We start from the raw sequence: 115,343 nt of genomic DNA, 5'->3' as shown, positions 1-115,343 counted from the left end.
AGGATTAACCAAAATTCAGTTAAACTCTAAAAATATAAAATACATTTATTTACAGGATAATTTATTTACTGACTTCGACACCAGAAAATTTCCAGCCCTCCACACGCTTAATCTTGACGGATGTAAAACACTGGTCAACCTTGATCTATCACAAAATAAAGCGTTGGTACAATTGTATCTACTCGATACATCAATAAAAGAGCTGGATATTACGAATAATAAAACCCTAAAAACATTCTATATCGAAGATTCCGTAAAATTAATTAAAGATGCTGATCAGGAAGCAACGAAACGTGCGCCTATAATCAGGACACAATAAAAACTAAAAACATGACACAAATAGGCTGGATAGATTTTAGTACACGAGACAGAGAACGGGTAAAACAAATTATTGAAAGAATTCGTCCCGAAGGACAATTAGATGAACTCGGAGTTGGATATTTAAGAGATAATATATCAGATCTTCTTTTTCCTGGTATTTCGACCATTCAAACAAGAGCCAAATACTTTTTTATTGTCCCTTATATTCTACTGGATTATATTCGTTATCCAAAAAATAAAAATGCAAAGAGTACATTACTAAGCTATTTACAGGATGAAGAACATAAGATTAAAAACTTGTTAAGAAATAAGTACATTGGCCAAAAGAACACACGCATTATCGGAGTTACACTATCTGAAAATAAACGAGTTAAGCGTAATCCTTCCGAGATTTATTGGACTGGGCTTAATACTTTTGGTTGCATTAATAGTCAAGATTTGAGTAATAGCCAATTGTCATTAAAAAATTATCTAAGTAATATTGAAAAACATCAAACTACAGCGAGGTCTATTGTGCAAGATGATGAGAACAGAGATGATACAATGAACTGGGAAGATAGTATATTTGGTATTCATGTACCAGCTCCAGCGATTAATTGGGATGATGCAGACAATATATCCATAAATCTTAGTACAACTGAAGCTGATTTTTTAAAAAGCCAATTTGTACATTTTAAAAATCCGCTCTTACAAAAATCTTTAATTCCATCTTTCGTAACGAATGATAATTTATTGAAATTACTATTTACTTGTGAAGATTTTCAAGCATTTGTCGTTAAAGCCTTAGAACTTGATATCGCCGAATCGCTAAAAACCAATCTAAAAACTGCATATAACTTTGCTTTAATCGTTGAGATTGCCCATTTACTATATGATGATATCTTGCAGAAAAAATTTCATCCAAATGAATATAAAAAAGCCTTTGAAGCAGAAGCTAGAGCACTGATTCTTCAGTTAGACAATAAAATCATTGATAGATCTTCTTTTGATCTTGAGAATATTTTTAAGTTATCTAATAGAAGAATTCAGTCTTCAGAATTATTTATTATAGAATTTTGGAAACTCATACAAGCTACTAGCAATCAACCAAATATAGAATTAACCCCTTTAGTTACCCTCTTAAAAAGTAGAGAGTACCAAAATAAAGGAAGAAAATCAAGATTACAGCAGACCAAACAATATAACAGTGATATACTTCCTAATAAACGCATTAGTCTAACGAAATTTCAATACAGGTTTTATAATGTAAGGACCTTGTTTCAAGATATTCAAAAAGCATTACAATAATATTATGTTAGATCCTCATAAAGACCGTATTAATTTTGGAGAAGGTATCAGACCCGAACCAGATTATAATTTTGATTTTGTCATAGCAACAACTTATTCATTAGATTTAGAAGCATTACTATTTTTGCCTGTATCTTTATTTACTGGAAAAGATCTTATTACTGATAAAAACATCACAAACGAGCTATTGGCAACGATAACACAAGTTCCGAAAAAGGCCATGATCTTTTGTCAAAGTGGTAAAATTAAAACTCCTGCATACTACAGTAATTTACTGGCCTATTGGGAAAAAAGTATTTTCGAAATTTCCACAGAGAGGTATAATGAATCATTTCATCCTAAAATATGGCTGATAAGATATCTACACAAAAAGAATAAAAATGAAAGGAAATACAAATTTATTTGCACAAGCAGAAATCTAACTTTTAGTCAGGATTGGGATACTGCTATACTATTAAATGCTGAAGTAGGAAAAAAGAAAGTTAACTCAAACAAGCCTCTATTTGATTTTATTGATTATCTAGAAAAAAAATCCGGCACCGAAATTCCCGAATATATCAAGAAAGATATTTTATATCTAAATTTCGAAAATGACTTAGAAGGTAAAACTTTAGAATTTTTCCCAATCATAAAAGGCAATAATCACCCACTAACGAACATAGACAACCCATTCGATAAATTACTTGTCATAAGTCCATTCTTAGACAAAACCACATTTAATTCCTATTTAAAAAAAGCGGAGCAAGTTGATTTTTTTTCCTCTTCCACTGCGTTCTCAGAACTTCCTCCAAGTATTTTGGCGAATAAAAATATCTATCAATTTAATCCAAATCTAGAAAAAAGTATCCGTGTTGATGAAATGTCAGAGGAGCAAAATACAAATGATGCATCATTAATGTCAGATGACGAAGCGCAGGAAAATTTTGATTTAGGACAAAATTTGCATGCAAAACTTTATGTTAGTCAGAATAAGGTTGAAGTAAATTGGTTTATTGGATCTGCAAATTGTACTTGTCCAGCACATGAGAGGAATATAGAATTTTTAACTAAAATAAGTGGGTCTAAAAAACAACTGACATCTGTCGATAACTTAAGATCAATTCTTATAAAAACAGAGAAATCAAATGAAGGTATTTTTATTCCTTATGACCACAGTACTTTAGAACTTGATGAGGTTGGAGATTATATTTCAGAACAACAGATCAGAAAAATTAATCATGAACTTTCCACATTAAAAATATCAGGTAATTTATCTATTAATAAAGATAATACATATAATATTTTTATTACCATAGGTACAGAATTACTTAGAGAATCATTAGCATCGAATATAAAATTTAGATTATTAAGCTCTAATAAAAATGATGTTTTGACTCTAGCAAAAAATCAGAAAAAATACGAATTTACAGGATTCAACTTAAGAGAATTAACTCCATTTTTAATTTTCGAAATCTATATTGATTCACGATTAATTCAATCTTTTGTCCGTTCATTTGATATTACTTTACCAGATGAGCGTTTAAAAAAAATATTAAGTTTCATTATTGGAAATAAAGACAGATTGATGAAGTACTTATCATATTTACTTTCAAAAGAAGAAATTTTAAATTTAGCGCAAATTGATCTAAACGATTCTGAAAGGAAATCCATTCCATCAGCTATTATTAACTCTAGAATTTCCAGTACGGTACCTTTATATGAAAAATTATTGTATGCATTAAGCAGAGATAGAGATTCTCTGCAACAAGTCATTTTATTGATGGACACTATGAGAGATGAACAGTTAGAAGATCAAACATTAATAGATGAAAATTTAATGGGTTTACTTGATACATTTAAAAAAGTCCTAGACGATGGAAATTAAACAAGCAATATCTAACACAATAGACAAGTTAAAAGATTTTCAATTAAAAACTGTCGAAAAAGCATTAGAGAGTTATAGACAGGGTAATCATCGTTTTCTAATTGCTGATGAAGTGGGACTTGGTAAAACTATCGTTGCAAAAGGTATTATCGCTAAGCTTTACTTAGAGGCATTTGATAAAAATAATGACTTTAAAGTCATATATATCTGCTCAAACAAAGCGCTAGCTAAACAAAACATTGCTAAGCTAGTCCCCTTTGCAGGAACTGCAGATTTCGACAGCGGTGAGGTCTTGGATTTCTCTGATGAGGATGACCGTTTAACATCGCTTGCTTTCGAGGATATAAAGAATGCAAATAAATTTCGTCTCAAAATAAAAGCCTTAACTCCCAGCACATCATTTGATACCAACAGCAAAGCAGGAAAAAAAGACGAGAGAATTTTAATTTACAGAATATTGTCTACTACAAGTTATTTCCGAAAACGTAAGACAGCACTTAAATGGTTTTTGAGAGCAACGGTGAGTAGTAAGAATTGGGAAAATGATATTTCAAATCAAAGGAGGAAAATAAGATCTGATATTAATCAAGAATTCCTAACCTGTTTACAATATGATGTTCAGCCGATTTTTTTACAAGAAATTCAAAAAGCTTATAAAAAAATCAATCATAATATTGAAAATCATACCTCACTGAATTTACTCGAAATTTTACAATGCATTATTCCGGAAAATAAAAGAAGTTCCAATACCAGTAGTTACATTCCAAATTCACAGATTGTTAACAAAATTATTGGAGAAATACGTCTTCGTTTAGCTAGTGCCTGTAAACAATACTTAAAAGCAGACCTGTTTATTTTGGATGAATTTCAACGATTTAAGCAAATTATAGATTCCAAATATGATGTAGAGAATCCAGGTATACAACTTGCAAAGGAAATTTTTGATATTCCTAATGTAAAACTTTTGTTATTATCCGCCACTCCATATAAAGCCTATGCAACAAAGTTTGAGCAATTGCATGGAGAAGATCATTATCAAGAATTTAAAAGTGTACTAACGTTCTTATTTCCTAATTACTCAAAGGAAGACTGGAAACATTTGGATCAGCTCAATCACAAATATTTTGAAGGATTGAAAAGTGTTGAAAAAATTACTAAACTTGATTCTGAATTACTTACAATTAAAAATCAAATTGAGGTTATTTACAAAAATGCAATATCACGAACAGAAAGAAATTTAGTTGAAAAGTTTGATAGAAATAAAGAAAATGACGTTAAAATACTTCCTGTTAACGAATCAGACCTGTATGATTTTATCTTAATTGATCAGATTGTCAAAGAGCTTAATGAAAAATATGGTGCTAAATTAAATGTTCCTACGGAGTATGTAAAGTCAGCCCCTTATCCTCTCTCTTTTTTATCCGAATATCAACATTTCAAGGTTTTACAGCAAAAATTCAATCAACATGGAGCTTTAAAAAAAAACGTTGTAAAAGCTAAGAATGCTTTTATTAGCAAAGATAAGATTATCGAATATAAACCATTAATCCCTGAAAAATCTCAATTGGAGCCTAATCCAAAACTAAGGCTTTTGTATCAGGACTTAAGAAATGAGGGATATAAATACCTCTGGCTACCTCCTACCTTACCCTATTATAATGTAAATACTTTACCTTACAGACCCTTATCTAAAACCAATAATAATGTATTTTCCAAAACCTTAATCTTTTCGGCATGGAAACTAGTACCGAGAATGATTTCTACATTAGTTTCTTATGAGGCTGAAAGACTTTCTGTTGGAGATTTTCTGATCAAAGAAGCACGCCATAAAGAAGAAAGTCAATTGAGATCAAAAACTGATTCAAAACGATACCCTTATCCTCTATTAGTATATAGAAATAATGAAAGCCACAGTAGCCTGATGAATTATTCATTGACGTACCCTTGCATTAGTTTGGCCAAATTGATCGATCCGATGAAATTTTTGCAAAAGGGTTTATCCGATCAAATGCTGATTAAAGAATTAAAAAAACAAATTATAAAAGAATTAAAAAAACTGGACATTCAAACAGTTGGAATTGAAAATGGAGATAAGAACGACTGGAAGTGGTATTCCCTATTATTTTTAGATAAAAGACTACACCATGATGAATCCTCTAATTGGTTTAGTAATCCGGAAAAAATAGGAGTAGAATTAGATCATCTGAATGACGATCAAAGCAATGAGAAAAATTATATTTTTTTGCAGTTTAAAGAAAACTTTGAAAAAGACACAATTGAAAACAAACTTGCTAAGTTGAGCAATGATGATTTAGATCAGTTGGCAGAGTACCTTGCAAATATGAGTTTAGGATCACCTGCGATCTGTTCATACCGAGCATTTTATCGACTTTTCCCTGAAGAAAAAAGATTAATAAATGCTTCTCATTTCGTAGCTAACAGCTTCCGTACGTTGTTTAATAAACCTGAAAGCATTTCGATAATAAAGCAGTTTTTCAGAACAACTGGTTATTATAATAATGTTCTTGATTACTGTATCAATGGGAATATTCAGGCAATGCTCGACGAATTTTTCTATCAACTACATGATTCAGGTGGGCTCTACAACAGTAGGGATATTGCTGTTTTCATTGCTGATATTTTATCTGTATCATCTTCATCATTAGACGTGAAAACTTTTGAATCCCTTTCCGATAGTAATAAAGACTTAAAAATGCGTGTTCATTATGCAATGCCTTTTGGTATGGAGGGAAAGACAGATAATAAAAGTGCAAATAGAACTATTAAAATTAGAGAAGCATTTAATTCTCCTTTCAGGCCTTTTGTACTGACATCAACCTCGATAGGTCAGGAAGGCCTAGATTTTCATTATTACTGTAATAAAATAATTCATTGGAATCTTCCGCATAACCCTATTGATTTAGAACAAAGAGAAGGTAGAATAAAGAGATATAAAGGATTTAACATCCGGAATAAAATGATTGCATCTCTGGACATACAAAAGCTACAGATTTTGAATAATGATAATATTTGGAAAATAATCTATACTACCGTTGAAGCTAAAAAACTTGGAAAATGTGATTTAATTCCGTATTGGTATTATCCTGACAAAGATAACGTTAATTCTATTGAAACCATCATTCCTTTATATCCTTACAGTAGAGATCTTGACAAACTAAATTATATTAAAAATGTATTGGTTAATTACAGGCTTACCTTTGGTCAGCCTCGCCAGGAAGAATTAGTGTACATGTTAGGCGAAAATAGCAGTAATGAACAGTATCGAGAAAACCTGATTAAATTTCTAATTAACCTCTGTCCAACAATTATTAATGATTACTAAATAAAAAATCCTAAATAGAGGATTTTTTATTTATTTCATCAAGTTTCTTATGAATTGAACTTAAACTATTAGTGCCCCTAGTAGTTTTATCATAATAATAAAAAATTTCTATATCAAGTTCACTGCATTTTTCTAAAATTCTATCCGTGGGTTTGAACTTACATACCAGTAAGCTTTTAGCAATCCGCCCGCCATAGATTTCGCGAACAGCCTTCATTTTGTTCAAATCAGCTTGATTGATAATTCCGGATTTACATTCAACAAAAATTAATTTGCGCCCAGTATTGATTAAAATATCAATTTCATTTTTACTTTCAGATGTATCGCCTTTGAAGGGGAAAACAACATTCATAACTATCTCTTTCTGAAGACTCCAATCTTTTACAGCAGCAGCGGTTACAAGTTCCCACCAGCCTGCCTTAAAAAACAAATCTTTAATATTATTACCTGTAACCTCCAAAAGTAACGATGAGCAGTCATTCACTTCCAATAAATTTCGATCCCATGTGACAAAAAGATTATCATTAACTTCTTCATCTCCTTTTATTGGTATTTCGTCAGAGTCATTAAATAGATTCTTAAAGTATTTTTGAATTTGATTAAATTGCTTAGAATTTGTATTACTAAAGTTAAATATGCTTTTTGCCATCATAAAGTCGGCAGTGCTATAATCCAAGATAGATGTAGAAGATGATATTGAATTATTACTCAATCTTATAAAATCAACTATTTTAATAGAATTATTTACATTTTTAAGTTTGAAAGATGGCACTTCATAATATGATAAGTCCTGGTTAAAATAATAAGCCGTGCTTTTTCGTTCCCGGATCATATCGTAGGCTGCTAGAGCCATAATCTTAGTTCCACCTGTGATATTAAAATCCACATTCTCATTATTAGATATTTTACTAAGCAAATCATTAAGTTCCCGTAAAAAAAGTGTGTAATTTGATTCACTACATTTGTATGATTCAGTTTTCTTTTCTTTAAAAAAACTTTTTAAAATTTTAACATTATTTTCTGTTTCACTAGTGTAAAAAAAATGTATTGTATCTGGATTACTTTCCACAATTCCCATATAAAGTGGCAATATTTGTCCACCTACTAAACATATATGATGTTTCATTACAAAAAGATTTCGGGTTGATTAATATTCGGGCTATAAACTAATTTCATTATTTCCGACCCAGGTAAGGGTTTTCGCAGTTCTTTGATGTAATGTTCAAAATCAACATAGATCACATTACAACCAAAGTCTTTTCCGAAAATTGCGGCTGCAGCAACCATTGATTTCTTACCTCCAGTAATATCGATAACAATCTGGGATTTAGGATTTTGAATGACAGTTTCTTTTAATGCACTATAAACAATATTAAAATCTTCATTTTCCAGATAGGTAATAGCATAACTATGCTCTAAAAATTTTTCAATAATATCCCCACTGTTATTTGACTCTTTATTATTTGTAGTAAATATAACATGACTATCAGGTTGAATCAAACGAGCAGATAAGATAATAGGTTCAGGAGAGAAACCTAACATTGAAAAAAGCACCCCTCCTCTTTGTAATGAACCTTCATGTTTTGTAACAAATTTTTCTATAATTGTCTCAAATAGTTCGTCATAGTAAAGCTTTTGTGCTTTGTCAAACTCGCCCGCCATGGCAAGACTATTCCATAGTGTTAAATCGTTTTCAAAATTATTCATTGATGTAGCTTACTTTAAGATTAGAATATTTAATAAAATATTTTTCAATTTCATATGGGTAATTAATTGTTCTGAGTGGTGTAATTTTATTATTTGAAAAGTGACACTCGTAACAAGTGTGATCTACAATGAGAAGATATTTAGTTAATCCATTATCAATTTTTTTTCCTAAAAAAAGTAAAGATTCAGATAGTTCTTTAAAGCTATCTTTATGAACTGGTTTAATCAAAAATTCGAGATCATTAGAATCAAAGGGGGTTCTATGACTTCTAAGTTGCTCATAAAACTTAAATGTTTCAAAGATTATTTTACGTTTCACATCAGTTTTAAAGAGATAAATATTATTATCCATTAAATACTTATGAAAATCCAAAAATTCTTCTTGCTGCTGTTCACTTAATACATATCCAACCTCAAAACCATCAATAAGGCCATATTTACCATCGATATTAGCTGTAAACAACATACCATTTTTCTCTGATAAGACCCCTTTAGAATGATTATACAAATCAGCCATAATATGGCAACCCAAACTTTTTAATAATCTACAAGATTCTAAATGATCGAGACGATTATTCATTCCGCGACAAAATACTCCTATCCAAACACCTCTTTCAATGGCATGTGTAACTGCGGATAAAAATTCAGGTAATCTATCCAAAGCAATTATAGAATATGACGAAATAAATACATATTCATCAGCATTTGTAATAATGTTTACAATTTCTTCATAAAGCGAATTATTTAATTTATTATATGTATATCTCAAATTCGATTCACTTTTAGGTAAATGTTTAGAGTTTATATCAAGTTCATTTTCCGATGTAAATATCTTGTTCTTCTTATTTATTGTAGAAAATGTATTGTAAGAAGTACCAACTTGATAAATGGCGTCAAACAATTGGTCAAGTTCTGCAGATGCCACACGATCAATGTAAACTCCAGACTCCACATTTAAGGTAAGTGAATATGTAGTAAAATTTGAACTCATAATCATTCCGTTAGTTCTGTCTGCAATGATAAATTTTGCATGAACATTACTAGCAGCTCTCACGTGTACACCAGCATCAACTAACTTTTTCACATTAGAGAGGTGATTATTTACATCTACAGTATTAAACAAATCATCATCATCTTGAGTACTTCTACGTAATTGTCTGTTTTTTATTTTACCCATATCCAATTGTGTAATAATAAATATGGCAATGTTTGACTGATTCACTTTATGAAGTATCTCATTAACAATTTCTTCATCGGTTATGATAAATGTACAAATTTTTAAAGTAGTTTGGGCGTTTTGGATAATTGTAAAAATCTCATCTCTCAAACCTCTCTCTTCTTCGTCAACTAAAAAGAGATGATTATATTTCTTGTTAATTCGCTTAAAATTGTATCTGGAATTGGCTATAAAAAAACCACTTCTCAACTCATCTTCAAGTGTTAAATTATAATCCATTATTTTTAAATTAAAATCATATTTTTCTCCATATCAAATTTTTCTAAAATGTCATTATGTCCGCCAAGAATTAATATTTGTCTAAGAGAAAGTGGACATTCAGAACATCTCTCAAGAAGCCTTTTTTCCGAAATATCATCAAAACTTGTAGCTTTTATAATAGAACTTATTTCTAATATTTTCTCAACGATTTCGTCAGCGGGTGAGTAATAGATATAAAGTAATTGAACATTAAAATTTTTAAACATTAAATCAAATAAATAATCACGGCCGCGAAGCAAATTGCTAATAATAGATTTTCTGTCTGTTGATTTTTGTAAAGTCTTCTTGCTAATCTGAAATTCAATAATACCTTTTGAAAATTCTATATCTTCTTCAGTATCTAAGACCGTTTTTAGTTTTTTGCTTAAAATATGTTTGATCCCTTCAAAATCAAATTGAAAAATATCACCTTCATGATTGGGGTATCTATCAATTTCTCTCCAGTTCGAACTCAATATATAATCAACTTTTTGTTCTGCATTATAACCTAAATTTCGTTCATGAACTTTGAATACAAGATTTTGAACTTTACTCTTAATATTGTCTTCAAAGTTGGTAATATATTGCCTAACATCATCATAATAAGACCTACCTACAATATAACTTTGGTTTGCAAATCCGTCTATCACTTCTTTTACTACACCATTTTCAGCAATACTCGCTGCAACCAATATTTGAAATGATAATTTTGTGTAAGATATATCTGTTATGTCCTTAAAACCTATCGGAATAGCGAATTCATCACGAGCATCCATGGATATATTCTTTAATTTTTCTATAATCCTTTCTTTATTAAATGGTGTATGTACTAAATCGGGCTTCATGTCGCATTCAATAAATGATTCACCAAATTTATTTGTTCTCAGTACTTTATCATTTTCAGAAATGAATTTAGATCTATATGCTCTATAGAATTGTTTGTTCAGTGGCTCATGTGTTATCCCATCAATATAAAAGTCATATGAAATTATATGTATACGTTCAGCTACTTTTTTGACAAAAACATTATATCCTAAATCAGACACTTGCAATCCTGACTCGTTTTCCTCTACTAAACTTTCTCCTTTTAAAATGTTTATTCTCATTTCAATAATAATTTTTGAAACTCCTAAAAAAGAACCAATTGTTCCAGTTGAAAGTTTGTTGTTTGTTCTAATAATGTCTATTATAAAAACATCTAAGTAATCAAGTGGATCAGGAGTTATATCAGCAATCGTTGCATGCACACAATAAATTGGGTACTGGAGTTCAAACAACCCTGTTAACTTTTTTCCTTGGTTTTCTAATTCCTGGTAAAGTTTTTCGTAATCGATCTTCAGTGGTATCATCTAAAATGCAAAATTTATTTTTTTTCTTTGAAAATCAATATTATGTACTTTTACATACGCAATATCATCATGGTTCAATTTGATATTCAACTTGTTTTGTTTATTATGTAATAAACCTTGCAATCCATTTTCCAATTGAATGATATAGCCAAAATCTAGGCTCCCTACCACCCTTCCTTTTTGATTTTTGCTTTTATTAATTTGTTCGACTTTACTTCTAAATACTATATCTTCAGTATTTGTTGAAAAGTAATTCAATGTTGATAAAGATATCTGTCTGTTTCTATTATTAAATCGGTGAATTTTCAAATCATATGTCTGCCCTACTTCAAGATTTACATTATTTTGTAAAAATCCAGATTCCATTTGATCTTCAAACAGTGCAGTATCAAAACCATCAATAGTGAAAAACATAAGTACTTTTTCATTTTTATAAATTTTATTTTTGAATTTAGCATTTGCAACATCACCTACTTTATACTTTAATTGCATTTTCTCAAAATCATCGGCAGTAGCAGGATTCAAGCCACTAGCACCATTATCCCTTTGTTGGAAGGATACATCACCATTTCTAATGAAGTTCCCTTTTGTTTTATCTTTAGCAACTCTTAGAAGATTTTTAAATAAATCAGTATAATTAAATAGAAAATCATAATGAGACCTAGAATCAGTCAAAGTTTTTGAGTTACCTACAAAAATTAATTTCTTTTTAGCTCTACTAAAAGCAACATTTAATCTACGAGCATCATCCAAAAACCCTACTTTAGTATATATTTTCTTTCCATTAATTATTTCAGGATTATTATGATCTGCTGCTCTTGTAAAACTAAAGATGATAATATCATATTCCTTACCTTGAAAAGAATCTAAAGTTGCAACATCTACGTTACTAAATAGTGGATTATCACTTTCTTTAATACTATTTTTAATTAGTGAAACCTGCGATTTATATGGTGCAACAACAGCAACCTTTGACATATCAGCTGAATTATTTACTAAACCTGGCAATATAAAATTTACAATATATAGTGCTTCTGTTAAATTTATAACAGATTGCTTATCTTTTTTCTCAAAAGGATCTTGAAAATTCGAAGTATCGAAGAAAACAATTTCTTTATTAAATGGAAAATCCATCTGCATTTTCTGTAAAGTCGTTTTCTCACCCATTAAAACTTCATTATTATAGAATGAACTTGAAACAAACTCTCCAATATGTGGGTGCATACGATGCTGATAATTCAATAAAACAACATTTTCAGAAGGAAATTCATTAGTTTTAACCCTATCAATCAAGAACTCAAAAAAAGAAGTTGTAGTTGCACGCTTAATTTCCTCAATATCATAAATTTTTTCAGAAGAATTTTTCTTCTGATTAAGAGTATGATTTGGAAAACTTTCTTTATCATTAACATCAAGATAACTTCCATCCAAATAAGGAGGTAACTGTTTCTGATCTCCAACAAGAATTGCTTTTCTACCTAGTTCAAGTGGAACTAAAGTTTCAGTAATATTTGCTTTTCCTGCTTCATCAATAATAACAGTCTCAAATTTAAAATCATTTTCTTGGAAGACAGGATCTCCTTTGACACCGATACAAGTGGCAAAAACTACATTAACATCTTTGTATACAATAGGCTTAACCAAAATATCTACCAATTGAGAATCTCTTTCACGCCAACTATTAAACACTTGTGTTGATTTAAATAGTTCATCATCTGTCAGTGATTTTATACCTTGAGTTAATTTAAAATGTCTATCATTAAAAGTATTTCGAAGTTTGGTGTAAACTACTGAAAAATCATTTATAAAAACATTTAAACGGGCTCTGATTTGATCTTCTGACAGAAATTCACTCCTTAGATTTAAAGCTTCTTTTAAGACCTTACTTTGATTAGTTAAAAACAACTTATATTCATCCATGTAGGCTTGAATAATATTATCAACGCTGTATTGGGAAAACTTAGGATCAATTTTTTCTATGCTACCAATTCTTAGCAAGTTTAAATTTTTATTTTCAGAAACTTTTTCCAAAACATTATCTACTGCTACATGATTCTGACCTGATACTAATACTTTTTCACCTTTTCTCACAAGCTGCTCAATTATTTCTGTGATAACTGTAGTTTTGCCAGTTCCAGGTGGGCCTTGAATCAAAAAAATATTTTTATTTCCAACAGCTTTTCTTACAGCAGTTATCTGCCCATTTTTAGGGTTTTGAATTTCAGTATTTTTTAGTTGAGGGTTACTAAAAACTACATTACTAAGAGTGGGAACTTGAATATTGCCTTTATTTAAGAGTACTTTTTCAAAGTGTTGAATTTTTATTTTATTAGTACGAAAGTCATTAATTATTTCACGCTGAAGATTAATTTGATTTTTAGATATAATTTGATCAATGCTGAATCCATTTTCTAGAATTCTCGTATCAATTTGATCATTGAATTTTAATATACAATAATCGTTGTGAAAGGATAATCTAGCTTTGAAGGATATACGTTCCCCTACCTTGATAACAACAGAAACACTATTCTCTGTATTGAAATAATCCGCAAATTCCTGAGAAATTTTTATAGCAAGTCCATTTTCATCATTATGAACTCGTTCAAAACGAGAAATTGAAATACTTTGTGGTTTTAAACTCTCTGCTTTTTTAATCTGATATTCAAGAAATTTATCATTAATATCTAAAGTTTTTGCCTCTTGCAGTAATAATATGCTATTGTTTAATTTTAGCTTATTAATAATGTCAAAACATCTATTTTTTTGAACAAGGCGTTCTGCAATATCGTATTGTTTATAATCAAGAGGTACAGATGCTAAAGGTGGCAAAATTGTAATTTTGCTTCCAAGTAAAAAAGAGTTTTTTGAAGCACCTTCTTTCTTACTTTGCAAAGACTTTGCGTAGCGTGAGCCAATAGAAAATTTATTGATTTTAAAAGCTGCATCATTCACTTTATTATCTACAAGTATTTCTCCATACATACTCACCTCTTCATTAAAGACCGTAAATTCAAACCTAGGATGCCGTTCATTGATTCTTATCCAATAATTTTGCTCTGACAATTTATTTAAGGCCGCTTGATACCTAAGATGCTCATCAATAACATCATTTGCGTAATAAGGAACAGCATGATTGATAAAGTCAGAATCATAGCTTTCCGTATTAGCCTCAAATTGTAAGTATAAGATTTTTTCAAAAATTATTTCTTTTGAGAATAAGTCCTTCAAAATCTTAAATCCTTTTTTTAACTCTCCTATTTCTTCATCGGTTGTAAAGTCAGCATACATCGAACTTTTAAACGAATTATATGACTTTAGTTCTTCTTCCACAAAATATAATTTTTGGTAATCAGATGTATCCGCTTTATTTAATATTTCTATATCTTCCGATGCAGGAACAACGTATAAAAGATTGTTGAAGTCTTCCTTGTTTGTTACGATAACCTTTAGGCTTTGTGTTCCGCTTTCAAGATATTCGATTTTCATTAATCCATAAAACTTATTGTGAATTTTTAATAAACAAAAATCATAAAGTTTTTCTATCACTTTAGCTCTGTATTCATTCCCGACAACAATTCTATCCCAACCTATTTGACTAGAAATATTTTCAGTAATAAACTTTAAACTTAACTCAACAATTTTATTCTTGTGATCTATAAAAATAACTACAGCCTGAATATCCTCATCCTCTTTAAGATTCTTAAAGCGGTTTATTGCTAACGGTATACTCCAATCCAAGTCGAATAAGGACAATCGACCGCTATAGTTATCAATAAAATAGGTGAAAATTTGTGAAGGTTCAATCTTTTTCTTAATCCGAACTTGAACTACATGCCCTTTCTCAATAGAATCTATTGTTAAATCTGTTTTCAATTCTTTATTAGTTTTACTGGTTTCTAATCAAATATATTTTTGATCAGATATTTTAAAGATAATAATTTTTCCCAATTATATGAGAAAAATACAAATAAAATCTTTATGATTTAAATTGTAAGATACTTTTTTCTATTTTTATAATGTTTCAAAAAAATGATATGGTACTATTAGCTAAAAATTAGAATTATGGCAAGAATTTCTCCTTCATTAGAACAAATAGACCAGTTGAAAGTAAAACCTACTTCAGGAGAAAGACATCTTTTACATTTTCTAAGTTCTGTCCTTGATGATACCTATGAAGTATTTTTTCAACCATATCTGAATGGTGACAATCCAGATATTATAATAGTTCGCGAAAATTCTGGTGTTATGATTGTTGAAGTTAAAGACTGGGACTTGAGCAGTTATCAACTTACTGAAAAAAATCACTGGCAACTAAAAAACGTAATCAACAACGTTACACTAAATAGGCAAATCATTAAATCACCACTTCAACAAGTATTTGAATATAAAGAAAATCTTTACAATTTACATATTGATACATTGCTGGAGAAACGTATTAAAAACCCAAAATTTTTATCTGTTGTAACATGTTGTGTTTATTTTCATAAAGCCTCAAAAATTGAAATAGATACTTTCTTCACTAATACAAATAATGACAATATAAAATTTCATAAATTTTTATCTTATTTTGATCTTTTGGGTTTTGACAGTTTGACAAAGACTAATTTTGATTCCATACTTTCTAACAGAAGGCTCAACAAAAAATCATATCTATTTGACAATGATCTTTACAAAAGTTTCAAAAGATATCTTAAACCACCAGAGCATACAATCGAGCAAGGAAAAGAAATAATTTATACTGAGGAACAAAAGAGAATTATTGAAAGTAAGAAAGCACATCAACAAAAAATTAAAGGTGTCGCCGGTAGTGGAAAAACTTTCGCCTTAGCTAAAAGAGCCGTAAACGCTCATTTAAGACATAAAGGTGAAATTTTAATACTTACTTTTAATATTTCATTACGTAACTATATTCATGATAAAATAAGTGATATTAGAGAAAATTTTGAATGGAGAAATTTTACAATATTACATTACCATCAGTTTTTGAAAGCTCATAATAATAATGTTAATTTTCTTCAGACTGGAGAGGAACATACAAGCAATCTGGAGAAAAAGATGTTTCAAACAATAATTATTGATGAGATTCAGGACTACCATAAAGACTGGATTAGAAACCTTAAAATATTTTTAGCACCAGAAGGCGAATTTGTTGTCTTTGGTGATGAAAAACAGAATATTTATCAAAGAGACTTAGATGAAAAGAAACCTTACACCAGCATTCCAGGACAATGGAATATTTTAAAAACTTCTTTTCGTGTGAGCACAGATATCGCCAACTTAGCAACTACATTTCAACGTTCATTCTTCTCAGAAAAATATGATTATGATGAAATAATTGTTCAAAAAAGCTTATTTGATCAGTCTATGATAAAATATCATTATTTTGAAACGGGTGATATTTCTGCGATTATGGAAGTTTATTCAACAGTTATTTCAGAAACAGACAGTCATGACAATGATATTTGTTTTCAATCAGCTAAAGTTGAAATTTTACGTATGATTGATAAGGAGATTAGACAAAAATTTAGAAAAAAAACTAATACAATGTTTGAAACTAGTGAAGTCTATGAAAAACTTAGAAATGACTTTACCCACGAGGGCAAGATTGATGAAGCTAAGCTAAAAAAAGAAATAGAAATTGTCCGACGTCACAAAAAATTTAATTTCTGGATGAACTCTGGAACAACAAAGCTGTCTACAATTCATAGTTTTAAAGGATGGGAAATTACTACGTTAATTTTAATTATTGAAAACGAAAATTTAGACCAACAAAAATTTACTACTGATGAACTTATATATACTGCAATTACACGTTGCAGGCAAAATTTAATTATAATTAATACTGGCAATAAACGATATGATCAATTTTTTAAAGAAGTTATTAGTTAATTACTTGATTAAGGGATTTTTTTCTATTTTTAAACAATGGAAAACAGAGATTTACTCATCATAAAATATCTATCAGAAGGCTATAAGGTCACAGAAATCAGCGAGCAACTAAGCGCCCACCACTCCATCACAATCAGTGAAAGTTTAATCGAAAAAAGATTAAGTGCTCTCCGGAAGCAGTACCAGGCAAAAACGCTTTTTCACTTAGGCGTTTTACTCACTAAGGAAAAAATTATTTAAAAAGAGTAGCCAATACAAAACCAATAATTAACGAAATAATCACTGCAATAATAATCTTGGAATAATCCCCTTTGCTTTGCTGAACTTCTGTAGTCAATTTGGAATTTTCTTTCTGCAGAGATTCCATTCCTGCTTTTAAAGATGCGGTCTTTTCATTAATAACAGATTGCAAATTCTTTTCGTAAAGTGCGGATATTTCTTTTTTATAATTATCCATCTCCAGCTGTCTTTGTTTTTGCTGTTCAGCGAAGTTTTTTTGTGTATCAAGAAGTTGCTTAGAAGAAAGTTCCTGTAGTTTCTGAAATTCTTCCGTCTTTTTAGCAAGTTGCTCAGACAATGTTTTCACTTGCTCAGTAAATTGCTTGCTGACATCTTTTTTAACCTCATCAATAAGCAACGCTCTCGAATTGGACTTTTCATGTAGAAGCTTCTCTACAATAGCGTGTAGACCTGCACCATAATCGTGAGGCAAATGAAAACGCTTATCTGCAAGTTTATCTAAAAGGGTCTCATCCACTGTATGTCCAATAGCCGTTACCGACACTGCCGGTAAATTGATAAAGAGTTTTGATAATGTAATATCATTAAAGGTTTCCATGCTTTGGCGATCCCCTCCTCCTCTGACTAACGCAATAATATCATACTCAGATTTAGAGACTTCCTTCAGTTTTTCTGCAATGGATGTCGAAGAAGTAATGCTGCAGGTATATTCAGAAATCTGAAAATATTTCTGCGAAACATCAAGTCCTTCCGCAAAGTCTCTTTGAACAATCGCATTATTCCCATAAATATTCGCAATTCTGATAGGCTCTTCTTTTAGGATTTTATTTCTGATGACCGTTTCCAGATCCGTTGATCCTTTTTCTAGTTTTTCCTGTATAAGTTCGTACCGTTGTAACTCTTCTTCCGAGATTGCTTTTTCCTCTTGTTGTATAATTTCATCTACCACAAACCTTAACTCAACAGAAGAGTTCTTTATACTTTTTTCAATATATCCACGTAAAGTATACACCTCATTATTGACAATCTTTGTTCTAAATAATGCTGAAACTCTAACTCCTATTGAAATATTATCCGATTCAGAAAATAAATTATCGTAATAATAATTACCGTAGGCCTTTCCTCCACCATATGCATATCTACCTTTTAGGTAAATAAGATTAATTGTTGCGTTAATTTTTAATGCGTTGCTAAATAATCCCAAAACAGAGGATGGTGAATATATTTGATATGTTGTTTCCTCAGACTGCATAATAATGAAAATACTGAAATTTATTTTACAAAGTTATTATATTAAGTAAAAAAAGCACAAAAAGAAAAGTTATGATTAATAAAAGAATATGTAACGACAGTTATCAATAATGAAATCCATAAACAGCAATAGTCAGATATTTTATTATATTTGAAAGTCTAGACAAAAATCAAAAAAAATACTATCCAAGAAAGAATTACAATGCAATTTAAATATAAAGCTTATAAAAATCTATTAGCGGAGTTAGGCAGAATGGATTATGTTGTGGAATTATCTGAAATTGCAATTAAAGATTTTCTAAAAAATTTAAATAATGCTGGAAGTCCCGAACAATTTTTGGAACAGAAATGTAAGGAGCATAATATTTGGGTTTCGTTGGACTCAAGTAACACTAGCTACAACCAATCTATTTTAGGTTACATATCCGGAGTATATCACTTATTTGAAGCATTTCTTTATGAGATGAAAGAGGAATATAAGTTACTTACAGATGGTGAATCGATCAACTTCAATACGGAGACTACAAAGCTAAATCAGATTATAAACTATTTTAAATCTAAAGGTAGATTTAATAATGTAGACTATATACCATCTTATTTAATAGATATTTTTGAGTATTATCACGGATTAAGAATTTATTTTTCACACAAAAAGACGGTTTCAATAAACGAAATTAAAAATAGATGGGAAAAAGCAAATGTACATTCTAATGAAGAACTTTATGCCAAATACCGTATTAACAATAGTCCGAAAGAACTTAATGAAGTAGATTTTGAAGATTACTTTTTATTCACTCAAATTTGCAAAGAATTAGCATTTAGGATAAGTTCACTCTGTTATCCTGATCCTGATAAACTTGCAATCTCTTTAAAAAGATTCAAAAAATATGAAAGTGAATCCGAAATAATTAAACGACTTGAAATATATCTTCTAAATGAATATGCATTCGTAAAGGAAGATGATTATGATAAGTCATTTTTAAAGTCTATCTTTACTCATCTTTAAAGGTATTAGGTCTGTTGGTTAAGGCGCTTAAAGCCATTTTTGGAAATATAATTTCAAAAATGATTTTAAGAGACGCAGGTTCGATTCCTGCAATACCTACATTTTTGATATGATCTACGATCAACACCTAAATTCCTCATTTGTAAGGATTCTTAGTTTTCTTATTAATTGATTCTCTAAACGGATAATTTTCTTTGAGCTTTTTGTCCATTACGGGATCGAAAGTCCACGTTTCATCAAGGAAATACCATCCTGTGTCTATCTTCTCTAAATTGTCTGGATTCCTGTAAACTACCACTCCTAAAGCTTTTTGAGATCTGCAGTCTTGCTTTATTGCATATGTATAATTTTTTAATGCAGTAATTGCATGTTAAAAATTTATAGAGTGTATAGGAATAAATACAAAAGCACAATCTGTTCTCTCTGAATACATTTTATAAGGGGTTATAAATTCAAATTTTTCACATTTCTCCATAGCAACAGAAATTCGTTTTTTGAATTCAATCAATTCAGATCTGTGTAATTTTGTGATAGCTTTAATAATGGGATAATAATGGGTATCAACCGATGAAGTTGAACTAATAACAGCTTGTTTAAAGTTTTCAATTAATCCTGATATATCAAAATCCTCTTCTTTTTTATATTTCTGTACATTATCAATATACTTTGCATTAAAATGATCTATATTAAGAGTTTCAAAAAAATGACCTAAGAGGTATTGTTCAGGTACACGATGAATAGCGAGTTTATGAAATTCCAAAAAATCTTCCCTAAAATTCAGGTATTCAAATATTTCGGTAGGAGTAATTAGATATTTACAAATATAAAAATAGTCTTCTATATGAAAAAGATGAATATTTCCTGCGTCTGAACTTTCATAAAATTTTTGATACCGTAGTGTTTCTGGAAAATCATCATTAGCAGAATAAATAATAATCTTTTTTATATCCTTGACTTCATTAGCGGCTTTAACATTCATTTTATGACCTCTCTCATTTTCAATGATTATAGAATCATGGACATCAAAATAATGCAATGTATTTTTTATCTGTTTCACTGCTTTATTTATGACTTTATTTTTAAACCAATTTTCATAATTAGAAGAAGTCTGGTTCATTTCTTTAATCTGAAAAATAAAGCAGTATTCATCTAACCAAACCACATTATCAGCAAGTTCCTGTTCAGAATTGTCATTACTTTTAAAGTCATTGTTACTGAATGTAAATTCTTTAAAAAAGACATTTTGATTAATTAAAGATAATTGACTTTCTGATTTTGTTTTTTCTGTTCCGCTCATTGTATCACATTGTAATTACTATGCTAATAAATTTTCTAAGGTTTGATAAGATATATAATCATTTTCCTTAACAACATAAAAAATTTTAGATGGATTATTGAATGTTCCTTCATATTGTCTCAATAATTCTCTGTTCTTTAAGAATTCATCAAATGGATTTTTAATCTGTATAAATACTGATATTTCGTAATCAAGTACATCAATATATTTATCTAGTTTTAATAAATCTTCTATCAAACTTTTAGGTTCTCTATTCAGTGCCTGTACTGTTTTTATTTCACAAGCTAAAACTTGTTGGTCAGTATTATTTTGTTGTTCATGTAAAATAAGATCTGGATAAACAATACCTAAATTTTGCCTATAGATAGATCTGTCTTTCCTAATCTCACCATTAATGATTAAGTTATCATATTCATAATGATCAGCAACAATTCTCCATTGATGATAAAGTTCATAGGCAAATACTCGTTCAATCATCTGCTCTTTTGCGCCATATGGCCAAAGTAAATATTTAGGACCTACCCTGATAAGTGCCAGCAAAAAATCGTTAAAATGTATATTTTCACACCATTCTCTATTATTTTCAATAGTGGCTATTTGGTCATTAGTTATTGTGAGCATAAAATTAAAGTATTTAATGGCGTAATACCATTGATGAAAATATTATTAGATTATTTTTGATAGTTACTAAAATACAAAAAAGGACTTGAGCTACCTCATCTTTTCCCTCGGCAACCCAATCTCATGTTCCTGTGGATAAGGTTTTCTAAAGGTCATACTAACGTCTTCCCTAAGATTCCTTTGTGTTTCCTGAGATTTTTCCTGATCCATTGAATATCTGGGATCGGGAATGAAGGGCATTTTTGCCATTTTATGAATGGTAATCGTAGGAAAATGAAAATCAACTTCCACAGTTCCCAACAGCAGATAACATCCTCCACCCTGAAAAGGATATTGTTTAAGAGAATCCGGAAAATGAGCGGTATCAAAATACTCCCCTTCTGCGTCAATCCAGGTCCCAAAAAACATTTCATCTCTTTTATTTCCTTCCCGTTTATTTTTGATAGGAACATGTTTTCTCGAAATCAAATAAGCCAGCATTTTCACCTGCTTCTTATGGTATTGTATCAGATTTTTAGCCATGACTGATCCACGGTATTTTGTCTGCAGAAGATTAAAAGGAGAAAAGGACACCGGAAAACCCAGAATTTCTATTTCATCAAAAGCATCTTCAAACTTATTTCTTTCAATCTTAGGAAGGTGATAACTTTTTTGCGGTTCCTCCAATAAGGTAGGCTGCCGGTAAACCTCTTTATTATTCCCTAATAAAAATCTTGCTTCAATAAGCAGCTCATGTTTTTGTTTTCCTGTAAACCGGAATGCACCGATAAAAATCAGGATCTGTAATGTTTCGATGCCTATAGGAATTCTCTTGATAAAGTTCTCTAAGGATCGATATTCCCCATTCTTTTTTCTTTCTTCGGGAATCAACTGAGCCAGTCTTCCTTCCAGTTTTTCGATATGCATCAGTCCCAGATAGACATCAGTCCCATATACTGTGGTCTGCCATTCACTGAGATTAACACAGGGGTTATTAATGGTAGCTCCCGACATCTTAGCTTCATGCACGTATACTTCAGTTCTGTAAAAGCCACCGCCGTTATTGATGGCGCACACCATGAACTCGATAGGATAATAGACTTTAAGGAATAGGCTCTGGTAGCTTTCAACAGCATAAGATGCGGAATGTGCTTTACAAAAGGAGTATCCGGCAAAAGATTCTATCTGGCGGTAGACTTCTTTAGACAGCTGTTCAGGATGCCCTTTTGCTCTGCAGGATTCAAAAAAATGATCTTTCACTTTCTGAAGTGCAGCCAGAGAACGTCCCTTACCGCTCATTGCCCTTCGAAGAACATCACCATCGGAGGCTGGCAGTCCTCCGAAGTGTAAGGCAATTTTAATCACATCTTCCTGGTATACCATAATGCCGTAGGTTTCACCCAGTTCCTTTTCGAAAACCTCATGAAAGTATTCAAACTGAGTAGGATTATTATGTCTAAAAATATACTCTTTCATCATTCCGCTTTGCGCTACACCCGGGCGAATAATCGATGAAGCAGCCACGAGCACTTTATAATTATCGCACTTCAGTCTTCTCAATAATCCCCGCATGGCAGGCGATTCGATATAAAAACATCCGATAGTTTTTCCGATACTCAGAAATTCATTACATTTTACTTCATCTTTAGAAAATGTTGTATTTTCTATATCTATAGTAATTCCTCTTTTTTCTTCAATCAGTTGTACGGTATCATTAATAGTTCCCAACCCCCGTTGAGAGAGGATATCAAATTTTTCCAGTCCGATATCTTCAGCAGTATGCATATCGAACTGCACAATTGGAAATCCTTTAGGAGGCATCTCCAGTGCAGAATAATTGGTAATAGGTTCTTCAGATATCAAGATTCCACATGAGTGCATACTTCTCTGATTGGGAAATTTCTCTAACAATTTCCCATATTTATGAACCAGCCTGAATACTGAATTATCATCATGCTGATTCATGGGTTTTGTCGCCAGGGCATCCAGTTCTTCTTTCGGAAGTCCGAATGCTTTTCCTACTTCCCGGAAAATAGAACGGTATTTAAACTCAACATTGGTTCCGCAAAAAGCGACATGATCTTTTCCATACTTTTTAAAAATATATTCCAGAATAATATCCCTTCTCTGCCAGCTCCAGTCAATATCAAAGTCAGGGGGAGTCTTGCGGTTAAGATTCAGAAATCGCTCAAAATACAAGTCAAGTTCCAACGGACAGATAGCGGTAATACCGATACAGTAACTAACAATAGAGTTGGCCCCACTCCCCCTTCCTACATGCATAAATCCCATTTTATTACTGTATTGAATAATATCCCAGGTTATTAAAAAGTACGCACAGAAATTCAACTGGTCAATGACTGCCAATTCCTTTTCCAGTCTTTGTTTAGCTTCTGTATGATTTATTGAGTACTTTTTTTCCAAACCTTCATAGGCTAATTTTCTCAGCAGCTTAATGTCATTTTCTTTTGAATCCGTATAATACTTCTTGTTTTTAGGAGTCGAAAAATCAAAATCAAAACTGCAGGAACCGATTACCATTTTAGTATTTTCGATAATCTGAGGATAATGAATATATTTCTGCAACAGTTCTTTTTTATCAACAAAAGTTTCTGTAGCCTTACATACATCTGATTCATTAAGCTTTGATAACAATGTATTGTTGTCAATGGCCCGCAATATCCTGTGCAGGTTATATTCCTGTTTTGTTTTAAATGTTACGGGATGAAGAATAACCATTTTAGGAATCAGCTTTTTCAGTTCAGGTTTTATCAGCAGATTAAGTTCCTCATATCGAATACCGATGAATTCATTATCAGATAATTTTTCCGGCAGATTATGCAGAGGATAAATGATGATATTGTCAGGCAGATCAGGATTGATCTTTGGAATCTGTACATGATCACAATTGTAATCCGTTAGAAGTTTATTGACTTCTCCGATCCCTTTCGGATTTTTGGCGAGGCAGATATAGTATAATTCGTCATCTACTCTGACTTCCATTCCTACAATAGGCTTGATCCCCTTTTCCTTACAGAGTTTGTAGAAATCATAGATGCCGGTAACGGTATTGATATCCGTTAATGCTAAACATCTTACATTATGCTCAGCAGCCTGCTGAACAAGATCCTGAATAGGAATGGTTCCATAGCGTAAGCTGTGAAAAGAATGACAATTGAGAAACATAACCTAAAATTTTTAACGTATTAAACCTGAAGCCCTGCATACACTGGTTGTACCAAACCTATTTTTAATCTTGTCCATTGCCTGATACAATGAGATCTGTTCCTCAGTATCTTCAAAAAGATTCATTTGGTGGCATCCATGAACCAGGTTGGTAAATTTTACACCCACCATTCTGATCCTGATTCTTCTGGTATAGAGTTTATTGAACAGTTCAAGTACATATTTCAGTAAGGTATGATCAGCTGAGGTATGCGGAATTCTACATTGCTTTGTTTCCGTATCAAAGTTGGAATAGCGGATTTTTACTACCACTGTGGAAGTAAGCCATTTCTCTTCTCTCAACTGGTAACATAGCTTTTCCACCATTCCTGAAAGAATGCTTCTCACAGCAAACACATCAATGGTATCCTGTGAAAAGGTATCTTCCGTAGAAATGGATTTTCTTTCAGAATACTGCATGACGGGCGTTTCATCAATCCCATTGGCTTTTTTCCAGAGCACTGTTCCGTTTTTGCCAATCAGTTGCTGCAATACGTCAGCCGGGGTCTGGGAAAGCGTTTCAATGGTACGGACTCCTAATCTTGACAGTAACTGGAATGTCTCATTGCCTACCATTGGAATCTTCTTAATAGATAAAGGATTCAGAAAAGGCTGAACATCTTTCTCTTTAACCTCCAGTTTTCCGACAGGTTTAGATTCGCCAGTTCCTATTTTAGCCACGGTCTTATTGGTAGAGAGCGCAAAACTGATGGGAAGCCCTGTGTTGTCTGTTACTGCCTGTGCCACTTCCTGAGTCCATTTATAGCAGCCAAAAAACTTATCCATTCCTGAGAGATCAAGATAGAACTCATCAATACTTGCTTTTTCCATTACCGGAACTTTATCTCTGATTACTTCGGTGACAAGCTGAGACATGTTAAGATACATATCCATATCACCTTTGATCACCATTGCTTCAGGGCATAAGCGTAAAGCCATCTTGATAGGCATAGCCGATCGTACGCCAAAGAATCGTGTTTCGTATGAGCAGGATGCAACAACCCCACGGTCACCACCTCCAATGATGATCGGTCTTCCCACCAATTCTGAATTCTTTTTCCGTTCGCAAGAGACGAAAAAAGTATCCAGATCCATATGTACTATCGAACGATTCACGTGACAAAATTAGATACTATTTGTCTCAAAATTTATATATTTGCTGGTATAAATTATACCAATGTCAATTTTTTCAGAAAACATCAGGTTTCTGAGAGATCAGAAAAAAATCTCTCAGGCAAAGATTTCAGCTGACCTTACCATTACCCGTGAACGGTATGCGAAGTACGAAGATGGTCGCTCTGAACCACCGATTGAAATCTTATTAAGGATTTCAAAATATCATAAGGTCAGTATTGATTTACTGGTCAGTATTGATATTCGTAAGTTTCCTTTAGATGATATTGTTAGACTTCCGGGTAATAAAATTATTTTACCTGTTGTAGTAGATTCAAATGGCGATAATTTTATTGAGATTGTTCCTCAAAAAGCTTCTATGGGTTATCTGAACGGATACAGCGACCCTGAGTATATGGAAAACCTTCAGAAGATGCAGCTTCCGTTTCTGAAAAACGGCAAGTTCAGAGCCTTTCTTGCAGATGGAGATTCTATGCCTCCTTTTGCAGATCAGTCCATTATTATTGGGGAATATGTTGAAAGACCTGAAGATCTCAAAGCCAAAAAAGAATATATTTTTGTTACGACTGAGGGAATCACCTATAAAACTTTTGTTAAGCGGAATTCAAGAACAATTACGGTGGCTGCGGATAATATGTTTTATGAGCCTTATGATATTCTTCTTAAAGATATTGTGGAAATATGGAGGTATGTCAGAGGAATTTTACCTCAGGACTACAAACCACATTATCTGCCTGATGAGGAGAGTCTGAAAAATCTGGTCAATGATGCCAAACGCAGTATCAGTAATCTAGAAAACAGACTGCTTAGTATAAAAACAAAATAAAACTTCCCCGAAGGGAAGTAAAAAACACAAATGATGAAAAAAAATCCCAATGAATCGGGATTTTGTAAAAGTAAAAATTTATTAAAAATTGACAATGAGCCAGCTCAGTTTATTTAATGCCGAAGAATTTTATGAGTTTCCAAAAGATCTTTTGGAATACAAGGAGCATTTTTTAAGTGCGGAAGAGGCGGATACACTTAAAGCATTACTATTAGAAAATACTCCATGGGAACAGCGTACTCAAAAGATGTATGACAAAATGGTTCTGACCCCGAGATTAACAGCATGGTACGGTGATGATAAGAAATCTTATCAACCAGCAGACAGTAACTCATCAAAGACTAATTCATGGACCCCGGAACTACTTTCTTTAAAAGAAAGAATTGAAAATGAGTTCGGATACAGATTTAATGGTGTATTGTTGAACCTTTACAGAGATAACAATGATTCGGTTGCATGGCATAGGGACAAAGAAAGCAGATATGGGAAACGACCGGTTATTGCTTCAATAAGTCTCGGACAAACCAGGAATTTCGATTTCAGAAAGAAAGACCATCATCAGAGTAAATACAGTCTGCCGCTTCCCCATGGTTCTTTGCTTATTATGAAAGGTGATTTACAGGAAAACTGGGAGCATCGAATTGCTAAATCAGTCACTCCTATGAAAGAGCGCATCAATCTTACTTTCAGATTAATTAACAATATCTGATTCAACCTTTTACAGCCAAAGGCTTCCACTTCATTCCAACCTATTTTCTTAACGAGTTTGGTCCGCTAACTTCGATGTTAAATTAAATATTTAGCATCATGGAAGACATTCAAAACACTCAACCGGATCCTTCTTTAATCAATATTCTATTGGTTTTCAATCCCAAAACCAATAAGATTGAAGCTGTGAAAACAGTAGATGAAAAAGGAGATCTGAAAACAGTACCCAACACCAAGAAGAATCAGAATCAATTTCTCAAGATTGATAAACAGGGTGATCTATTCTCTAACTTTTTCTCCAATTTTTTGAGTCAACTTAAAAATCCGACTCTGTTCAACTTTTTTAAATCGCCACTCAAAGAATCAGAGAAGATCGGAAAACAGATCCAGCATCACCTTACCCACCCCAGTACTGAGGGTGAAGAATTTCTGAAGACCTACAAAATATTAACCCCAAATACCAATACGATGAGTACAAACCCTTTATCAGAAAAAGAGTATCAGTATTCTGCTGATCAAATCGACTGGAATATGATGTCAAAATTCGGCTTAACTCAAGAAAAATTAGAAAAAGCAAATGCTTTAGATCCTATGTTAAAAGGATTTAAAACCAACGGTCTTGTTCCTGTTACCATCAATCTCGGAACAGCCCTTACCAGAATGGATGCCCGGCTTTCACTGAATACCAATGATGCCGGAGATGTGGTCATCAATATTCATGGAATCAGAAAGGAACCCAATTTCAATTTTAAGTTTCTGGGTCATGAGTTTACTGCAGAAGACAAAAAAAATTTAATGGAAAACGGGAATATGGGGCGTGTTGTGGAACTTATTAATCCAAAGACTGATGAAATTATTCCTTCCGTTATCAGCAGAGACCGTCTGACAAATGAACTGGTTGCTTATAAAGTTGAAAATATCAAAATTCCCGATGAGATTAAAGGTATCAAATTAAATGAAGAGCAAAAGCAAACTTTAATAGAAGGCAGGGCATTATATCTGGAAGGCATGATTTCTTCCAAAGGAGAGCCCTTTAATGCACATGTTCAGTTTAATGCTGATAAAAAATATGTGGAATTTTTATTCGATCATAAAGAGCGTCAACAACAATCTCATTCAGAAATTCCAAAAACATTCAGAGGCAAAGCCTTAAGTGATGAACAGTATGAGAAATTTAAAGGTGGGCAAACCATCTATCTGGATGGACTGCTGGATAAAAAAGGACAGCCCTATCAGGGTTATATCACCCTTAATCAAGAGACAGGAAAAGTAGATTTTTCGTTTCAGAATCCAACTAAAGCGAGAGAACAGGCAAAACCTATGGAGGGACACAAAACACAAACGGCAGTTAATTCAGAAGGTAAAACCAATGAAGCCACTAAGAATTTAAAAGAACCGTTACAGAAAGAGCAACAAACCCCTAAAGATAAAATTCAGCAGGCAAAACAGGATAAGCCACAGTCTCGTGCAAGAAAACGCAGCTTCTGATGTAACATAGTAACGACCGGTATGAAAGTAGTATTAGCAGAAAAACCCAGTGTCGCCAGAGAAATAGCGATAGTCTTGGGAGCGACTGAAAAGAACGACGGATATTTAACAGGTAATGGCTATGCCGTTACTTGGTCTTTTGGCCATTTACTGGCATTGGCGATGCCTGAAGATTACGGTATTTCAAGTTTTAGTAAGGAGGCATTGCCTATTTTACCCGAACCATTCAGATTAACCATCAGAAAAGTAAAAAAGGGCAAGCAGTTTTTAGTGGACCCGGGAGCATCCAAACAACTGAAAATCATTGAAAAGTTATTCGATGCAGGTGACCGTATTATTGTCGCTACAGATGCAGGAAGAGAAGGAGAGCTTATCTTTCGGTATATCTATGAATATCTGAATTGTAAAAAACCGTTTGAAAGACTATGGATCAGTTCCTTAACACAAAAAGCCATTAAAAATGGTTTTCAAAATTTAAAACCCGGAGATCAGTTTGATGGTTTATTTCATGCAGGTCAATGCAGAAGCAGGGCCGACTGGTTATTAGGGATTAATACCACTCAGGCATTGACTATAGCTGCAGGTAGCGGATTATATTCCTTAGGCAGGGTTCAGACTCCGACATTAGGTTTAATCTGCAAACGTTATCATGAACACAAAAATTTCATCAGTCAGAAATACTGGCAGATTGGGTTGCGGCATCAAAAAGATTATACAGAATTTAAAAGTCTCGGTAAACTAAAAATCACAGAAAGAAAACAAGCTGAAGATATTGTAAAAGCATTGGAAAGAAACCCGACAACAGCAACCATTACTTCCATTGATGTAAAAACGGTAAAAGAGCAACCCCCTCTCCTTTTTGATTTGACAGGTCTGCAAAAAGAAGCAAACAAGAGGTTAAATTTCAGTGCAGAGGAGACGCTGAATATTGCTCAGAGTCTCTATGAGAATAAATTTATTACCTATCCCCGAACGGGAAGTCAATACATCCCGGAAGATCTATGGCAGGAAATACCTGATCTCATCAGAATTCTTCAGGAAAAGGAGCCATATAAAAATGCAGCAGGCTCACTTCCTTGGGGAAACTTCAGCAAAAGAATTGTCAATGATGTGAAAGTTACCGATCATCATGGACTGCTCACTACTGAAAAAATTCCTTCAGCACTTACGGCAAAAGAGAATGCTATTTATGAACTGATCGCTTTTCGATTACTGGAGGTTGTTTCACAGCCTTGTATCAAAGAAATTACAGATCTTGGTTTACAGGTGCTTCATTTTGATTTTGCAGTCCAGGGATGTAAAATCCTGCAAAGAGGTTGGCGTAATATAGCCGGTATTTCTTCAGATGATTTTGAGACGGTTGAGGAGTTGCCTGAGGTCAGGGAAGGTGCAGAACTTAAAATTAAAGAAATTACGATCTTTGAAAAGAAAACCCAGTCTCCAAGCCTTTATACTGAAGGAAGCCTATTGTCTGCAATGGAAAATGCAGGGAAAAATATTGAAGAAACAGAACAACGGAAGATATTAAAAAATATAGGCATTGGCACACCTGCAACAAGAGCATCTATTATTGAGACGCTAATTCATCGGGGTTATATTAAAAGAGATAAAAAATCAATCATCCCAACTGACAAAGGTCTATATGTTCATGATCTCGTAAAAGATAAAAAAATAGCTGATATTTCTTTAACTGCAGAATGGGAACTGGAAATGCAGCGTATAGAAAATAATGAATCAAAGGCAGCTGAATTTCAAAAGCAAATCGAAAGCTATACAAAATCTGTTACTGATGAATTACTGCAGATCCGCATTGAACGGCCTGATGTTCCCAATATTATATGTCCAAAATGTAAAACGCAGTATTTGGTTATTCATGATCATATTGTAAAGTGCCGTGATATTCGTTGCAGTTGGTTGCAGTTTAGAAATATCTGCGGTATCCAAATCTCAGTATATGATATCGAAAGCCTTATTAACACAGGTCGAACTTCATTAATAAAGGGAATGAAAAGTAAGTCAGGAAAAACTTTTAACGCTTATATTACACTGAATGAAAAGGCTGAAAGCTCATTTGAATTTGAAAGAAGCTGATAGATTAATTTCCTTTTAAGCGAAGCAAACTATATTTACAATACAACTCATAGATGAGGTGAATCGGTAAAAAAAATTATTTACAGTAAATTTGCATCTGATTCTCATGTTTAATTTGAGTTTTCATGGTTATTAGTTTTTATCCCCGGTCTCCGGGGATTTTTACTTTATTGTTTTGGTATTAAATGCTGTAGCTCAGGGTGAGCTTTTATACGCTCAATTTCATTTTCAATGATCCTCATAACGTCCTGCTTAACATTTCTGTAATTCTCTTCAATAATTGATGTGAACCGGTCTTCTCCACTATCACTTACAAATGATAAAATCTCCGGTATCCGCTGATAGGATTTAGTTTCTTCAGCTACTTTTTCATTATCCACTACTATTTCTGCATGAAACATTTTCTGTTCAATTCTTTCATCAAAATTATCAGATACAGCCCCTACAAACATTCCCTGACTTAACGTTGAAATTTTGGAAGCCGGTATCAGACTATCCAGCTGTGTAGATATAGAAGTGGACGTATCATTTCTGTTGATGGTCATACTTTGTCTTTTCTGCAGGACTTTTCCAAAACGTTCGGAAAGATTTTTAGCCGTGTCTCCCACGACCTGACCACTGAATATATTCCCCACTGTATTCTGAATCACTTTACTTTCTTTATCCCCATAATCTCTTGTCAACTGGGAGAAATCCTGAAACCCTAAGCAGACAGCTACTTTATTACTTCTTGCGGTTGCAATCAGATTATCCAATCCCCGAAAATAAATCGTGGGTAGTTCATCAATAATCACTGAACTCTTTAGTTGCCCTTTTTTATTGATGAGTTTTACGATTCTGGAATTATAGAGCCCAAGTGCTGCTGAATAGATATTCTGCCGATCCGGGTTATTTCCTACACATAATATTTTCGGTTCTTTCGGATTGTTGATATCCAATGAAAAATCATCTCCGGTCATGACCCAATATAGCTGAGGAGATATCATTCGTGATAAAGGAATCTTAGCAGAGGCGATCTGCCCCTGAAGCTGGTCCTGTGCGCCACCTTGCCACGCGTCCATGAAAGGGGAAAGATAGTTCTCAAGATCAGTATAAGAAGTTAAAATCGTGAAAACATCAGAGTATTTTTTATTGAGCAGTTCAATGGCATGAGGAAAAGTACAGTATTTACCATTTTCATATATTTTCAGGAACCAGATAATAGCAGCTAAAAGAATAATGGGAGATTCCACGAAGAAGTCTCCTTGCTTTTGAATCCAGGTTCTGTTTAAATTAAGCATGATGGTATAGGCTGCTTCATAGGCATCTGAAATATCCGTCATAAAATCAGGATTTAAAGGATTGCAACGATGGCTTCTTCGGGGATCATCAAAATTAATAACATAAAACTTTGGTTTTACTTTGTATTTATCATGGTGTTTCAATACATGATTATAAGCAATTGTTGAAAGATCATCAAACTTAAAATCATAGATGTACATGGAGAAACCCTTCTCAATCTGCTGTTTGATATAATTATTGACAATAGCATATGACTTTCCTGATCCCGGAGTTCCCAGTACAATGGTTGCTCTGAATGGATTGACAATATTGATCCAGCCCTGATTCCATTTTCCTTTGTAATAGAATTTAGTGGGAAGGTTCACAGAGTATTCATTTTCCATCAATTGGGTTTCCTGCATAAAACTTTCATTCTCATTATTGAATACATCATCCATCAGATTATGTTTTAACAAACGGCTCATCCATACCCCTGATACCATTAGGAGGATATATCCTACTGACATTGAAAGCATATATAAAAGAATACCTGCCCCGCCCCATCTCAGCAAAATAGTATTGAAGAAAAACAATAATGTTCCGACTGTCATGAAACCAATAATCTGAGACCAGGTTATCTTCTCGTCTTTTACTCCTTTTGTTCCCAAACAGCTTAGAGAGAGTAATACAATGGTAAAAACTTTTGTATAGAGACTGTAAGAGAACAACCCTGCTGTTCTTTGGAAATTCAGCAGTATTCTGTTAATGATTTCCAATGTCCATCCTTTTTCATGAAAAAATGGATAACAATACCAGTAATAATGCATCAGTACCATTAAAATACTGACGGCACGCATAAAAGCCATAATTTTAGCTAAGCCCCGTAGATCATCTTCACCCTGCATATCATTTATTTTTAGAGTTAGGATGATGAATTTATTGGGTAACAGAAGTCTGTTGTCTACACTGGCAGTGTCAGGCATTATAAGGAAGCGTTTGGCACAGTGCTGAAACTTATTTTATCATGAATCATAGCATTTGTTGACCAAGGAATTTTTTACATTTGTCTTATAACAAAATATCAATGAAACCTGTACAATCAAAATACACAGAATTACTGGACAGTATCGGATCCGCTATTGAGGTTGCAAGACAAAATGCGGTTAAGGCAATCAATACTGAGCTGGTGAAAGCCAACTGGGAAATTGGCAGGCATATCGTGGAATATGAGCAGCATGGTGAGGAACGTGCAGAATACGGAAGTAACTTACTGGCAACACTTTCCAAAGATCTGAGGCAGCGTTATGGCAAAGGATTTGGCAGGCGTAATATTTTAGATATGCGCAGATTTTATCTGACCTATCAAAAATGGCAGGCAGTGCCTGCCAAATTAAGCTGGACTCATCTGGTTACTTTGCTCGGTATTTCTGATGATACGGCAAGGAAGTTCTATGAAAAACAGGCCGTGCTGGAAAATTGGGGCTATCGCGAACTGGAAAGGCAGATCAACTCTTCCCTTTTTGAAAGACTGGCATTGAGCAAAGATAAAAAGGGCGTACTGCAACTTGCGGAAAAAGGTCATATCGTGACCGATTCCACAGAGGCTATAAAAGATCCTTATGTACTGGACTTTCTCAAATTACCTCAAAGTCATCGTGTTACCGAAAAAGCATTGGAACAGAAGATTATTGACAATCTGCAGATGTTTCTTTTAGAACTGGGAAAGGGTTTTACATTTGTCGGAAGACAGTATAAGATATCACTTCGTAACAGGCATTTTTATATTGATCTTGTATTCTATCACCGTATCTTAAAGTGTTTTGTGCTGATTGATTTAAAAATAAAACAGGTTGAGCACAATGATATAGGACAAATGAATTTATATCTGAACTACTTTAAATCTGAAGAAAATGTTGTGGATGATAATGAGCCTATAGGCATTATCCTTTCTGCGGAAAAAGATGAAGTATTGGTGGAATATGCAACAGGTGGTATTTCTAATAAAATATTTGTTTCCAAATACCAGTTGTATTTACCTGATAAAAAGGAATTACAGCAAAAAGTACAGGCAATTATGCAAAAAGAAGGTTAAGTACAAGAAATCATCAGACTATCTTTTTCTTTTCTTTTTCCACTTTCGCATTTGCTGTGAAAAAACCTGTTCTTCATAGTCCTCTCCCTGCACCGTTGGCAACAATCCGGGAAATGAGTCCACTGATTCAGTGTCACGTAAATCATCATTGTCATCATTTAAAAATCCAAATAAGGGATGAAGTTGAAGGGGTAAGAATTGATTTGTTGGGGGTAATTCAATTTCTGCCTGCTTTTCATTAGAGGGTCTTTTTAAATGCTCCTGATCCTTCCATAAATCATTAAAAACAGCAGCGGAATATTCTTTTCCCAAATTTGAACCATTCCATACTGTTTTGGAGTTGTGATCGATAAATGTCATTCCATACATACGTCCGGCTTCATTTCTTCGGATTACAGTATTAATACCCATAGACCTTACTTTCTCAATAAAATCTTTTTCATGAATACTCACTTTGAGGGCATTGTCAACCCAACCCTTTATTTCAGTTTTATTCGATTGAAGAATAGATTTTTTACTTTTTAAAAAGTGAGATTCCACTGCAGGCAACTGTGCCGCTCTTCCAATCCTTGAAGCTTTCAATGGGTTTCCAATTTTATGTTTGTTTGTATCCAATGCAAAATACACCAACCCCCGCTGTAGTTTTCCATGCAATTCGCCTTCAATTTTTTCAACCGCTATATTGAAAAGTGAAAGCAGAGCATTGTACTCTCCAAGTGTTTTAAAGGAATACACATCAGCTATATTCCTGATGACAGAGGCGATCTGATGTCTAATATTCCCGGTCTGATAATCAACCGGTTTGAAAACCATGTTATTTTTCACCTTCTGCCCTTCTGCAGCTGGCAATAAATTATAGGTATTTTCGAGTTGTCTACACATATTCATCGACCGCCTTTTCTCAAATCGATCTGATATTTTCCTGCCATTTTCATCAACACATACAGACACAATATGAATATGGGTACGGTCGATATCAGTGTGTTTAAAAACCATGTAAGGTTGTTCACCGTACCCCATTCCATTCATATACTCTTCTGCCATCTTCACAAAATCCTTATCACTGACCTTATCATTCGGATCTGGATTAAGCGATATATGTAAAGTATGTTTCTCCGTCTTTTGATTGGCAGCAAGATAAGGATCGAAAGATCTCATTAGTTGGGGTATAGTATACGTCCCATCTGTGGATTCCATCATTTTATTCATCAACAAAATTTGTCCCTGTCCCTTTTCCACCTTATGATGATTATAGGCTAAGGCACCATATAAACTACTGCTTCTGCCAATTTTTGCAATCATTGAACCATCATTTTTCTATATTCCCGTTAGTAAATTCATTAGCCAATTCAATAATTTTTCGGCATAAAGCTGAAAGTTCAGCAGTATGTTTCTCCAATTGATACAGAAATGCCGCAGCTTTTTTTTCGGTAAAATGAGTATATAATAACTTAACTACCTGATTGTAATTCACGCCCACTGCTCTGAACTGGGAATAAAAGGAAGTCAGCCTCATGTAAAAATCAACAGTACCTTTATCAATTTTTACTGTTTTTATTTCTTTTGAAAATAATACAGAAGTTATAAATTTAGCTTTATTATCTATTCCAGAGGCTTCAAATAAAGACAGAAATTTGCTATTGTCTTCATCATCCAGCCGAAAAACATACCGGTGATTACAAGGGTTTATCTTTGGCTTTCGCCCACCTTTACTTCTCTTATTATTTTTTTGATCATTCATAGATATCCATTTAAAGTTTATAAACCTCGACTTCGGAGAGTGTTTCAAAGCTCCCGGCAGGGCAAGTTGTTTTGAGGCACAAAAAACAGTTATGAGGCACTCAAAACACAACTTGCCGTGTTCAGGTGAACACCATATTTATCGTATCACAAAAACTATTGTAACAAGCGATCAACATCTTTCAGATGTTGTAATAAACACCAACTCTTCTTAAAATTGTATACAACAAGGTAAACAGAAACAACCGGATATGTACAATAATCCCCCCTTCCAATTACTGCCAAATAACACCAGGAATCACCTGAAGATCAGTACTGGTTTTGAAAACTCTTTCCTTTACAGCAACACATAAAGTTGATGATGAAACGGGCAAATCATAAAAATGTAAAGTTTTACAACTATAAAAGCGCAAAAGCAGAAAAGCAGTTACAGATATTCAAAAAAAGGTATTCTCTCAACAAAACAGTTGCAGATAAACCCTGTAAAAATGATGTAAATGTATACATCTTTAGATTTTTAAGATAATACAGGAGTACCCCTACATATAAATCAACTTATACAGATTCTTACCATTCAACATTATAAAACAACAATAAATACATGCATCATGAAAGCAACAAAAAAAACTTTAAAAGTAAGTTTCTCCACTCAAAAAGGAGGTGTGGGAAAATCGACGATTACCATATTACTTGCCAGCGTATTACATTACCGATTGGGATACAATGTTTTAGTCATGGATTGTGATTTTCCACAATATAGCCTAAGCAATATGAGGGAACGTGATAAAAAAGCAATTATGCTGAACGAGTACCATAAGAAAGCTGCTATGAAACAATTCCAACTGATCAATAAGAAAGCATATCCGATTATACGCTGTAAGGCAGAAAATGCAATAGAAGAATCTACCCGATATATTAAACAAACTACCCTAGTTCCGGATATTATCTTTTATGATCTGCCTGGTACCGCCAATACCAAAGGGGTGCTGACGACCTTGAAATCAATGGATTTTATTTTTGCTCCCATGACTGCTGACCGTTTGGTTGTAGAAAGTACGTTAGGATTTACCAAAGCTTTTATGGCGCTTCCTTCCGGTGAGCATGATTTTCCGCAACAAGCGTTATGGCTATTCTGGAATCAGATTGATGGACGGGAAAAGACAGGGTTATACGAAATCTACGAAAAAGCAATTGCAACTCTTCAGATGAATATAATGGATACGCGAATTATGGATAGCAAACGATTTCGTAAGGAATCCGACCATATCGGAAACAGTATTTTCAGATCAACACTGTTACCAGCAGACTATCCGCTTTTAAAAGCAACAAGAATGGATTTGTTTGTTGAAGAATTTCAAAGAATCACAAATCTGTAAAACCCGAAAGATGGCTACAAACAATGACAACAACGATTTAGAAAAGGCTACCGTTGATGAAGAATATTTAATGCAGGTCATCAGTGGTGAACAAACCGCTCTTGATGAACAAGATCATGTAACCAAACAAGCTGTTCAAAAGTCCAAAGAAAAAGCAAAAACCAATTCTTTTAAAAAGCCGAACTATGAAGAGACCTTTTTAACGAATCGTTTTCCGTCAGGACGTAATGGTAAAGTGGTCTACATACGCCCGGAGTATCATGAAAGATTATTACGAATTGTACAGCTTTCCAGAGAAGAAAGGACAACTCTCTATTCCTACATTGACAATATTCTTGAACAACATTTTCTGGAATATGGAAACGAGATTACGGAGTATTTTACCAATCACTTTAAACCCATTTTATAACTATGGAAACTCTCATCATCATTTGTCTTCTAGCCATAATTCTGCTATTACTCCATGACAAAATTATCCGAAAACAATCCCATTTTCACAAAACTGAAGACCAAGCAAATAATAAAAACCAACCCAATATTATGGGTGAAGCAAAAACTTCACTCCATTCTATGATAATGACTTCCTCTGAAAGACAAGAAAATGAACTTGGTTTTGATCCCTCTAATTTAGACATAGAATATGATATCAGCGAAAATATCAGTCTATTAAATCCGCAGGAAGAGCCGGAATTTGGTTTTAATAGTGAACCTGATTTTATTGAAGAGGAAGAAGAATGGAAAAATTATAGAATAATCGGTGAGGATAACAGTTTAGCCCAAGGGGTTACCTTTGAAGAACTGAGCTGTGTGGAGATGTTTGTGAAACAAAATAGTTTTACCTTATCTCAAAAGGAAACAGCAGCAGCGATCGTTCAAAAAACTTATGGAACCGAATTATATACCTTACTTGAGAATTTTATGGAAAATGCTTCCTTTGAAATAACACAATTGTTAGATAGAAGTTTGGATCATAGAGAAGATGGCGGTACTTCCAAAGTACGGAATAATGATTTTCATATTGGAGGGTAGTGTCTATTGGAGAGTTTATTTAACTCCCCAATATCTAAAATTGATATAGAAAATGCTTCGATGATATATATAACATAAACTATAAGATTTTCTGCAAATCATCTTCATATTGAGTCAACAAAAACCTATTTATCTCTTCAAACTTTTTTAATTCTGTTATTCTTTTTTGCAGCCTTTGGATTTCATAATTTTTTAAAAATTCTTCATTATGCTCATCATCATAAAACTGGGGATTCTTATCTAGTATAGTACTAATTATAACTGCATCGGTATTATCAGGAAGATGAACTGCATTTTTAAGCCATTCTATAACTTTTTCATCTATAACATTTTTTGCAGCATTTTGTAATAAATATTCAATCCATATTTTAGCTGTTTTATCAATTTCTTTAATCATATTAAGGCATTCTTCTACTGAATAATAGTCAAAGTTCTCATTTGTGACTTCGACTGTCTCTGGATTTCTCATTAGGCTAAAGAAATAAGGCTTTTCTCTTTCCGGATCTAGCTCCGTTAACGTTTCAAGTATATTTTCAAATTTTATAAAAGGTCTTCTTTCATAAGGAAGAGAATTCCTATGTTTCCATAATTCTAAAATAGCCTCAAAACATTCTTTCTCTGCATCTTGTTTCTCTAAGCCAGCGGATTCTTCAGCAGCAATAATTTTTTCAGCTATATAGTGAGCCATCCATCGAGATAAAGTATCGACACTTGTTTCTAACTTAAGTTCTTTTACAAAAAGTTTACCTAAGTTTATAATTTTTCTCTGTAGTTCTAAGTCTTCCATCTGATGATAATAAAAATAATTGTTGTTTTGGTCTTGAATGTTGATAATCGTCATCGTGTTGACGATACTTGTAGGTAACATCTCTTTTAATCTCGACTTCAATAATAAAATCGCAATCGAGAGTTGTGCACACATCTCTTAAAAAACTTAATGATGCGCTTAAGCATTTACCTGATTGATCGGGATTTTCATCTAATCGATTTCGATGACTACTCCAAATCTTACAAGTCATTGAAGGTTGATCAGAAGATGGTGAATACCATTCCTTCGCAGTTTCATTTGAATTTAAATGTAACGTGTTAATAATTTCTTCTCCTATTTCATATGGAGGATAATCAATATTATCAGCATAAGGATCATACTCGTCAAATCTTTTAGAAGAGTACGAATCTTTGATCCAACCATTTAATTTAAATTTATTTGAGTAAATTTCAACATTTCCCTCTTTATAATGTGGAAGTTTGTAATCATAGGGGTCAATACATGTTTGCAAAGCATTCATTAATGCTGAAGAACTTTCCTTAGAAACCAATGCTGATCTTATATGAACACTTTCAGTTTTATCGCGTTTTTTTTCTTCCCAACCACCTTCAATATTAATCCAAATATCATCACTTAAAGAATCTGATATTAAAGTATCATAAAAATATTGTTCTGAAATTTTAAATCTCCAATTATCGTCGTCATCCTTAAACATCCACTTAGGGCGGGAAAGAGGTACAGGATCACGAAAATCTGATAACCACAGACCATCTTCGCAGGTTAAAAGATGTCTATCTAACCAATATTCAAATCCATCATTCCAATCCCCTTTAGCTATAAGAGGCATTTCCTTGAGTAATTTTGAAGCAACTACCATCATTGAATGATAAGATAAATAGAAGTTTGCATCGTCTGATCTTGGATAATCTTTTTTGCTATACCAGGTTTCTCTTTCACCATAGGATCTATCCCATAGAATATGTCTAGGATCATTCATATATCCATTTAGTTTCCCCAACCCCCATTCATTAATGATAACTTCAGCCGCCAAATCTTCGACTTGTTTAATAGAGATCCCAAATGCTTCCCCCAAGTATTTGAACCAATAATCACCTATGTCAAGCCCGAAATGGAATCCATGTTCAGTATTAACTTCATTGTTTATATGCCAGTAGCTATTTACGGTCTCATTATATGCCAAAGTTAACATTGGTAAATTACTTTTTTTGAATATATCTAGCTGGCGAACATGTTGATCAAAGTTATCATTCTTATTGGATGACATATTGAAAACTATTTCTGCGGCAAATTTTTGAATGAGTATATGCTGCTCTTCTTCATTGATTTTCACAAACAAATCCTTGTACGATCTTAATATTTCTTCATTTTCTTTAGAAACCTTTGCAAAAGCAATTAAAAGGTACATTTTCGCATGAAGTTCATAGAAATGAAATTTATAATGTCCAAAAGCTCCTGTTTTCCCAAATTCCAACCATTTAATTAAATCATCGAGAATGTCGGAACAATTCAATTTACCTAACATTCTAATGGTATGAACGGCATTCCAACGTTCATTTGATCGAGGAGAACCAAGAACAGACCAAATAAAACCAGCAATTTGATTATTAATAGAATCGGAAGTCTTTAACCACTCTGCCCATTCACCATCACCAAAATCTTTTTCTATGTGAATTTCACATCTTTTTAATGCATAGTCAGTTAATTCTAACGCATCATTAGGATCAATAACAGGACTTGCAACGCTTATAAAACCAAAGAACATTTCAGCATTAGAAAACTCATATCCACTTGCCAAGCCATCAAACATACCTTTCTTAAGAATATCAACATCTTGTTCATTTAAATTCAATTCCTCAATAAGTATATTAAATGAATATTTATTAGTGAGCTCATATGCATATTTTTCACCAATCCTTTTCAGAATGATTGGCCATTTTTTCTTAAAACTTATCTTGTCTTTCCAAATATCAAGGAGTAACTTGAAAAAGAAACTAATCTCATAGCGATTTAGAGTAGAAATAAAAACTACGTCAATAAATTTAAAATAATCCTTACTATCTAACCTTTTAAAAACCTCAACCCAAAAATCTTCAATATTTGAAAATGTACGTTTTCTTTTTATTCTAAATAATTGTAAACATTTTTCAAAATTTTCACCGATTAGTAAATCTACATCTTGAAATAGATCAGTCCATTTTATATCATTGATATTTTTATGTGATTTCGGAACAATACTTTCAACGGATTGTTTTGATTTACTATCTGCTCTAGTTTTTTCAACAAAAAGTAATATATGATTTAAAGCTGAATCATTGATATTTGAGTCTTTAGCTAATTGTTTAATTATTTTATAATATTCAAGTTCTACTCCGCCAATCTGGAGCAGATTTACAGCATCTGCAAAAATTTCATTTTTAATTTTCTCTTCCTTTTCTTTATTTAGACATAAAGAAAGTAAGTTTTCAAATTTATTGTCTGAAAAGAGCCTCGACATTGCCCATGCCGTAGATGGAGATATTTTATCACTCTTTAAAAGTTCATATAAGAGAGCTTTTAGCTGATAATCAAATCTACCAATACTTCTATCGCGCCATCTGCTTACTGCTGCTATACCCACACCACTAGACATTCTCGTACAAATCGCAATAGCCTTACCTCTATCTATAAGATCATTACCACCATAATCTCCGACCACTTCAGCACAACGAATAAACCTGTAAGCTAGTCTATCAGAAACATTATGTGATAAACATCCATGTTTAGATAATGAACTTATCCCTTCCCATCTCAAGGCAACCTCATCTCCAAATTTCGACAAAATAGCTAAAGCCTCTTCAAAATATATGGATGCATCTTCGGGAGCCGAACTCAACACAGCTCTTGCTAGACCGATAAATCTCTCACCTTTTTGCGTAGGATCATCATCAGCCATAGTTTTAATTCGAGTATAAAACTTTTGTTCGAGATCCTCTTTAATGAATGCAAGATGAGAAACTCTGAATGCTGTTCTAACTATTGCGAGTTCATCAGGAATCCATAAACTATTATTATCTTTTATATAATTTTCATAAAAATACTTTATATTATCATAATTCAAATTTCTAGATAGTATAATTATCTCTGACTGCACAAACGCAATTTCGTTAGGTAGTGTATCATAAGATTTATATCTGCCTGATCGAGCTTTTATTGATTCTTCTTTTACATTAGTAACTTCCGCCAAAAAATTTATATCGATCGAACCAATAATCTTTATTCTAACAAGATACCATGGTAGTAATCCCAAAATAACTTGTTTAAAATCCTTGACCTCATTGCTTTGCTTATAATTCTTTTTATTTTTATCAATCAAATTCTTTGGTAATATTGACTCAAAATCAACTTCTGACCTTCCGGTAAAAAAACTTCTAATCGCTAATGTTCTAAGGTAAATAGTTCTTTCTGTTGATTGATGGTCACTATGAACCAAAGAAGAGGCTCTTTCTGGAACATAATGCCTTAATATTCTAAGAAGTACACAAGCTTCAAAGTTATGGTAAACACAAGCCTCAACAAAGGATATAATCGAAGACGTTAACCTTGTATTTCTATGAAATTGATCTAGTTTTTTTATTCGATATTTTGAGGAGGATAAAAGGATAATACAATTTTCAAGATATTTTTTTTCTGGAAAAACTCCAACTTTTAAAAGTTCATCAACTATTGCAACCATATAGTAAGGTTCTCTTGTACAATGTTCTAGAAAGCTGTTAATATCCTTAAAATTACCTATATCAACCAATCTTTTAATTAGGTCTTTGATAATAACGAAAGCATAGTTTTTATCAGTTAAACGATCAATAAACGCAACACATTTTTTAACACCATTGATATTGAATGATGAATAAGCTATTTCTAAAAAATCGTTTGACGTAACCAGATTTTGACGAATATGATGCTCATTATTATCTATATCCTCGTAATAGATTTGCAGCCAATTTATGGCAGCTCGTAAATATCCTCTCGCTTCTCCTTTATACTCTTCAATTCCTGAAAGTAACGAAGCTGTATAAATATTTTCAGAACCATTCCATTCTCCTTTTAGTACTCTTTTAAATGCAATATCCTGAACTTTCTGTTTTTCTTGCAAAGCAATTAGCAGATCTATATTGGTTTTAAAAAGATCAAGCTGTCTCTGATTGCCTGCCATCTCTTCTCCCGCTCTAATGGCAATTTTGATTGCATCATTATAGTTTTTAGCACGCAAGCTTGCACGAAAGGCAAATTGTAATCGATATACCTTGACATTTCTTGCATCAATTGGATTGTCTTCTGGCAAATAGTCTTCAGACAAAGAAAGTTGTATAAGCTCTTTATATTTTTCTGCGTGTAAATAAAAATGGGGTAACACTTCTGAAACATAAGGATAGCGAATTGCTAATGGTTCTAATAAATTAATGTATGTCTCGAATTTTTCCTTCTTTGCAAAAAATGTTTTTCTAAACCAAGTTTCAGTAGGCTCATCACGAAATTGCACAGATTCATCATAGAGCCACAAAGAGCGACCCATATCTGAAATAAAGCTTTTGATTGCATCTACACTTACGCCAGCCGCTATAGCTAAAATTTTTATAGGAATATAAGGAGGTAAACTTGCTAATCCTATGCATATTGCTTGTATTTGTGTCTGATACGAATCAGATAACAAATCTTTTATTTTTGCAACTGCGTTGTTCAATTGAAATTCTATTTGATCTTCAACCGTTTTTCCACCTGGACCTAATTGACTTAGTAAATCAGAGACGCATGAGACACCAATTGCCAAAGCATTAGCCTGAACTCGGGGATTTCCACTTGTCAGGCGGTGAAACTCAACTCCATCCTTATGACTCGCAGTTGGAAACCATCTTTTTAAATTTAATATTGTTTCCTCTTTCGAAAAGGGTTTAAGCTGTAACTGACAGATGATAGATGAAGGTCTTAACATTTCTATTCGTTCAGTTCGACATAATAAAACAAGCTTACATCCTTCAGGTATTTCTTCTCTCAGTAATTCGCTAGCAAAACAAGGATTATTGTACTCCTTTGCCGCCATTTCAGCATTATCAGCAGCATCTATTAATATATATAATATTGCAGAATCATCAATTTCTTTCAATTTTTTTACTGCTTGTCTAACCCTCAATAGAAAATTCATCATTATACTACTTTCAAGTGAATTTTCTTGAACGACAAGTGTATCACAAAGTCCTTTTATTGCTAATTCATTTATTATTTGAACTAGCCCATCACGATGCCTATGTCTAGGTTCGCTTCGATTTCTATAGCTCCCAGCTCCAAAACAGTCATAAGCTATTGCCAATGAACTAGAAGATATTGACTCAACAAGTTTTTTACAAAAAACAGATTTACCCACACCTCCAGGCGCATGTAAAATTATTGGATGTGAGGAATTTTGAATTTCTGTAATAAGGCTATTATGCTCCTCTCGTTCAATAATAGTTTCAATATTTTCCCACCTTGCTGGCGCTGGAAATAATACTTTTTCAGAAAAAATGTGAAATCGTTTTAAAATATCTTCACGATTAATAATTCCATTCGAATGGGGCAGTACTCTTTCTTGTACAAGAGCAACAACACTTTCAACTTGAGCAGTATCTATAGCTCCAGCAAAAAGTTGTGACATTTCCCATTGTAACTCATTTTTTTGAAAATTATAATCCCCTTCTCCATCTTGAAATTCTAAGATCGAGCAGAAATGAGATAGATTTTCAGAATTTAACCCTGTATATTTTTCAATAGTCTTTAAAAATCTCTTATTTACAGTGTTATTTGTTGCTAAAGAGAATATGTTTTGTTTGAAAAAACTGTCTACTGGTCTATTTGTTACAATATGGAAAGAGAAACGGGTAACATCTTTTTCTTTTAAATGCTGAGAAAATCTCTTTGCAAACTGTTCTATAGTACTTTGTAAATCACTAAGAACAAAAGGGCTATCTTTTTGCTGTGTCGTATGCTTAAGTTGATAATATTTAATAATCTTGAGATCATTCTCTTCTTTATAGTACTCGGAAACGTCGATAGCATACTCTCCTTCTTTTTCATTTTCTTCAGATCCTTCTATTACTATAGATCTTAAAGAAGGATTTGGATGTATTAGTGATAAACAACGGCGTGCAGCCCATCTGTAATGGAAAACATCACCTGCTCTCGAATAAGCAACTAAATCATTTGACATTTATTCCTGTACTTTAAAATTAAAAAGCAAATACTAATATAGAATTTTTTAGTCAAAAAAGTCTTTCAACGACAAACAATTCCCCATAGTACAAGATATTTAAAAAGCATTTCTATATCAAACACCTTTGTCTCAGAACCCTTAAAGCACGGGTTTTCATAATCATAAAAATCTATTCATTATGAAAAGACAAAGAAAAAAAATCGTGTTAACAGCATTGCTTCTGTTAATCGGATTGAGTACGAATGCTCAGGGAAATGGTTCTGCCGGAATCAATGAAGCAACTCAAATGGTTACTTCCTATTTTGACCCTGCAACGAAACTGATTTATGCCATCGGTGCGGTGGTCGGCTTAATTGGCGGGGTCAAGGTTTACAACAAATTCAGCAGTGGTGACCCTGATACCAGTAAAACTGCTGCCAGCTGGTTTGGAGCTTGTATTTTTTTAATAGTTGCAGCTACCATCCTACGTTCATTCTTCCTTTAAAATCATTGATGATGAATACCTATCATATCAACAAGGGAATAGGAAGAACGGTTGAGTTCAAAGGATTGAAAGCACAGTACCTGTTCATTTTTGCAGGAGGATTATTGGGAATACTTGTATTTATCATGATCATGTATATGGCTGGTGTCAATACCTATATCTGCTTACTTCTTGGAGGAACTACTTCTGGTCTTCTCATTTGGAAGACCTTTTCTCTCAACAGAAAGTATGGAGAACATGGATTAATGAAATTGGGAGCAAAAAAGAAGCATCCAAGGTACATCATCAGCCGAAAATCCATTTTCAGGTATATCAAGGTACAATCTAAAAAAGCTACAGCATGAGAAATCAATCCAAAGCGACAACGCTGGAAAGCAGATTTCCACTGCTAGGTGTAGAAGAGAACTGCATTATTTCAAAAGATGCTGATGTTACGGTTTGTTTCAAGGTAAGGCTTCCGGAACTGTTTACGGTAGTGTCAGCTGAGTATGAAGCTATCCATTCGGCTTGGTTTAAAGCCATAAAGACATTACCTGATTACAGCATCGTTCACAAACAGGATTGGTTTATCAAGGAAAATTACCGTCCCGATTTATCTAATGACGATCAAAGTTTTCTATCCAAGTCTTTTGAAAGGCACTTTAACGAAAGACCTTTCCTGAATCATTATTGCTATCTGTTTCTTACCAAAACAACAAAGGAAAGGATGAGAGCGCAGAGTAATTTCTCATCACTTTGTAAAGGAGTTTTGATTCCAAAAGAGATCAGGGATAAAGAAGTGATCAGCAGATTCATGGAAGCGGTTGATCAGTTTGAAAGGATTATGAATGACAGTGGGTATGTTTTTCTTGAAAAAATGACCGCTGATGAAATTACGGGAACAGCAAAACAATCGGGATTGTTAGAACAGTATCTGACTCTGTCGAGAGAAATTAATCCACCTCTCCAAGACCTCAACTTAGCAGCAGAAGAAATGCGTATTGGTAACAACCGCATCAGCATGCACACTCTTTCGGATACGGATGATCTTCCGGGTACAGTTTCTTCGCACAGCAGATACGAAAAGTTAAGTACCGACAGAAGTGACTGCTTACTCTCATTTGCATCTCCGGTTGGGCTGCTACTCAGCTGCAATCACATCTACAATCAATATCTGTTTATTGATAACAGTGATGATAATCTGAACAAGTTTGAAAAATCCGCCAGAAATATGCATTCACTGGCAAGGTACAGCAGAGCCAATCAGATCAATAAAGAATGGATTGAGAAATACCTCAACGAAGCTCATTCTTTTGGATTACAATCCATCCGTGCTCATTTTAATGTGATGTCGTGGTCTGACTATCCCCATGAATTGAAACAACTTAAAAATGACACAGGAAGTGCTTTGGCACTCATGGAATGTAAGCCACGGCATAATACAACAGATACTGCCACATTATACTGGGCAGGAATTCCCGGGAATGCAGGAGATTTTCCGAGTGAAGAAAGTTTCTACACGTTTATAGAACCTGCCTTATGTTTTTTAACTGAAGAAACCAATTATCAGGATTCCCCTTCACCTTTTGGGATAAAGATGGCAGACCGATTGACGGGAAAACCTATCCACCTGGATATTTCAGATCTTCCGATGAAACAGGGAATCATTACCAATCGAAACAAGTTCATTTTGGGACCTTCGGGGAGTGGGAAGTCTTTTTTCACCAACCATATGGTGAGGCAGTATTATGAGCAGGGAGCCCATGTTCTGTTAGTCGACACCGGAAATTCCTATCAGGGGTTATGCGAACTGATCAAAGGTAAAACAAAGGGTGAAGATGGAGTTTACTTTACTTATACAGAAGACAATCCGATTGCCTTCAATCCTTTCTACACCGACGACGGTATCTTTGACATTGAAAAGAGGGAAAGCATCAAAACACTTATTCTCACACTATGGAAAAGAGATGATGAACCGCCAACCCGCTCCGAAGAAGTTGCTTTATCAAATGCAGTCAGCGGCTATATTGATCGAATCAAAAATAATGAGCAGTTCTCTTCATTTAATGGCTTTTACGAGTATGTAAAAAATGATTATCAAAAAGTATTAAAGCAAAAAAAAGTCAGGGAAAAAGACTTTGATATTGCCAACTTTCTGAATGTTTTAGAGCCTTATTATAAAGGCGGAGAATATGATTACTTATTGAATTCAGAAAAGCAATTAGATCTTCTTTCTAAGCGATTTATCGTTTTTGAAATTGATGCGATCAAGGATCATAAAATCCTTTTTCCCATTGTAACCATTATCATCATGGAAGTTTTCATTAACAAAATGCGAAGACTGAAAGGAATCAGAAAACTGATCCTGATTGAAGAAGCCTGGAAGGCAATTGCTAAAGAAGGAATGGCTGAATACATCAAATATCTCTTCAAAACTGTAAGAAAATTCTTTGGAGAAGCCATTGTCGTTACACAGGAGGTGGATGACATCATTCAGTCTCCCATTGTTAAGGAAAGCATCATCAACAATTCAGACTGTAAAATCCTTTTGGATCAGCGGAAATACATGAACAAGTTTGATGACATTCAGTCTATGCTGGGTCTTACAGACAAAGAAAAAGCACAGGTTCTTTCCATCAATATGAATAATGATCCGAAAAGACTGTACAAAGAAGTCTGGATCGGATTAGGAGGAACGCACTCTGCTGTATATGCCACAGAAGTTTCTACAGAAGAATATCTGGCTTATACCACAGAAGAAACGGAGAAAATGGAAGTTATGCAGCTGGCCTCTGAACTTGATGGCAATGTAGAGCATGCCATCAAGAGGATTTCTCTTAAGAGAATCAAATCGAATACAAAAGAAACTTAAATCATTAAAATTTTACAACAATGAAAAATTCAATCATTACAACAGTTATGGTTATTGTATTAGCTATAACATCATTTGCAAAAGCACAATTTGTGGTTACGGATCCTGCTAATCTGGCTTCAGGAATACTCAACTCCGCCAATGAAATTGTACAGACCTCATCGACTGTTTCGAATGTAGTTAAGAACTTCAATGAAGTGAAGAAGGTGTATGAGCAGGGTAAGGAATATTATGACAAACTGAAAGCAGTAAACAATTTAGTAAAAGATGCCCGTAAAGTTCAGCAGACTGTTTTATTGGTGGGTGATGTTTCCGAAATGTATGTCAATAATTTCGGAAAGATGCTGAATGATCCCAATTTCAATGCTCAGGAGTTGACCGCTATCGCTAACGGTTATTCAACACTATTGAACGAAAGCACTGAACTGCTTAAAGAACTAAAGCAGATTGTCACTTCTACCAATCTATCATTGAATGATAAGGAAAGAATGGAAATTATTGACAGAGTATATAAAGAGGTGAAAGATTATCATAATCTGGTAAGATATTACACCAATAAGAATATCTCTGTCAGCTATCTGAGAGCTAAAAAGCAGAACAACGCGCAAAGAGTTCTCAACCTGTATGGTACTGTTAATCAAAAATACTGGTAAGATGGAACCTACTAATTTACATGAGGTGCTTCGTTCCGTGTATGAAGAGATGATGCCGATGTGTGCAGACATGGCAGCAGTAGCAAAAGGAGTTGCAGGGCTAGGAGCATTATTTTATGTGGCTGTAAAGGTTTGGCAGGCATTAAGCCGTGCCGAACCGATTGATCTCTTTCCTATGCTCAGACCATTTGCCATCGGAATCTGCATTATGTTCTTTTCAACAATTGTCTTAGGCAGTATCAACGGAGTATTAAGTCCGGTCGTTCAAGGCAGCCACTCCATGCTGGAGGGTCAGGTATTAGATCTTAATGAACTGCAACAGAAAAAAGATCTGCTGGAAAGGGAGGCTATGCTTCGAAATCCTGAAATGGCTTATCTCATTTCTGATGAAGAATTTGACAAAAAATTGGAAGAACTGGGATGGTCACCTTCTGATTTGGTGACAATGTCGGGAATGTATATTGAAAGGGAAATGTTTGCCATTAAAAAAGATATCAGAGACGGTTTCAGAGAATTTCTGGAAATACTCTTTCAGGCAGCGGCATTGGTGATTGATACAATCAGAACTTTCTTTCTCATTGTGCTTTCGATCCTTGGTCCTATTGCATTTGGCATATCGGTTTGGGATGGTTTTCAGTCTACGCTTACCCAATGGCTGACCAGATACATCAGTGTATACCTATGGTTACCGGTGGCTGATATGTTCAGTGCTATCCTGGCAAAGATTCAATCCCTTATTATAGAAAGGGATATTGAAATGCTGGCAGATCCCAACTTTATTCCAGATACTTCCAATACGGTCTACATTATCTACATGATCATTGGAATCATTGGCTATTTCACTGTGCCTACCGTTACAGGCTGGATCATTCAGGCGGGCGGAGCCGGAAACTTTATGCGTAATGTTACCCAAATGGCACAAAAGTCAGGAAATGTTGCGGGTGCTACTGCTGGCGCAGCGGCAGGTAATATTTCAGGACAACTCCTTAAATAATCAAAAAACAAAAAAATGGAATTTAAAACCTTAAGAAATATAGAGAACAGTTTTAAGCAAATCAGATTGTTCACCTTTGTTTTTGCCATCCTTTGTTTTGGAGTTGTCGGCATTGTTGTGTACAAATCGTACAGTTTTGCAGAAGAACAAAGACAAAAGATATATGTCCTTGACAATGGTAAATCACTGATGGTTGCCCTATCCCAGGATATGTCTATCAACAGACCTGTAGAAGCCAGAGAACATGTAAGACGTTTTCACGAACTCTTTTTTACAGTAGCTCCTGATAAAAGTGCTATTGAGAGCAATGTAAAAAGAGCTTTTAATATGGCCGACCAATCTGCATTCAATTACTATAAGGATCTCTCTGAGAAAGGGTATTACAATAGGATCATCAGCGGAAATATTCAACAGCGCGTTGAAATTGACAGTGTAGTAGCAGATTTTAACAACTATCCCTATGCTGTAAAAACTTATGGGAAGCAATTCATTATCCGCGCAAGTAATTTAACGATCCGAAATCTTGTAACGAATTGTCAACTGGTCAATTCCGTGAGGTCAGACAGCAACCCTCAGGGGTTTACGATTGAAAAATTCAATGTCATTGAGAACAAAGATGTTGAAACTGTTAACCGATAAAAACAGCTATATGAAAAAATTAAGATTAAAAATAGAGGAATTCGTTAAAAAAGCAGAACGGAAATGGAAATCTTTACCTACCAAACGACAACGCTCTTTGACCAAGATATTTTTTGCAGGGTATGCGATAATGACGATTTTAACGGTTATTCATCTATGGTCAAAAGATTCAAAAAGTCGAACCATTCTTTCAGTTGGACATATCAATAACATTCCAAAGAAGATAAAGATGCAACATCAGCCGCTTGAAAACCCAGCTAATTATTCACCCCATAAACATCCCCATGAAAGAGACAAGTCACATCAGAATCACTGAAGGAAGTATACATTCCTCAGACGAAAATGAACCTTTGGATCGTAAGCCAGGGTGGGAAAAATTTAAAAAGCCGATCATTTACTTTTTAATGTTCATTGCTTGTATGGGATCCTTGTATCTGATTTTTAAACCAAAAGATGATAAAACAACTAATCAAGAGGTAGGTTTAAATGCTGAAGTGCCACAAGCCGCGGATGACAAATTACAAGCAGATAAGCAGAAGGCGTATGAGCTAGAATTGTTGGAGCAGAAAAATGAAGAAAAAAGAAATGCTATGACAAGCCTCTCAGATTATTGGAGTGAATCAAACGGCTCGAATCAGCTGACCGCTCTATCTCCAGAATCTTATAACAATACGAACGCAGATCAGAATGCTTTAAACAGCTACCGTAATGCACAACAAACATTAAGCTCATTTTACAGCAAAGACGACCATGAGGTTACTCAATTAAAAAGGGAAATTAACAGGCTTAAGAATGAAATTTCACACAAGGATGCAGTTCCAAGTACTGTAGGAATTAATGATCAGTTAGAATTGATGGAAAAGTCTTATCAGATGGCTGCAAAATATCTACCTGCGCCAAAACAGCAGGAAGAACCTGAACCTAAGAAAACTTCCGAGGGAGTGCCCGAAGAAAACAAAGTTAAAATAACGGCAGTACAACTTCAAAAACGCAACGTCGTATCCAGTTTGTATCGAGAACCTTCAGACAGTACGTTTTCAGCATCCATCAGTCATAATCGATTTGCGGGGTTACAGAATGAACAGGAAAATACTGTACCCCAAAATAACAACAGTATCCATGCAGTAATACATGAAACCATGACATTGGTAAATGAAAGTATGGTGCCCTTACGACTAACACAAGGTTTGCTCCTTGGAAAGACAACCATTCCTTCAGGTACTGTGTTAAAAGCAGCAGGAAAGTTTCAGGGAGGAAGATTGTTACTCGCAATTTCAAGCATTGAATACAAAGGCACTATAACCCCTGTCGAGATTAATATTCATGATAATGATGGGCAGCTGGGGCTTTACATTCCCTACTCTTCAGAACAGACCGCTATTAAGGATATAGCATCCAACATGAGCCAGAATTCCGGCACCAATATTATGATGACCCAATCGGCAGGACAACAGGTTGCTGCCGATCTCACCAGAGGTTTGGTTCAGGGAGTTTCAGGATACTTTCAAAAGAAAGTAAGACAGCCTAAAGTTACTGTTAAGGCAGGGCATCAGGTGCTTTTAGTTTCAAAAAAATAATTAACCTTTAAATTAAAATTAATGAAAATACGACTTAATATATGTTTCTCGGTTCTGTTGATACTCTTCGGTATCTGCAGATTAGCAGCTCAGGAAAATTCAGGTTTCGCATCGCTTTCTCAGGCCAAACTGGAACCTTACAAGATGGAAGTTACGTACAATAAAACAACACATTTATTATTTCCATCTCCCATCCGATACGTGGATCTGGGAAGCGAAAATTTGATTGCCAATAAAGCGGACGATGTAGCGAATGTTCTCAGAATAAAATCCTCAGTAAGAGATTTCGACGAAGAAACAAACTTTTCGGTCATTACTGAGGATGGTAAATTTTACAATTTTGATGTTTTTTACAGTTCTTATCCAGACACTCTGAATTATGACCTTCTGAAATTACAACGAAATCAGGAAAAAGAATACTCTACAGATGTCCTGTTTGAAGAACTTAAGGGAGAATCTTCATCATTGACTGAATTATTGATAAAAACCTTGTACCAACTTCCCAAAAGAACAGTAAAGCACATTGGTTCAAAAAGTTTTGGAATTCAGTTTCTGTTAAAATCTCTGTATGTACATGAAGGAAAGTTTTATTTTATTTTTCAAATTAAAAACAAAAGCAATGTTTCTTTTGACGTTGATTTTGTCACTTTCAAAATTACCGACAAAAAGAATCTAAAAAGAACTGTCGTTCAGGATAGGGTATTATCTCCTCTCAGGACTTATTCTCCTAACCCTACAGTCAACTACCAATCCGACGGTGAATTTCTTTATCTCATGGACCAGTTTACGCTTTTAGAAGATCAGATAGTAGAGATTGAATTGATGGAAAAAGATGGCGGACGACATCAGAAGATTCAGATAGAAAATTCAGATTTGATCAGTGCCAAAGTGGTCAATGATATTCAATTAAAACTAAACTAACATGAAGAGTTTATTATCGTTAATAACAGTGTTTTTATGTTTTTACGCAGTCAAAGCACAAAGAATGTTACCGAAGCAAAAAAGTATCGGAATCAATACAGGATTACTGTTGAAAAAGTCATCCGGAAATTATTTCGTCAATACCGATTTTATTATCTATTCAAAAAAAGGGAACTATTCGATTTATTCATTTGAATACGGCAGACAGATCATTCCGTATAAAAAGATTGATGTTCCAGTTGAAAACTACAGTCTTGAATTCGGTTATAGTTTTAATTTGATTGCGGATCTGACAAAAAGCTTTTTAATCAATTCTACATTTTCCGCCACCGGAGGATATGAGAATATTAATAAAAGTGAGACACTACTCTATGACGGAGCCGTACTCTTGAATGAATCATCGTGGGTGTATGGGGGAAGTGTAAAACTTAGTGTTGAAACCTATCTGTCGGATCGGATTATTTTAACAGGCTTTTATAAAGCAAAAATAGTATAGAATACTTCACTTGAAAAAATAAGACCTGGCGTTGGTCTTGGAATCAGATTTAACTTATAAAATAAAGATTATTATGAAAAATGTAATCAATATCAAAAAACATTTATTTGCCGCTATGTACCTTATGGCAACTTTGTTTGCAGTCGAGCTTTGTTTTTCATCTTGTTCAGAAGATGAATTACAGGTACAGAAAAATTTTTCGTTTGAAGTGCAAATAATGCCTGTTTCAAAATACATTGCTAACGGAGAAACTGTGGAAATCAGATGTCGCATTATTTCTGTTGGTAACTATAGTGAAACTGAGTATTTCTTCAGGTATTTTCAGTTTGATGGAAAGGGTACATTACGTTTATTCAATGAACCTCATTTTTTACCCAACGATTCATATCTCCTGACTGAAAAGGAATTTAGGTTATATTATACTTCTGAATCAACAGTATCTCAAAGTTTTGACATTTGGATTTCAGACAATATGGGAAATGAGCAAAAGCTGAGCATACAGTTTAGTCCTCAAAACGCAGAAACTGTATAATGTAAAATATAATGTATTAGGCTATTTCATCAGAAATAACCTTTAATTTTTCTTCCCATTACAGGCTGTAAGAAGTAGCCTCTCGAAATAACTGTAACCTTTTTGAAAAAATTTAAGTGAGAAAATTTTCATCAATAGGGTTACTCTTAATGACTTGCAAAAAGACGTTTCCGACCACAGGAAGGAATTGTCTTTTCGCCGAAAGTTTTAAATAAACGACAATTCAATATTGTCGTTTATTTTATTAGTTAGAAATTTTACAAATATCCGTTATCAGCAAAAGACAGATAATCTGTCGATGTTAAAATGCAATGATCTAGTAATTTAATATTTAAGAATTCGGATGCATTTTTTATATTCTTTGTAATTTTTAAATCTTCATTAGAGGGTTTTAAATTTCCAGATGGATGATTATGTGCTACAATTATAGAAGAAGCATTACAGAGAAGGGCTGTTTGCATAATTATCCGAACATCCACTATAGTTGAAGAAATTCCGGATTCAGAAATCTTTCTTATTCCTAAAACCTTACTACTCTGATTTAAATATAAAGCGAAAAAAGATTCTCTATAATCTATTTCATCAGAATCAAAATGTTGTCGAAATACCTCTGCCGCATCATATGAATTACTGATTACTTTGTCGGAATTACCTTTTCTTGAATAGCTTAATTTTATTTCATTTACAATATTGAATTTCATTTGATATGCTCCTATACGGTGGAGACTTGCATTTACCGTATGTTTTAATTAATAAATTATTTTCAGTTCATTTTTAAAATGTCTACTCCAAAATGAGCAACGTTTTCACAAAGCTCAAACGCTTTTAGAGACTTCATTTGAGCTGTTCCGCCCATAACTATGGATTGTAATTTGGCTTCGTCATCTTTGTAGGTTTTTACATTCTGATAGAAACCTGTTACCGCATTGTAAGCACCGAATAAGGTCCCTTTCGTGGTTTCCATTTGTTGGGCATCACTCATCATCGCATAGGCAAATGCATCATCCACTGTGTTTTTAAAAACCGTAGACAATTCTTCACCATTTCCTTTCTGCAGATGGTTTAAAGTTTCTTTATTGGGGGAAAGTGCCAATTGAATTAATTTTTTCATTTCAGCGTCACCAATCTTAATTTTTGCCCAATAATTAAAAGATTCCTCTAATTGATTGCTTAGTTTATTTGCTAACCCCATGACTTTGTGAGCATCTTCCAAACGTTGTTTTGCGCCTGATGTATGTCTTATCCTTACGACATTACTCATATTTTTGAGTGAAGCATTCAAAGTATTTTGGCAAACAATACGAATGGGAGTAAATGCAGCGGTAATACTTCCACTTCCGTCATGTGAGGTCGTCAAAAAAATGTATTTTTCTGTAATGTCGTCCCCGTTTCCTACGCGGATATAATCGGGAAGTTTAGCGGTAATAAAAATTCGCTCTCCATTTCCCAATGCTCCCGCAGTCTCGTACAGAATACCATTACCACCTCCTACAATAGAATCGAAGAAAGAAAATGCTTCACGGTTTTGTACAATATGATAATCTTTACCAACTACACCTAATACAGTATTATTATCAGTGCGGATATTGGCAAAATAGTTTGGAACTTCCAATTCGGAATCACTCACTTTTAGTCCGTCTTGAAATTCTACTAGCCCTGTACCTTTCGTAAATAGAGGAGATTTTTCTACCTCGTAATCAAGCCCCGCAAATTTAATGGCTTCTTCACTTGTCGGATGTTCTTCTACAATCTGCCCTAAGTTGTGCCATACTTTTTCTTTTACGCTGAAAAATGAATATTTTCCTGTTCGGTTGTTGAAATTTAAATTATGTGCCATGATATTGTTATTAAATGTTATAAAATTGTTTTGATTGACTTAAAATGGAAGGTCATCATCCTTATCACTTTCGTTGGATTTAGGTTGACCGATTTCCTTATCATTTCTCTTGTTGATGGGTGTAGACTTACCTTCAGTTCTTTTATGACTACTGTGTAATTTAATTTGTGATGTATGGAAGTTCAGACCAGCGTGTGCTTGTCCATCTTTTCCAATCCATGCTCTTGTGTAAACTCTTCCAATAAGCTCCACTAATGTCCCTTTCTTAAGTATTTCAGCTACTTTTGAAGAAATCCAATAGGAGCAGTCAAAAAAAGTTGTCTGTTCGATTCGCTCGCCTTGTTTGTTGCGATAATTGTCATTGGTAGCAATCGAGAAATTGACTACTTGTTTTTTGTTTGACAGAGTGCGGACTTCAGCATCTCTTGTCAGTCTTCCGATAATGTTCATAATTGTTCTTTTTAAGATTGCACATTTTGATATGTTTTGAATCTCTTCTCCTTCCTTTCTCTGAAAGCCCTCGTGGGCTTCGCTAAATATTTTTCAAAAGAAAAACCGGAAAAAAGAAAGCAGATAATTTTATAGGGCAATAGAAAAAGTCAAAAGGAAACGGAATAATTGGAGGGTACCTTTAGGGAGGAAACCGTTTATGCCGTAGTCTTTTGACTGGATTAAGTAAGGGCTGAACTGTATACCTTAGCTGCCTTTTTACCGGTTTATTGAGAAAATATTTTTATCTATAATAATTTAGCATTGTCTAAAAGCACAACTGAAATTTATCCTACTAGGTTCTACACACCTTATACTGAAAATTTAAACCTACAAGAAAAGCCGCTCGTTTTTCGGTTAACATAAGGTTTTTGGAAATTGCTAATGGTAAGATCGGCCAACAACGGACATTAATATCCATAAAAAGCAAATTTCTCGTTTTACACTGTCAATAATTATACTTTAAGTCAGAATAAAAATGAATACTGTCGGTATCTCTACATACACATAAAATTCATGAAGAGAAATCACCATATAAAGACAAGAAAGGATAATTCTATTAGTAAAGAATTACCACAATCTTTATATCGGTACAATGGCATTCAAAAGCTTTCATTCGAAAAGTCAAAAAAAATACTTTTAGATTCTGGCTTCAAATTAACAGATGAGGAGGTAAAGGAAATTTCCGATATTATGCATAAGGTTGCAGAACTTATAATAAAAGAATTCATTTCTAAATAATTCATATATTGCACTGATTACTATCACTTTGAATAAAAACAGAAAGATTATGCAGATAGCAGATTTATACATAAGAGTGTCTACTGATGAACAGGCTGACAAAGGCTATTCTCAACGTGATCAGCATGAAAGATTGGAAAGATATTGTCATCAAAACCAAATTACTATTGGACAAGTAATATTCGAAGATCATTCAGCTAAGAACTTCAATCGCCCAGAGTGGACTAAATATATCAATTATATCAAAAAAAGAAATCTGAAATCCAACTTAGTTTTATTTACTAAATGGGATCGTTTTAGTAGAAACGCTGGTGATGCCTATCAAATGATAAAATTACTGTTGAGTAATAATATTTCACCTCAAGCTATAGAACAACCTTTGGATATGTCTATACCGGAAAACAAAATGATGCTTGCCATCTATTTAGCTGCACCAGAGGTAGAAAATGATCGAAGAGCACTTAATACTTTCTATGGGATGAGAAGAGCTCAAAAAGAAGGAAGACTGATGGGCACCGCGTCTTATGGTTATATTAATAAATGTACTGAAGATGGAAGAAAATATGTAGCCCTAAAAGAACCTGAGGCTTCAAATATGCGGTGGGCATTTAATGAAATTGCTAAGGGTAAATATGCGACCAACCAGATAAGACTTAAAATGAATAAGATGGAAGGCGCAAAAATTAGCAGTACTTCTTTTTACAGAGCAATAAAAAATCCGGTCTATATTGGCAAAATATATATTAAAGCATACAAAGACGAGGAGGCCTGTATTGTTGAGGCCAATCATGAAAGTTTGATATCAGAAAGCCTATTTTATAAAGTGCAGAATGTTTTAAGTGGAAAAACTTGGACTGAAAGACCCAAAGGTAAAATTATCACTGCAAATGAATTTCCACTGAGAGGCTTTTTAAAATGTCCACGATGTGGAGGACATATTTCAGGTAGCGGATCCAAAGGCAAGAAAAATGTTTATTATTACTATCACTGTAATTCTAAGTGCGGCTATAGACATAGCTCAGACAAGGTTAATTCTGCCTTTGAAAAAGAATTAGTGAAATATGATTACCATGAAAGCATAAATACGTTATTAAAAGAGATAATATTAAGCAATTTTAAATACATACAGGAAAATATTGATGGAAAGAAAAGGGAACTTTCCGAACAGATTGTTAATTTAACCAATAGGTTATCTATCGCTAGAGAAAAGTATCTCGAAGACAAATTGGATTTTGAGGATTATCAGATTATTAAAAATGAAAGTAAGAAAAAAATTGATGAGCTTGAAATGGAACTTCAGAATCAAAGGCTATCACGTAAAAATACAGATATTAGAGCAAAGCTTGACCAGGTTCTAAACATTTTGCCAAACCTTTCTCAATTGTACATTAAAGGTGATAATGAGACAAAAAATTCTATATTGTGTTCGATTTTGGCCGAAAAACTTGAATTTCAAGAAAATGATTTTCGAACACCCAAATTAAATTCCGCACTGACCCAAATATTACTGATTAACAACCAGTTACAAAGTAAAAAAAAAGAAAACAGCACTTCTAAAAATGCTGTTTCCCGCAGAGTGACCGCAGAAGGATTCGAACCCTCACTGTCGGAGCCGAAATCCGAAGTTCTATCCATTAAACTATGCAGCCGTATTCATAAATTATGAATAATTAGAAAGTGATCTTCACTCCTCCCAGAATCTGTGCACCCAGGACTTTATATCCTTTGTACGTCTGGTATTTTGAGCTCAGAAGATTATTTCCGAGTGCGAAAATACTGAAATTTTTGTGAATTTTATACTCTGCGGAAAGATTTAAATCAGCATACCCCCCAACTTTATCATTTGTGTTCTCCGTAGACTGGAAAATCATCCCCGGATTTGCCACACCTTCGATGGTATAAGAGTTTGTTGTTCTGTCACTTGCAAAGATCCCTTTGAATCCTAACAGTAGTTTTTTGTCCAGCATCGTATATTTTGCTCCAATGCTTGCATTCAGTAAAGGAACGTTATAAATATTCTCGTAATTCTTCAAATTGTACTTGGTGAACCTCAATTCCCCGTCGATGATTAAGTTTTCCAACGGGAAATATTGCACACTTCCTTTGATATCGCTTACATTTCCGTCATCATATACTGCAGAAAAAGTATTGGCGAAATTGTATGCAGAACGGTTCAGCGTATACACGTCATCAAAAATATTGTTGGCTTTGAAGAACATAATATCTCTCATCTTTCCGAAACCTGCAGAGAAGTCGTATTTGAACGTTTCATCAATATCCCCTCTCAATCCTACATAAAAATGATATCTGGTCTCTGTTGGCTTTAAATACTGGTCAGAAAGCACAAATGGATTAGCCTGTAAAAGGTCACCGTAGGTATTAAGTTTCAGACCGCCGTCTACCCCACCATAGAATTTAAATTCTTTCGCAGCAGCAAACTGGAATTCAGCCTGCGGGAACCAATAGGTTTTATTGTTTTTCAGCTGCTCAGCCATCAGGTTGTTCGAATTCTTGGCATTCAGAAAAGAGAATGAGGAACCTAACATCAAATAAGAATCTCCTTTTCTGAAAGTTACTTTCGGAGTAAGGCTGGTATTGAAGAAGTTAGCAGAATTCTTGTCTCTGATTGCAAAATCTGTCTTTACAGCTTCTAATCCTACGCCAAGGTCAGCGTTCAGATTAATACCTGATTTTCCTAATTCTACAGCATGTTTTGATAAATTAGCCAAAATGGAAACCTGATTTTCCTGGGCATCAAAATGATCTTTAAGGAATGATGATTTCACTCTTACATCATTCAGAATTTCATTGGAATAGAAATCATAATATCCGTTGACCTTAAACTGATTCACTTTCTGCTTCAGATCAACATCTGCAGAAGGTGTCATCGCATAGATCCCGTAATAGTTATAGTTATTCAGCCCATACTCAGCATTGATATTGAATTTCCCTTTCTCCCCGTAAGAATTAAGGAAAGCCCCGAACGTAGCTGAAGTTTGCTTGGAATTCCAGTCATACTCTTTTTTAAGGCCATTCGTAGAAAGCACATGTACATCTCCTCCTACTTCAAACTTATTTTCAAGGGTCTTGGAAATGTTTCCGTCAAGCAGGATCTTCCCATAGTTTCCCATTCCGAACTGAACATAATTATTCTGGGCTGTTCCGTCAAATTTCGGAGCTACATCTTCACCCTGAATGGTTGATGTTTTGAAATCTGAAACCGCAGGAACATCCGTGATCGTGTATTTCACAGGATTCTGGGACTTCTCTTCCGGCGGATAGTTCTTAATGGTTTCTACAGAAGTTTTCTTCTTCTCGATCTTCTTCACTTCCGGCTCTCTTTTTTTGTTAAGAACCAGTTTTTCCTCCTTGATCTGGGAAAACGCCACCGACGAAATTCCTAAAAATAATATGGATAATAATTGAATTTTTCTGTTCATTACTATGAGTGTATTAATATATTCATATAAAAAGTATAATAACTATTTACACGAATAGGATACTACATTTTTACTTTTTTATCTGCTTTTTAACCTCTTTTGCCTCAGCAACAATTTCCGGGAAGTCCTTATAGTTTGCAATGATCTGATCGCATGTATAACTTGCCTGGTAATTATCTTTCAGCCCTATATAGTTTTTCGCCATCAATACCAGAGCTTTTGCCCCCCAATAGTCTTCTGATGCATAATTATTGGCAAGCTTAAAGATTGTTTCATTTGAAGATTTAAAAGCTTTTCCTTTGTTCTGGTAATAAGCTTTTGCATATAATGCTTCTGCAGCTACCGATGTATTGGATGATTTTTCAAGAGAAGTATAAGCAGTCTGTGCATCTTTGTCCTTTCCTGAGTTCATCAGACTTCTTGCCTTGATCACTTTTGCCGTTTCAATTACAGCAGCAGAGTTCTTGGAATTGGCAATAACTGCATTGGCTAATTTTTCAGCTTCAGAGAAATTCTTTTCATCTGCATACAGTTTCATCAGCTCAACATTTGCATAGTTCTTAATGCTGATATTGGATGAGTTTTTGATATCCTCCAGATACTTTTTCGCTTCAGCAGTATTCCCTTGTGCAATGAAGATCTGAGCTAAACGAGTTTTTGCATCATCCTGGTAATCATTCTGAATTCCAGCAACTTCCTGAAGCACAAGTAAAGCTTTAGTTGAATTATTGGTCTGATAATAACTTTCTCCCAATTCATACTTCGCCTGGTACAATCCTTCACCTGTAGGGTTTTGTGTCAGATACTTTTCATAATAAGAAATGGCATTCTTATAATCTTTCTTCGCAAAATATTGTTTACCTGTAGACAGGTTGATTTCATCAATTTCAGAAGCATCTACATTCACTCCTACATTTCTGGCGAAAGCTTCATATCCTGAAACATCTCCGTTTTTCGTAAAGAGTGGTTTTGCTGCCTGAACGATCTTCTGGGCATATGCTGTATTTTTATACTGTTCTCCCAGAGATTTCAATTCAGAAAGTGCTTTGTCATTCTGATTCTGGTCAATATAATTCTGCGCTCTGTAGATGGATGCATTGGCGATAAGGTCTTTGTCGGAAGATTCTTTAATTACTTTTCCAAAATAATCATTGGAGTTGGCAAAATCATCCTGAGCTGCATAGGCAGTTCCTATTTCATACTGTGCATCATCGTAATATTCAGAATCCGGATATTTTGATAAAAGGTTTTTCAGATTGGTAATCTTAGCCTGGGTATCTCCTTTGAATCCTAAAGCCATTGCTTTCTGATAAACCGTATAATCTGTTGAATCTTCATTCTTGTCATAGATAGCAATCGCTTCGTTCAGATCATTATTGGCATAATGAATGTCTGCCAGTCGAAGCTCCGCATCATTTTTAAACTCAGGTTTCGGATTGGCCAGGTACTGTTTGAAATAGGTAGCAGCCTGGTCAAATTTCTTAGATTTAAAATAAGCATATCCTAAATCATACGGCAGCTGCTGTTTCTCCGGGAAACTTTCATTAAGAAGCTTTTCATAACGAACAATCGCAGACGGATAATTAGCTTTCTGATAATATACCTGTGCCAGCCAGTATAATGCTCTGCTGTTAAATTCTTTATTGATATTGAAAGCAAGACTTCTTAAGAAATACTTCTCTGCTTCATCATAATTTCCTTTGTTAAACTCTTCAGTTCCCAATAAATAAGAAACTTCCTGATCCACTTTATTGATATCAGGAGTTGAGCTCTGCAGCTTGTCAATTGCATTCAGGGTTTCTTTATAGTTTCCGGAATACAGATAAGATTTCACCAATAGCGATCTCATTTCTGAAGCATTGGCAGCATCCTGGTTGTCGTTAATATAGCTTTGAATAACCGCCGAAGGACTTTCAAACGGATTTCCGATATCGTAGCTTAACTTAGCATATTGCTCATGCGCCAGCTTTTTCACTTTCGCATCATAATCCATCTGATAAGAAGAACGGAATGCAGAAAGGGCCTCCTGTTTTTTATCCACTGCCAGATAGGCGTTCCCTAACTGATAGTAAGCATTCTGTGCCAAAGCCGAATTGCTGTTCAGAAGCTGGTTGTAATAAGAAACAGCTTCATCATATTTTTTTAACTGAGCCGCCACAAATCCCATCTCATAAAGATCATTTTCAGACGGGTTCTGCTGTACGCTCAGATAATCTTTCAAGTGTGGGTATGCAGAGGTATAATCATTTTTCATAAAATAACTCTCCCCGATGATCTTATGTACTTCTGCCTTATAAGAATCTGAAATATTTTCATTGAGCAAAGCATTTCCTTCAGAGATGGCCTTATCATAATTCTTATCGTTATAGTACATCTGCACATAATAAGGACGAACCAGCTTAGAGAACTTATCCTGATCTTTTACAGAATCAAAATACTGGAAAGCTTTATCATTCTGCCTGTTGCTGTAATACAAATGCCCCAGCATGTAGGCAATATCTCCTTTCTGGGACTGATCAGCTGTTTTATAAGCCTCTTCCAGTGCATCCGTTGCTCCTTTAGAATCACCGGTCATGAATTTGGCATAGCCCAGCTTCAGGATATACTGGGTATTCTCTTCTTTTGAAAGCTGATACTGATTGACTTTTTTTAAAGTTTCCAATGCTTTGTCAAAATCTTTCTTAGCCAGATAATAATCTGCCAGCGGTAAATTGGCCTGGGCAAAATAAGCAGAATTCGGATATTCTTTCATGAAAGCCGTCAACCCTTCTTCAGCATGATTTTTCTGAAGGATAACCCCTATCACATTATCAAAAAACTGCGCCGCCTCCTTTTTCGAACGGGACAAATTCTGGTTGTAGAAATATTGTCTTGCGTATTCGTATTGGGAGGCGTTGTATATCTTGGTCTGGTAAAGATTTTCAGCTAGATTGAATCTGTAATTTTCTTTCTGTGTAAAATATTGGGACTGTTGAGCCTCGGAGATTCCGAAATAGATGACTGCAGCCGCTAAAAGTATTTTTTTTGATTTCATTCTTCCCGATATAAGAAAATTAGTCTAAATAAGTTAACGAAAATATTAAAAACTTATTGTTTAAGCAAGTTTTAACAGATTTAATGCCTGGAAATTAAAGATCTCACAACAATAAAAAGATTTCACTGTCACATGATAAAATTTCTTACTTTAGTCTGATAAAATGTAAACAATTTTAGAAAACAGTTATCAAAAATATATTTTGAACTGATTCTTTTTGAACAGCAGCTAAAAACATACCATAAACACCCTATTCCATGAAATTTAAGATACTTTTAGCATTAATTTTTGTAAACCTGATACAGGCTCAAAAATTTTATTTCCCCCAAACAGCTGTAACTGATTCACTTATTCTGGAAAAACAGATGCCGGCACTGGCCTCACAAGTGATTCCTCTTCTGCAGTCGGAGAAATATAAGCCCAAAAATGATGTAGATTTTTCTGATGCTCTTTTCCGTTTACAGATCGTGGCGAAAGATTATAAAAAATCTCTGACCACCCTTGCTGAAAACCGTAATCAGTTTGCAGATCATAATATGGGGGACTACAGATTCCTGGGTTATGAACTGTACACCATGGCAAAACAGGCTGAAGCAGATCGAAAGATCTCTTTTTCCCAAGCGCTTCAGGCAGTATTTAACAGAAAATATGAGAGTCTTCCGGATAAACTGATCCCCAGAATAGGTCTTGCCGTTGACGGAAATGTAAGCGAATCAAGAAAGCAACTGAAAAAAGCACTGGAAAAGCAAAAAGGAAAAGACAGTATTGATTACAGATCAGCCATGGCTTTATGCAGAAGCTATTTAAACCATAAAACCTATTCAGGCATCAAACCTCAGGTAATGCAGCTGCTGGCCTCAAAAGATCAGGAAAAATTCATTATTGAGAAAAAAGATCTTAAAACAAAAAATGGAAATACCCTGACCATCACCATTGTCAGAAAAAAAGAGAATAAGTCTCCTCTTCCCGTTATTTTTACCAATAATATCTATGCAGGACTCATCGATGATTTTTTTGGAAAAAGAGCTGCAGTCTATAATTATGTGGGAGCGGTAGTCAATACCCGGGGGAAGAGAAACAGCAATGATGAAAACAACCCTTTTGAACATGAATCACAGGATATCTATGAGGTAATAGATTGGGTAAGCAAACAGCCTTGGAGCAATGGTAAAGTGGGAATGATCGGTGGAAGTTACCTAGGGTTCAGCCAATGGGCGGCCGTAAAAAAACTTCATCCGGCACTAAAAACAATCGTACCCCAAGTTGCCGTAGGAATCGGGATTGATTATCCGGCTCGGAATAGTATTTTCATGAGCTATATGCTTCAGTGGATTCAATATGTCACTAATAATAAATTTACCGATGAAGCCGACTTTGCCAATTCCGTAAAATGGGACTCCATTAATACAAAATGGTATAAAAGCGGTAAAGCATTCAGGGCTTTGGATACGATAAGCGGCAAGCCAAGCAAAATATTCCAGCGGTGGCTGGATCATCCGGGCTATGACTCGTACTGGCAGAAAATGGTTCCTTATAAAAAGGATTTTTCTAAAATCAATATTCCTATCTTAACAACAACCGGGTATTATGATGCTGATCAGATAGGCGCTTTGTATTATTTTAAAAAGCATCATCAATATAATAAAAATGCAAACCATTATCTGGTGATAGGCCCTTATAACCACGGAGGAGCACAAAATTTCGGGTATACTTACCTGAACGGCACCCCTATTGATCCTGTGGCCAGGATAAGTATTGATGATCTTGCTTTTTCCTGGTTTGATTATATTCTTAAGGATGGCAAAAAACCTGATATTTTAAAAGATAAAATCAATTTCCAGGTCATGAATACCAATACATGGAAACATGTTTCCGATCTGGAAAAGATGCATACCTCAACTCTTAAATTTTATCTTCAGGACCGTAAAAATTCCGCATCAGCATTCAATAAACCTGATATCAAGAGCTTTACAAAACAAACTGTTGATTTAAAAAACAGAGAAGAGAAGGATATCTATTATAAAATCAGCAAAAAAGACAGTATAAAAATGAACAGCTCCCTTGCTTTTGAAAGCGAAGTTCTGGATAAAGATATGATCATCAGTGGAAATCTTGCAGGAGTTTTTAATGTTTCCATCAACAAAAAAGATTTTGATACCGATACTTCGTTATACCAGATCCAGCCGGATGGGAAGCCATTTCTGCTGTCAACTCATATGATAAGGGCAAGCTATGCAAAGAACAATGAGGTGCGCCAGCTTCTTAAGCCTGGTATGATGGAGCAAATTCCGGTTAATAATTCGTTTTTCATCAGTAAAAAGGTAGAAAAAGGAAGTAAACTTCTGCTATTGGTTGGGGTCAATAAAAATCCTAACTGGCAGATCAACTACGGAACCGGAAAAGATGTAAGTGATGAAACGGTAAAGGATGCAGGGGAACCACTGGAAATAAATTGGTATAATGACAGCTATGTGGAAATACCTGTTTATAAAGATTAAACCCATTTGAGCCGTTATTTTTACTTAAATGTTCTTAACGACTGTTAACATCAAAATAAAAAATCATTACATTTGCTTTTTTTCAAATCAAATATAGTTATTGAATGAGTCAACTTTTTAGAAGAAAAATCTATTCGGATACAGATACTTCGACGGGACTTTTAAGGGTCTTAGGTGTATGGGACATCGTATTTTTTGGTATTGCGGCCATTATTGGAGCTGGGAGTTTCAGCAGTTTGGGAGAAGCCGTTTTCAGAGGTGGCCCCGGTGTTATCCTTCTATATTTGATTTGCGGTTTTGCCTGTGGTTTTACAGCATTATGCTACGCTGAATTTGCCAGCAGAATTCCCACGGCAGGTTCCGCTTATACTTATGCCTACGCCAGTTTTGGAGAATTAATTGCCTGGATCATCGGATGGGCCCTGATCATGGAATATTCTTTCGGAAACATTTATGTAGCCTTCTCATGGTCTGATTATTTCACCAGTTTTCTGGGGCGTCTCGGAATGCATATCCCTGATTATCTGACATGCAGCTATACAGAAGCCAGAAAAGCTGTTCAATACGGCTCTGAAAATAAAGAATTGCTGAATGCATGGAATACGGCCCCACTGATCGGAAGCTTAAAGTTTATTGTTGATATCCCGGCTTTGGTCATCAACGGCCTGATAACATGGCTTTGTTATGTGGGAGTGAAAGAAAGTAAAAATTTCAACAACTCTCTCGTAATCCTGAAGCTTGGTGTGATCATCCTGGTTATTCTGGTAGGTTTTGCCTATATCAATACAGACAACTGGACGCCGGTAAGTCCTGCGACAGGAGTACCGTCTTTTATGCCAAATGGTTTTGCAGGGGTAATGAGTGCTGTTTCAGGAGTGTTTTTTGCCTATATCGGCTTTGATGCACTAAGTGTACTTTCTGAGGAAACAAAAGATCCGCAGAAGACATTACCGAAAGGGATGATTATCTCCCTTGTTTTATGTACAGTGATTTATATTGCTCTTACTTTGGTGCTGACCGGAATGGTAGATTATAAAAAGTTTGACGGTGTAGGAGATCCTCTTTCTTTCATATTTGAAAAGACCAATGCCAATGTAGCGTGGATGGAACTGATTGTTTCTTTTGTAGCTATTGTTGCCATTACTACCGTATTGCTGGTTTTCCAGATGGGACAGCCAAGAATCTGGTACGCCATGAGCCGTGACGGGCTGATGCCACAACGATTTCAGAAGATACATCCTAAATACAAGACACCTTCTTACGCAACGATTGTTACCGGAATTGTAGTAGGAATTCCAATCTTATTTACGGATAAAACATTCATCCTTGACTTTACCAGCATCGGGACAATTTTCGCATTTGTACTGGTATGTGCGGGAGTGCTTGTTCTGCCTGCCAAAGAAAAAATAAAAGGCAGATTTCACCTTCCTTATGTGAATGGAAAGATTATTTTCCCTGTTATTTTTATAGGAGGCTTAATTGCATTTTATTACTGGCAGCCGGAGTTTTTCCAAACTCTGATGGACTGGTCAGATCCTAAAGAGGGTGAATTCAGAGCATCTATCTTCTTCTTTATCCTGATCAACCTGATTATGTGTATTGTAGCATTTGTGAAAAATCTTTCGTTAATCCCATTGATCGGTTTAAGCTCATGTTTATATCTTCTTACCGGAATGAGCCATGAAAACTGGTTCTGGTTCGGAATGTGGTTCCTGATCGGAATGGTCATTTACTTCTGCTACGGATATAAAAACAGTAAGCTTGGAAAAGAATTAAACAGCAAATAAATAAAAATAGCTAAGCAGCAAAACTGCGGAAAGGCAAAATAACAAAAAGGTTACTCTGTAAAGAGGCTGATTTGTTGTTTTGCCTTTTTCTTTTTTGCGTCAAATTCAACTTTTTAAATCCGGACAATAATATCTTCAGTTTTTGAGACGGGTATAAAAAATCGGCAGAATTATTGCTATAACACCATTATAATCAATAAACTAAACCGCCATGTCTGAAAGAATCAAAACATACAGGGAGTTTTATCAGTTTTATCTTACCGAGCACAGTAAAACAGGAACCCGGATTTTCCATTTTATCGGAACCCTGCTCGTATTTTTCGTTATAGGATATGTTATCAGCTCAGGAAAAGAAAGGTTTTTATGGTATATTCCTATTTTCGGATACGGGTTTGCCTGGTTCAGCCATGCCGTGATTGAAAGGAATAAACCGGCGACTTTCAAGTATCCTTTATGGTCTTTAATTTCAGATTTCAGACTGTTTTTTGAATTACTGACCGGTAAGCAAAAGTTTAAAGAAACTATTCCTCATAATCAATCTGCAGAGGAATAAAATTGCCACGGACATACAAATCTTTTTTTAATTTGCATGTCCGTGGCAATTTATTTTCTCGTCAATCAGACTCTTCAAACATCTGAGAAGGTCAACTTCTTTCTAATACTGTTTTTCAAGAACATCATAATGGATCATATTCAGTACCTTTTCAAGCTTTGGGTCTTTATCTTTCACCGGTGTTGGAATATAGCTTGAAAAAGTCATCGTATTATCTTTATTAAAAGAAACCATAACCTCTTCAATAATGGTATCCTTACCTATATAAAACTGAATTCTGTTGTCAACAATTTTCCAGAGACTGAGTCTCGGCTCAGACGGCAGACAATTTCCCGTACCTCCTTCAATATAGTTGTAGATGGCAAACCCATCGTCTCTTAATGTATAATTTCTCATTAAAAGGCAGTTGTCAAAATCTTTTTTTACCCTCGTTTTATTTTCATAAGATCCTGATTCTTTAAGCTTCCAAAATCCTGTAATATCTTCTTTCTTCAGTTTTTGCGCACTCAAAAGAGTGGAAAAAGCCAAAAGAAAAGCAGTGAAACCTATTTTTATCATCATTTCTTCTTTTTATTTTTTACTGTTTCTTTTATTTATATTTTTCAGATTCTTTATCCATATCCTCCCCAGATTATAAAGGCTTTTTGAAAGCTATTCGGGGTTTCGGCGGCAAAGCCGCCGAAACCCCGAAAACACCGGAAAACAATCTTCAAAATTCAAATCTTATTTTCTACTTAAATTTCTTTTTAAAACTAAACTTAAGCCTATTCATCAATCCCGGTTCTATAATATCAATTCCCAGCCCGAAATTACTGTCAGCCACAATATGGTGATCAGCCCTGAATTTTTCAAACTCATTCTGTGGGATCTCAACATTCACCAAAGGACTTGATTCTATATACACACTGGCTCCGTTTTTAGTAACTTTCTTACGGCTTTTATAATCAAAATAGGGGTTTGCTATTGTACATTCCTGAACAGTATATTTTTCATCTGTATCTATTTTCTGGTCTGTATACAGGTTAATTTCATATTTCTGACTGTCGAAATTATGCCAGAAAGGGATGTCTTTATGCATAAAATCTCTCACATTTTCTTTGACAAGATTCCGGTCAAAATACATCAGAAAACGGTTATTCTGTGGATCTGAATAGTAAGGATTTTCAACAGTGGCTGTATATTGTATCTTAAATTCATTCAGTTTTTTATCATCACTCACAATATCAATTGCCGCATCCCGGAATACATTTCTCAGGTCCGTTCCGTTCCGGTCATTGGAATAATTAAGACAATAAAAAAGGAAACTGTTCCAGCTGTCTATGATCTCTCTTTTGTTGGTGCTTTTAAAATACCGTCTCATGGCATTAGCCCGGTTACCTTTACAGACAGTAGTCAGCTTCAGTTGTCCGGAATTGCCCTGCACATTAAAATCCACTTTCTCATCAATACAGAAGTAGTCATATCTGTAAGGCTTTCTGATCTGCAGTTCCTGATCAGGTTTCACTTCCAGATAATGCATAAAATATGTAAATCCCCTGTTTTCAATCAGCCCGAATTCATCCCGGATGGTAGCATCTATAAAATGTTCTTCACCTTTGTAAATTACTTTTACAACCACATGATTGAAGCTCAGCAGAGACGGCAGATAATATTTAATATAATAATCTGCATTATAGTTTACCAATACCACTGAAGCGTCTACCCCAATATAATCGAGAACTACTTTCATTAAAACAGATTTCGCCTTACAATCCCCCTGCTTGTTTTCGTAAGTAACAGATGGCGCCTGTGGCTTATGCCCGTTCATCTCATCAGCATTAAATACATAATAAATATGATTCTGAACATATTCTATAGCAAACTGAAGTTTTTCATCCAGATCAGTAATTGCATCTAACTGCTCAACAAGATTCGGAGCAAAGCTTTTTAAAGAAGAGGCATTGAAAATTTCCTCATAAAAAGGAACAATATAATTGGAAAGTTCTTTCCATTCAGCCTCTGTAGCAAAATCTACAAAAGGAAAAATTTCACGCCCGGAATCTACAGGATTGACATAATTTTCTTCTTCAATCACAAATCGCTCTCCTTTCTTCAGATAATTAATTTCCGGTTCCAGCACATTTCCTTTTTCATCCCGGAAGAATGTTTTTTTATAGGCTATTGTCTGCTCACGCTCATTAATAAAAGAAAATTTAAAGCTCCCATAGCTCCAGTAATTATCAGGGCTTACCCAAACATACTTTGAGAATTCCTTTCTGAGAAAATCACGGTCTGTAAAAACTTTGATCCTGGAATCCTCTAAAATCAACACATCATACAATCTGAGATCTTTGATCGTAATATTGATTTTTTTATTGCTGCTTAAAACCCCGCCTCCGCTTTGATTCTCACTGTCCAGGACTTTGATTTTCGTATCCGGAATCTTATCAATCAGTACTCCGTCTCTCAAAACACTGATTCTGTGAAGCTGATAAACTTCATTTTCTTCTACGATAATATCCGAAGCAGAGGCCCGTTCAAGATTACCAGGTTCATTCAGCGTGTAAGCCATACAGACATATTCACTGTTTTCAGTATTGCTGGTATAATATTTCTTATCTAAAAAATAGCAGTGATCTCTGCCTTCATCGGTTTGTTTTCTGACAAATTCGGAATCTTTTATTCTATTGATAATTTCCTGATCGTCAATATATCCTGCCCATATTTCAGGTTTCTGAATCCTGTAGTTTTCATTTTGAATTTGATGATCCATATGTAATAAAGAATTATGTGTTTTGATTATGATCATTAAGATTCTCAAAATAAGTGATTAAAAAACTAAAAAGCAATAGCAGAAGTACTACAAATTTTTAAAACTCAATTTCGGCATGGTAATTGCGAGGTATGGTTCAAAAATAAGGTTTATGAAAATGATCGCAACAATTCTAAAAGGGACAGTTCCCGCATTAGCATTATTTGCTATGACACAATGTACAACTACTGCCGGAGCTTCTGCTGCTGATGAAAAAACATTCATCGTAGGACCACAAACTGCAGACTGTACAGGGGTAGCTCCTATGAAATGTCTGCAGGTAAAAGAAACGGCGTCAGGAGACTGGACAAATTTCTATACCAACATTGAAGGGTTTACTTACGAACCGGGATATGAATATGTATTAAAAGTAAAAACAGAAAAAATTGCCAATCCGCCGGCAGACGGTTCTTCTATAAAATATACTTTGGTAAAGCAGGTTTCCAAAACGAAAAAAGATGCTGCCACAGCCAATGAGAAAACACTTATTATAGGTGCACAGACTGTAGACTGCTCAGCAGGTGCAGGCCGTATGAAGTGCATGCAGGTGAAAGAAAAAGAATCTGACAGTTGGCAGAATTTCTACAGCAATATTGAAGGATTCACTTATGAACCCGGATATGAGTATGTATTGAAAGTGAAAACAGAAAAGATCGCCAATCCACCGGCAGATGCATCTTCAATAAAATACACATTGATAGAACAGGTTTCTAAAACAAAGAAATAAAATAGAACGCTTCAGAAATTCTGAAGCGTTTTATTATTTTTAGAAGGCTGGAAGATCGAAGCTGGAAATTATGATCTGATAACAACAATTTTTATCCCTATGTATAAATGTTCATCTAAAAATCAGCTTTAAAACAAATCTCTATCTCAGCCTTCGACTGCAACAACTTCATTCTTCCGGTCTTCATCTTCCTTTCTTAATATCCTGTTGCTTTTTCAGGAGGATCAGGATACTTTCCTTTGGTTGCTTCTCCTACAGTATTGGCTGTTGTCATGGCAACTACCAGATCATTCAGCATACCGCTTGCTGCCGTTGGTGAGTTGGGAAGAAGTACAAGATTACTTCTGTTGCTGGCTCCCACAGAATGTAAAGTATCATAATGCTGGGTTACCACAATAAGTGCAGAAGCTTCATGAGAATTGATATCCACATTATTCAGCATCCTTACAGATTCTTCAAGTCCTTTTGCAATTTCCCTTCTTTGGTCGGCAATCCCCTGCCCCTGTAATTTTTTGGATTCAGCTTCTGCTTTTGCAACGGCTACAATTCTGATTCTCTGGGCTTCAGATTCATATTCTGCAGCCGTTTTTTCTCTTTCCGCCGCATTGATCCTGTTCATGGCATGTTTTACCTGCTCATCCGGATCAATATCGGTTACCAGTGCTTTGATAATATCATATCCGTAGCTGTTCATCGCTTCCTGCAATTCACTTTTCACTGCCACCGCAATATCGTCTTTTCTTACGAACACATCATCGAGCTTCAGTTTCGGAACTTCAGCACGCACTACATCGAATACAAAAGAAGTGATCTGATTTTCCGGATTTTCCAAACGGTAATAGGCATCTCCTACCTGGTTTCTGATCACCTGATACTGTACTGATATTTTCATTTTGATGAATACGTTATCCAGTGTTTTGGTATCAATCATTACATCCAGCTGCTGGATTCTCAGATTAAGTCTTTTGGCAATCTGATCAATGATAGGAAGTTTCAGATGAAGTCCTGAATGCTTTACTGCCTGAAATTTCCCGAAACGCTCGATAATAGCTGCCGTTTCCTGCTTTACCACAAAGAAAGAAGCGAATAGAATGATAAGCCCGAAGATGATAACGGGCGCCAGATAAATTCCCATAGTTCAGTTTTTAGTATTGTTACTGATAAAGATAGAAATAATATTTGAACCTGGGTATTCTGTTTTTTTGCAAGGAAATTGGGGACTGAAAGAAAGAAGTTGTCAAGACATCAATAGCAATTCATCTTCAATATATTGAAACAGGGTATCATATTATTATGAAACCCATAATCACTTCCAATATCCTTTCTAGCCATATTAAACTGTCATTCCGATATCAATTCCTTTGATCTTTCTGTAGAGATCCGTGGCATAGTTATCTGTCATTCCTGAAACAAAATCAATGATCCCAAGAACTTTCTGATAGTCTGTTCCATGATCATATACAAACTGCCTTGGCAAAAGTTTCAATGCTTTTTTATCATAAGACTTTCTTTCTTCCTCAGGTTTAAGAATGGAAGGAATAAAGTGATCCAGCAATTCATACATTACATTGTAACCGGCATTCTCAATTTCTACAACAGCTTTATGATTGTAGATTTTTTCAATGGAAAAAGATTCTATATCCTGCAAAGCATTGTTTTCAGATTTATAAATATCCAGAAGTCCTTTATCCAGGTTTCCTGTCAGGATGGTTTCAAAATTCTGCTTGTAAATCTCCAGAGATTTATTGATCAGGGCATTGATCGCTTTTGCTCTCAGATAAGAGATCTTTTCATTTTCATTGGAGATGGAAGCCAGTTTGCTCTTCACACGCTCAATATCATTGCTTTCAGATTTCACAAGTTCGAAGAAAAGGTTTTCGCAGTCGGAAGTAGATACAATTCCCAACCTGTGGGCATCTTCCATATCAATAATATTATAGCATATATCATCAGCTGCCTCTACCAGCCATACAAACGGATGTCTTTTGAAAATATGAGGTTCTTCGCTTTCAGAAATAAGCTGGGTTCCTTTGGCTATTTCAAGAAATATATCTTTTTCATTCTGGAAAAAACCGAATTTCTTCCTGTGAATGATTCCTTTTTTCTTGGCTATAGCCTCACACGGGTATTTAGCGATACTTGCCAGGGTAGAAAAAGTAAGCTGAATACCTCCTGCATCTTTCCCCTGTTGCTGCTGAGCAAGAACTCTGATCGCATTGGCATTTCCTTCAAAATTCACAAGATCTGCCCACTCTTTTTCATTGAATTTTGATTTCAGATCTTTTTCATTCCTTTCAAAATAGCTTGCAATAGCATCTTCCCCGGAATGTCCGAAAGCGGGATTTCCTACATCATGGCACAAACAAGCTGCAGCAATTACATTTCCTAAATTATATAAATAAAAATTCTTTGAATCTTCAGTAAGTTCATTATTAAATTCCTCAGCAATAAATTCACCGATAATACTTCCCAAGCTTCGTCCCACAGAAGATACTTCCAGGGAATGCGTCAGCCTGTTATGTACAAATACACTTCCCGGAAGAGGAAAAACCTGGGTTTTGTTCTGCAGTCTTCTGAATGCGGAAGAGAAGATAATTCTGTCGAAATCTCTCTGAAAATCAGTTCTTGAAGCTTTGGTATGTGGATTATTTCCTGTACGTTGATTGGTGAAAATCTGGTTTAAATTCATCATTTTTCAAAATTACTCCAAATTTTAATTGTATGGAATAGTATTGAGATTTTTATTAGAGAAGAATCAGGTATTAGGAAGGAAGTTGGAAGAAGGAAGTAATCAAAGTCTGAAAGTATAAATAGCTCTGTCTGATGGTACAATACGTTACCATTATATTTCGTCCTGCTTTTAGTCTGTCTGTTATTCAGAAAATCTATGATTATAAATGCTTTTTCAACATCAGGAAACAGATGAAAATAGTTTACATTTGATAGGATTAAAAAACAGGATTAAATTTTTTTGAAAATGACAGATAATACATGGCTCAACAGATGGGATGAAAGATATAACAGCGAACAGTTTGCCTATGGAACAGAGCCGAATCACTATCTGAAACAGCAGCTGGAAAATATCGCCCCGGGCTCTATCCTGTTTCCTGCCGAAGGTGAAGGACGGAATGCTGTTTTTGCAGCTAAAAAAGGATGGCAAGTTTCTGCTTTTGATATCAGCACGAATGGACAAAAGAAAGCTTTACAGCTTGCCGGACAACATCGGGTAGGTATAGACTACCAGGTAGGAGAACTCTCTGCTTTGAATTATCAGAAAGAACAGTTTGACGCTATTGCGCTTATTTATGCTCATTTCCCTGCTGATATAAAGTCTTCCATACACCAAATGCTCCATCAGTATTTACGCAAAGGCGGTCTTGTTATCTTTGAAGCTTTCAGTAAGAATCATCTTCAATATATTGCCAAAAACGAAAAGGTAGGCGGCCCTAAAGATATTGAATCATTATTCTCCATTGATGAAATCAAAGCTGATTTTCCGAATTATGATATCATAGAACTTATGGAAACTGAAATTGAACTTCATGAGGGTCTGTTTCATAACGGAACCGGTTCTGTCATACGATTTGTCGGAAAGAAAAAATAAGATTGTAAGTAGCATTCCGGCACATGATTTACGGAACGGTATTTGAACTTCTACCGTAAAGAGAAAGCTATGCCTGAAGGTCCATCTATTATTTTAATGAAAGAAAACCTGCAGCCTTTTGTTGGTCAACAGGTAACAGAAGCTTCAGGTAATGCCAAATTCGACAAAGAACCGTTCGCTGGTCAGACCTTGCTTGAGATCCGTACTTTTGGGAAACAGACTTATCTTGTTTTTGAGAATGCTGTAATCAGGATTCATTTATTAATGTTCGGGTCTTACAGTATTGATGAACAGACCAAGCCTGATAAAAGCCTGCGTCTGTCTCTTATTTTCTCACAAGGTGGAATGTACTTCTACACCTGTTCCGTTAAAACTGTTGATCCTGAATTTTTATCTTCTATCGATTGGGAAGCTGATGTCATGAGTGATCAATGGAGTCCTGAAAAAGCCGAAAAGAAGCTCAAATCCAATCCCAAAATGATGGTTTGTGATGCATTGATGAATCAGGATATTTTTTCAGGTGTCGGAAATATTATTAAAAATGAAGTGCTTTTCAGGATTGGAGTGCAACCGGAAAGCTTATTGGGAAATATTCCCGCCAAAAAACGAAAAGAACTTATTGCTGAAGCCAGAAACTACAGTTTTGATTTTCTGAAATGGAAAAGAGAGTTTGTTTTGAAAAAACACTGGCTGGTTCATACCCGATCAATATGCCCGGTTTGTGGACAAAAACTGATCAAAAAACAAACGGGTAAAGGAAAAAGAAGGAGCTTCTATTGTGAAAAAGATCAGAAGCTTTATTAAATGTATGATCCGCTACCCTATTACTCATTATTTATAAGACACTAGTCTGAATTCAGAAGACCTCCGGCAAATTTTGCAAAAAATTCGGTTCTGTAAACTTCTCCAAGAGGAATTTCGGAGTCTTCTATATAGATATTATGATTATCAAATGAATCAATATAATCTCCATTCACAACGTATGATTTACTTACTCTGATGAAATTTTCCCCGGAAATTTTCTGATGAATGGTTTTCAGGTTCATAGCTGTGATCAGCTTCTGCTGACGGGTATGGATGACAACATAGTCTTTAAGCCCTTCTATAAATTTGATATCTGAGAAGCTTATTTTGTAAAATCTTCTTTCAGCTTTAATAAACAAAAAATCTGCTGTATTGGATTCTACTGTATTTTTCACTGTATCTTTGGATAAAAGCCCGGTATACAGCACTGCCTTATCAATGGCTTTTTCCAGTCTCTGAGGATCGATGGGCTTCAGCAGGTAATCTACTGCTTCCAGCTCATAGCTTTTCAAAGCATATTGAGAATAGGCTGTTGTAAAAATAATCAGGGATTTTTTGGGAAGCATTTCTGCAAACTCAAGTCCGGTCACCATTGGCATTTCGATATCAAGAAAAATAAGATCCACTTCATTATCCTTCAAAAATTCAAGTGCAGAGAGTGCATTTGAAAACTCCCCCAGAATATCAATTTTTGCATTCTCTTCGATCAGTGATCTCATTTCAGCCCTTGCTAAAGGTTCATCATCTATTATTATACAATTCATCATACGGGAATTTTTAAGTTGACTATATATTCTTTATCTTCTGACTGTATATTCAGTTCAAAGGTGTTGTTATAGAGCAGCTCCAGCCTTCGGGTAATATTGGCAAGCCCAAGCCCGCTGTTTTTTTTATCCGGAATTATATAGCCGACGCTTCTGGAATTGACACAGACAAAATGAAGCTGTTTGTTTTCAATATGGATCTCTATTTTCACATAAGATTCTTCTCCACTGATATCTACACTATGCTTTACGGCATTTTCAACAAAAGTGGTAAATAAATTCGGAGGAATAAAAGTACTGTTCAGTATTCTTTTATCCAATGGGGCAGCAATATCAAATGAAAAATGATCACGTCTTATCTTTTCAAGGTTTAAAAAATTGGAGAGGAAATCAATTTCTGAGGCCAGTAAAGTTTTTTCTTCACTGTTTTCATACAGCTGATACCTGAGAAATTCGGATAATTTTACAATCACCACCGAAGCTTTTGCGGGATCTGTGCGGATAAGTGCCTTCACATTGTTCAGCATATTAAACAGAAAATGGGGATTGATCTGATTTCTGAGCTCATTCAGTTCCATATTCAGCGTAAGATTGTTCAGTTCGTTAATCTTTTTATTATCGCTAATCCACTTCTGTAAAAGTTTTATGGTTGTCGTAGTAAGGATGATGGGAATACACATCAATACCCCTTCATAGATTCCTCCTTTTTCTCCTTCTTTATGCACTGCTCCTACCTTAAAATCTGCAAAAAAAAGTTTAAAACCGTATCCGATAATATTAAGCCCTACAACTCCCATCAAAACAATAAACACAAGGTAGGTAATGTATTTTGTCTTAAAGAAAAACCGGGGAACCAGTACATAAATATTAATGTATACCATGGCAATCAGTATAGCATATACAAAGAACAGAACATAATATTGATAAATTCCTGAATATCCATGCCAGAATCTGGCACTGTATATTAAAAAGAAAAAGAATATCAGAAACAGCAAATGTCTCCGGAAGGTATACTGCTCTTCTACCAGAAAATCCATCACTGCTGTTTCTTTAAATTTCCAGGAACTGTACTTCATATGCTCAGACAGGGTTTTATCATCAGCAAAAATAGACATTACTTCACGTTGTGGCATAATATTATACAAAACCTCACTTTTATTATACCAATTATGCTTCTTTGATTTTGTATAAAATACCGGGTGTTTGGTATAAAAACAAATTCATGCACTCTTATTCTGTTTTTCTTTGCATTATTTAATCAATGCATATGGAATTAGCAGTCTTTCAGGAATTAACCAGGGAAATAACCTCAGAATGTTTTTTTATGACAGCATCACAGCAAGAAGAAAAAGTAATACAGCTCATCGACCTTCATCATTTTATAGAATGCTTTGATCCGGAAATCAAAGTACTGAGCTACATCCGCCATCCTATTAATATTATAGAACACCACGGAATAAAGAAAGGTATTGTTTTTTATGATCTTAAAAATACTCCTTTTCCGGACTGTAATGATTCTGAAGAATTCAAAAGACGAAACGGACTTTCAGAATTATGGTTTGTATTTGTAGAAGAGACTTTTGTTACAGACACAACTATACATACAGACTGCATTATTGAAAACAGCCTGGATATCTTCTATGACAGGATCTTTTTATTCAATTTCTTCCAGTCATTGATTTATTCATTACACTAAAAGGTCTACGTATTCATTTTCAAACAGATGCCCATCATCATTTGATAAAATTAAATAAATGTTTAATTTTTTAGGATTAAATATTTAACTATCTCCGTAAAATGCGATCTAAATACCGAAGCCACTTTTAGAAAAATAATTTTCACAACAAGTTTTTAATACAATTAAAAACCTGTTTAAGGATATCTATAATAAAAGAATATGGCCATACCCAAACAAATATTTCAGACTTTCAAGACAAAAAAGCTTCCATTGATTACGCAATTTCATATCTGGAACATGAAAAGAAAGAATCCTGAATATCTCTATTTTTTCTATGACGACAACGATATTGAGAAGTTCATCACCGAAGAGTTTCCGCCCAGGTACATAAAAAACTATCATAAACTTACCATCGGTGCAGCCAGAGCTGATTTTTTCAGATATGCCATCCTGTATAAAAAGGGAGGAATCTATCTGGATATCGACAGTACGATAACCAGACCTCTGAGACAACTCATCAATGAAAGCGACCAGGCTGTCATCAGCAGGGAAAGGCATGACAATTTATATGTTCAGTGGGGTCTTATCTTTGCCAAAGGCCATCCGTTTTTAAAGAAAGTACTGGAGCTGATGCTTGATAATATAGAAAATCACCGTTATCCCAATGATGTACATGCCACTACAGGTCCCACCGTATTCAGTGAAGGGATCAGGCAGGCACTACAGGAAGATCCGGATATTTCTTATACTCTTTTTGATGGCATTGAGTTCCGTGGATATTTACAGTTTAAATACAAGCTGGGGAAATTCTTTTTATACAAAAACAGATCCCAACACTGGAAAAAACTCCAGACTACGCAGGATATTATCGCTTAATGGGTACCCATCTTTGAAAAAACATTGATGATAATCACTCCAATCACAATCAGTGCAATTCCGATAATGGCCGGCAGATCCGGAACCTGTCTGAAAGCAATAATCCCGATCATTGTAATAAACACGATGCCTACTCCAGACCAGATGGCATAGGTAATTCCTACCGGAATCTGGCGAAGCGTGAGGCTCAGAAAATAAAATGCGCAGGCATATCCTATTACCGTGATTACTGAAGGCCACAGTTTTGAAAATTCTTCAGATTTCTTCAGAAAAGTAGTTGCTATGATTTCAAATACAATTGCTAAGGCAAGGAAAATATAACTGCGTCCCATAATTCATTCTTTGTACAAAAATACTAAAAGCATTCCAGTACTTTAAGACTACTGTCAGATTCAAATGACCTTATCTGTCACCCTATTCCACTTTTTGACAGAAAAAAGAGTGGGCACTGTCATAAAACCGATAATGTGACAAAAGTGTTTATTAAAAAAATTAAGTCGAAAAATAAATTTTCTTAACATAAAAACGACTTCCCTCAGATCAATTTTAGATCGGGAAAGTTCGTTACACATAGGTATTATGCTGAGCATTATTTATTTTTTGTTTTATCAACTCTAATATATAAGCTACGAAAGGCTTACCATTTTCTCATAATTTTACAGACAGAACAATAAATATATCAATAAATTCACAATAATACATTAACTTATTGTAAACAAAAAATCATACAAAAATTAAATAATCAACACATAACACACTGATATACATCATGGTATTTTACTTTGGCACGTGATTTGAAAGCTGTAATATTGCAATTGAAAGATTGATAAAAAAAAGTCAAATAATTAAAAATAAAACAAAATGGTAACTTACATCGGTATTGCAACATGTGTGATTGTATTCGCTTCATATTTTACAACAGCAAGAAGAGAAAGAAACTAATTCTTAAAATAAATAAGCCTATAGCAAAACTATACTAATTATATTGTTTTATGTTTTTGCTCTGAGAAATCAGACCTGCTCTTTTACTCACAGGGTAAAAGGGCCCAAAAACATAACAAGAAGATCTTAGTTTCATAACAAATTTTAATATCCAAATGAGTAAAGCCGGGCAATAGTCTGGCTTTACTTTTTTATTAGAACGCAGTCTTTCACAGATGTAAGCAAATTCTCTATCTATCTGTTTTCTCTTTCTGGCCTACCTCTTTATTCTCATTCAGGATATATTACAGCATACAATAAAGCTTTATCTTTGTTTATTCAAGAATCATCCAATCATCATGAATTTATACAACCTTATTATTCAGGATAAAGAACCGGTTAACCTGAATGAAGTATTTCTCGATAAAGATAACAGAGATCAGCTGATACAGCTTATCAAAGAACACACTTATATCAAGGAACTTCAGGAATATGGTCTTCCGGTCAACAATAAGATCCTGCTGCAGGGAAGTTCGGGCTGCGGAAAGACAATGACTGCAAAAGCCGTTGCCAATACCTTAGGAAAAAACATCATTATTCTGAACCTGAGCAATATTGTTTCATCCAGGATCGGGGAAACTTCCCAGAATATTAAAATGATCTTTGATAAGGCTGCAAGAGAGCGGTCTGTACTTTTTCTTGACGAGCTGGATCAGATCGGAAAAGCAAGGGGAAGCGATGATAAAGATGTAGGAGAAATGCGAAGACTGGTCAACACCCTTATTCAGCTGATCGATTATTATCCTGAAAATGCCCTGTTACTCTGTGCTACCAATCATCCTGAAATCATAGATACTGCTTTATTGAGACGTTTTCAGCTGAAGATCAATTATAAAATGCCTTCTGATGAATTTCTTGACACCTTCTATGATCAATTGCTAAACCGGTTTCCTGAGGATATGAGAACAATCGAAAGAAAATATTCTGTTTCGTTTGCAGAAGCAAAGGATCATGCTTTAACGGCTGTAAAGGCTGCTTTGATCAAAAAACTGGAATCCAGACCAATTATTCAGTCATGAAAGAAGATATTCTCCACAATCTGACGATCATCAATGACCGGATAAAAACTGCCTGTGAAAGATCCGGAAGAGACCCGGGAGAGGTAAAACTATTGCTTGCCACCAAAACTGTTTCTGCGGAACGGATCAAAACAGCTTTAGAACACAGGCAAACTTTAATTGCTGAAAATAAAGTTCAGGAGCTGAAGGAGAAATACGAAGCTCTAAAAGATATGCCTCATGAAAATCACTTTATCGGACACCTGCAGACCAACAAAGTGAAAGATATCCTTAAATATGATGTGACCTGCGTTCAGTCTCTTGACCGGATGGATCTGGCTGAAAAATTACATCAGAGACTTTCTGCCGAAAAGAAAACGATTGAAGTTTTAATCCAGGTGAACACTTCAAATGAAGAAAGTAAATTCGGTATTGCTCCCGGTGATGCTGCCGAATTCATACGGAAAGTTTCAACATTTCCGACATTAAAAATAAAAGGATTAATGACCATCGGCCTTTTCAGTGCAGAAACAGAAAAGGTCCGGAAATGCTTTAAAGTACTGAAAAACCTGCAACAGGAAATGATCCGGGAAAACATTCCCCATGTTGAAATGACCGAACTTTCTATGGGGATGAGCGGCGATCTGGAAACCGCCATTGAAGAGGGTGCTACCATTGTACGGGTGGGAACTGCTGTTTTTGGAGCAAGAATCTATCCGGATAGTTATTATTGGGATGAAGGAAAAAACAATATTGAAAAATTGTAAAACACCATATTTTTTAGTCTACAAACTCGGTATAGTTTTTGATGATAAAACTTTAGTAACCAAACAAATACATTGTATGATTAAAAAATTACTCCTGGGCTGTCTGCTGATGACAGTATTATTCTTTTATTCATGTGAAAAAGAAAACACACAGATGAAAAGTGGAATCTCCATTGAAACGATTTCAATGATAACCGTTCTTACGATGGGTGTAGCCATATTAGTTGCCTACAGCTATAAAAGAAGATAACAGAAATAAAATAAGAATTACAAATCACTTCTCAGTTTTGGGAAGTGTTTTTGTTTTCATCAAAAAGAATTTGGCCAAATTTTCAGCCCCACATCTTAATATCCACTACAATTTTCTATCTTTACTCATCATAAACCTTCAAATAAGCTTAAAACCACAAATGGAACAAAAGATACATCAGGGAAGAAACGTAAAAAGATTCAGAGAAATGCTGGGCATCAAACAGGAAGCTCTGGCACTGGATTTAGGTGATGACTGGAACCAGAAGAAAGTCTCATTATTGGAACAGAAAGAAACGATTGAAGATCCACTTCTTCAAAAAATCTCTGAAGTTTTAAAAATTCCTGTGGAAGCATTTCAAAATTTTGATGAAGAACATGCTGTAAATATTATCGCTAATACTTTTTCTTTAGATAATGGTTCAATATTCAATGCACATAATACTAATCCTGTATTCAATCCTGTAGAAACCATTCTTAAAATACATGAAGAGAAAATCGCACTTTACGAAAGAATGCTGAAGGAAAAGGATGATATGATGACCAGACTTGAAGAATTAATCAAAACGAAATAGAACAATCATCGCTGCTTTGAGATTGCTTCGCTACGCTCGCAATGACAACGGCCGTACAAGTCTCGCAATTTGCTGAAAAAACACATCGTTTAAGCTTTGCTGAGTGGAACGCCTTTGCGAACGTTATAATCAGTTAGTAGTCCAAATCTTTGCGAATTTTGTGTTAAAGAGATTGCTTCGCTTTGCTCGCAAGACTATAAAAACAAAAATCCCTCTCATTACTGAAAGGGATTTCTTATTGTTAAAAAAACTTTTAATTACATATAAGCTTCAATCGGCTCACAGGTACATACTAAGTTTCTGTCTCCGTAAGCTTCGTCTACTCTTGATACAGAAGCGAAGAATTTGTGGTCTCTTACCCACTCTAACGGATAAGCAGCTTTTTCTCTGCTGTATGGTTTATCCCAAGAATCAGAGATTACCAATTGTTCTGTGTGAGGAGCGTTTTTCAATACGTTGTTTGCCGGATCAGCTTCTCCGTTTGCAATTTCATCGATTTCTTTTTTGATAGAGATTAATGCTTCAGCAAAACGATCAATTTCAGCCTTGCTTTCAGATTCTGTAGGCTCAATCATCAGTGTTCCTGCAACAGGGAAAGAAACGGTAGGAGCATGGAAACCATAATCCATCAATCTCTTCGCAACGTCAGCCACCTCAATTCCTAAAGATTTGAACTGACGGAAATCTACGATACATTCGTGCGCTACTCTTCCGTTTTCGTTTGAATATAAGATTGGGAAGTGTTCTGCTAAGATTTCCTTAAGGTAGTTAGCATTCATAATAGCATGTCCTGTAGCCTTTTTAAGACCATCCGTTCCTAACATTTTAATGTAAGCGTAAGAAATGTTTAAGATCAATCCTGAACCGTAAGGTGCAGCAGAAATACCGTCAATAGCTTCTTTAGCTCCGATTCTGATGTTTGCGTTAGAAGGAAGGAAAGGTACTAAGTGCTTAGCAACACAGATAGGACCTACTCCAGGACCTCCACCTCCGTGAGGAATGGCGAAAGTTTTGTGAAGGTTAAGGTGGCAAACGTCAGCTCCGATGTTTCCAGGACTTGTAAATCCTACCTGAGCGTTCATATTGGCACCGTCCATATATACCTGTCCTCCGTGCTCGTGGATAAGGTTGGTAATTTCTTTAATGTTAGCATCAAAGAATCCGTAAGTAGAAGGATAAGTGATCATTACAGCAGATAAGTTCTCTGAATGAAGTTCTGTTTTAGCTTTAAGATCTTCGAAATCAATTTCTCCGTTCTCAAGGTTTTTCACAACTACAATCTTCATTCCTGCCATTGCAGCAGAAGCTGGGTTTGTTCCGTGTGCAGACTGAGGAATCAATACCACGTTTCTGTGGTGGTCTCCTCTTGAAATATGGTATTCTCTGATCACCATCAAACCTGCATATTCACCCTGAGCACCTGAGTTTGGCTGTAAAGAAGTTCCTGCAAAACCAGTGATTGTTGCCAGATCTTTTTCAAGCTCTGCAATCATCTGCTGATATCCTCCAGCCTGATCTACCGGTACGAATGGGTGTACACTACCCCAATCTGCCCATGAAAGCGGTAACATTTCCGTAGCAGCATTCAGTTTCATCGTACAAGATCCTAAAGAGATCATTGAATGCGTCAATGATAAGTCTTTTCTCTCAAGACGTTTGATGTAACGCATCAATTCTGTTTCCGTGTGGTATTTGTTGAATACTGATTCTGTAAGAATTTCGTCTTTTCTCAGGTTTTCTTCCGGAATGCTGTATCCTTCTTTGATTTCCAGTTTGAAAGTCTGCTTGTCTTTGAACTGAGCAAAAGAAGCCATCAGATAATTTAGTTTCTCCAATGTTGTGCTTTCGTTGATCGCAACACTTACTACCCCTTCTGTAAAGTAGTTAAGGTTAAGTCTGTGATCCTGCATCATTCTCATCAATCTTCCTTTCTCTTCTTCAGACATTGTCATTTTCACGGTATCGAAGATCGGCTCTTCTACAACCTGATATCCTAAAGCTTTAAGACCTCCTTTCAAAGCGTTTGCTTTAAAGTGGATCTGATCAGCGATATAATTTAATCCTTTTGGACCGTGATAAACAGCATACATTCCGGCCATTACCGCTAAAAGAACCTGAGCTGTACAGATATTGGAAGTAGCTTTCTCTCTCTTGATGTGCTGTTCTCTTGTCTGTAAGGCCATTCTCAATGCACGTTTTCCGTACATATCCTGAGAAACCCCGATGATTCTTCCCGGAATATCTCTCTTATAATCTTCTTTACAAGCGAAGAATGCAGCGTGAGGACCTCCATATCCTAATGGAATACCGAATCTCTGTGAAGTTCCCACAGCACAGTCAGCACCCATCTCAGCAGGAGATTTAAGCTTTACCAATGCCATTGGATCACACGCAACAGCTACCTGAAGATCCAGTTTTTTATATTCTACGATATCTTCAGTATAATCTAAAACGATTCCGTTTTTACCAGGATATTGTAATAAAATACCATAATAAGAACCATCAAACTGATGTGTTTTATGATCACCTATTACGATCTCAATTTCTAATCCTTCCGCTTTTGTTTTCAGTACAGAAACTGTCTGAGGAAGGACAAGGTCAGAAATAAAGAACTTATTAGCTCCTGCTTTTTTCTGGTCTTTAGATCTGTTGTTGAAGAACATATGCATTGCTTCAGCCGCAGCAGTAGATTCATCCAGCAAAGATGCATTAGCCAGTGCAAAACCTGTAAGATCGCATACTACAGTCTGGAAATTAAGAAGAGCTTCAAGTCTTCCCTGTGCAATTTCTGCCTGATACGGTGTATATGCCGTATACCAGCTAGGGTTTTCAAAGATATTCCTTTGGATGGCTGAAGGTAAAAGTGTATTGTGGTACCCGAAACCGATATAGCTTGTATAATCTGTATTCTTTGACGCCAATTCTTTTGAATGGTTCAGCATTTCGTATTCCGAAAGTGGTTCTGAGATCTCAAGATCTTTTTCTAAACGGATAGAAGAAGGAATGGTCTGAGAAATTAACTCTTCAATACTAGAAACGCCAAGTTTTTCCAACATCGCCTGTTTATCGGCTTCATTAAGGGAAATGTGACGGCTCACAAACTGTTCTGTATTCATTTTTATTTATTAGATTTTGTTTGTAAAAAGATGGGTAAAATTACAATTTTTTACAGGATTGTACAAGAGCCTGAAACCGGCGATAATTCACTAAACTCCCGACTCCGTTTTATAAAATTATCTTTTAACAGACTTCCTGAGAAGTTTATTTTATTTTAAACAAATTTTATAATGATTCAATAAACAATCATCAAAAATAACATCATTTCACCATCAATAAAACATCACTTAACCTCTCAGAAAATTTGATCAGACTCCTGCTTGAAATAATTTTTTAAACAGTTTTTTTATTTTAACCGGAAAATAAAATTTAAGATTTATTGAATAAAACCCGTTGTCATTTTTATTGATTTTTACTTGAATTAATTCTTTTAAAAACAAGTCCTGACTGCTATTCATCAGGTTTAAAGAATTTTATGAAAATTTATTAATTATATTTATTCTAAATTAATATATTTGCAACATGAATATGATTGTCCCATTTAAGGTTCCGCCTTTAGCTCCTGTCTATGCATTCAATAATGAATTCAATAACGAAGAAATGTTCTGTGAAAAGAAATCCTGTTGTAAAAAATTCAAAAAAGGGAAAAGATGTAAAAAATGCCCGGGAAGAAAGAAAATGGCATAAACTAGCTGAAATTTCTGATCAGCATATAGATCGCAATTGCCAGGATAATAATTCCCCAGATCAGCATCATAATCTTAGGCTGACCTGATTTGTTAATTCTTGTTCTGGGCTGTGGCTTAAACATTTCTTCCACCGAATTTTTGAATTTTTCAGAATCGTTCTCAAAAACCTCTGTAATGGTAATACCCTGAACTACCGTTTTATGCAAAAGAGAATTCGTTGCATGAAGCAAAAGCTGGAATTTACCGTCTTTAAATTCTGTGATTTTAAAGATCCTCTCTCCATACGGCTTTTCCAATCCGAAAGGCAATACTTTCACCACATCGGCATTACTCGTCTGCCAGCTGATGATAATCTCCTCTCCTTTTTTTGCGTGAATTTTATTGGCTGTAAATGTTTTTATAGCAGGTGGAATATTATACCTGAAACTTCTCTGATGATTTTCCAGATTCTGATCATAAGTACGTCTAAGTGCACGATCACTTAAGGTCTCATATGCTTCCTGAATCTCACGGAAACGATCAGCAAAAAAGTCATCGTTTTCATTTTTATCAGGATGGTATTTTAAAGAAAGCTTCCGATATGCTTTTTTGATGTCTTCTTCTGAAGCATCCTGGGATATACCGAGAAAATAGTAGTAATCTTTCATTGAGCAGTACAAAAATAAGGATTTATTTTTCTTTGTGTTTGATGTTTACAACAAAAGTTTGCTGGAAATAGGGATCAAAAAGTCATTGCGAACCGAAGGTGAAGCAATCTCAATATAGTTCGTAATCCATTGGTTGAAAAACGCAAAGCCGCAAAGTTTTTTCACAGCAAGCTGTATATTTTAAGGCGCAAAGATTTTATCTCCGATAAAATTTCAAAGGCGAGTTTGTCATTTCAGGCAAGCAAGGACTCTCTACTTCATATTAATAGTATTTCTCGCAGATCTCGCAGATCATTGAGTAGTAACTTCAATCATAAGAACTAAACGGTAATAGCCCAACCAGTATTTATTTACGGGAAGCCCAATCCTTAGTGGGAGTGATCCAATCATTGAGAGCTTTGAAAAGGAAACCATGATTCAATCCTGTATTTAACTCTATTTCTTTAAAATCCTTAATCCCAGATCTGATCAACCTCTGTTCCTGAGACATTCGCACATGCCCTTCATCTGATTTCTCCGTAATGGAAAGAACTCTTCCGTATAACCTGAAGTTTTTGTCTTTTTCCAAAGAATCATCTTTGAAGCTAGCGCCGATGAAAACAAACTTCAATTGTGGATTTTTTTCATAATAAGACACATATTGTGCAATATAACCTCCCTGAGAAGTTCCTACCACTGTTATTCTTCCAGCTGGAATTCCTTTTTTCAGGAGACTATCAATCTGTTTCTTTACCTTCTCAGCATACACCGATGGATCTGTCCCCGCTTTTCTTTTCTCAGAAATAACAACCGTATTTTGATCTCTGAGTTTGCTGAGTATTGTTTCATATTCTGCGACTCCATATTTAGGATGCTTTTCCTCAAAAGAATGGTCTTCCAGAAATTTATTATGTAAAAAGAAAATGTATTGTTTTTGTTGTGGTTTTTGCCCAAACAATATGATCGAAAAAAACGAAAGTATTACAATAAAAACATTTCTGAACCTCATCATAACCTGATTTTTATAATTGCAAAGACACAAATGTAGCATTAAAAACTTTTCCAGGAGTTGTTTTTAAATAAAAATTCCGGCTCGGGAAGCTTTGCTTCCCGAGCCGGAATTAAACAATTTCAATTTAGTCCTGCATAGATTATGCTTCACACATATTATCCTTTTTGCAGCATCTTGAATGGAATTCTTTTTTGAATTTCCCTTTCAGTTCCTGATAGTCTTCGTCATTCATTTCTCTGATCTTATCTGCCAGTCCGAAAGGTGACTTTTCTTTAATTCCGTACTCATCAAAAATACCTTTGATAAATCTTTTTCTTTGTATTGCTTTTTTAGCGATTAAGGCTACACCTACAACGGCTAATGCTCCAAGAGCTCCTTTTAATGCTGAATTTTTCATTTTTTCAAAATTTTAAATTTTACTACTTCTTGTTTTTTATAGAGACGAATTAATTTAAATTTTACTTTACTACTTCTTTAAAAATTTCAAATTATTCGTTGTTTCTGTTAAAGAATCCACCTGAGCATTTATTTCTCCAAACCTCTTTGAATTTCTCTCTTTCCTCCGGGGATAGACCTTCCATTTTCTCTCTCATTTTTCTTTCTTTAAAATCTCTCATTCCCTTGCCGAAATGGAAACCGCCGAAAAGAATTTTGCTTAGGATCAGTATTCCCATAGCCTGCCAGAATGTAATGGATTTTACCCCTAAAATTTCAGGAAGCAGACAGTTCCAGAGCGACATTACAATCCATGTAACGGCCAGAAGGATCAATGGCGGACACAGTAATAAAAAAATCCAGCCTTTTTTGTGTTTATGATTCATAATTTCTTTTTCTAACTTTTTAAATCTTCGTATAACTTTCTCAATCTGTTTCTCAGGTGCTTCACAGCATAGTTTTTTCTACTGATGATGGTTTTGATGTTTTCTCCCTGTTCATCGGCGATCTCCTGGAGGGTTTTGTCGTTCAGTTCATTTTCTACGTAGACCAGCCTTTGTTTTTCGGGAAGTTCATCAAGCGCTTCAAACAGTTTTTTCCAGATCTCATCCTGAAACATCTTCACTTCAGGGCCTGCACTTTCATCCATCAATAAAATATCTTTGATGGAAAAACTGCCGTCTTCATCTTCATAGACAAAGTCTTCAAGATTTTCTGTTTTCTTTTTTCGGTAACGGTCTGTAATTTTATTTGCCGTTACCCTGTACAGCCAGCCTCCAACGTTTACGATCTCAGAAAGATTCGTAAGGCTACTGAACTGATACCACACTTCCTGCAGAATATCTTCCGCATCCTCCGTATTTTTCACTTTCGGACGAATATAGGACATCAGCTTCCCTCCGTAGTTGGAAACGGTCTGCGAGATGATGCTTTCTTTCTCTTTCTGTGGCATTGTTATTTTTTCGACAACCTCCATATTGCTATGACGGCTCTCCTTTTGTTTTTACTTTAATAAATTTAAAATATTTTTCTGGAAATTCAATTTTTCTTTTATTCATCAGTGTTTTTATCTCATAAATTTTCAGCAACTTACGCATCAGTTATTTTTTCAGAAGCTTTTTCCCGCCATCCGCTCATACTCCTCACGCCCAACTCTCCCACACTCTTAAGCTCCGGCTCTCCCACTCATGTTCCGGGGTAACCGCTGCTATCGGGGCTAAGTTGATGATTGATGATTGATGAAATTATAAAACAATATTGTTTTTTCTTGGAAACGCAAGGGCGCAAAGTTTTTCTAATCCTTGTGCAAAATGATAAGACTCAAGAATATTTCGGCTTCGCTCAATATATGATTTTCACCAAGCGATCTATTATTATTTTTCTCGCAGATCATGCAGATTGCGCAGATTTTTTTTCATGATCATCTGCTTCATTTGCAAAATCAGATTAGAGGATTTAAAAATATGCAGTGTTCAATTTTATCGGAGATAAAATCTTCGCCTTAAAATGTACAGCTTGTTGTTAAAAGACTTAGCGTCTTTGCATTTTTCCAATTATCAAAGTATAATCATATTGAGATTGCTTTGCTTGGCTCGCAATGACATTAACCATAAAAAAAGAAACGGAAGACCTTAATCTTCCGCTCCAAACATTGTTTAATTAATAGTTTATTTATTAAAATTTTCTGCAAAAAATCCCAGCATCGATTTGTAGAGTTCTATTCTGTTCGGTTCTTTTCCAAATCCGTGTCCTTCATCATATTTTACCAGATAAGGAACTTCAAAGCCTTTGGCACGCATTGCCTTTACGATCTGATCAGATTCGTTGATATTTACTCTTGGGTCATTAGCTCCCTGCACTACAAATAAAGGTTTCTTGATCTTATCAATCTGGAATACCGGAGATACCTCTTTAGCAATTTTAGCTTCTTCAGGGTTGTCAAGATCATACCAGATCTGCTTTACCATTTCTTTATAGGGCTTCCAGTATTCCGGGAAGGAAGCAAAGAAGGTAAAAATATTGGAAACACCTACGTAATCTACTCCACAGGTATACAGGTCCGGAGTTTTGATCAGCCCCATCAGAGTAGCATATCCGCCATGGCTTCCTCCGTAGATGGCTACTTTATCTTTATCTGCCCACCCTTGTTCGATTGCATATTTCACTCCGTCTTCCACATCATCCATCGCTTTTCTTCCAATCTGCTTATAACCTGCTTTCTGGAATGATTTCCCATACCCTCCGGAAATTCTGAAGTTGACCTGAAGTGTAGCATAACCTCTGCTTGCAAACAACTGTGCTTCCGGATTGAATCCCCATCTGTCTCTGATTCCCTGAGGACCACCGTGAGGGTTAACGATTAAAGGAACTTTTTTCCCTTCCAATGCTGCTTTAGGCAGTGTGATATATCCATGAATGGTCAATCCGTCTCTGCTTTTGAATTCGATGGGTCTCATCTCAGCCATATCTTCTTCCTTCAGCTGCGGCATCAGGTTGTAGAGAAGCTTTGTCTGTTTGGTTTTTGTGTCGTATTCGTAATAGGTTCCATATAGCTTATCACTTCCTACAACAACCAAAAGTTTGTCATTATTATCATCGGAGGAAACAATCGCAAATTCCTTATCTCCAAATTGAGATTTTAACTTGTCATCTATTTCTTTATAAAATTTACTTACCGGAACCGTTTCTCCTTTTACTCCCTCATAGCTGATATAGTCAAGTTCATAGTTTCTGTTTTTACCGGCTGTACTTATTGAGCTGACATCATATACAGGATTGGAATAAATCTCTTTAACCACAGCATTTTTCTTTAGGTCATAGAGCACAATTCTCGCTTTATCACTATCCAGATTGGTCACTACATAAGCTTCGTCTTTATTTTTGGAGTTTTCATTAAACTCAATGATTCCAAAGGTGTCAGACCAGTCTGCAGATTTAATCAGGTTAAATTTTCCGGTCTGCAGATCTTTATAATAGGTTTTTGTGGTTAATCCGTTTTCAAGAACGCTGTAACCTCTCAGATTTCCATCTTTATCAAAAAGATAGTCGTCAATAGGGCTGTTGACATCTTTATTTTCATACAGCTGAGTCATTTCTCCTGTAACGAAATTGATTTTAAAAGGTTCAAAGATCTGTTTATTATTCTTATTCATCGTTACCACAACGAAATCAGTATCTTTTATAGGAATAATCGCCTGTACTTTTACTCCGTCAAATGGTGTTAAATCCTTTTGATTTCCTCCATCTATATCAGAGGCGTACAAATGAATATTTTCATTTCCTCCCTTATCCTGTGTATAGAAAAGTCGTTTTTTGTTCAGCCAGCCATAACCTTTGATCAGATCATCTTTTTCCACAATAGCTTTGGTCACTTTTCCGGAATTCAGATCTTTGACGTAAACATGATTCTTTTTGTCCTGGTCTTTTTCTTTATAAGAAAGATATTTCCCGTCAGGAGATATCTTAAAGGCTGAAGCTTTTGGTCTTGCAAAATAATCTTCAACTTTGTATTTAAAGTTTCCTTTGTCGTAAGAAACAAGCTTTTCAAGATTGGCCCTGGATGATGGCAAAGTTGGATCCCCGGGCAATTTGGCAGTAGAACTTTGTGCATTGATCATCATGGTAGACAGTACAATAATAGCTGAACCGAAAATTTTATGATTTAAATTCATAACTTCTGTTTTTTAAGGTTAAAGTTACAGATACATTTAAGTTTTATAACAATAAAAACAAACGCTCTTATATAATTAGACATTTGATATCATTAAGATGTTACATCGTCCTCTATTTATTCTAAAATAAAAAGACAGCAGAATGTGCTGTCTTTTTTATTACTGTAAATAAATTCCGAAATACCAGGTCCAGACGATTAAGATCATCTGCATGGGAATTCTCTGATAGTAGAGGTAATTCATTCCGGGTCCGGTATAATCTGCTTTGAAAATATTAATATTCTTTCTGGAAGAATTGATATTGGCAATAAAAACAAGAATATAAAAAACAATCAGTAAGACGGCTGTAAGCTCCCGGATGGAGGGGATCATCAAACCTACTCCTGCAGCGATTTCTATAAAACCCGTACAATATACCCAAAACATTTTAGCCGGAATAAAATCAGGAATCATCATCGCCATTCCTTTCTGGAATTTAAAATGAGAAAAACCTGTAAAAATGATAAAAACGGCCATCCCCAGATTTCCCGCAAATAAAAAATCAAGGTTTCCCTGAAAGATCAATGTTCCCAGTAAGGCCAGCAGGAATGTTCCGAAAAGAATGATCAGCAGCTTCATATTTATACGGAATCAAAGCTTACCCCTTCCGCCAGACTTTTCACTACCAGTAAACCTTTGGTAAAGCCAGTGTTCATATGGTCCTGCCATTGCTTATCGACCTGAACCTCAGCATGAAGTTTTGTTTTGCCATCAAAGTCAATTAAAAAATATTTTTCAAAAGAGCCGTTCCATTCCATGACTTCTTTGCTCTGGGTATCTTCGTTCCCGTCTTTATCTACCATTCCTAAATGTTTAAAGACCACCTGATTGGGTTCGTCCAAACTATCTATGGTAGACACCATTCCTTCTCCCTGGTTATTGAGAAAATAAGTTTTTCCTCCTACCTTCCAGTCGGATTTCATGGTTGAGCCTGCTCCGAAAAACTGGGTCCATTCACTATAGGTTTCTGGGTTCCAGAGGATGTCCCAGACTTTTTGCCGGGGAGCATCTATTATTGTTTCATAAGATAAGGTTTCCATATTATAAATTTTAGTGGTTGATTTGGTTTTATATTATTCTTCCGGTGCTTAAAGCTGATTTTCTGACAAATGCTTGATGATGGATAGGGCTTTGGGAAATTTTTCTTCAAAGAAAGCTTTAAATTCTGCAGGGGTCTTAATTTTTGTTTTCAGCAATGTTCCTTCTTCATTTTCCTCAAGAAAGTAAGCTTCTGTAGATTCTCCCCAATCCTGAGGAACTTCGATGCCTTCATAAATTTCTCCAAGATGTAGAAATGTGATTTCCTCATTGGGAATCATTTTCTCTACTCTGCTGTACATTCCGTTGTTTTTGGGATCAAGAAATTTAATGATACTGTGTTCCTCCAGCGTTCCTTCATAAAAAGAACCTTCTGTAAAAGCCGTGGTCCACTGTCTGTATGTGATATCTCCCCAGAGTACGCTCCATACTTTTTCAGGTTCCGCATTGATCTCTATTTCATATGATAATTGTTCCATATATTTTTTTAAGTTATTAAGTGGTGAATAATAAGTGACTGAGTCGAGAGGGATTGAGAATGTGAGGTTATTGTGAGGTTATTTCTAACTTTCTTCTATCCGCCGACAAAGTCACCTCCGTTGATGTGAATGATTTCCCCTGTAATGTAGCTGGCATCTTTGGAAGCAAGAAATACATAAGCCGGTGCCACTTCCGAAGGCTGCCCGGCACGCTTCAACGGGGTATCTTTCCCGAAAGTTGCAAGGTCATCAAAGGCTTCTTTTACAAGAGGCGTCCATATGGGACCGGGGGCAACACCATTGACCAGAATTTCTTTTTCTGCCAGATTATCAGCCAATGAACGGATGAAGGATAGAATAGCTCCTTTTGTAGCAGCATAATCAATCAGATGATCACTGCCACGGTAGGCTGTAACGGATGTTGTACATATAATTCTCCCCCCTTTACCAATCATCGGAAGAAAATTTCTGGTGAAAGATATCATCGAAATGATATTCGTATCAAAAGTTTCCTGAATCTGTTCATCAGAGATTTTTTCAAGACTATTTTTTGAAGTATGAATCCCGGCATTATTAACAAGAATATCCAGATTTTTCCATTCTGTTTTAATCTTGTCGGCACATTTGGTTCTGAAAGCTTTCCGGGTAAGATTTCCTTTGATCAAAAGACATTCCTGCCCTTCCTTTTCTACCAGTCTTTTGGTTTCTTTGGCATCATCATCACTTTCTTTGTAGATGATGGCAACATCTGCACCTTCTCTTGCAAAGTGAACGGCTACAGCCTGACCTATACCACTGTCTCCCCCGGAAATGACCGCTTTTTTGCCTGACAGTTTCCGGCTTCCCTGATAATCGTCCCGGATAATTTCCGGAAATATACCTTCTTTAGGGACTTTTGACTTAGAATCTGATTTGTTCTGTGTTTTCATATGCAAATCTTTTCTCTAAATCACATCAAACAATACGCCGAAATGACTTTAAGAGTTATAAGCGTCTTCTAAATCCTGAATAATAATTTTCTGCATTTTCATCATCGCCTGAACTACTTTATATGCTTTTTCCTGATCAGAATCATTCATCAGCTGAATCAACCTTTTAGGAACAATCTGCCAGCTAAAGCCATATTTATCTTTCAGCCAGCCGCACATACTTTCTCTTCCTCCATCTGCTGTAAGTGCATTCCAGTAATTATCAGTCTCCTGCTGGTCATCTGTCATGACAACCATTGAAATACCTTCATTAAAATCAAATTGGTGATCATAAGAATTATCCATACAGAACAGACTGTAGTTGTTAATTACAAAGTGAGCATGCTGTACATTTTCTGCCGGTTCCTGAATATCATGACCTTCACCTCCGGCTCCATAGGTGAGTATATTTCCAATATTTGAATCTGGAAATGTCTTTGTATAAAGCTCCATGGCTTCTTTAGCTTTCCCGTTATTCTGGTGGATAAACATCAGAGTAGGAACTATTTTCTGTTCACCGGCTTTTTCTCCAAGAAACAGCTGCCACGTCACTCCGTACTTATCCTGTACCCAGCCGTATTTTTTACTCCAGGAATAAGATCCGAGCTCCATCAAAGCTATTCCGCCTTCAAGTAGCTGATCCCAATATTTCTGAACCTCATCTTCCGTTTCACAGATTACCATAAAAGAAACTGAAGGGTTCTTTTTAAACTGCGGACCACCGTTCAAAAGCATCAGCCTTTGTCCGAAAAGATCAATATTCATCACTACAGGAGTGTCTGCTGTAATCTCGCCTTCAAATACTTTACAGTAAAATTCTGCAGATTGTTTGGCATCTCCGTCATACCAGAGACATGGAAAAATATCGTTATTCATAAATGTTAAGTTTAGTTTGTATGTTTTTATTTGTAGGCCAATCTTAAAAGTTTTACATCATTTATAGTATTGAAATCCTTCATTTCGCTTCTGAATTCCGTTCGCAAAATCTTTGATTTGTATCTGGCGTGATAAGAACTGCTGCAATTATTTTATATCAATAAATAAATGTGTTAAAATGTAAAGCAAAAGAAATCTGATGTCTTTACGTCTGTAGATTTACATTTTCTATTTCGCAATGACACAGCAACAACTTTATGCTTATAATTTTTATGTTTCTTTAAAACACATCTGATGCTCCTTCATGTGATCTTTCAGCTTCATCATTGTATTTTTTCCGAAACCATGCAGCTGTAGAATTTCCTTTTCAGAATAGTCTGACAGCTTTTCCAAAGAATCTATTTTTTCCTTTTTCAAGGCTCGTCTTGCAGGTATTGCAATGACTCCCAGAAGAAAATCATCTTCAGGATCGTAGCTCACAGCATAAATGGAATTCAAACTCTTTGACATGATAACTAGATTGATCATGGCTACAAAAAATATTTTTAATGATTCTCAACATACTTATGGAAATTATTGAGAATAGCATACCAGCCTTCCCGCTGCATTTCCACAGAATTTTGTTTCTCCGGATCAAAAATCTCGGTAACTTTAGTTGTATTGTTGTCTATTTTATCAAAAATCACCTCTACTTTTCTTCCGTCTTCCATATGATATTTTATCATCTCATGGGGAACAACTTCATCGTATACACCTTCAAAATCAAATGCAAAGCTTTTATCTTTAGCTTCCATTCTGTTTTTGAATTTACCTCCTACTCTCAGGTCATTTTCAGAACTTGGACAATGCCAGCTTTCATGGGCAAAGTTCCATTTTGTAATGTGTTTCGGTTCGTTAAAATAATTCCAGACCTTGTCTACGGGTGCTAAAATTGTAATGTCTATTGTAATTGGGTCCATAGTTCTGTTTTTTAATAGTGGAACAAAAGAGCTGCCCATAGCGGGCACCTCTCTGATAATTGAGTTAAAGATAAGATTATTTTGCGTATTCGTCATTATAGTTCACCATCCAATGAACACCAAATTTATCCTGGAAGCTACCGAAATAGTCTCCCCAAAACTGGTCTTCAATGGGCATTTCTATGTTTCCTCCTTCTGAAAGGCCTTTAAAAAGCCTGTCTGCTTCTTCTCTGGAATCCGGAAAAATAGAAACATAGTTATTATTCCCTACTGTAAGGGTCTGCCCAAATCCGGGAACAATGTCTGATGCCATCAAAAGGTCTCCACCAATGGGCAATGCAATGTGCATGACTCTGTTTTTTTCTTCATCTGAAAGATTTTCTGTACCAGGGGCATTTCCCATTTTATGAACCTCTCCTGCGAATTCTCCTCCAAAAACAGATTTGTAAAAATTGAACGCTTCTTCAGCTGTTCCATCAAAATTTAAATACGGATTTAACTTAGCCATGATTTTTAATTTAAAAGTTATTGTTTGTCTTTATTAAATACAAGTGATCGCAATGATTTCACGAATGACACCAGTATTTATTGATAATGAATTTTAATCGTTCAAAAAGCTTCCGACTTCACTGACTGTAAAATCAATTAAGTTTTTGTTGATGCTTCCATCAAAGTCAGGCATCATATAGATCCCGTGGGTTGCCGGAAGGATCATTAGTTTTGCATCTTTTACAAGCCTCCACATTGCTACGGTATGCTCCGGCTTCATCACATCCTGATCACCACTGATGAACAATACAGGTGATTGTATAGAGGTTAGCACCTTATCCTCCCAATCTTCAAAAGTCTGCATTCTTTTACAGTCTTTATCAAAGAGATTTTCCAGTTTTGAAAAGTCCGGATTAAGGTTCAGAAAATTAATTTTGAATGGTTCCGGCATAGATTCAAATGTGGCATCCATCATGCTCTCGAAAAAACCGTCTATCATTCCTTCCCGCTTATAAAATGCTGAGGCAACAACGAGTTTTTCTACAATTCCCGGATGCCGGTATCCTATCTGCATCACAGTGCTTCCTCCGTTGCTGAACCCCAAGAATGACGCTTTATCAATGGCCAGTTCGGCTAAAAGTGCAGCAACATCGTCAGCATCCTGTTCAAAGGTCTCAGGAATATCACGATGGTCACTCCGGCCATGATTCTGCAGATCTACTCCTATGAGCTGAAACTGATCCTGAAGTCTTTCGATGACTTCTTTAAAATCATACAAAAAGGAAGAACCACCGCCATGAATCAGCACCAATGGTTTTCCTGATCCGTAGATCTCATAATACATCTGAATTCCATTGACTTTTTTATAGCCTTTTTCTACAGGATCCATCACTTAATATTTCAGGTTTTCGTCCACATCATATTTCATTCCCGGATAATCCAGGATTCTGCGCATCAGACCTATCTGACCGCAGAGATAATCTTCACGGCCGATACACATCCCGATAAAATTGAGTTTTGTTTCTTTAATAAAAGGAATATTCATTCCTATTTCGAAAATCTCATCCAGTTCTTCATCTGTTACTTCGTGAAGTTTTTGATATACTTTTGCTGAAATTGTATGAAAATTTTCTTTCAATTCAGCCAATGTTGGATATTTAAAACTTTCATCCAATGCTTTTCCCTGAAAAAACAAATCATTATACGGATCCTGAACCGGCAGTCCCAGTACTGCTCCCAGGCCATAACGCATGTTGATAAAGTTTCCTGCCATCCATACAATATGGTTCGTTTTATTTTCAATTCTTTTCAATGCATCTTCTTCAGAAATTCCGTCCAGAACATTGAGAAAGCTTTGGCTATGCATTCTGTAGGCCGGAATAACGAGTTCTATTTTTTTTGATTTTGGTGTGTCCATTATTTTGTTTTTTTATATTAGAAATAAAAGATCGGATAACGCAAATGCGCAAATAATTGGCAAACTAAGCTTTTAAATTGCAAAGATTTTTATCTGCGATAAATTGAGTACTGCATATCTGGATTCTCATCCCAAACACATTAATAGCTGCAATAAAAGACGGTAATGGAATCTGACTTTACAGTATAGTATTTAAAGACTTTTACAATTTCTGACCTTAAGAAGTCTTCTGTTCATTTATTTTATTCCACCTGATTTTCCCAGCAATCTTCTGATATACCCTAACTGCCCGCTGTGGTAATTTTCATGAAAGCAAAGGGTAGCAATATCGCTAATCTGATCCGTACTGAAACGTTCAAGTGTATTGAGTTTAGCTTCCAACTGGTCCTGAGATCGTTTTAAATAAGATTTAAGATCTTCGAAATCTACCAATTCATCTTTTCGCTCCAGAGGAATCGCTCCTCGGTTATACCCTGAAAATGATTCTCCGTCCCATACAGCCTGTTCACCCAGCATATTCAGAAAGCCATTTCTGACATAAATTAAATGTCCTAAAACCCAATTCATGCAATTGGCCTCTCCATCAGGAAAAATCATTGATTCTTCATGAGTAATGCCTTCCGTATTGATTGAAATCACTTTGTAAGTAATACCTATCTGATGCTTCACCAATGCGATCTCGTTTGACTGTATTTCCATATTGATCGATTTATTCCGTTGGCAATTTCGACATATCCGCATGCATCACTTCCCACTGATGTCCGTCTATATCGGCAAAAGCACTCTGATACATCCATCCGTGATCCATAGGTTCACTGTACTTCGAACCTCCGTTTTCAATAGCTGTATTTACGATCCAGTCTACATCTTCCCGGTTGTCTACCCCAATGGCAAGAAGCACCTGTGTGGTATCTCCTTTCGCAAAAGGTCTGTTGGTAAAGGTTTGAAAAAATTCTTCTTTCAGAAACATGGTGTAGATATGATCTTCTTTCATCACTACACAGATAGCCTTCTCGTCTGAAAACTGCTCATTGATTGAAAAACCCAGCTTTGTCCAGAAGTCTCTGGTTTTCTGTACGTCTTTTATGGGTAAATTGACGTAAATCTGATTGACTTTCATTTTTTTGTAATTTTAGTGTTAATCTTTAATCCAAAATTACCAAGGTCTGATGAAAGTCTACTTGCCATAAGACAAGATTTAATTTTTTCTGGGATGAGAAACCAATTCTTTACGGATACGGCTTAGAGAAGTGTCTGTTACTCCAAGATAGGAAGCGATTTGTTTTAAAGGGGCAAACTGTATGACTTTTGATTTCTGTTCCAACAGGTTCAGGTATCTTCTGGTGGCTGAAAGGGTAAACATTTCTACAGATCTTTGTTTATAATCAAAAAGTTCTTTAGACATCCATGCTCTTCCCCATTCCCTGAGATTCGGGATTTTATGAAACAAGTCCTGGAAAGTATCGTAATCCAGCTTCCAGCATTCACAGTCTGTAATGCAGACAATATTTTCCTGAGACGGCACTCGTTGAAACATTGATAAAACCTCAATAATGACTTCATTCTCTACAAAAAAGTGTGTGGTCACTTCATTTCCGTTAAAATCATTAACGAATGAGCGGGCCAGCCCACTGTCCAGAATATAATATTCATTGGCTGTTTTCCCTTCTTCCAGAATAAAATCACCTTTTTGAAAAGATGTTTTCTCATGAGCCTTAAATATTTCATCAAGCTCTTCTTTCATAAAAAAAGGAAAATCATAGCATATTTCCAAAGACTTATGGGTCATCAGGTCAATTTTTTTTAAGTGATTAAAAGTAAAATTTTTAATTGAATTAACAATAATAATTATTAAACAAAATAATCAAAAAGTGATTTCATACTACATAGTTCACTGAATTTATGACAACTTATTGAATTCAAATAATTAAACAGCTGTTTTAATTACCGCAAAATACCACTCCGTCAAATCGTAGATCTCCTCCTGCCGGTAGAGGGAATCGTTATGTGGGTACCTGTCATTCTGTAACGGTAATTAAGATTTTTGAATGGGTTAACTGATCTTCATTAAAATAAAGACAATTGAATAGGCTTAGGAGGGCTTGGTTTCTGAGCATCACCAAACACAGTCTTTCCACCAAAGCGCCATGAATTCTGTCTTTCTTCTTCAATTACTTCCTGAACATCAAAATCCGGGGTAAAATCTTTTTCTGCTTTAGTAATAATCTGATGAAGCTTATTCAACGAGTTCAGTTTATCGGAGTTGCCGAGTTTTGATTTTTCTATTCCTTTTCTGAGAATACTGATGCTTTCATCATAAGTGTAGGTTGGCACCGGGAAAGGATGTCCGTCTTTACCTCCATGGGCAAAAGAAAATCGGGCCGGATCAGCAAATCTTGACGGAGCTCCGTGAATAACTTCACTCACCAAAGCCAATGACTGCATGGTTCTGGGGCCTACTCCTTCCAACATCAGCAGGTCTTCAAAATTCTGAGGCTGCTGCTCACGGGTCACATACAAAAGTGCGCCCAGGCGCTTCAGATCTACATCAGAAGCCCGCACATCATGATGCGCAGGCAGGATCAGTCTGGAAAAGTCTTTCATAACTTCTGCCGAATCTGTGTGCGAAATATCCAAAATCCCCTGTCGGTTCTCTGAGGCATCAGCATCGGTAAGATTCAGGATCTTTCCTCTTGAGACACCGTTAATTCCCGTATGAGGTTCTTCAATAAATGATTTTATATGTTCAGAATGCCAATGATAGCGTCTTGCCGTACCATCGGATTCGTGCATTCCCTGCTGAATAACACTCCAGTTTCCGTTATCTGAAAGAATGAAATTGTGCAGGTACAGCTGGTAGCCATCCTGAATGGCGGTATTATCCACTTTTGCCGAAAGCTTACTGGCTCTTACCAGCTCTGTTCCGTTCAGACCTGTCTGATCTGCAATACGGATCAGCTCTGAAGGAGTTTCCCTGGAAAATTTTCCTTTTCCGCCACAGATGTAAAGTCCCAGAGATTGTGAATTGGGATTGATGGAACGCTTTAAAGCTCCCATCACAGAGGTGGTAATTCCTGAAGAATGCCAGTCCATTCCCATCACTGCTCCAAAGCTCTGAAACCAGAACGGATCAGCCAGACGGCGAAGCACCTCATCTTTACCATAATCCATCAGGATAACTTCTATAATAGAAAGCCCGAGAACAGACATCCGCTCATACAGCCATGGCGGTACTTTGCCATAGTGTAAGGGTAAATCTGCTGTTCCTGAACGTTTCATATTTAAATTTAAAGAACAAAGGTAGTTTTAATATTCTGAAATAGTCATGATCTGAATCACCATTTCAGGATCAGTGAATAGAGAAAAATTCTAAATCTTTATGTTTTTCTTCATCAAATTCTTCCTCGAACGTAATTCTATTTCCGGAAGGATCAATTACTGTAAAAGAAACCGCACCATAGAATGTTTTTTCAAGTCCGGGCCGGTTGTATTTGTATTTTTTATCAATGAGTTCTTTATGATAAGCAGGAACACCTTCACCCCATATTGCCACTCTGGCTCCCGGAGAGCCGTCACCATGATGCTCACTTAAATGAAAGATAATATTTTCCTTTTTTACTTCCATATAAACTGGGGTGTTTTCATCAAAATAATGCTCCCAGACGATCTCAAACCCCAGCCAGTCTACGTAGAATTCTTTTGTTTTCTGATAGTCGAAGATTCTAAGAACAGGAATTATGCGTTCTGCTTTCATAGTGAGGAAATTTATAGGTGAGAAAGTATATTAATGAGTTTTCCGAAAGGGTCTTTCACAAAAAAACGCCGGACACCCCACTCTTCATCGGTAAGATCATAGGATATTTCAAAGCCGGCTGCTTTCATCTGATCATAAATACTCTCTACATGATCTACTTCAATGGAAAGATCTGGTACTTCGGTATTATTTCCGCCCTGTACGGCAAAACTGATCTGGACTTTTGTTTCTTCATCATTTCCGAACGTTTTGATCCAGCCATGATCCATCAGAATATCAAGTCCTAAGATATCATGATAAAAATGATCTGCCTTTGAAAGGTCTTCTGTTTTGATATTGGCTACAATTCTTTTAACCATTTTAAAACTGCATAAAAAAAGCCTTGTGAAATTACGTAAAATTTCCAAGGCTCTACAGGTTGGCTGTAATTATTTTTTAATTTTATAGTGAAGAAGCAGCTTCTAAAATCAGCCTGGTAACTTCTTCAGGATGTGATGCTAACGAAGCGTGTCCTGCATCCAATGAAATTATTTTCTTAGGCTGAAGACGTTCTGCCATTTCTTTTTCGGTTTCTGCCGGAATCATACGGTCTTTCTCCGATATCTGATACCAGCTTGGTTTTGTCTTCCATGCCGGTTCTCCTGCTGCATCTCCAAAACACTGCCCATGAATAGGTTTCTGCGACAATGCCATTACCAAAGCCTTTTCATCATCAAGATCCTGACAAAAAGCAGATTTAAATTCGTCATATTTGATCCACAGGAATCCTTTGCTGTCCGGATAAATACTTGCTCCACCCGGAGATTCCCTTCTTCCTAAAAGAGATCCTAGACTGTCTCCTGCATCAGGTGCAAAAGCAGCGATATACACCAGTCCGGCTACTTTATCATGATTTCCTGCCCCCGAAATAACGGCACCTCCATAGGAGTGGCCCACCAAAAGGACTTTTCCATCCTGGGCATCAATAAGATCTTTTGTCTTATCGATATCATCCTGTAATGAAGTTAATGGATTCTGTACACTTCTTACCCTATATCCCTCTTTTACCAGTGAAGGGATAACGTATTGCCAATGAGAGCCATCTCCCCAGGCTCCGTGTACCAAAATAATGGTCAGATCTTTTTGTTCCATGATGATTTTTTTTAATTTCCTGATAACAAAGCTACGTGCTAAAATTTCAACAGGCGTTAACTTAAGTTAATTAACCCGGATCAGTCTGAAGAAAATAAGATTAAGGTGGCTGGAAGAATGAAGCTGGAAGTATTGTCCATTCTATACCTTGTAGTCTCCATAAGACCTCAATTACTGATTTCAAACAATACGGCTTCTGATACGGCTAAGGGACTGCTCCGTTACTCCCAGATAACTAGCAATGTGTTTCTGGGCTATTTTTTGAAAAAGTGCCGGCTGTTTTTTTAAAAGGTTTAAATATCTGTTTTCAGGAGAATAGCACAGAAGATCGTCTATTCTTTTTTTGGCATCCAGATAGATCTTCTCGCTCATCACCCGCCCGAATTGCTGCCAGTAAGCTTCTTTTTTATATAACCCCTGAAGGTCATCTTTACTCAACAATAAAATTTCACAGTTTTCCAAAGCCTGGATGTTCATATTGGATACGGTATCGCAGAGTATGCTTTCATAATCGGTAAAGAATTCATTTTCGAAATAAAAACCGAAATTGATTTCACGTCCCTGATCATTGATGTAAAAACACCTGAGCGTTCCTTTCCTGATAAAACCAAGGTATTTGCATTTTTCTCCTTCTTTCAGGAAGAAATCGGATTTTAAAAGACGGGTATCTTTAAGCAATGCATAAAATTCTTCAAAATGTGCTGCATCTACCTGGAAAAGGTCGCCATATCTTTTATAATTTTCTGACATCATTTGTGGATTATTTGATTGTACTCCTTTCAAAAAAAGCCTTGTAAAAATTAATTTCACAAGGCTTTTTTACAAAAATTATTTCTATTATTGATTCAATGCGGCAAGAGCTGCATCGTAATTAGGTTCGTTGGCAATTTCAGGAACCTGCTCAGTATATACTACTTTATTGTTTTCGTCTGTAACGATCACGGCACGGCTCAATAAACCTTTTAAAGGTGAATCTGCGATTGTCACTTCATAATCGTCTCCAAAGCTGCTTCTGAAATCTGAAAGGGTTTCTACATTATTCAATCCTTCAGCAGCACAGAATCTTCCTAATGCGAACGGAAGGTCTTTTGAAACATTGATAATTACTGTGTTATCAAGTTTTGAAGCCTCTTCATTGAATTTTCTGGAAGAAGCGGCACAAGTGGGCGTATCAATACTTGGAAAAATATTGAATACTTTCTTTTTTCCTTCAAAAGTTTCAAGTGTTTTCACATTTAATCCTGAATCTACCAGAGCAAAATCTTTAACGGTGCTTCCTACTGACGGTAATGTTCCTATGGTATGTACTTCATTTCCTTTTAAAGTGATAGTCGTAGACATAATTTTATTTTTTAGTTTTTCAAATTTAATCAAAACAAAAAGCTTTTCATCTCAAATAAAGGTTAAATAATTCTTAAAGTGAAAAATCTCTGATTCTATGAACCCCAAAATTTAAATTTTAACTAAATTTGTGGGACTTTAATTTCAAATAATAAATAACAGTATAATGTCAGAAAAATCAAAAATCTATTACACACTTACTGATGAAGCTCCAATGCTGGCTACACACTCGTTTTTACCGATTGTAAAAGCTTTCACCAAATCAGCAGATATTGAGATCGCAGTACCGGATATTTCTTTGGCAGGAAGAATTTTGGCTAACTTCCCGGAATTTTTAAAGGATGACCAGAAAATTGGTGATGCTTTAGCTGAATTGGGAGAATTGGCAACTCAACCAGATGCTAATATCATTAAATTACCTAATATTTCGGCTTCTGTTCCTCAATTGGATGCAGCTATTGCTGAATTACAAGGGAAAGGTTTTGCAGTTCCCAATTACCCTGCAGAGCCTAAGAATGATGAAGAAAAAGCAATCAAAGCAAAATATGCTAAAGTATTAGGAAGTGCTGTAAACCCTGTATTAAGAGAAGGAAACTCTGACAGACGTGCTCCGAAAGCCGTTAAAAACTATGCTAAGGCAAACCCTCACAGAATGGGTGACTGGGCTTCTGACAGCAAAACTGACGTAGCTCACATGAATAATGGTGATTTCTACGGAACAGAAACTTCTACAACATTAGAAAATGCTACAAAATACAGAATCGTATTCAAAGGAAACGATGGTTCTGAATCTGTATTAAAAGATTTCGCTGGTCTTCAGGCTGGTGAGGTAATTGATTCTTCCGTAATGAACTTAAATGCATTAAGAGCGTTCGTTCAGGAAGCTATCGAGGAAGCTAAGAAAAGAAACGTACTTCTTTCTGCTCACCTTAAAGCAACGATGATGAAAATCTCTGACCCAATTATTTTCGGGGCTATCGTTGAGACTTTTTTCAAAGAAGTATTTACAAAATATGCTGAGACTTTCAAGTCTTTAGATATTAATCCAAATAATGGTCTTGCAGATCTTTTCGACAAAATCAAAGGAAATGCTCAGGAAGCTGACATTAAAGCTGATATTGAAAAAGCACTTGCTGAAGGACCTAGAGTGGCAATGGTAAATTCTGATAAAGGAATTACTAACTTCCACGTACCTTCTGACATCATCGTTGACGCATCTATGGCTGCTCTTGTAAGAGGTGGAGGTAAAATGTGGAACAAAGACGGGAACGAAGAAGATACTGTTTGTATCATTCCTGACCGTTCTTACGCAGGTTTCTACCAGTCTGTCATTGACGATATGAAAGCGCACGGAAAGCTTGACCCTACTACAATGGGATCTGTTCCAAACGTTGGATTAATGGCTCAGAAAGCTGAAGAATATGGTTCTCACGACAAAACTTTCCAATTAGCTGCTGACGGAACTGTAGAAGTTCAGGATGAAGCCGGAAACGTTCTTCTTTCTCAGAAAGTAGAGAAAGATGATATCTTCAGAATGTGTCAGACTAAAGATGCACCTATCCAGGACTGGGTAAAATTGGCAGTAAACAGATCAAGGTTATCTGATACTCCTGCGATCTTCTGGTTAGACAAAGGAAGAGCTCATGACAGAGAAATCATCAAAAAAGTAGAAAAATATCTGGCTGATCACGATACTGCAGGTCTTGACATCAGAATTCTTGATGTAAAAGATGCTATGACTGAAACTTTAAAAAGAGCAAGAGAAGGAAAAGATACAATCTCAGTTTCAGGAAACGTATTGAGAGATTATCTTACTGACCTTTTCCCGATTCTTGAGCTTGGTACTTCTGCAAAAATGCTTTCTATTGTTCCATTGATGAACGGAGGAGGTCTATTCGAAACAGGTGCCGGAGGTTCTGCACCGAAACACGTTGAGCAGTTCTTAGAAGAAGGATATTTAAGATGGGATTCTTTAGGTGAATTCTTAGCACTTCAGGCTTCTTTAGAGCATTTGGCACAGACTCAGGGGAATACAAAATCTCAGGTTCTGGCTGATGCATTAGATGAGGCAAATGCAAAATTCTTAGCTACAGATAAGTCTCCTGCCAGAAAAGTAGGTCAGATTGATAACAGAGGTTCTCACTTCTACCTTGCCATGTACTGGGCTGAGGCGTTAGCTAACCAGACTGCTGATACTGAATTGGCAGCTCAGTTTGCTCCGGTTGCACAGGCAATGAAGGAAAATGAAGAGGTAATCAATGCTGAATTAATTGGTGCTCAGGGTAAACCTCAGAATATTGACGGTTACTACAAAACTGATACTTATAAAACGTATGAAGCGATGAGACCAAGTACAGTTTTAAATGAAATCATTGACGGAATCTAATTTTTAGAAACTAAATCAATTATACAAAACCCTGCAAATTGCAGGGTTTTTCATTTTAAAAATCTTGTTTTCAGTATTTTGGAAACATTTTTGTATATTTCTTTTTCATAATTTAAAAAAACACAGATATGAAAGCCATTCATTTTATTTTACTATTGCTCTTATTCAGCAGCTGTTCTTCTGCCCAGTACTTTAAAGTAATAGAAGCAACTCATACAATTGCTATTGGAGGGTTACAGGGAGCAAGATCAGAAAATTTCAATATCATGATCAAAGACAATCCCCAGCTTGATATCAAATACCTTTTGGTGGGAGATACTGAAATAGTCTTAAAAAAAGAAAATAAGAATGGCATTACCTATCTGCAAGGAGTATATTTTCCCGAGAGCCCGGAATACCCTACTATAAATGAAAAAAATGGAGATACAGTCTCTGTACCTGGGAAAAATTTTGATCTGAATAAAGTCTATCTTGTATCTGAAAATGTAAAAACCAAGAAAACAATACAACAAAAAATAAAAATTCTCAATAAAAAAACTCAAATACAGATAAATAAACAATTTTTACCTCAATAAATTAAAAAAATTATATCACAAATGTCTTTTTAATCATAAAAATTCATATTTTTACGCATCAAAAAAAACATTTATGAAATTAAAATCAATTTTCGGAATAGGGCTTACTGTAGCCTCATTGTATTTTAATGCTCAACAGCATCCTAAAGGCAAAGAAAATCCAGATACAAAAGTAAATAAGAAATATCTGAAACATATTCAGGATATTACAACTGCTTATCAGAAAAATGTAAAATTTGCCAGGGAACACCATCAGAAACCACCTGATGAATATTACCTACAGGATTTTATCGCTACCATGGACCCTGAAACCGGAACGGTGAATAACCAACGCTATGTAGATCTTGAAAAAAACGTAGAAAGTGGAAAGTTTCAACCGCAAACTGATCTTAAGCTATTCAATGGTGCTAAAGGAAATGGAGGTACTGCCAATAAAAGCATCACTAATCTTTGGGTAGAGAGAGGTCCTTATGCTGTAGGAGGAAGAGTGAGAGGGATTATGTTTGATCCGAATGACTCTACCGGTAAAAAAGTATGGGCAGGTGGAGTTTCCGGCGGATTATGGTACAATAACGATATCAGCGATGCCAATTCTGAATGGACACTGGTAGATGCTTTCTGGTCCAACACTACTGTATCTTGTATTACTTCAGATCCTAATAATCCGCAGGTTTTTTATGTGGGAACAGGTGAAGTGGAAACCGGAGACTTCAGTGGGCTGGGCATCTGGAAAACAACCAATGGCGGAGCTACCTGGCAGCAGGTTTTCAATTTGGAAAACGGTTATACTTCCGGAGTAAAGAGAGGAATGTACAATGTTCCTGCTATAAAAGTAGTGAACAATAACGGGGTTTCAGAAGTGTATGCCGGAGTTGCAGGGACGTATTTCGCAGAGACAGCTACGTTTGCCGGTTTATATGAAGCCGGTTTGTATAAATCTACTGATGGTACCAATTTTACGTTGGTCAACAGCTTACTTTCCACAGCTACCCGTGGCTATGACATACAGGATATAGAAGTAGGTGCAGACAATTCTATCTGGGTAGCTACAAGGCAAAGCCGCTTCACCGGATCTGCTTCCGGGGGAAGAATTTTCAAATCTACAGATCATGGTGCTACTTTCACGAATGTTTATAACGTAGGAAACAACAGTTCAAGGGTTATGGTAGAGGTTTCCAGTACCAATCCTTTGAAGGCTTACGCCCTGATGCAGGGAGCAACAAGTGCTGAACCTGTAAGAATTGCAAAAACTACAGACGGCGGTACTACATGGATCTCCACCGACGTAGCAGGATCTGGAATTACACTGCCTAATCCTGTGGACACGTCACAACCTGACAATGATTTTACCCGAGGACAGGCCTTTTATGATCTGGTTATTGAAACCGATCCTGATAATGATGAACATGTATATGTAGGAGGAGTAGATTCTTATAAAAGTACAGACGGAGGTGCTACCTGGACCCAGTACACCAAATGGTCCAATAACAATGTGATGGGAAGTACCAGCATTTCCCTGGTGCATGCCGATCAGCACGCTCTGGTTTTCAATCCAAAAAATACAAGTCAGTTTGTAATGGGGAATGACGGAGGTATTTTCTTTGCTTCGGATAAAAGCAACCTGGCCAATACTACAGCTCTCGGAATGAGAAATAAAAGGTTTAATGTGACTCAATTCTATCACGGAACATTAAATCCTTCTTCTACATTTGCCAATGAAGATATGATTCTAGGGGCTCAGGATAACGGAACAAAAAGACTGTCCGGGGTTGCCTTAGCCAATAACTTCTACAACACTTCGGATGTATATGGTGGAGATGGTGCTTATACGGCCTTCGATGACCAGAATAAGTACTATATCGCATCTTATGTTTACAACTACCATTTTCTTTTCAATCCGCAGGGAAGCTATTATCTTTTGGCTGCCGCTCAAAGGGATCCAGGATTATTTATAAACCCTCTTGCTGTAGACAGAAATCTTGACATATCTTACAGCAATGCCAATACATCCAGCTCAACCTCAATTGTACTGAACAGAGTAAGCGGGCTTGCAAGTATACCATTAAGCCTTACGAGAACCCAACTTACCATTGCCAGTGTAGCAGCCGGTGAATTTGTTACAGATATTCTCGCATCTCCTTACACCACTACAAGCAGTACTCTTTTCATTGGACTCTCATCAGGAAAATTATATAAGGTGACCAATGCTGATACTACTCCGGCAACTTCATTAATCAATTATAATTTCGGAGGTTATATTTCTGATGTTAAACTCGGAGCATCTGAAAGTGAGATTATGGTCACTGTTTCCAATTTTAATAAGACCAGTGTATTTTACACTACTGATGCCGGAACAACCTGGGTATCTAAAGAAGGAAATCTTCCGGATATCCCTGTTAAAGCTATATTTATGAACCCAGAAGATAACAATGAAGTGATCCTGGGAACTTATTACGGAGTATGGGGAACTGCAAACTTCCAGTCTTCTTCTCCTACGTGGGCTTTATATTCCGATGGTTTAGGAAAATTTAAGGTAAATCATTTTGATTACCGCCCATCAGATAAGACCATCCTTGCGGTGACGTATGGAAGAGGAGCTTTTACTACGAGAATCAGTAATACAACTTTAGCTACTTCAGAATCACATCATAATCAGTTTAACAACCGTGTATATCCTAATCCTACCAGAGGGCCTATTCATGTAAAACTTGAAAACGGCAAACCGATGGATATAGAGATTTATGATGCCTCCGGAAGGCTGGTTGTGACAAAGAAAAATATCAAATCTGATGAAGAATTCAATATTGAAAACCTCGGCAAAGGAGATTATGTACTGAAAGCTTTACAAAACGGCAGTATGGTATATACTTCGGTGATTATCAGAAAATAATTCTTAAACTTTTACATGAAAGCAGAAAGGTAAGACTATGTTTACCTTTCTGCTTTCTAATATTCAACAGTAAGATTGATGAAAAAAAACTATATTATTGCTCTTTCATTATGCTTAATGGGATTTGCCAATGCACAGGAAAAAGAGAAAAGCATTGATGAAATAGAGATTCATGCAAGAGCTAAAGTAGCCAAAGAACGGGAAGAATTCAAAAGACACGCACAATCTACAGAGGTTATTTCCGATTATGAAATAAACCGTAACAATCCTGCATTCATGGAACAAAGTCTTGGGACGATGGCCGGCGTTCAGGTTGAAAAAAGAACACAACTGGGCGGACAGAGAATTGTAGTAAGAGGATATGGAAACGATCAGAAGTTTAACAATTGGGGAATTAAGATGTACCTCAACAATATTCCTCTTACCGGAGCAGATGGGGTTACCGTTTTAGATGATGTTAATTTCGGGCTTATTAACCGTATAGAGGTTATAAAAGGGCCGGCAGCCACGTTATACGGAGGAGGTTCCGGAGGGGCAGTCAGGTTTTATATACAGCCTGAAACCAAAAAAGGCACTTCTATCTCCGAGCAGTTCAATACAGGGTCTTTCGGATTGTTTCAAAGTTCAACTTCTGTAACCAACACAGGGGATAATCATTCCATCACAGCCAACTACGGACATATCGGAAGTGACGGATATCGTCCTAACGGTAAAAGCATCAAAAACTTTTATAACATCAACGGAGAGTTTAAATTGAACTCAAAACAGAAGATCACCTTACTTGCTACCCATGGAAATTCCCTGGAACAGGTTTCCGGCCAGATTTCCTATGATGATTATTATAATGGAATCGACAACGGAAATTTCGCCTACATCAGAAGAGGTGCTAAGACAAAATTCGTTACTTCCAGAGTGGGAGTTGGTCATATCTGGCAAATCACCCCCGATTTAAAAAACAGTACAACCGTATTCTATACAGGAACTACCGGCGATAGAATTGCTGCGGGAGCTTATGAAACGTCTTCTTTTTCCAACTACGGGGTAAGATCTGTATTCAACTTCAATAAGGAGTGGGATGATTTTAAAAGTCAGACAGAGTTTGGAATCGAAATACAGCAATCCCAGTCTACCATCACCAATTACCGGTATAAAAGTGTAAAGAATACTGAACCGCCTATTCTGAGACCTCTTTCTGACGGATCTTATTTTAAAAATATGAATCATCAGAACAACTATTTTGCCGTTGAAAAGTTCACTTATAAGCCCTGGGATCTGATGTTCCTTGCGGGGGTCAGCATCAATCAGATTGGATATAACAGAAAAGACCTTCTTGCTCTGCCAGGTTTATTTGCAGCAAGTGTTGATAAAAAAAACCTGTCCTTTGATAAAAAATTTAAAGCAGTAGCTACTCCTCATTTTGCACTTCAGAAAGTATGGAAAAATCAAATATTTAACCTAAGCTACAGTGAAGGATATAACGCTCCTACTTCTGCCACTGCCTTTATAGCCGGGCTTAATGTGACCAATGACAACCTGGTTGCAGAAAAAGCAAAAATGTGGGATTTCAGTGTACAGGGGTTGATTGAAAATACTTCCATAGATTATCAGTTCTCGCTGTTCAGTATCAATATTACAGATAAACTTACGCAATTAGGTGGCACAATGCCCAATGCAGAAAAAACACCTTATACGTATTGGGCCAATACCGGAAATCAAAAAAACAGAGGATTGGAAATGAGCATAGGATATTCTTACAAACCTGCCCGGTCTTTTGTTTCAAAAATTCAACCTTTTGTCAATTATACTTATAATGATTTTAAATATTCCGATTTCAGTACCTATTTAAAGGAAGATAAGCAACCGGCAAGAGTGAATGTTTATGACAACAAAAATGTAGTGGGTGTACCTAAAACCAAATTATCTGCCGGATTGGATTTTGAAACCCATTTTGGACTATACTGGCAAAACACCTATAATTTTATGGGTGGTGTCTACACCGACTTTGCTAATACCAACAAGGTAAGAAGTTTCGGACTTTTAAACTCAAAAATAGGATATAAACACAGCTTCAACAAATGGGATCTGGATGTTTTTGTCATAGGAAACAACCTGACCAATCAGATCAATTATACGTTCTTATTCTACGGAAACAGCATCAATGATACAGACGCAGATAATCAGTACAATAATGCTTCGGTTTATACCGATGTGAATCCCGGCCCAAGTAAAGCCTACTTCTTTACAGGATTTAATATAAAGTATAATTTTTAATAAATACAAAAGCTCCTGAAAAGGAGCTTTTGTATTTTTAAGGAATAAATTTAAGTTTGGTCTAAACGTATTTCTTTAACCATCCTCTCAATTTTTTTGATTCCCCTACTCTTCTGGAAGCCATACATAATTACTACCACCACCTCAATTCATAAAACTTTCAGCGATCCATTCAAATGCCGGGTCTTTTATTTTTGTAAAGCCTAATCCCGGCCACGGCAGATGGGAAGCCAATGCTCTGGTTCTGGAATCTGCCAGTTGTTTGAGAAGTTTTTTTCTCGAAGCCGTTGCGATATCCAAATCGGTATCTCCGGAAAAGCCCCAGTCAGGATGAGGAAAAAGAATAACATCCGAGTGAATAAGATCTGCAATATATACCAGTTTTTCATTTCCGGAAGACAATGTAGTGACCGTTAAGCCGGGAGTATGCCCGGGAGCCAGCTGAAAGCTGAAATGATTGTAAAGCGTGGTGCTGAGATCATAAAATTTCAGTTTCGGTTCAATGACTTTCAAAATATTCTGAATGGAAGGAATAATCTGCTTAAGAACTTCAGGATGCTTCTTCAAAGCACTGTTATTAAAATCTTCAACGGAAGCATTCCTCCAGAAATCATATTCCACCCTGGAAATAAAAACAGATGCATTGGGAAAAACAGGTTTATTCTGTTTATCAACAATTCCGCCTATATGATCAGGATGAGCGTGGGAAATAAAGACATCGGTAATATCTTTGGGGGTAAACCCTGTTTTTTGCAAACTCTTTAACAGAAATCCGGTTCTTTCATCAGCAAAGATTCCCATTCCGGTATCCATCAGAATCAGTTTGTCTTTTGTTTTGACAAGCAGAATATTGACTGCCATATCAATATAAGTATCCGGACGAAAGCTATCTTTCAGAATTTTTTTCAGTTCAGAAATAGCAGCTCTGGGGGCAAATGAGTTCAGATCTTCTTCGTGAATGTATCCGTCGGTAAGAATAAACAGATCCAGCTCCCCGAGTTTTATTTTTTTCACCCCCGAAAGGTCTTCCCCATTCTGTTCAGCAACAGTTTTTGTTTCAGCCAACACGGTGGAAAAAGTGATCATGCTTAATGTTCCTGCCAATAATCCGTTTTTTAAAAGTTCTCTTCTGTTCATAACGATAAAGTTCTTAATCACAATAAAAAACTGAGTTCCCGCCAAACAGGAGCCCCAGTAGTATTATTTTTTAGTTATTGACCAGTTTCATGGAACCTTCATTGTATCTCTCTCCTACATTCGGATACTTTTTAAGAATGGCATCAATAGTAT

At 35.4% G+C, this 115,343-nt stretch carries 99 protein-coding genes, 1 tRNA gene and 2 pseudogenes (2 of these 102 only partly in view); 46 read left to right on the top strand and 56 right to left on the bottom strand.

Features of this window, described 5'->3' with window-relative positions; translation table 11 throughout:
* The 4 genes in view from ACTJJF_RS02880 to ACTJJF_RS02865 are tightly spaced (at most 11 nt apart) and all read left to right on the top strand, a layout consistent with a single transcriptional unit that may run on beyond the window.
* Window positions 1-319, top strand: the end of a protein-coding gene (locus ACTJJF_RS02880) for a leucine-rich repeat domain-containing protein (RefSeq protein WP_440698626.1). It extends 377 nt beyond the left edge of the window; the window shows 319 of its 696 coding nt (coding positions 378-696); its start codon lies beyond the left edge, outside the window; the stop codon is at window positions 317-319.
* 11 nt (window positions 320-330) lie between these two features.
* Complete coding sequence (locus ACTJJF_RS02875) at window positions 331-1,608, top strand: DUF6361 family protein (protein ID WP_440698625.1); 1,278 nt, start codon at window positions 331-333, stop codon at window positions 1,606-1,608.
* Window positions 1,609-1,612: 4 nt separating this feature from the next.
* Window positions 1,613-3,472, top strand: a complete 1,860-nt coding sequence (locus ACTJJF_RS02870; protein ID WP_440698624.1) for a hypothetical protein — start codon at window positions 1,613-1,615, stop codon at window positions 3,470-3,472.
* Window positions 3,462-6,815 carry a DEAD/DEAH box helicase family protein gene (locus ACTJJF_RS02865; RefSeq protein WP_440698623.1) on the top strand — a complete coding sequence of 1,118 codons (3,354 nt, stop codon included), beginning with the start codon at window positions 3,462-3,464 and terminating at the stop codon, window positions 6,813-6,815. Before ACTJJF_RS02870 ends, ACTJJF_RS02865 begins: the two co-directional genes overlap by 11 nt.
* A gap of 10 nt (window positions 6,816-6,825) precedes the next feature.
* Here ACTJJF_RS02865 and ACTJJF_RS02860 read toward each other — a convergent pair whose 3' ends face one another.
* From ACTJJF_RS02860 to ACTJJF_RS02840, 5 genes are read right to left on the bottom strand one after another with little or no spacing between them, the layout of a single operon-like run.
* Window positions 6,826-7,941 (bottom strand): Card1-like endonuclease domain-containing protein, encoded by a 1,116-nt coding sequence (locus ACTJJF_RS02860; protein WP_440698622.1) that lies wholly within the window; start codon window positions 7,939-7,941, stop codon window positions 6,826-6,828.
* Window positions 7,941-8,522, bottom strand: a complete 582-nt coding sequence (locus tag ACTJJF_RS02855; RefSeq protein WP_440698621.1) for a hypothetical protein — start codon at window positions 8,520-8,522, stop codon at window positions 7,941-7,943. Before ACTJJF_RS02855 ends, ACTJJF_RS02860 begins: the two co-directional genes overlap by 1 nt.
* Complete coding sequence (locus ACTJJF_RS02850) at window positions 8,515-9,978, bottom strand: phospholipase D-like domain-containing protein (RefSeq protein WP_440698620.1); 1,464 nt, start codon at window positions 9,976-9,978, stop codon at window positions 8,515-8,517. Before ACTJJF_RS02850 ends, ACTJJF_RS02855 begins: the two co-directional genes overlap by 8 nt.
* A gap of 5 nt (window positions 9,979-9,983) precedes the next feature.
* Entirely contained in the window at window positions 9,984-11,348 is a 1,365-nt protein-coding gene (locus ACTJJF_RS02845) for a hypothetical protein (RefSeq protein ID WP_440698619.1), read from the bottom strand.
* On the bottom strand, window positions 11,349-15,221 hold the full coding sequence (locus ACTJJF_RS02840) for an AAA domain-containing protein (RefSeq protein WP_440698618.1): 3,873 nt from the start codon (window positions 15,219-15,221) through the stop codon (window positions 11,349-11,351).
* A gap of 189 nt (window positions 15,222-15,410) precedes the next feature.
* On the opposite strand from ACTJJF_RS02840, the gene ACTJJF_RS02835 reads away from it, so the two are divergent.
* Both ACTJJF_RS02835 and ACTJJF_RS02830 read left to right on the top strand, forming a co-directional pair.
* A complete protein-coding gene (locus tag ACTJJF_RS02835) occupies window positions 15,411-17,237 on the top strand; it encodes an NERD domain-containing protein (RefSeq protein WP_440698617.1) in 1,827 nt (608 codons plus the stop codon).
* Window positions 17,238-17,273: 36 nt separating this feature from the next.
* A complete protein-coding gene (locus ACTJJF_RS02830; RefSeq protein WP_440698616.1) occupies window positions 17,274-17,477 on the top strand; it encodes a hypothetical protein in 204 nt (67 codons plus the stop codon).
* Here the strand turns inward: ACTJJF_RS02830 and ACTJJF_RS02825 are convergent.
* Window positions 17,470-18,729: an exodeoxyribonuclease VII large subunit gene (locus tag ACTJJF_RS02825; RefSeq protein ID WP_440698615.1), complete on the bottom strand. Its 1,260-nt coding sequence runs from the start codon at window positions 18,727-18,729 to the stop codon at window positions 17,470-17,472. The genes ACTJJF_RS02830 and ACTJJF_RS02825 overlap by 8 nt on opposite strands.
* A gap of 201 nt (window positions 18,730-18,930) precedes the next feature.
* Here ACTJJF_RS02825 and ACTJJF_RS02820 point away from each other — a divergent pair, with 201 nt between their 5' ends.
* A complete protein-coding gene (locus tag ACTJJF_RS02820; RefSeq protein WP_440698614.1) occupies window positions 18,931-19,734 on the top strand; it encodes a hypothetical protein in 804 nt (267 codons plus the stop codon).
* A pseudogene (locus ACTJJF_RS02815) lies at window positions 19,735-19,833 on the top strand.
* Between the two features lie 271 nt (window positions 19,834-20,104).
* Here ACTJJF_RS02815 and ACTJJF_RS02810 read toward each other — a convergent pair.
* The 4 genes from ACTJJF_RS02810 to dinB all read right to left on the bottom strand — a co-directional run bounded on the left by ACTJJF_RS02810 (window position 20,105) and on the right by dinB (window position 25,972).
* Window positions 20,105-21,031: a hypothetical protein gene (locus ACTJJF_RS02810; protein WP_440698613.1), complete on the bottom strand. Its 927-nt coding sequence runs from the start codon at window positions 21,029-21,031 to the stop codon at window positions 20,105-20,107.
* 18 nt (window positions 21,032-21,049) lie between these two features.
* On the bottom strand, window positions 21,050-21,652 hold the full coding sequence (locus ACTJJF_RS02805; protein WP_440698612.1) for a hypothetical protein: 603 nt from the start codon (window positions 21,650-21,652) through the stop codon (window positions 21,050-21,052).
* Between the two features lie 90 nt (window positions 21,653-21,742).
* Window positions 21,743-24,817: a DNA polymerase III subunit alpha gene (locus ACTJJF_RS02800; protein WP_440698611.1), complete on the bottom strand. Its 3,075-nt coding sequence runs from the start codon at window positions 24,815-24,817 to the stop codon at window positions 21,743-21,745.
* A gap of 12 nt (window positions 24,818-24,829) precedes the next feature.
* On the bottom strand, window positions 24,830-25,972 hold the full coding sequence (gene dinB / locus ACTJJF_RS02795; RefSeq protein WP_253317857.1) for a DNA polymerase IV: 1,143 nt from the start codon (window positions 25,970-25,972) through the stop codon (window positions 24,830-24,832).
* Window positions 25,973-26,033: 61 nt separating this feature from the next.
* Here dinB and ACTJJF_RS02790 point away from each other — a divergent pair, with 61 nt between their 5' ends.
* From ACTJJF_RS02790 to ACTJJF_RS02775, 4 genes are all read left to right on the top strand, one after another.
* Window positions 26,034-26,816, top strand: coding sequence for an XRE family transcriptional regulator (locus ACTJJF_RS02790; protein ID WP_440698610.1), 783 nt, complete (start codon window positions 26,034-26,036; stop codon window positions 26,814-26,816).
* A 94-nt stretch (window positions 26,817-26,910) separates the two neighbouring features.
* A complete protein-coding gene (locus ACTJJF_RS02785; protein ID WP_440698609.1) occupies window positions 26,911-27,525 on the top strand; it encodes an alpha-ketoglutarate-dependent dioxygenase AlkB family protein in 615 nt (204 codons plus the stop codon).
* Window positions 27,526-27,623: 98 nt separating this feature from the next.
* Window positions 27,624-29,012 carry a DUF3945 domain-containing protein gene (locus ACTJJF_RS02780; RefSeq protein WP_440698608.1) on the top strand — a complete coding sequence of 463 codons (1,389 nt, stop codon included), beginning with the start codon at window positions 27,624-27,626 and terminating at the stop codon, window positions 29,010-29,012.
* A gap of 21 nt (window positions 29,013-29,033) precedes the next feature.
* Window positions 29,034-31,103, top strand: a complete 2,070-nt coding sequence (locus tag ACTJJF_RS02775; protein WP_440698607.1) for a DNA topoisomerase 3 — start codon at window positions 29,034-29,036, stop codon at window positions 31,101-31,103.
* Between the two features lie 167 nt (window positions 31,104-31,270).
* Here the strand turns inward: ACTJJF_RS02775 and mobC are convergent, their stop codons facing one another.
* Complete coding sequence (mobC, locus tag ACTJJF_RS02770) at window positions 31,271-33,268, bottom strand: conjugal transfer protein MobC (RefSeq protein WP_440699224.1); 1,998 nt, start codon at window positions 33,266-33,268, stop codon at window positions 31,271-31,273.
* A gap of 179 nt (window positions 33,269-33,447) precedes the next feature.
* Between mobC and ACTJJF_RS02765 the strand changes: the two genes are divergently transcribed.
* Window positions 33,448-34,455, top strand: coding sequence for a PDDEXK nuclease domain-containing protein (locus ACTJJF_RS02765; protein WP_440698606.1), 1,008 nt, complete (start codon window positions 33,448-33,450; stop codon window positions 34,453-34,455).
* An 18-nt stretch (window positions 34,456-34,473) separates the two neighbouring features.
* On the opposite strand, the gene mobB is transcribed toward ACTJJF_RS02765, so the two are convergent.
* Window positions 34,474-35,757, bottom strand: a complete 1,284-nt coding sequence (mobB, locus tag ACTJJF_RS02760; RefSeq protein WP_440698605.1) for a conjugal transfer protein MobB — start codon at window positions 35,755-35,757, stop codon at window positions 34,474-34,476.
* Between the two features lie 7 nt (window positions 35,758-35,764).
* The gene (gene mobA / locus ACTJJF_RS02755; RefSeq protein ID WP_115929540.1) at window positions 35,765-36,196 is read right to left on the bottom strand and encodes a conjugal transfer protein MobA; all 432 of its coding nucleotides are present in this window, start codon (window positions 36,194-36,196) and stop codon (window positions 35,765-35,767) included.
* A gap of 607 nt (window positions 36,197-36,803) precedes the next feature.
* On the opposite strand from mobA, the gene ACTJJF_RS02750 reads away from it, so the two are divergent.
* Genes ACTJJF_RS02750 through ACTJJF_RS02740 form a run of 3 tightly spaced genes read left to right on the top strand, consistent with a single transcriptional unit; the run spans window position 36,804 to window position 38,600 of the window.
* Window positions 36,804-37,571, top strand: a complete 768-nt coding sequence (locus ACTJJF_RS02750) for a ParA family protein (protein WP_440698604.1) — start codon at window positions 36,804-36,806, stop codon at window positions 37,569-37,571.
* A 10-nt stretch (window positions 37,572-37,581) separates the two neighbouring features.
* Window positions 37,582-37,980, top strand: a complete 399-nt coding sequence (locus ACTJJF_RS02745) for a DUF3408 domain-containing protein (RefSeq protein ID WP_440698603.1) — start codon at window positions 37,582-37,584, stop codon at window positions 37,978-37,980.
* A gap of 2 nt (window positions 37,981-37,982) precedes the next feature.
* A complete protein-coding gene (locus ACTJJF_RS02740; RefSeq protein ID WP_440698602.1) occupies window positions 37,983-38,600 on the top strand; it encodes a conjugal transfer protein TraD in 618 nt (205 codons plus the stop codon).
* 79 nt (window positions 38,601-38,679) lie between these two features.
* On the opposite strand, the gene ACTJJF_RS02735 is transcribed toward ACTJJF_RS02740, so the two are convergent.
* Window positions 38,680-39,387 carry a hypothetical protein gene (locus ACTJJF_RS02735; RefSeq protein ID WP_440698601.1) on the bottom strand — a complete coding sequence of 236 codons (708 nt, stop codon included), beginning with the start codon at window positions 39,385-39,387 and terminating at the stop codon, window positions 38,680-38,682.
* Window positions 39,344-45,607: a hypothetical protein gene (locus ACTJJF_RS02730; protein ID WP_440698600.1), complete on the bottom strand. Its 6,264-nt coding sequence runs from the start codon at window positions 45,605-45,607 to the stop codon at window positions 39,344-39,346. The genes ACTJJF_RS02735 and ACTJJF_RS02730 overlap by 44 nt, the downstream gene beginning before the upstream one ends.
* A 181-nt stretch (window positions 45,608-45,788) precedes the next feature.
* Here ACTJJF_RS02730 and ACTJJF_RS02725 point away from each other — a divergent pair, with 181 nt between their 5' ends.
* The 11 genes from ACTJJF_RS02725 to ACTJJF_RS02675 all read left to right on the top strand — a co-directional run bounded on the left by ACTJJF_RS02725 (window position 45,789) and on the right by ACTJJF_RS02675 (window position 54,757).
* Window positions 45,789-46,094: a DUF4134 domain-containing protein gene (locus tag ACTJJF_RS02725; protein WP_159478904.1), complete on the top strand. Its 306-nt coding sequence runs from the start codon at window positions 45,789-45,791 to the stop codon at window positions 46,092-46,094.
* Between the two features lie 11 nt (window positions 46,095-46,105).
* Window positions 46,106-46,438 carry a DUF4133 domain-containing protein gene (locus tag ACTJJF_RS02720; RefSeq protein ID WP_440699223.1) on the top strand — a complete coding sequence of 111 codons (333 nt, stop codon included), beginning with the start codon at window positions 46,106-46,108 and terminating at the stop codon, window positions 46,436-46,438.
* A complete protein-coding gene (locus tag ACTJJF_RS02715) occupies window positions 46,435-48,945 on the top strand; it encodes a TraG family conjugative transposon ATPase (RefSeq protein WP_440698599.1) in 2,511 nt (836 codons plus the stop codon). The genes ACTJJF_RS02720 and ACTJJF_RS02715 overlap by 4 nt, the downstream gene beginning before the upstream one ends.
* Window positions 48,946-48,965: 20 nt before the next feature.
* Window positions 48,966-49,598 carry a DUF4141 domain-containing protein gene (locus tag ACTJJF_RS02710; RefSeq protein WP_115929550.1) on the top strand — a complete coding sequence of 211 codons (633 nt, stop codon included), beginning with the start codon at window positions 48,966-48,968 and terminating at the stop codon, window positions 49,596-49,598.
* Window position 49,599: 1 nt separating this feature from the next.
* Window positions 49,600-50,592 (top strand): conjugative transposon protein TraJ, encoded by a 993-nt coding sequence (gene traJ, locus ACTJJF_RS02705; RefSeq protein ID WP_440698598.1) that lies wholly within the window; start codon window positions 49,600-49,602, stop codon window positions 50,590-50,592.
* 15 nt (window positions 50,593-50,607) lie between these two features.
* Window positions 50,608-51,231 (top strand): conjugative transposon protein TraK, encoded by a 624-nt coding sequence (gene traK, locus ACTJJF_RS02700; protein ID WP_115929551.1) that lies wholly within the window; start codon window positions 50,608-50,610, stop codon window positions 51,229-51,231.
* Window positions 51,232-51,241: 10 nt separating this feature from the next.
* Entirely contained in the window at window positions 51,242-51,547 is a 306-nt protein-coding gene (locus ACTJJF_RS02695; protein WP_440698597.1) for a hypothetical protein, read from the top strand.
* Window positions 51,516-52,808 (top strand): conjugative transposon protein TraM, encoded by a 1,293-nt coding sequence (gene traM / locus ACTJJF_RS02690; protein ID WP_440698596.1) that lies wholly within the window; start codon window positions 51,516-51,518, stop codon window positions 52,806-52,808. The genes ACTJJF_RS02695 and traM overlap by 32 nt, the downstream gene beginning before the upstream one ends.
* A gap of 21 nt (window positions 52,809-52,829) precedes the next feature.
* Window positions 52,830-53,729: a conjugative transposon protein TraN gene (gene traN / locus ACTJJF_RS02685; RefSeq protein WP_440698595.1), complete on the top strand. Its 900-nt coding sequence runs from the start codon at window positions 52,830-52,832 to the stop codon at window positions 53,727-53,729.
* Between the two features lie 64 nt (window positions 53,730-53,793).
* On the top strand, window positions 53,794-54,225 hold the full coding sequence (locus ACTJJF_RS02680) for a conjugal transfer protein TraO (protein ID WP_440698594.1): 432 nt from the start codon (window positions 53,794-53,796) through the stop codon (window positions 54,223-54,225).
* A 73-nt stretch (window positions 54,226-54,298) separates the two neighbouring features.
* Window positions 54,299-54,757, top strand: coding sequence for a DUF3872 domain-containing protein (locus tag ACTJJF_RS02675; protein ID WP_440698593.1), 459 nt, complete (start codon window positions 54,299-54,301; stop codon window positions 54,755-54,757).
* A 257-nt stretch (window positions 54,758-55,014) separates the two neighbouring features.
* On the opposite strand, the gene ACTJJF_RS02670 is transcribed toward ACTJJF_RS02675, so the two are convergent.
* From ACTJJF_RS02670 to ACTJJF_RS02660, 3 genes are all read right to left on the bottom strand, one after another.
* Window positions 55,015-55,458 carry a JAB domain-containing protein gene (locus ACTJJF_RS02670; RefSeq protein WP_115929557.1) on the bottom strand — a complete coding sequence of 148 codons (444 nt, stop codon included), beginning with the start codon at window positions 55,456-55,458 and terminating at the stop codon, window positions 55,015-55,017.
* A gap of 62 nt (window positions 55,459-55,520) precedes the next feature.
* On the bottom strand, window positions 55,521-56,594 hold the full coding sequence (locus ACTJJF_RS02665) for a DUF932 domain-containing protein (RefSeq protein ID WP_440698592.1): 1,074 nt from the start codon (window positions 56,592-56,594) through the stop codon (window positions 55,521-55,523).
* Window positions 56,595-56,633: 39 nt separating this feature from the next.
* Window positions 56,634-57,044: a single-stranded DNA-binding protein gene (locus ACTJJF_RS02660; protein ID WP_440698591.1), complete on the bottom strand. Its 411-nt coding sequence runs from the start codon at window positions 57,042-57,044 to the stop codon at window positions 56,634-56,636.
* 555 nt (window positions 57,045-57,599) lie between these two features.
* Here ACTJJF_RS02660 and ACTJJF_RS02655 point away from each other — a divergent pair.
* A complete protein-coding gene (locus ACTJJF_RS02655; protein WP_440698590.1) occupies window positions 57,600-57,824 on the top strand; it encodes a hypothetical protein in 225 nt (74 codons plus the stop codon).
* Between the two features lie 49 nt (window positions 57,825-57,873).
* Window positions 57,874-58,854: pseudogene (locus tag ACTJJF_RS02650) on the top strand (recombinase family protein); the annotation flags it as partial.
* Window positions 58,855-59,401: 547 nt separating this feature from the next.
* Here ACTJJF_RS02650 and ACTJJF_RS02645 read toward each other — a convergent pair.
* The 3 genes from ACTJJF_RS02645 to ACTJJF_RS02635 form a co-directional block, all read right to left on the bottom strand.
* A tRNA-Arg gene (locus ACTJJF_RS02645) sits at window positions 59,402-59,473 on the bottom strand.
* A gap of 21 nt (window positions 59,474-59,494) precedes the next feature.
* Window positions 59,495-61,264, bottom strand: a complete 1,770-nt coding sequence (locus tag ACTJJF_RS02640; RefSeq protein ID WP_440698589.1) for a TonB-dependent receptor — start codon at window positions 61,262-61,264, stop codon at window positions 59,495-59,497.
* A gap of 70 nt (window positions 61,265-61,334) precedes the next feature.
* Window positions 61,335-64,298, bottom strand: a complete 2,964-nt coding sequence (locus tag ACTJJF_RS02635; RefSeq protein WP_440698588.1) for a tetratricopeptide repeat protein — start codon at window positions 64,296-64,298, stop codon at window positions 61,335-61,337.
* Window positions 64,299-64,555: 257 nt separating this feature from the next.
* Here ACTJJF_RS02635 and ACTJJF_RS02630 point away from each other — a divergent pair, with 257 nt between their 5' ends.
* The 3 genes from ACTJJF_RS02630 to ACTJJF_RS02620 all read left to right on the top strand — a co-directional run bounded on the left by ACTJJF_RS02630 (window position 64,556) and on the right by ACTJJF_RS02620 (window position 69,136).
* Window positions 64,556-66,796, top strand: coding sequence for a CocE/NonD family hydrolase (locus ACTJJF_RS02630; protein ID WP_440698587.1), 2,241 nt, complete (start codon window positions 64,556-64,558; stop codon window positions 66,794-66,796).
* Window positions 66,797-66,900: 104 nt separating this feature from the next.
* Window positions 66,901-68,583, top strand: a complete 1,683-nt coding sequence (locus tag ACTJJF_RS02625; protein ID WP_440698586.1) for an APC family permease — start codon at window positions 66,901-66,903, stop codon at window positions 68,581-68,583.
* 211 nt (window positions 68,584-68,794) lie between these two features.
* The gene (locus ACTJJF_RS02620; protein WP_312300842.1) at window positions 68,795-69,136 is read left to right on the top strand and encodes a DUF962 domain-containing protein; all 342 of its coding nucleotides are present in this window, start codon (window positions 68,795-68,797) and stop codon (window positions 69,134-69,136) included.
* Window positions 69,137-69,238: 102 nt separating this feature from the next.
* Here ACTJJF_RS02620 and ACTJJF_RS02615 read toward each other — a convergent pair whose 3' ends face one another.
* Both ACTJJF_RS02615 and ACTJJF_RS02610 read right to left on the bottom strand, forming a co-directional pair.
* Complete coding sequence (locus ACTJJF_RS02615) at window positions 69,239-69,697, bottom strand: lipocalin family protein (RefSeq protein ID WP_312300844.1); 459 nt, start codon at window positions 69,695-69,697, stop codon at window positions 69,239-69,241.
* 169 nt (window positions 69,698-69,866) lie between these two features.
* Window positions 69,867-71,888 carry a hypothetical protein gene (locus ACTJJF_RS02610; RefSeq protein WP_440698585.1) on the bottom strand — a complete coding sequence of 674 codons (2,022 nt, stop codon included), beginning with the start codon at window positions 71,886-71,888 and terminating at the stop codon, window positions 69,867-69,869.
* 151 nt (window positions 71,889-72,039) lie between these two features.
* On the opposite strand from ACTJJF_RS02610, the gene ACTJJF_RS02605 reads away from it, so the two are divergent.
* Window positions 72,040-72,654, top strand: coding sequence for a DUF4377 domain-containing protein (locus ACTJJF_RS02605; protein WP_440698584.1), 615 nt, complete (start codon window positions 72,040-72,042; stop codon window positions 72,652-72,654).
* A 196-nt stretch (window positions 72,655-72,850) separates the two neighbouring features.
* Here ACTJJF_RS02605 and ACTJJF_RS02600 read toward each other — a convergent pair whose 3' ends face one another.
* Entirely contained in the window at window positions 72,851-73,789 is a 939-nt protein-coding gene (locus ACTJJF_RS02600) for an SPFH domain-containing protein (protein ID WP_065398288.1), read from the bottom strand.
* Between the two features lie 198 nt (window positions 73,790-73,987).
* The gene (locus ACTJJF_RS02595; protein WP_312301207.1) at window positions 73,988-75,343 is read right to left on the bottom strand and encodes a deoxyguanosinetriphosphate triphosphohydrolase; all 1,356 of its coding nucleotides are present in this window, start codon (window positions 75,341-75,343) and stop codon (window positions 73,988-73,990) included.
* 288 nt (window positions 75,344-75,631) lie between these two features.
* Here ACTJJF_RS02595 and ACTJJF_RS02590 point away from each other — a divergent pair, with 288 nt between their 5' ends.
* Both ACTJJF_RS02590 and ACTJJF_RS02585 read left to right on the top strand, forming a co-directional pair.
* Entirely contained in the window at window positions 75,632-76,258 is a 627-nt protein-coding gene (locus tag ACTJJF_RS02590) for a class I SAM-dependent methyltransferase (protein WP_440698583.1), read from the top strand.
* A 69-nt stretch (window positions 76,259-76,327) separates the two neighbouring features.
* Window positions 76,328-77,062: a DNA-formamidopyrimidine glycosylase family protein gene (locus ACTJJF_RS02585; protein WP_440698582.1), complete on the top strand. Its 735-nt coding sequence runs from the start codon at window positions 76,328-76,330 to the stop codon at window positions 77,060-77,062.
* Window positions 77,063-77,103: 41 nt separating this feature from the next.
* Here the strand turns inward: ACTJJF_RS02585 and ACTJJF_RS02580 are convergent, their stop codons facing one another.
* Together ACTJJF_RS02580 and ACTJJF_RS02575 are read right to left on the bottom strand one after the other, a co-directional pair.
* Window positions 77,104-77,826, bottom strand: coding sequence for a LytR/AlgR family response regulator transcription factor (locus ACTJJF_RS02580; protein ID WP_440699222.1), 723 nt, complete (start codon window positions 77,824-77,826; stop codon window positions 77,104-77,106).
* Window positions 77,826-78,959 carry a sensor histidine kinase gene (locus ACTJJF_RS02575; protein WP_440698581.1) on the bottom strand — a complete coding sequence of 378 codons (1,134 nt, stop codon included), beginning with the start codon at window positions 78,957-78,959 and terminating at the stop codon, window positions 77,826-77,828. Before ACTJJF_RS02575 ends, ACTJJF_RS02580 begins: the two co-directional genes overlap by 1 nt.
* A 191-nt stretch (window positions 78,960-79,150) precedes the next feature.
* Between ACTJJF_RS02575 and ACTJJF_RS02570 the strand changes: the two genes are divergently transcribed.
* Window positions 79,151-79,522 (top strand): hypothetical protein, encoded by a 372-nt coding sequence (locus ACTJJF_RS02570; RefSeq protein WP_440698580.1) that lies wholly within the window; start codon window positions 79,151-79,153, stop codon window positions 79,520-79,522.
* 201 nt (window positions 79,523-79,723) lie between these two features.
* Window positions 79,724-80,380: a glycosyltransferase family 32 protein gene (locus ACTJJF_RS02565; protein WP_440698579.1), complete on the top strand. Its 657-nt coding sequence runs from the start codon at window positions 79,724-79,726 to the stop codon at window positions 80,378-80,380.
* Here the strand turns inward: ACTJJF_RS02565 and ACTJJF_RS02560 are convergent.
* Entirely contained in the window at window positions 80,377-80,712 is a 336-nt protein-coding gene (locus ACTJJF_RS02560) for a DMT family transporter (RefSeq protein ID WP_312300870.1), read from the bottom strand. The genes ACTJJF_RS02565 and ACTJJF_RS02560 overlap by 4 nt on opposite strands.
* Window positions 80,713-81,660: 948 nt before the next feature.
* On the opposite strand from ACTJJF_RS02560, the gene ACTJJF_RS02555 reads away from it, so the two are divergent.
* The 4 genes from ACTJJF_RS02555 to ACTJJF_RS02540 all read left to right on the top strand — a co-directional run bounded on the left by ACTJJF_RS02555 (window position 81,661) and on the right by ACTJJF_RS02540 (window position 83,950).
* A complete protein-coding gene (locus ACTJJF_RS02555; protein WP_440698578.1) occupies window positions 81,661-82,380 on the top strand; it encodes an AAA family ATPase in 720 nt (239 codons plus the stop codon).
* A complete protein-coding gene (locus ACTJJF_RS02550; RefSeq protein ID WP_440698577.1) occupies window positions 82,377-83,126 on the top strand; it encodes a YggS family pyridoxal phosphate-dependent enzyme in 750 nt (249 codons plus the stop codon). The genes ACTJJF_RS02555 and ACTJJF_RS02550 overlap by 4 nt, the downstream gene beginning before the upstream one ends.
* Before the next feature lie 76 nt (window positions 83,127-83,202).
* Window positions 83,203-83,376: a hypothetical protein gene (locus ACTJJF_RS02545; RefSeq protein WP_312300879.1), complete on the top strand. Its 174-nt coding sequence runs from the start codon at window positions 83,203-83,205 to the stop codon at window positions 83,374-83,376.
* Between the two features lie 160 nt (window positions 83,377-83,536).
* Window positions 83,537-83,950 (top strand): helix-turn-helix domain-containing protein, encoded by a 414-nt coding sequence (locus ACTJJF_RS02540; RefSeq protein WP_440698576.1) that lies wholly within the window; start codon window positions 83,537-83,539, stop codon window positions 83,948-83,950.
* Between the two features lie 257 nt (window positions 83,951-84,207).
* Here ACTJJF_RS02540 and gcvP read toward each other — a convergent pair whose 3' ends face one another.
* On the bottom strand, window positions 84,208-87,066 hold the full coding sequence (gene gcvP, locus ACTJJF_RS02535) for an aminomethyl-transferring glycine dehydrogenase (RefSeq protein WP_312300888.1): 2,859 nt from the start codon (window positions 87,064-87,066) through the stop codon (window positions 84,208-84,210).
* A gap of 463 nt (window positions 87,067-87,529) precedes the next feature.
* Here gcvP and ACTJJF_RS02530 point away from each other — a divergent pair, with 463 nt between their 5' ends.
* Window positions 87,530-87,694, top strand: coding sequence for a hypothetical protein (locus ACTJJF_RS02530; RefSeq protein ID WP_312300891.1), 165 nt, complete (start codon window positions 87,530-87,532; stop codon window positions 87,692-87,694).
* A gap of 1 nt (window position 87,695) precedes the next feature.
* On the opposite strand, the gene ACTJJF_RS02525 is transcribed toward ACTJJF_RS02530, so the two are convergent.
* The 25 genes from ACTJJF_RS02525 to tpx all read right to left on the bottom strand — a co-directional run bounded on the left by ACTJJF_RS02525 (window position 87,696) and on the right by tpx (window position 105,931).
* The gene (locus ACTJJF_RS02525) at window positions 87,696-88,343 is read right to left on the bottom strand and encodes a J domain-containing protein (RefSeq protein WP_440698575.1); all 648 of its coding nucleotides are present in this window, start codon (window positions 88,341-88,343) and stop codon (window positions 87,696-87,698) included.
* 346 nt (window positions 88,344-88,689) lie between these two features.
* Entirely contained in the window at window positions 88,690-89,334 is a 645-nt protein-coding gene (locus ACTJJF_RS02520) for an alpha/beta hydrolase (RefSeq protein WP_440698574.1), read from the bottom strand.
* 139 nt (window positions 89,335-89,473) lie between these two features.
* Complete coding sequence (locus ACTJJF_RS02515) at window positions 89,474-89,731, bottom strand: hypothetical protein (RefSeq protein ID WP_440698573.1); 258 nt, start codon at window positions 89,729-89,731, stop codon at window positions 89,474-89,476.
* Window positions 89,732-89,822: 91 nt separating this feature from the next.
* Window positions 89,823-90,155, bottom strand: coding sequence for a hypothetical protein (locus ACTJJF_RS02510; RefSeq protein ID WP_312300901.1), 333 nt, complete (start codon window positions 90,153-90,155; stop codon window positions 89,823-89,825).
* 11 nt (window positions 90,156-90,166) lie between these two features.
* A complete protein-coding gene (locus tag ACTJJF_RS02505; RefSeq protein ID WP_228406519.1) occupies window positions 90,167-90,721 on the bottom strand; it encodes an RNA polymerase sigma factor in 555 nt (184 codons plus the stop codon).
* A gap of 715 nt (window positions 90,722-91,436) precedes the next feature.
* A complete protein-coding gene (locus ACTJJF_RS02500) occupies window positions 91,437-93,440 on the bottom strand; it encodes a prolyl oligopeptidase family serine peptidase (RefSeq protein WP_440698572.1) in 2,004 nt (667 codons plus the stop codon).
* A gap of 159 nt (window positions 93,441-93,599) precedes the next feature.
* Window positions 93,600-94,058 carry a DoxX family protein gene (locus ACTJJF_RS02495; RefSeq protein WP_312300914.1) on the bottom strand — a complete coding sequence of 153 codons (459 nt, stop codon included), beginning with the start codon at window positions 94,056-94,058 and terminating at the stop codon, window positions 93,600-93,602.
* Window positions 94,059-94,060: 2 nt separating this feature from the next.
* Window positions 94,061-94,519, bottom strand: a complete 459-nt coding sequence (locus ACTJJF_RS02490) for an SRPBCC family protein (RefSeq protein WP_440698571.1) — start codon at window positions 94,517-94,519, stop codon at window positions 94,061-94,063.
* A gap of 48 nt (window positions 94,520-94,567) precedes the next feature.
* On the bottom strand, window positions 94,568-94,996 hold the full coding sequence (locus ACTJJF_RS02485) for an SRPBCC domain-containing protein (RefSeq protein WP_312300920.1): 429 nt from the start codon (window positions 94,994-94,996) through the stop codon (window positions 94,568-94,570).
* A gap of 95 nt (window positions 94,997-95,091) precedes the next feature.
* Window positions 95,092-95,925, bottom strand: a complete 834-nt coding sequence (locus ACTJJF_RS02480) for an SDR family oxidoreductase (RefSeq protein WP_440698570.1) — start codon at window positions 95,923-95,925, stop codon at window positions 95,092-95,094.
* A gap of 48 nt (window positions 95,926-95,973) precedes the next feature.
* The gene (locus tag ACTJJF_RS02475) at window positions 95,974-96,840 is read right to left on the bottom strand and encodes a VOC family protein (RefSeq protein WP_440698569.1); all 867 of its coding nucleotides are present in this window, start codon (window positions 96,838-96,840) and stop codon (window positions 95,974-95,976) included.
* Window positions 96,841-97,110: 270 nt separating this feature from the next.
* On the bottom strand, window positions 97,111-97,368 hold the full coding sequence (locus ACTJJF_RS02470) for a hypothetical protein (protein ID WP_440698568.1): 258 nt from the start codon (window positions 97,366-97,368) through the stop codon (window positions 97,111-97,113).
* 17 nt (window positions 97,369-97,385) lie between these two features.
* The gene (locus ACTJJF_RS02465) at window positions 97,386-97,799 is read right to left on the bottom strand and encodes an SRPBCC family protein (protein WP_440698567.1); all 414 of its coding nucleotides are present in this window, start codon (window positions 97,797-97,799) and stop codon (window positions 97,386-97,388) included.
* A 76-nt stretch (window positions 97,800-97,875) separates the two neighbouring features.
* Window positions 97,876-98,307 (bottom strand): VOC family protein, encoded by a 432-nt coding sequence (locus ACTJJF_RS02460; RefSeq protein ID WP_440698566.1) that lies wholly within the window; start codon window positions 98,305-98,307, stop codon window positions 97,876-97,878.
* Between the two features lie 93 nt (window positions 98,308-98,400).
* On the bottom strand, window positions 98,401-99,177 hold the full coding sequence (locus tag ACTJJF_RS02455) for an alpha/beta fold hydrolase (protein ID WP_440698565.1): 777 nt from the start codon (window positions 99,175-99,177) through the stop codon (window positions 98,401-98,403).
* A 3-nt stretch (window positions 99,178-99,180) separates the two neighbouring features.
* Window positions 99,181-99,705 carry a DinB family protein gene (locus ACTJJF_RS02450; RefSeq protein WP_440698564.1) on the bottom strand — a complete coding sequence of 175 codons (525 nt, stop codon included), beginning with the start codon at window positions 99,703-99,705 and terminating at the stop codon, window positions 99,181-99,183.
* Between the two features lie 237 nt (window positions 99,706-99,942).
* A complete protein-coding gene (locus ACTJJF_RS02445) occupies window positions 99,943-100,404 on the bottom strand; it encodes a hypothetical protein (RefSeq protein ID WP_440698563.1) in 462 nt (153 codons plus the stop codon).
* Window positions 100,405-100,414: 10 nt separating this feature from the next.
* Window positions 100,415-100,825, bottom strand: coding sequence for a VOC family protein (locus tag ACTJJF_RS02440; RefSeq protein ID WP_312300941.1), 411 nt, complete (start codon window positions 100,823-100,825; stop codon window positions 100,415-100,417).
* Between the two features lie 78 nt (window positions 100,826-100,903).
* The gene (locus ACTJJF_RS02435) at window positions 100,904-101,494 is read right to left on the bottom strand and encodes a Crp/Fnr family transcriptional regulator (protein WP_312300944.1); all 591 of its coding nucleotides are present in this window, start codon (window positions 101,492-101,494) and stop codon (window positions 100,904-100,906) included.
* A gap of 278 nt (window positions 101,495-101,772) precedes the next feature.
* Window positions 101,773-102,984 carry a DUF763 domain-containing protein gene (locus ACTJJF_RS02430; protein ID WP_312300947.1) on the bottom strand — a complete coding sequence of 404 codons (1,212 nt, stop codon included), beginning with the start codon at window positions 102,982-102,984 and terminating at the stop codon, window positions 101,773-101,775.
* Between the two features lie 70 nt (window positions 102,985-103,054).
* Window positions 103,055-103,459, bottom strand: coding sequence for a glyoxalase superfamily protein (locus tag ACTJJF_RS02425; RefSeq protein WP_440698562.1), 405 nt, complete (start codon window positions 103,457-103,459; stop codon window positions 103,055-103,057).
* A gap of 11 nt (window positions 103,460-103,470) precedes the next feature.
* Complete coding sequence (locus ACTJJF_RS02420) at window positions 103,471-103,818, bottom strand: VOC family protein (RefSeq protein WP_312300952.1); 348 nt, start codon at window positions 103,816-103,818, stop codon at window positions 103,471-103,473.
* A gap of 82 nt (window positions 103,819-103,900) precedes the next feature.
* Window positions 103,901-104,590: an alpha/beta hydrolase gene (locus ACTJJF_RS02415; protein WP_440698561.1), complete on the bottom strand. Its 690-nt coding sequence runs from the start codon at window positions 104,588-104,590 to the stop codon at window positions 103,901-103,903.
* 180 nt (window positions 104,591-104,770) lie between these two features.
* Window positions 104,771-105,343, bottom strand: coding sequence for a Crp/Fnr family transcriptional regulator (locus ACTJJF_RS02410; RefSeq protein ID WP_440698560.1), 573 nt, complete (start codon window positions 105,341-105,343; stop codon window positions 104,771-104,773).
* Window positions 105,344-105,427: 84 nt separating this feature from the next.
* On the bottom strand, window positions 105,428-105,931 hold the full coding sequence (tpx, locus tag ACTJJF_RS02405; protein ID WP_312300959.1) for a thiol peroxidase: 504 nt from the start codon (window positions 105,929-105,931) through the stop codon (window positions 105,428-105,430).
* Window positions 105,932-106,097: 166 nt separating this feature from the next.
* Between tpx and ACTJJF_RS02400 the strand changes: the two genes are divergently transcribed.
* The 4 genes from ACTJJF_RS02400 to ACTJJF_RS02385 all read left to right on the top strand — a co-directional run bounded on the left by ACTJJF_RS02400 (window position 106,098) and on the right by ACTJJF_RS02385 (window position 114,053).
* A complete protein-coding gene (locus tag ACTJJF_RS02400) occupies window positions 106,098-108,317 on the top strand; it encodes an NADP-dependent isocitrate dehydrogenase (RefSeq protein ID WP_440698559.1) in 2,220 nt (739 codons plus the stop codon).
* A gap of 128 nt (window positions 108,318-108,445) precedes the next feature.
* Window positions 108,446-108,892: a hypothetical protein gene (locus ACTJJF_RS02395; RefSeq protein WP_312300965.1), complete on the top strand. Its 447-nt coding sequence runs from the start codon at window positions 108,446-108,448 to the stop codon at window positions 108,890-108,892.
* Window positions 108,893-108,965: 73 nt separating this feature from the next.
* Window positions 108,966-111,782, top strand: a complete 2,817-nt coding sequence (locus tag ACTJJF_RS02390; protein WP_440698558.1) for a T9SS type A sorting domain-containing protein — start codon at window positions 108,966-108,968, stop codon at window positions 111,780-111,782.
* A gap of 78 nt (window positions 111,783-111,860) precedes the next feature.
* The gene (locus ACTJJF_RS02385) at window positions 111,861-114,053 is read left to right on the top strand and encodes a TonB-dependent receptor (protein WP_440698557.1); all 2,193 of its coding nucleotides are present in this window, start codon (window positions 111,861-111,863) and stop codon (window positions 114,051-114,053) included.
* Between the two features lie 144 nt (window positions 114,054-114,197).
* Here the strand turns inward: ACTJJF_RS02385 and ACTJJF_RS02380 are convergent, their stop codons facing one another.
* Together ACTJJF_RS02380 and ACTJJF_RS02375 are read right to left on the bottom strand one after the other, a co-directional pair.
* A complete protein-coding gene (locus ACTJJF_RS02380) occupies window positions 114,198-115,190 on the bottom strand; it encodes an MBL fold metallo-hydrolase (protein WP_440698556.1) in 993 nt (330 codons plus the stop codon).
* 70 nt (window positions 115,191-115,260) lie between these two features.
* Window positions 115,261-115,343, bottom strand: the 3' end of a protein-coding gene (locus ACTJJF_RS02375; protein ID WP_312300975.1) for an aldo/keto reductase. 919 nt of this gene lie beyond the right edge of the window; 83 of the gene's 1,002 nt are visible here — the last part of the coding sequence; its start codon lies beyond the right edge, outside the window — the gene reads right to left on this strand; the stop codon is at window positions 115,261-115,263.

This window comes from Chryseobacterium sp. 22458 (assembly GCF_052044975.1).
GTDB lineage: Bacteria > Bacteroidota > Bacteroidia > Flavobacteriales > Weeksellaceae > Chryseobacterium.
The sequence above is the reverse complement of the archived record's forward strand: the minus strand, read 5'-3'. Positions and strand labels throughout refer to the sequence as shown.

Bases quoted from the DNA above. Each gene is read 5' to 3' on its own strand.
- ACTJJF_RS02455 (WP_440698565.1), bottom strand. From the start codon at position 99,177: ATGGATCCTGTAGAAAAAGGCTATAAAAAAGTCAATGGAATTCAGATG.
- traN (WP_440698595.1), top strand. From the start codon at position 52,830: ATGAAAATACGACTTAATATATGTTTCTCGGTTCTGTTGATACTCTTC.
- ACTJJF_RS02870 (WP_440698624.1), top strand. From the start codon at position 1,613: ATGTTAGATCCTCATAAAGACCGTATTAATTTTGGAGAAGGTATCAGA.
- ACTJJF_RS02560 (WP_312300870.1), bottom strand. From the start codon at position 80,712: ATGGGACGCAGTTATATTTTCCTTGCCTTAGCAATTGTATTTGAAATC.
- ACTJJF_RS02530 (WP_312300891.1), top strand. From the start codon at position 87,530: ATGAATATGATTGTCCCATTTAAGGTTCCGCCTTTAGCTCCTGTCTAT.
- ACTJJF_RS02515 (WP_440698573.1), bottom strand. From the start codon at position 89,731: ATGAAAAATTCAGCATTAAAAGGAGCTCTTGGAGCATTAGCCGTTGTA.
- ACTJJF_RS02745 (WP_440698603.1), top strand. From the start codon at position 37,582: ATGGCTACAAACAATGACAACAACGATTTAGAAAAGGCTACCGTTGAT.
- ACTJJF_RS02470 (WP_440698568.1), bottom strand. From the start codon at position 97,368: ATGATCAATCTAGTTATCATGTCAAAGAGTTTGAATTCCATTTATGCT.
- ACTJJF_RS02625 (WP_440698586.1), top strand. From the start codon at position 66,901: ATGAGTCAACTTTTTAGAAGAAAAATCTATTCGGATACAGATACTTCG.
- traJ (WP_440698598.1), top strand. From the start codon at position 49,600: ATGGAACCTACTAATTTACATGAGGTGCTTCGTTCCGTGTATGAAGAG.
- ACTJJF_RS02425 (WP_440698562.1), bottom strand. From the start codon at position 103,459: ATGAAAGCAGAACGCATAATTCCTGTTCTTAGAATCTTCGACTATCAG.
- ACTJJF_RS02865 (WP_440698623.1), top strand. From the start codon at position 3,462: ATGGAAATTAAACAAGCAATATCTAACACAATAGACAAGTTAAAAGAT.
- ACTJJF_RS02395 (WP_312300965.1), top strand. From the start codon at position 108,446: ATGAAAGCCATTCATTTTATTTTACTATTGCTCTTATTCAGCAGCTGT.
- ACTJJF_RS02525 (WP_440698575.1), bottom strand. From the start codon at position 88,343: ATGAAAGATTACTACTATTTTCTCGGTATATCCCAGGATGCTTCAGAA.
- ACTJJF_RS02750 (WP_440698604.1), top strand. From the start codon at position 36,804: ATGAAAGCAACAAAAAAAACTTTAAAAGTAAGTTTCTCCACTCAAAAA.
- ACTJJF_RS02540 (WP_440698576.1), top strand. From the start codon at position 83,537: ATGGAACAAAAGATACATCAGGGAAGAAACGTAAAAAGATTCAGAGAA.
- ACTJJF_RS02450 (WP_440698564.1), bottom strand. From the start codon at position 99,705: ATGGACACACCAAAATCAAAAAAAATAGAACTCGTTATTCCGGCCTAC.
- traK (WP_115929551.1), top strand. From the start codon at position 50,608: ATGGAATTTAAAACCTTAAGAAATATAGAGAACAGTTTTAAGCAAATC.
- ACTJJF_RS02860 (WP_440698622.1), bottom strand. From the start codon at position 7,941: ATGAAACATCATATATGTTTAGTAGGTGGACAAATATTGCCACTTTAT.
- ACTJJF_RS02615 (WP_312300844.1), bottom strand. From the start codon at position 69,697: ATGATGATAAAAATAGGTTTCACTGCTTTTCTTTTGGCTTTTTCCACT.
- ACTJJF_RS02695 (WP_440698597.1), top strand. From the start codon at position 51,242: ATGAAAAAATTAAGATTAAAAATAGAGGAATTCGTTAAAAAAGCAGAA.
- ACTJJF_RS02740 (WP_440698602.1), top strand. From the start codon at position 37,983: ATGGAAACTCTCATCATCATTTGTCTTCTAGCCATAATTCTGCTATTA.
- ACTJJF_RS02575 (WP_440698581.1), bottom strand. From the start codon at position 78,959: ATGCCACAACGTGAAGTAATGTCTATTTTTGCTGATGATAAAACCCTG.
- ACTJJF_RS02385 (WP_440698557.1), top strand. From the start codon at position 111,861: ATGAAAAAAAACTATATTATTGCTCTTTCATTATGCTTAATGGGATTT.
- ACTJJF_RS02410 (WP_440698560.1), bottom strand. From the start codon at position 105,343: ATGATGTCAGAAAATTATAAAAGATATGGCGACCTTTTCCAGGTAGAT.
- ACTJJF_RS02550 (WP_440698577.1), top strand. From the start codon at position 82,377: ATGAAAGAAGATATTCTCCACAATCTGACGATCATCAATGACCGGATA.
- ACTJJF_RS02630 (WP_440698587.1), top strand. From the start codon at position 64,556: ATGAAATTTAAGATACTTTTAGCATTAATTTTTGTAAACCTGATACAG.
- mobB (WP_440698605.1), bottom strand. From the start codon at position 35,757: ATGATTGCAAAAATTGGCAGAAGCAGTAGTTTATATGGTGCCTTAGCC.
- ACTJJF_RS02570 (WP_440698580.1), top strand. From the start codon at position 79,151: ATGACAGCATCACAGCAAGAAGAAAAAGTAATACAGCTCATCGACCTT.
- ACTJJF_RS02495 (WP_312300914.1), bottom strand. From the start codon at position 94,058: ATGAAGCTGCTGATCATTCTTTTCGGAACATTCCTGCTGGCCTTACTG.
- ACTJJF_RS02595 (WP_312301207.1), bottom strand. From the start codon at position 75,343: ATGAATTTAAACCAGATTTTCACCAATCAACGTACAGGAAATAATCCA.
- ACTJJF_RS02475 (WP_440698569.1), bottom strand. From the start codon at position 96,840: ATGAATAACGATATTTTTCCATGTCTCTGGTATGACGGAGATGCCAAA.
- ACTJJF_RS02720 (WP_440699223.1), top strand. From the start codon at position 46,106: ATGAATACCTATCATATCAACAAGGGAATAGGAAGAACGGTTGAGTTC.
- ACTJJF_RS02415 (WP_440698561.1), bottom strand. From the start codon at position 104,590: ATGGAACAAAAAGATCTGACCATTATTTTGGTACACGGAGCCTGGGGA.
- ACTJJF_RS02620 (WP_312300842.1), top strand. From the start codon at position 68,795: ATGTCTGAAAGAATCAAAACATACAGGGAGTTTTATCAGTTTTATCTT.
- ACTJJF_RS02660 (WP_440698591.1), bottom strand. From the start codon at position 57,044: ATGAACATTATCGGAAGACTGACAAGAGATGCTGAAGTCCGCACTCTG.
- ACTJJF_RS02670 (WP_115929557.1), bottom strand. From the start codon at position 55,458: ATGAAATTCAATATTGTAAATGAAATAAAATTAAGCTATTCAAGAAAA.
- mobA (WP_115929540.1), bottom strand. From the start codon at position 36,196: ATGAATGATCAAAAAAATAATAAGAGAAGTAAAGGTGGGCGAAAGCCA.
- ACTJJF_RS02460 (WP_440698566.1), bottom strand. From the start codon at position 98,307: ATGGCTAAGTTAAATCCGTATTTAAATTTTGATGGAACAGCTGAAGAA.
- ACTJJF_RS02765 (WP_440698606.1), top strand. From the start codon at position 33,448: ATGAAACCTGTACAATCAAAATACACAGAATTACTGGACAGTATCGGA.
- ACTJJF_RS02400 (WP_440698559.1), top strand. From the start codon at position 106,098: ATGTCAGAAAAATCAAAAATCTATTACACACTTACTGATGAAGCTCCA.
- ACTJJF_RS02590 (WP_440698583.1), top strand. From the start codon at position 75,632: ATGACAGATAATACATGGCTCAACAGATGGGATGAAAGATATAACAGC.
- ACTJJF_RS02545 (WP_312300879.1), top strand. From the start codon at position 83,203: ATGATTAAAAAATTACTCCTGGGCTGTCTGCTGATGACAGTATTATTC.
- ACTJJF_RS02465 (WP_440698567.1), bottom strand. From the start codon at position 97,799: ATGGACCCAATTACAATAGACATTACAATTTTAGCACCCGTAGACAAG.
- ACTJJF_RS02565 (WP_440698579.1), top strand. From the start codon at position 79,724: ATGGCCATACCCAAACAAATATTTCAGACTTTCAAGACAAAAAAGCTT.
- ACTJJF_RS02500 (WP_440698572.1), bottom strand. From the start codon at position 93,440: ATGAATTTAAATCATAAAATTTTCGGTTCAGCTATTATTGTACTGTCT.
- ACTJJF_RS02675 (WP_440698593.1), top strand. From the start codon at position 54,299: ATGAAAAATGTAATCAATATCAAAAAACATTTATTTGCCGCTATGTAC.
- ACTJJF_RS02510 (WP_312300901.1), bottom strand. From the start codon at position 90,155: ATGAATCATAAACACAAAAAAGGCTGGATTTTTTTATTACTGTGTCCG.
- ACTJJF_RS02775 (WP_440698607.1), top strand. From the start codon at position 29,034: ATGAAAGTAGTATTAGCAGAAAAACCCAGTGTCGCCAGAGAAATAGCG.
- ACTJJF_RS02820 (WP_440698614.1), top strand. From the start codon at position 18,931: ATGCAATTTAAATATAAAGCTTATAAAAATCTATTAGCGGAGTTAGGC.
- ACTJJF_RS02790 (WP_440698610.1), top strand. From the start codon at position 26,034: ATGTCAATTTTTTCAGAAAACATCAGGTTTCTGAGAGATCAGAAAAAA.
- ACTJJF_RS02610 (WP_440698585.1), bottom strand. From the start codon at position 71,888: ATGGATCATCAAATTCAAAATGAAAACTACAGGATTCAGAAACCTGAA.
- traM (WP_440698596.1), top strand. From the start codon at position 51,516: ATGAAAGAGACAAGTCACATCAGAATCACTGAAGGAAGTATACATTCC.
- ACTJJF_RS02520 (WP_440698574.1), bottom strand. From the start codon at position 89,334: ATGATGAGGTTCAGAAATGTTTTTATTGTAATACTTTCGTTTTTTTCG.
- ACTJJF_RS02600 (WP_065398288.1), bottom strand. From the start codon at position 73,789: ATGGGAATTTATCTGGCGCCCGTTATCATCTTCGGGCTTATCATTCTA.
- ACTJJF_RS02855 (WP_440698621.1), bottom strand. From the start codon at position 8,522: ATGAATAATTTTGAAAACGATTTAACACTATGGAATAGTCTTGCCATG.
- ACTJJF_RS02580 (WP_440699222.1), bottom strand. From the start codon at position 77,826: ATGAATTGTATAATAATAGATGATGAACCTTTAGCAAGGGCTGAAATG.
- ACTJJF_RS02635 (WP_440698588.1), bottom strand. From the start codon at position 64,298: ATGAAATCAAAAAAAATACTTTTAGCGGCTGCAGTCATCTATTTCGGA.
- ACTJJF_RS02715 (WP_440698599.1), top strand. From the start codon at position 46,435: ATGAGAAATCAATCCAAAGCGACAACGCTGGAAAGCAGATTTCCACTG.
- ACTJJF_RS02780 (WP_440698608.1), top strand. From the start codon at position 27,624: ATGGAAGACATTCAAAACACTCAACCGGATCCTTCTTTAATCAATATT.
- ACTJJF_RS02640 (WP_440698589.1), bottom strand. From the start codon at position 61,264: ATGAACAGAAAAATTCAATTATTATCCATATTATTTTTAGGAATTTCG.
- ACTJJF_RS02810 (WP_440698613.1), bottom strand. From the start codon at position 21,031: ATGAGCGGAACAGAAAAAACAAAATCAGAAAGTCAATTATCTTTAATT.
- ACTJJF_RS02875 (WP_440698625.1), top strand. From the start codon at position 331: ATGACACAAATAGGCTGGATAGATTTTAGTACACGAGACAGAGAACGG.
- mobC (WP_440699224.1), bottom strand. From the start codon at position 33,268: ATGCAGGGTGAAGATGATCTACGGGGCTTAGCTAAAATTATGGCTTTT.
- ACTJJF_RS02830 (WP_440698616.1), top strand. From the start codon at position 17,274: ATGGAAAACAGAGATTTACTCATCATAAAATATCTATCAGAAGGCTAT.
- ACTJJF_RS02605 (WP_440698584.1), top strand. From the start codon at position 72,040: ATGAAAATGATCGCAACAATTCTAAAAGGGACAGTTCCCGCATTAGCA.
- ACTJJF_RS02585 (WP_440698582.1), top strand. From the start codon at position 76,328: ATGCCTGAAGGTCCATCTATTATTTTAATGAAAGAAAACCTGCAGCCT.
- ACTJJF_RS02850 (WP_440698620.1), bottom strand. From the start codon at position 9,978: ATGGATTATAATTTAACACTTGAAGATGAGTTGAGAAGTGGTTTTTTT.
- ACTJJF_RS02420 (WP_312300952.1), bottom strand. From the start codon at position 103,818: ATGGTTAAAAGAATTGTAGCCAATATCAAAACAGAAGACCTTTCAAAG.
- ACTJJF_RS02805 (WP_440698612.1), bottom strand. From the start codon at position 21,652: ATGCTCACAATAACTAATGACCAAATAGCCACTATTGAAAATAATAGA.
- ACTJJF_RS02505 (WP_228406519.1), bottom strand. From the start codon at position 90,721: ATGCCACAGAAAGAGAAAGAAAGCATCATCTCGCAGACCGTTTCCAAC.
- ACTJJF_RS02440 (WP_312300941.1), bottom strand. From the start codon at position 100,825: ATGAAAGTCAATCAGATTTACGTCAATTTACCCATAAAAGACGTACAG.
- ACTJJF_RS02825 (WP_440698615.1), bottom strand. From the start codon at position 18,729: ATGCAGTCTGAGGAAACAACATATCAAATATATTCACCATCCTCTGTT.
- ACTJJF_RS02800 (WP_440698611.1), bottom strand. From the start codon at position 24,817: ATGTTTCTCAATTGTCATTCTTTTCACAGCTTACGCTATGGAACCATT.
- ACTJJF_RS02435 (WP_312300944.1), bottom strand. From the start codon at position 101,494: ATGACCCATAAGTCTTTGGAAATATGCTATGATTTTCCTTTTTTTATG.
- ACTJJF_RS02710 (WP_115929550.1), top strand. From the start codon at position 48,966: ATGAAAAATTCAATCATTACAACAGTTATGGTTATTGTATTAGCTATA.
- ACTJJF_RS02785 (WP_440698609.1), top strand. From the start codon at position 26,911: ATGAGCCAGCTCAGTTTATTTAATGCCGAAGAATTTTATGAGTTTCCA.
- ACTJJF_RS02485 (WP_312300920.1), bottom strand. From the start codon at position 94,996: ATGGAACAATTATCATATGAAATAGAGATCAATGCGGAACCTGAAAAA.
- ACTJJF_RS02655 (WP_440698590.1), top strand. From the start codon at position 57,600: ATGAAGAGAAATCACCATATAAAGACAAGAAAGGATAATTCTATTAGT.
- ACTJJF_RS02555 (WP_440698578.1), top strand. From the start codon at position 81,661: ATGAATTTATACAACCTTATTATTCAGGATAAAGAACCGGTTAACCTG.
- ACTJJF_RS02430 (WP_312300947.1), bottom strand. From the start codon at position 102,984: ATGAAACGTTCAGGAACAGCAGATTTACCCTTACACTATGGCAAAGTA.
- ACTJJF_RS02380 (WP_440698556.1), bottom strand. From the start codon at position 115,190: ATGAACAGAAGAGAACTTTTAAAAAACGGATTATTGGCAGGAACATTA.
- ACTJJF_RS02735 (WP_440698601.1), bottom strand. From the start codon at position 39,387: ATGGAAGACTTAGAACTACAGAGAAAAATTATAAACTTAGGTAAACTT.
- ACTJJF_RS02665 (WP_440698592.1), bottom strand. From the start codon at position 56,594: ATGGCACATAATTTAAATTTCAACAACCGAACAGGAAAATATTCATTT.
- ACTJJF_RS02490 (WP_440698571.1), bottom strand. From the start codon at position 94,519: ATGGAAACCTTATCTTATGAAACAATAATAGATGCTCCCCGGCAAAAA.
- ACTJJF_RS02725 (WP_159478904.1), top strand. From the start codon at position 45,789: ATGAAAAGACAAAGAAAAAAAATCGTGTTAACAGCATTGCTTCTGTTA.
- ACTJJF_RS02680 (WP_440698594.1), top strand. From the start codon at position 53,794: ATGTTACCGAAGCAAAAAAGTATCGGAATCAATACAGGATTACTGTTG.
- tpx (WP_312300959.1), bottom strand. From the start codon at position 105,931: ATGTCTACGACTATCACTTTAAAAGGAAATGAAGTACATACCATAGGA.
- ACTJJF_RS02845 (WP_440698619.1), bottom strand. From the start codon at position 11,348: ATGATACCACTGAAGATCGATTACGAAAAACTTTACCAGGAATTAGAA.
- ACTJJF_RS02390 (WP_440698558.1), top strand. From the start codon at position 108,966: ATGAAATTAAAATCAATTTTCGGAATAGGGCTTACTGTAGCCTCATTG.
- ACTJJF_RS02445 (WP_440698563.1), bottom strand. From the start codon at position 100,404: ATGGAAATACAGTCAAACGAGATCGCATTGGTGAAGCATCAGATAGGT.
- ACTJJF_RS02730 (WP_440698600.1), bottom strand. From the start codon at position 45,607: ATGTCAAATGATTTAGTTGCTTATTCGAGAGCAGGTGATGTTTTCCAT.
- ACTJJF_RS02835 (WP_440698617.1), top strand. From the start codon at position 15,411: ATGGCAAGAATTTCTCCTTCATTAGAACAAATAGACCAGTTGAAAGTA.
- ACTJJF_RS02480 (WP_440698570.1), bottom strand. From the start codon at position 95,925: ATGAAAACACAGAACAAATCAGATTCTAAGTCAAAAGTCCCTAAAGAA.
- gcvP (WP_312300888.1), bottom strand. From the start codon at position 87,066: ATGAATACAGAACAGTTTGTGAGCCGTCACATTTCCCTTAATGAAGCC.